This window comes from Streptomyces sp. NPDC021622 (assembly GCF_040640795.1).
Taxonomy (GTDB): domain Bacteria; phylum Actinomycetota; class Actinomycetes; order Streptomycetales; family Streptomycetaceae; genus Streptomyces.
Window position 1 is genome coordinate 110,640 of sequence record NZ_JBFACK010000006.1, and the last position, 112,585, is coordinate 223,224.

Sequence of the window (112,585 nt, forward strand, 5' to 3'; positions counted from 1 at the left end):
TCGATGCCGGAGGACTGGGGCTACACCCCGGACAACATGACGATGCCGATCCGCGGCGCCGCGCTGCCGATGGCCTTCAACCGCCAGCCGCACTACACCAAGGGCCTGCTTCTGGTCGGCGACGCGGGCGGCATGGTGAACCCGTTCAACGGCGAGGGCATCGCGTACGCCATGGAATCAGGACAGATCGCCGCAGATGTGATCGTCCAGGCCCAGGCCCGTCAGACGCCCGCCCAGCGGGAGTTGGCGCTGCAGCGCTACCCGAAGGTCCTCAAGGACACCTACGGCGGTTACTACTCCCTCGGCCGCGCCTTCGTGAAGCTCATCGGCAACCCGAAGGTCATGAAGATCGCGACGCAGCGCGGCCTGACGCACCCGATGCTGATGAAGTTCACGCTGAAGATGCTGGCCAACCTGACCGACCCCACGGGCGGCGACGCGATGGACCGCATCATCAACGGCCTGAGCAAGGTGGCTCCGAAGGCGTAGCGGCGCGGGCGCCGGGCGAGACGGTGCAAAATGGACGCATGATTTTTATTGCCGTCAAGTTCACCGTCCGCCCCGAGTACAGCGACAGCTGGCTGGAGCGGACCGCCGCGTTCACCGCGGCCACCCGCGCGGAGGAGGGCAACCTCTTCTACGACTGGTCCCGCAGCGTCGACGACCCCAACCAGTTCGTCCTCCTGGAGGGTTTCGCCTCGCAGGAGGCGGGCGCGGTGCATGTCGGGTCCGACCACTTCAAGACCGCCATGGAGACGATGTCCGAGCTGATCGCCGCGACCCCGGAGATCATCCACACCGAGATCCCGGGCAGCAGCTGGTCCGAGATGGGTGAGCTCTCCCCGAAGGGCTGACCGAAGGGCTGAGCCTTCACCAGAAGCGCACAGAAGGGCCGGGAACCCCCCGCTGGGGTTCCCGGCCCTTCTCTGTGGCTGTGTACGGCTGTGAGGGCCCTCAGAGGACGCGCACGGCGCCGTCGGCCGGGTAACCCGACAGGTCCTGGATGACAACGCCCTTGCTGGGGTTGGCGGCGTCGAGGTACTGACCGTTACCGATGTACACACCGACGTGGTACGCGGAACCGGCGCCACCCCAGTAAAGGATGTCGCCCACCTGGACGTTGGAGAGCGCGACCGGCGTACCGGAGACCGACTGGTCCTGCGAGACGCGCGGAAGGTCCACGCCCGCCTGCTTGAACGCGGCCTGCACGAGGCTGGAGCAGTCCCAGGCGTTGGGCCCGGACGCACCCATGACGTACGCGTCGCCGAGCTGGGCCTTGAGGAAGCTGATGACCGTGCCGACGCTGCCGCTGGCCGGGGCGGCCACATCGGCGGAAGCGCTGGAGCCGCCGGCGGAGGCGCTGAGCGTCGTGCGCTCGGCGGCGCGCGACGCGCGCTCCTCTTCCGCCTTCTTCTTGGCGGCGGCTTCGGCCTTCGCCTTGGCCTCGGCCTTCCTCTCGGCCTGCGCCTGGTCTTCCTTGGCCTGCTTCGCGGCCTTCACGGCGGCCGCATCCTGCTCGGCGCGGAGCTCGTAGCTGTCGGCGGCCTGCTGGGTGGCGTCCGCGGACTGCGCGATCTGCGTCGACAGATCCGTGGTGAGCGTGGGCATTTCGATGGTCTCGGTCACCGGCTCGGCGGCGTTCGCCGTGCCAGCGGCCGCGGCCACTGCCAGGGTGCTGAGGACGCCACCGGCAACTCCGGCGCGCAGGGCCTGCTTCGTGGCGCTGCGACGGGGCTTCCGGTGGCTGGGTATGTGAGCGGTGTGGGACATGAGAACAACCGCTATCAGGGAGTCAGGGTTCCCATCAAGAAACGTGTGCTGCGCCACAGTTGCTCGCGGCGGCCTTGAATCCCGGGCGTGTCACTCCTTATTGACGCCGTAACGGGCAATGCGGACAACGGTGATCACGCCTGTGATCATGGGCTTTCAGTGATACGTCCGAATTGCCCATGGACTACCACCCGTTGAGGCCGTTGGCCAAGCCCGGCTTCTCGACCGCGATCGGTGCTGTGGCGCAGGTCACATCCGCGACCCTAGGGGATCTCCCTGAGATCCCGCCGAGACCTTCCTGAGATCTCCCGCAGATTTCGGGGGTGTTGCCCGGCGCGGAATCCCCGCGCGCCGGGCACCGAATCCCCGCGCGGGGGTCACCGCTCCCTCCCTCTCCCTCATTCGCGCGCGAGGTGGCGTCTTCCGTGCGCGAGGCGGCGTCACTCTCGCTCGTGAATCGGTGCACACGTCCACATCTGTCCACACCTCGCCCGCCAAAGTGTGAACGGGGCGCCACTATCAAGCTGATGTGTCCAGCGCCAATTTGCTTGCGGCCGCCATCCCTTGATAGAGCGACACCCTCTCGACCAGGGGTAACTCGCTGAGATGTCACCTCTGGTGATCACTCAGGCGCTTCGCGTATGAAGATCACCGCTCATCCGACTTCATGATCCTTCGTCAGGTGGTGGAGATCACAAAGCCGTTGTCGCACCCCGTGTCGCAGATCACAGACCGGCGGGCATAAGATGCGAGGCAGTTGGGCTTGTGACCTGCTTCACATGTACGCGATCTTCGCGGGCCTCGGTCCAACGCAACCGCCAACAGTCAGTGCCGACTGAGAGGAGCGAGGAGCGTGAACGCCTATGCGCCCATCCTCGTGCTGGGAGCCCTCGGGGCAGGCTTTGCGATCTTCTCCGTGGTCATGGCCACGCTTATCGGTCCAAAGCGGTACAACCGCGCCAAGCTCGAGGCGTATGAGTGCGGGATCGAGCCGACGCCGACTCCGGCCGGCGGTGGGCGATTCCCCATCAAGTACTACCTGACGGCGATGCTCTTCATCGTCTTCGACATCGAGATCGTCTTCCTTTACCCCTGGGCCGTCACCTTCGATGCGCTGGGGATTTTCGGGCTCGTGGAGATGCTGCTCTTCGTGCTCACCGTCTTCGTCGCGTACGCGTACGTATGGCGGCGTGGCGGCCTGGAATGGGACTAAAGGTCTGAGGGGCCAAAGAGCATGGGACTCGAAGAGAAACTGCCGAGCGGTTTTCTGCTGACCACCGTCGAACAAGCCGCGGGCTGGGTGCGCAAGTCATCCGTCTTCCCCGCGACCTTCGGCCTCGCGTGCTGCGCCATCGAGATGATGACGACAGGGGCCGGGCGCTACGACCTGGCGCGCTTCGGCATGGAGGTCTTCCGCGGTTCACCGCGCCAGGCGGACCTGATGATCGTGGCCGGGCGGGTGAGCCAGAAGATGGCGCCCGTCCTGCGGCAGGTCTATGACCAGATGCCGAACCCCAAGTGGGTTATTTCCATGGGGGTTTGTGCGTCATCAGGCGGGATGTTCAACAATTACGCGATTGTGCAGGGCGTGGACCACATTGTTCCCGTTGACATCTATTTGCCCGGCTGTCCGCCGCGGCCCGAGATGCTGATGGACGCCATCCTCAAGCTCCACCAGAAGATCCAGGGCTCCAAGCTCGGGGTCAACGCGGAGGAAGCGGCCCGCGAGGCGGAGGAGGCGGCCCTCAAGGCGCTCCCCACCATTGAGATGAAGGGGCTGCTGCGGTGAGCGACGAGCACCGACACGGGAACGGCGACGCGAACGGTGTCCCGGCCCCCCGTGACGCCGCCGGCGAGGTCATCGGCGTACGCAAGGGCATGTTCGGCGCCGAGAACGGCGGTGACACCTCCGGCTACGGCGGGCTCGTGCGGACCATCACCCTGCCGGGCGCCTCGACGCGTCCCTACGGCGGCTGGTTCGACGAGGTCGCCGACGAGCTGGAGGGAGCCCTCGAAGAGCAGGGACTCGTCCCGGAGAATGCGATCGAGAAGACGGTCGTCGACCGCGACGAGCTCACCTTCCACATCGCGCGCGAACATCTGCTCCGGGTCGCCCAGACCCTGCGCGACGACCCGGCGCTGCGCTTCGAGCTCTGTACGGGCGTCTCGGGGGTGCACTTCCTCGAGGACAAGGGCCGCGAGCTGCACGCCGTCTACCACCTGCGCTCGATCACCCACAACCGCCTGATCCGGCTCGAAGTCAGTGCCCCTGACGCCGATCCGCACGTCCCCTCGCTGGTCTCGGTCTATCCGACCAACGACTGGCACGAGCGCGAGACGTACGACTTCTTCGGCCTGATCTTCGACGGCCACCCGGCCCTCACGCGGATCATGATGCCGGACGACTGGCAGGGCTTCCCGCAGCGCAAGGACTACCCCCTCGGCGGCATCCCCGTCGAGTACAAGGGCGCCCAGATCCCGGCTCCGGACCAGCGGAGGTCGTACAGCTGATGAGCACTTCACATGCATCCGCCCGTGAGACCACCGAGGGGACTGTATATACAGTCACCGGCGGCGACTGGGACGAGGTCGTCGAGTCCGCCGCCCGGTCCGACGACGAGCGCATCATCGTCAACATGGGGCCCCAGCACCCCTCCACGCACGGCGTGCTGCGGCTGATCCTGGAGATCGAGGGCGAGACCGTCTCCGAGGCCCGCTGCGGCATTGGCTATCTGCACACGGGCATCGAGAAGAACCTCGAATACCGCACGTGGACGCAGGGCACGACGTTCGTCACGCGCATGGACTATCTGACGCCGTTCTTCAACGAGGCGGCGTACTGCCTCGGGGTCGAGAAGCTCCTCGGCATCGAGGACCAGATCCCGGACCGCGCCACGGTCCTGCGGGTGCTCCTGATGGAGCTCAACCGCATCTCCTCGCATCTGGTCGCCATCGCCACCGGCGGCATGGAGCTCGGCGCGACGACGATCATGATCTACGGCTTCCGTGATCGTGAACTCGTTCTCGACATCTTCGAGTTGATCACCGGGCTGCGGATGAACCACGCGTACATCCGACCCGGCGGGCTCGCCCAGGACCTGCCGCCGGGCGCGGTGGACCAGATGCGCGAGTTCGTGAAGCAGATGAAGAAGAACCTTCCCGAGTACGACAAGCTCGCCACCGGGAACCCCATCTTCAAGGGCCGCATGCAGGACGTCGGCTATCTGGACCTCGCGGGCTGCATGGCCCTCGGCGCCACCGGCCCGGTGCTCCGCTCCGCGGGCCTGCCGCACGACCTGCGCAAGTCGCAGCCCTACTGCGGTTACGAGAACTACGAGTTCGACGTGCCGACCGCCGACACCTGTGACTCCTACGGGCGCTTCCTGATCCGCCTGGAGGAGATGCGCCAGTCGCTGCGCATCGTCGAGCAGTGCCTGGACCGGCTCGCCCCGGGCCCGGTCATGGTCGCCGACAAGAAGATCGCCTGGCCCGCCCAACTGGCGCTCGGCCCCGACGGTCTGGGCAACTCGCTCGACCACATCAAGAAGATCATGGGCACCTCCATGGAGGCCCTCATCCACCACTTCAAGCTGGTGACCGAAGGCTTCCGGGTCCCGGCCGGGCAGACATACGCCGCCGTCGAGTCGCCCAAGGGCGAGCTCGGGGTGCATGTCGTCTCCGACGGCGGCACCCGCCCCTACCGGGTCCACTTCCGCGACCCGTCGTTCACCAACCTGCAGGCCATGGCGGCGATGTGCGAGGGCGGCCAGGTCGCCGACGTCATCGTCGCCGTCGCGTCCATCGACCCCGTGATGGGAGGCGTCGACCGGTGACCACCACTCCTTCCCAACAGGGTGCGGGCGTCAGCCTCGGCATGCCCCAACTCCCCGCCCCCGACTACCCGGACGACGTCCGGGCCCGGCTCGAAGCGGACGCCAAGGAAGTCATCGCCCGCTACCCGGACTCCCGCTCCGCGCTGCTTCCGCTGCTGCACCTGGTGCAGTCGGAGGAGGGCTACGTCACGCGGACCGGCATGGCGTTCTGCGCGGACGTGCTCGGCCTGACCACGGCCGAGGTCACCGCGGTGGCGACCTTCTACACGATGTACCGGCGCAAGCCCTCCGGCGACTACCAGGTCGGTGTCTGCACCAACACGCTCTGCGCCGTCATGGGCGGCGACGCGATCTTCGAGTCGCTCCAGGAGCACCTGGGTGTCGGCAACGAGGGGACCACAGAGGACGGCAAGGTCACGCTGGAGCACATCGAGTGCAACGCGGCCTGCGACTTCGCTCCCGTCGTGATGGTCAACTGGGAGTTCTTCGACAACCAGACCCCCGAGACCGCCAAGCGGCTCGTCGACGACCTGCGCGCGGGCGTACAGGTCGAGCCGACCCGCGGCGCCCCCTTGTGCACGTACAAGGAGACGGCCCGGATTCTGGCGGGCTTCCCCGACGAGCGTCCCGGCGCCGTCGAGGCGAGCGGCGGCGCCGGACCCGCCTCACTCATCGGACTGCGCCTGGCCAAGGGCGAGGTGGCACAGCCGCGGGTGGTCCATCCGCGGGGCGGCGGCGCTCCGCAGGACGAGGCGCCGGCCGAGCACCTCAGCTCGCACGACGCACCGCAGCAGACCTCGGCATCCGACCCGGCCCACCCGGCCGGACCGACCGCCGAGGAGGGGGAGTGATGACCTTGGCAGCCGAGATCGACCACGAGACGAGCCCCGAGAAGGTGCTCGCGCCGGTCCTTTCGGCGTTCTGGGACGAGGAGAAGTCCTGGACGCTGGACACCTACCGGCGGCACGAGGGATACGAGGGCCTGCGCAAGGCCCTGGCGATGGCGCCCGACGACCTCATCGCGTACGTGAAGGACTCCGGTCTGCGCGGCCGGGGCGGGGCGGGATTCCCCACCGGAATGAAATGGCAGTTCATTCCGCAGGGCGATGGAAAGCCGCACTATCTAGTTGTCAACGCCGACGAATCGGAGCCGGGGACCTGCAAGGACATCCCGCTCCTCTTCGCGAACCCGCATTCCCTCATCGAGGGGATCGTGATCGCGTGCTACGCGATCCGTTCTTCGCATGCCTTCATCTATCTGCGCGGTGAAGTCGTCCCCGTGCTGCGGCGGTTGCACGAGGCCGTGCGTGAGGCGAAAGAGGCGGGATTCCTGGGCGAGAACATCCTGGGCAGCGGACTCGATCTGGAACTCACCGTGCACGCGGGCGCGGGCGCGTACATCTGTGGTGAGGAGACCGCGCTGCTCGACTCGCTCGAAGGCCGCCGTGGCCAGCCGCGACTGCGTCCCCCTTTCCCTGCCGTCGCGGGCCTCTACGCATGCCCCACTGTTGTCAATAACGTCGAGTCCATCGCGTCGGTTCCCGCGATCCTGAATCGCGGAAAAGACTGGTTCAAATCGATGGGCAGCGAGAAGTCCCCCGGCTTCACGCTCTATTCGCTCAGCGGGCACGTCACCAGTCCCGGCCAGTACGAGGCGCCGCTCGGCATCACGCTGCGCCAGCTGCTCGACATGAGCGGCGGGATGCGGGCGGGCCACCGGCTCAAGTTCTGGACACCGGGCGGTTCTTCGACGCCGATGTTCACCGACGAGCACCTCGACGTCCCCCTTGATTACGAGGGCGTGGGCGCCGCCGGATCGATGCTCGGCACCAAGGCGCTGCAGTGCTTCGACGAGACGACGTGCGTCGTGCGGGCCGTCACCCGCTGGACCGAGTTCTACGCCCATGAGTCCTGCGGCAAGTGCACGCCCTGCCGCGAAGGAACGTACTGGCTGGTGCAGTTGCTCCGTGACATCGAGGCCGGCAAGGGCGTCATGGCCGACCTCGACAAGCTGAACGACATCGCCGACAACATCAACGGCAAGTCCTTCTGCGCCCTCGGCGACGGCGCGGCCTCGCCGATCTTCTCCTCGCTCAAGTACTTCCGCGAGGAGTACGAGGAGCACATCACCGGCAAGGGCTGCCCCTTCGACCCGGCCAAGTCGACGCTCTGGGCCGGCAGGCCCGCCGACAATTCGGAGGTGAACGCATGACAGTGACCACCAACAGCGCTCCCTCCGGGGGCGGTGAGGCGGCGGTTCCGCCGGAAGATCTCGTCTCGCTGACGATCGACGGCATCGAGATCAGCGTCCCCAAGGGGACGTTGGTCATCCGGGCCGCCGAGCTGCTCGGCATCGAGATCCCGCGGTTCTGCGACCACCCGCTGCTCGACCCCGCGGGCGCCTGCCGACAGTGCATCGTCGAGGTGGAGGGCCAGCGCAAGCCGATGGCGTCCTGCACCATCACCTGCACCGACGGCATGGTCGTGAAGTCGCAGCTGACGTCGCCGGTCGCCGAGAAGGCGCAGCGCGGTGTGATGGAGCTGCTGCTCATCAACCACCCGCTGGACTGCCCGGTCTGCGACAAGGGCGGCGAGTGCCCGCTGCAGAACCAGGCGATGCAGGTCGGCGACCCGGACTCCCGCTTCGAGGGCAAGAAACGGACCTTCGAGAAGCCCGTCCCCATCTCCACGCAGGTCCTTCTCGACCGTGAGCGGTGCGTGCTGTGCGCGCGCTGCACCCGGTTCAGCAACCAGATCGCGGGCGACCCGATGATCGAGCTGATCGAGCGGGGCGCGCTGCAGCAGGTCGGTACCGGCGAGGGCGACCCCTTCGAGTCGTACTTCTCCGGGAACACCATCCAGATCTGCCCGGTCGGCGCGCTGACCTCGGCGGCGTATCGCTTCCGCTCCCGGCCCTTCGACCTGGTGTCGTCGCCCTCGGTGTGCGAGCACTGCTCGGGCGGCTGCGCGACCCGCACCGACCACCGGCGCGGCAAGGTCATGCGGCGCCTCGCCCAGGACGACCCCGAGGTCAACGAGGAGTGGATCTGCGACAAGGGACGCTTCGGCTTCCGTTACGCGCAGAAGCCGGACCGGCTGACCACTCCCTTGGTGCGCGATGCCGCAACGGGTCAACTGGAGCCCGCCAGTTGGCCCGAGGCCCTGGAGGTGGCGGCCCGCGGTCTCGCCGCGGCGCGCGGCCGCACCGGTGTCCTCACCGGCGGGCGGCTCACCGTGGAGGACGCCTACGCGTACAGCAAGTACGCGCGCGTGGCGCTCGACACGAACGACATCGACTTCCGCGCGCGCGTGCACAGCAGCGAGGAGGCCGACTTCCTCGCGGCGCGCGTCGCGGGCCGTGGCCGGGACCTCGACGGCACCGGAGTCACCTACGCGGCACTGGAGAAGGCGCCCGCGGTCCTGCTCGTCGGATTCGAGTCCGAGGAGGAGGCGCCCGGGATCTTCCTGCGGCTGCGCAAGGCCTGGCGCAAGCACGGCCAGCGGACCTTCTCGCTGGCGCCCTTCGCGTCCCGCGGCCTGGAGAAGGCCGGCGGCACGCTGCTGCCGGCGGCTCCCGGAACCGAGACGGAGTGGCTCGACGCGCTCGCGGCCGGGGCCGGCCTGGAGGGCGACGGTGCCAAGGCGGCCGAGGCGCTGCGCACTTCGGGCGCGGTGATCGTCGTCGGCGAGCGCGCCGCCGGTGTGCGCGGCGGGCTCACCGCCGCCGTGCGGGCCGCGTCCGCGACCGGCGCCCAGCTGGTGTGGATCCCGCGCAGGGCGGGGGAGCGTGGCGCCATCGAGGCGGGCGCGCTGCCGTCGCTGCTGCCGGGCGGCCGTCCGGCCACCGACCCGCGCGCGCGGGAAGAGGTCGCTGCCGCCTGGGGTGTCGCCGAACTCCCGCACCGCTACGGCCGCGACACCGGCCAGATCGTCGAGGCAGCCGCGACGGGTGAACTGCGGGCGCTCCTGGTGTCGGGTGTGGAGGTCGCCGACCTTCCCGACCCGGCACGCGCGCGTGAAGCCCTCGCGGAGATCGGCTTCCTGGTCTCGCTCGAACTGCGCCCCAGCGAGGTGACCGAGCACGCCGACGTGGTCCTGCCCGTGGCGGCGGTCGCGGAGAAGCCGGGCACCTTCCTCAACTGGGAGGGCAGGGCACGGCTCTTCGCCGCCGCGCTCAAGCCCGACCAGATGACGCGCCCGCTCGCGCCCAGCGATGCGCGAGTGCTGCACATGCTGGCCGACGCCGGCGACGTACACCTGGGCCTTCCTGACCTGACGACCGCCCGGCGCGAGCTGGACCGGCTCGGCGGCTGGGACGGGCCGCACGCCACCGAGCCCCTGGAGACAGGTGCCCAGCCGCCGAGGCCCGCCTCCGGAGAGGCCGTTCTCGCGGGCCACCGGCTGCTGCTCGACCAGGGCCGCCTCCAGGAGGGCGACGAGGCGCTCGCGGGGACGCGGCATGCGGCGGTCGCCCGGCTCTCGGCGGCCACCGCGGCGGAGGCCGGCGTCAAGGACGGCGACACCCTCGCCGTCACCGGTCCTGCGGGGGGCGCGACCGAACTCCCGCTCCAGGTCACCGAGATGCCGGACCGGGTGGTGTGGCTGCCGCTGAACTCGACCGGGGGAGGCGTCGCCTCGGACACCGGCGCGCGCCCCGGCGACCTCGTCCGCATCGGCCCGGCGGTCCTGCCGGAGCCCACTGAGGCCCCGGAGGTGACGTCGTGATGCACACCGTGGTGCCGCTTGCGGCGGAAGACCTGTCCATGTTCGGCCGTGACCCCTGGTGGCTCGTCGCCATCAAGGCGGTCTTCTGCTTCGCGTTCCTGATGGTGACGGTGCTCTTCTCCATCGTGTGGGAGCGCAAGGTCGTCGCCTGGATGCAGTTGCGCATCGGCCCCAACCGGCACGGCCCCTGGGGCATGCTGCAGTCCCTCGCGGACGGCATCAAGCTGATGCTCAAGGAAGACGTGATCGTCAAGCGCGCGGACAAGGTGGTCTACATCCTTGCCCCGATCGTCGCGGCGATCCCGGCCTTCATGGCGATCGCGGTGATCCCCTTCGGGCCCGCGGGCAACGAAGTCTCGATCTTCGGCCAGCGTACGACGATGCAGCTGACCGACCTGCCGATCGCGATGCTCTACATCCTCGCGGTCGCCTCGGTCGGCATCTACGGCATCGTGCTCGCGGGTTGGAGTTCTGGATCCACCTATCCGCTCCTCGGGGGCCTGCGCTCCTGCGCGCAGATGATCTCGTACGAGATCGCGATGGGCGCGGCCTTCGCCTCCGTCTTCCTCTACTCCGGGTCGATGTCGACCTCGGCGATCGTGGAGGCGCAGGCGGACCGCTGGTACATCCTGCTGCTTCCCGTCTCGTTCCTGATCTACATCGTGACGATGGTCGGCGAGACCAACCGCGCGCCGTTCGACATGCCGGAGTCCGAGGGCGACCTCGTCGGTGGCTTCAACACCGAGTACTCCTCCATCAAGTTCGCGCTGTTCATGCTCGCCGAGTACGTCAACATGGTCACCGTCTCGGCGGTCTCGGTCACGCTCTTCCTGGGCGGCTGGCGGGCCCCGTATCCGGTCAGCACCTTCTGGGAGGGCGCGAACCACGGCTGGTGGCCGATGCTCTGGTTCGTGATCAAGGTCCAGTTGCTGCTGTTCTTCTTCATCTGGTTGCGCGGCACGCTGCCACGCGTCCGCTACGACCAGCTGATGAAGCTCGGCTGGAAGGTCCTGATCCCGGTCTCGGTCGTCTGGCTGATGCTCGTGGCCACGGTCCGGGTGATGCGGAACGAGGACTACGACTTCACCTCGATCGCGCTCTATGTGGGCGGCGGAGTCATCGCACTGCTCTTGCTCTCCGTCGTCGTCGACATTTTCCGCGACAAACGCGAGAAGGAAGCGGCGGTCGAGGAAGAGCCGGTCGCCTTCGACCCGATGGCCGGCGGATTCCCGGTCCCGCCGCTGCCGGGACAGACCCTGCCGCCCGTGCCGCGCCGACGCTCGCGCCAGGAGCGGGAGTTGATTGTCAGTGGTGGGCCGGATACTCAAAGTGACGGAAAGGAGGCGTCCGATGGCTGAGCCGAACGAGGGCTCGACCCACGAGTCGAACCAATCGAAGCAGGGGTTCCAGAACCCCGTCGCGGGCTTCGGCGTGACCTTCAAGGCCATGTTCAAGAAGCGGCTGACCGAGCAGTACCCGGAGCAGGAGAAGACCACCGCTCCCCGCTTTCACGGCAGGCATCAGCTCAACCGCCATCCGGACGGCCTGGAGAAGTGCATCGGCTGTGAGCTCTGCGCCTGGGCCTGCCCCGCGGACGCCATCTATGTGGAGGGCGCGGACAACACCGAGGAGGAGCGCTACTCCCCGGGCGAGCGGTACGGCCGCGTCTACCAGATCAACTACGCCCGCTGCATCCTGTGCGGCCTGTGCATCGAGGCGTGCCCCACGCGGGCGTTGACGATGACGAACGAGTTCGAGCTGGCGGACAGCACCCGCGCGGACCTCATCTACACCAAGGAGCAGCTGCTCGCCGGCCTGGAGGAAGGCATGGTCGAGTCTCCGCACTCGATCTTCCCGGGCACGGACGAGCAGGACTACTACCGCGGCCTGGTGACGGAGGCGGCGCCCGGCACGGTTCCCCAAGTGGCCCTCTCCAAGGGGGAGACGCCCCAGGAAGCCGCCTCCACCTTCGGTGACGACGAGCCCGCGTCGGAGAAGGTGATCAAGCGATGACGCAGCTCGCCGCCTACACCACATCGACCGGTGAGGCCGTCCAGTTCTGGGTGCTCGGCACGGTCGCCGTGATCGGCGCCCTGTGCACCATCCTCATGAAGAAGGCCGTGCACAGCGCGCTCTGCCTGGCCGGGACCATGATCGTCCTGGCGGTCTTCTACCTCGCCAACGGCGCGTACTTCCTGGGCATCGTCCAGGTCGTCGTCTACACCGGCGCGATCATGATGCTCTTCCTCTTCGTGGTCATGCTCGTCGGCGTCACGGCCGCCGACTCCCTGAAGGAGACCATCAAGGGCCAGCGCTGGCTGGCCGGTCTGTGCGGCTTCGGCTTCGCGATCCTGCTGTTCGCGGGGATCGGGAACGCTTCGGTGAACGAGTTCGCCGGACTCTCCAAGGCGAACGCGGGCGGCAACGTGGAGGGTCTCGCCGAGATCATCTTCACGAAGTACGTCTTCGCCTTCGAGATCACCGGCGCGCTGCTGATCACCGCCACCGTCGGCGCGATGGTGCTCACCCACCGCGAGCGCACGGAGCGTGCCAAGACGCAGCGCGAGATGTCCGAGGAGCGCGTGCGGTCCAGCCATGTGCCGCCGCTGCCCGCCCCGGGTGTCTACGCACGGCACAACGCCGTGGACATCGCGGGCCTGCTCCCGGACGGCACCCCGTCGGAGCTCACGGTCAACAAGACGCTGCGCGAGCGCGGTCAGATCCGTGATGTGTCGGACGAGGCGATCGCCGATCTGCGGGCGCTCGAGCAGCGTTCCACGGAGCGTCTCGAGCGGTCGTCCCAGGCCGAGGAGGCGTCGAAGTGAATCCGGTCAACTACCTGTATCTCGCGGCGCTGTTGTTCGCGATCGGCGCCACCGGCGTGCTGATCAGGCGGAACGCGATCGTGGTGTTCATGTGTATCGAGCTGATGCTCAACGCGTGCAACCTCGCCTTCGTCGCCTTCTCCCGGCTGCACGGCAACCTCGACGGCCAGATCATCGCCTTCTTCACGATGGTCGTCGCCGCCGCGGAGGTCGTGGTCGGCCTGGCGATCATCGTGTCGCTGTTCCGCTCCCGCCACTCGGCCTCGGTCGACGACGCCAGCCTGATGAAGCTGTAAGGGGTCGCTGAAAAGTGGAGAACCTGATCGCGCTGCTGGTAGCGGCGCCTCTGCTCGGAGCGGCCGTACTGCTGTGCGGCGGGCGGCGGTTGGACCGCGTGGGCCACTGGCTCGGCACGCTGCTCGCGGCCGCCTCCTTCGTCGTCGGCGTGCTGCTCTTCACCGACATGCTGGGCAAGGGCGCCGAGGAGCGCTCCCTGTCGCAGCACCTGTTCAGCTGGATCCCCGTGGAGGGCTTCCAGGCGGACGTCGCCTTCCAGCTCGACCAGCTGTCGATGACGTTCGTCCTGCTGATCACCGGTGTGGGCACGCTGATCCACATCTACTCCATCGGGTACATGGAGCACGACGAGCGGCGCCGCCGCTTCTTCGGCTATCTGAACCTGTTCCTCGCGGCGATGCTCCTCCTGGTGCTCGCCGACAACTACCTGCTCCTGTACGTCGGATGGGAGGGCGTGGGCCTCGCCTCGTACCTCCTGATCGGCTTCTGGCAGCACAAGCCCAGCGCGGCGACCGCCGCGAAGAAGGCCTTCCTGGTCAACCGGGTCGGCGACATGGGCCTCTCGATCGCGATCATGCTGATGTTCACCACCTTCGGGACGTTCGCCTTCGGGCCGGTCCTGGAGTCGACGGGTGAGACCAGCGAGGGCAAGCTCACCGCCATCGGCCTGATGCTGCTGCTCGCCGCGTGCGGCAAGTCCGCCCAGGTGCCGCTGCAGTCCTGGCTCGGCGACGCGATGGAGGGCCCGACCCCGGTCTCGGCCCTGATCCACGCGGCGACGATGGTGACCGCGGGCGTGTACTTGATCGTCCGCTCCGGAGAGATCTTCAACGCCGCGCCGGACGCACAGCTCGCCGTCACCGTCGTGGGCGCGGTCACGCTCCTCTTCGGTGCGATCGTCGGTTGCGCGAAGGACGACATCAAGAAGGCCCTCGCCGGGTCGACGATGTCCCAGATCGGCTACATGATCCTGGCCGCGGGCCTCGGCCCCATCGGCTATGTCTTCGCGATCATGCACCTGGTGACGCACGGCTTCTTCAAGGCCGGGCTCTTCCTCGGGGCCGGTTCGGTCATGCACGGCATGAACGACGAGGTCGACATGAGGAAGTACGGCGGCCTGCGCAAGTACATGCCGGTCACCTTCGTGACCTTCGGTCTCGGCTATCTCGCGATCATCGGCTTCCCCGGTCTGTCCGGCTTCTTCTCCAAGGACAAGATCATCGAGGCGGCGTTCGCCAAGGGCGGCACGGAGGGCTGGATCCTCGGCTCGGTGGCGCTCCTGGGTGCCGGTATCACCGCTTTCTACATGACTCGCGTGATGATCTTGACCTTCTTCGGAGAGAAGCGGTGGCAGCCGACAGTGTCTGATAGCGGCTCCGCCGCGGGGGAAGGCAAGGAGCCGCACCCGCACGAGTCGCCCAAGTCGATGACGATCCCGATGATCCTGCTGGCCTTCGGGTCGGTCTTCGCGGGCGGGTTCTTCAGCATCGGCGACCGCTTCATGCACTGGCTGGAGCCGGTCACCCACCACGCGCACGGCGACTCGCCGCTCAGCGCCACCACGGTCACGGGCGCCACCATGGTCGTCCTGGTCATCGGCGTGACCTTCGCCTACGTCCAGTACGGACGCCGGCCGGTCCCGGTCACCGCCCCGCGCGGCTCGCTGCTCACCCGGGCCGCCCGCCGCGACCTCCTCCAGGACGACTTCAACCACGTGGTCCTGGTGCGCGGTGGCGAGCACCTCACACGGTCCCTGGTCTACGTCGACCACACCCTGGTCGACGGAGTCGTCAACGGCACGGCGGCCTCGGTCGGCGGGCTCTCCGGGCGGCTGCGCAAACTGCAGAACGGCTACGCCCGCTCCTACGCGGTCTCGATGTTCGGCGGCGCTGCGGTACTGATCGCCGCGACCCTGCTGATGAGGGCGGTCTGATACCGATGTCCTTTCCTCTGCTGACAGCGACGGCGGCCCTGCCCGCGGTCGGCGCGATCGCCACGGCAGCCGTCCCGGCCGCCCGGCGGAGCGCCGCCAAGTGGCTCGCGCTGCTCGTCTCGCTCGCGACGCTCGCGCTCGCCGTGACCGTGCTCGTGCGGTTCGACCCGGACGGGGACCGCTATCAACTCACCGAATCCCGGTCCTGGATCGCGGACTTCGGGGTGCGGTACGAACTCGGAGTGGACGGCATCGGTGTCGCGCTCATCGCGCTCACCGCGCTGCTCATCCCCTTCATCATCCTGGCGGGGTGGCACGACGCGGATCCTCTGGAGACCAAGTCCTCGCGCTGGCGGCCGACTCAGGGCTTCTTCGCCCTGATTCTCGCCGTCGAGGCGATGGTGATCATCTCCTTCGAGGCCACCGACGTCTTCCTCTTCTACATCTTCTTCGAAGCCATGCTCATCCCGATGTACTTCCTCATCGGCGGCTTCGGAGACCGCGCCCACGCGGGCAGCGACGAGAAGGCATCGGCGCAACGCTCGTACGCGGCCGTGAAGTTCCTCCTCTACAACCTGGTCGGCGGCCTGATCATGCTGGCCGCCGTGATCGGGCTCTACGTGGTGGCGGGGAACTTCTCGCTCCAGGAGATCGCCGAGGCGCGAGCCAACGGCACGCTGGACATGGCGACCAGCACCGAGCGGTGGCTCTTCCTCGGCTTCTTCTTCGCCTTCGCGGTGAAGGCGCCGCTGTGGCCGCTGCACACCTGGCTGCCGAACGCGATGGGCGAGGCCACGGCCCCGGTCGCCGTACTGATCACGGCCGTCGTCGACAAGGTCGGCACGTTCGCGATGCTGCGGTTCTGCCTCGGGCTCTTCCCCGAGGCGAGCAAGTGGGCGACGCCGGTCATCGTCGTACTCGCGCTGATCAGCATCGTCTACGGCGCGCTGCTCGCCGTCGGCCAGCGCGACATCAAGCGGCTTGTGGCGTACGCGTCGATCTCGCACTTCGGGTTCATCATTCTCGGCATCTTCGCGATGACCTCGCAGGGCCAGTCCGGCGCGACGCTCTACATGGTCAACCACGGCATCTCGACCGCCGCGCTGATGCTGGTGGCCGGCTTCCTGATCTCGCGGCGCGGTTCGCGGCTCATCGCGGACTACGGAGGCGTGCAGAAGGTCGCCCCGGTGCTCGCGGGCACCTTCCTGATCGGCGGTCTCGCGACGCTCTCGCTGCCGGGGCTCGCCCCGTTCGTGAGTGAGTTCCTGGTCCTGGTCGGCGCGTTCGCGCGCTATCCGGTGGCCGGGATCATCGCGACCTTCGGCATCGTGCTCGCCGCGCTCTACACCCTCGTCCTGTATCAGCGGACGATGACCGGCCCCGTGAAGCCGGAGGTCTCGGCCATGCCCGACCTGCGGGTGCGGGAACTGGTCGTCGTCGCCCCGCTGATCGCGCTCCTGATCGGCCTCGGTGTCTACCCGAAGCCGCTCACCGAGCTGGTGAACCCGGCGGTCAAGCACACCATGTCCGACGTACAGCAGAAGGACCCGAAGCCCGACGTGGAGGCGGCCAAGTGAGCGCATCGGCTGTCCACAGCCTGTGGACAATGGCGTCGGCCGCGGCGCCCCAGGACACGATCGACAAGATCGACACTCCCACGATCGAGTACGCGCAGCTGTCACCGACGTTGATCGTCATCGGCGCGGCGGTCCTCGGGATCCTCATCGAGGCCTTCGTACCGCGTAAGTCCCGTTACTACGTCCAGGTGTTCGTGGCCGTGGTCGCCATCACCGCGGCCTTCGCCGCGGTCGTCGGACTCGCGGCCACCGGATACGGCACGACAAAGGCGCACATCGCCGCGATGGGCGCCATCGCCGTCGACGGACCCGCGCTCTTCCTGCAGGGCACGATCCTCCTCGCCGGACTCGTCGCGATCTTCACCTTCGCCGAGCGGCGGCTCGACCCGCTGGCGCACGGCAATCGCGTCGACTCGTTCGTCGCGCAGGCCGGCGCCGTGCCGGGCAGCGAGGGCGAAAAGGCCGCCACGAAGGCCGGGTTCACCACCACCGAGGTGTTCCCGCTGGCGCTCTTCGCGATCGGCGGGATGCTCGTCTTCCCGTCGGCGAACGACCTCCTGACGCTCTTCATCGCTCTTGAGGTCTTCTCGCTGCCGCTCTACCTGCTGTGCGCGCTCGCCCGTCGCAAGCGTCTGATGTCGCAGGAAGCCGCCGTCAAGTACTTCCTGCTCGGCGCCTTTTCCTCCGCCTTCATGCTCTTCGGGATCGCCCTGCTCTACGGGTACGCGGGCTCGGTGTCGTACGGCACGATCGCGAAGGTCGTCGACGGCAGCATCGAGACGGTCAACCCGGCGCTCGCCGACACCATGGGCAACGACGCGCTGCTCCTGATCGGCGCCGCGATGATCGTCATGGGTCTGCTCTTCAAGGTCGGCGCGGTGCCGTTCCACATGTGGACCCCGGACGTCTACCAGGGTGCTCCGACCCCGGTGACCGGCTTCATGGCGGCGGCGACGAAGGTGGCCGCGTTCGGCGCGCTGCTCCGGCTGTTCTACGTGGTCCTGCCGGGCCTGCGCTGGGACTGGCGGCCCGTGATGTGGGGCGTCGTGATCCTCACGATGCTGGCCGGTGCGATCGTCGCGATCACCCAGACCGACATCAAGCGGCTCCTCGCGTACTCGTCGATCGCGCACGCGGGCTTCATCCTCGCCGGTGTCATCGCCATGACACCGGACGGCATCTCGTCGGTCCTCTTCTATCTGGGGGCCTACTCCTTCGTGACGATCGGCGCGTTCGCCGTGGTCACGCTGGTGCGGGACGCGGGCGGTGAGGCCACGCACCTGTCCAAGTGGGCGGGGCTCGGCCGCAGGTCGCCGCTGGTCGCGGCGGTCTTCGCGGTCTTCCTGCTCGCCTTCGCCGGCATCCCGCTGACGTCCGGGTTCTCCGGCAAGTTCGCGGTCTTCAAGGCGGCGGCCGAGGGCGGCGCGGGCGCGCTGGTCGTGGTCGGTGTGATCTCGTCCGCGATCGCCGCCTTCTTCTACATCCGTGTGATCGTGCTCATGTTCTTCAGCGAGCCGAAGGCGGACGGCCCGACTGTCGCCGTGCCCTCGCCGCTGACGATGACCGCGATCGGTGTGGGCGTCGCGGTGACGGTCGTTCTCGGTGTGGCCCCGCAGTACTTCCTGGATCTGGCGAACCAGGCGGGGGTCTTCGTCCGCTGACCGTCTCCCTCTCTGTCTCCGTCTTCGTTCGTCCGCCGCCCGACACCCTGTTCGACTGGGGTGCCGGGCGGTGGCGTCTGGAGGGCCGGGCCTGTGGATAACTTCCAGAGCTGTCGGTCCTGAGCCCTATCGTGGAGGCAGTGGTCGAAGCGCGACGTACGGGGGCAGGGCGATGGATGGGATCAGTGGCATGAGCGAGGTGACCGTACCGAGCGCGGTGGCGGACAGTGACGCGCTGCGGACGCTGCACCGTATCTTCGGGTACGACGCGTTCCGCGGCGAGCAGGAAGCGATCATCGAGCATGTGATCGCGGGCGGGGACTCCGTCGTGCTGATGCCCACCGGCGGCGGCAAGTCGCTCTGCTATCAGATCCCGGCCCTGGTCAGATCCGGCACGGGCGTGGTCGTCTCGCCCCTCATCGCGCTCATGCAGGACCAGGTGGACGCGTTGCGGGCGCTGGGCGTGCGGGCCGGGTTCATCAACTCCACGCAGGACTTCGACGAGCGGCGCGTGATGGAGGCCGAGTTCCTCGCGGGGGAGCTCGACGTGCTGTACCTGGCGCCGGAGCGGCTGCGCCTGGAGTCGACCCTCGACCTGCTCTCGCGCGCCAAGATCTCCGTCTTCGCGATCGACGAGGCGCACTGCGTCGCCCAGTGGGGCCACGACTTCCGCCCCGACTATCTGGCCCTCTCCCTCCTCGGCGAGCGCTGGCCGGACGTGCCGCGCATCGCCCTGACGGCGACGGCGACGCACGCCACGCACCGGGAGATCACCGAGCGGCTCGGCATGCCGGACGCCAAGCACTTCGTGGCGAGCTTCGACCGGCCCAACATCCAGTACCGCATCGTGCCGAAGGCCGAGCCCAAGAAGCAGCTCCTGTCCTTCCTGAAGGAGGAGCACGCGGGGGACGCGGGCATCGTCTACTGCCTGTCGCGCAACTCGGTCGAGAAGACAGCGGAGTTCCTGTGCAGGAACGGCATCGAGGCGGTGCCGTACCACGCGGGCCTGGACGGCGGGACGCGCGCCGCCCACCAGTCCCGTTTCCTCCGGGAGGAGGGCCTGGTCGTCTGCGCCACGATCGCCTTCGGCATGGGCATCGACAAGCCGGACGTCCGGTTCGTCGCCCACCTCGACCTGCCGAAGTCGGTCGAGGGCTACTACCAGGAAACGGGCCGCGCGGGACGTGACGGACTGCCCTCCACGGCCTGGATGGCGTACGGCCTGCAGGACGTCGTCCAGCAGCGGAAGCTGATCCAGGGTGGCGAGGGCGACGAGGCGTTCCGCCGCCGGGCCGCCTCGCACCTGGACTCGATGCTGGCGCTGTGCGAGACCGCGCAGTGCCGCAGGGCCCAGCTCCTCACGTACTTCGGCCAGGAGGCGGAGGGCCAGTCCTGCGGCAACTGCGACACATGCCTCACTCCTCCGGAGACCTGGGACGGCACGGTCGCGGCACAGAAGGTCCTGTCCACCGTCGTACGGCTCCAGCGCGAGCGCGGGCAGAAGTTCGGCGCGGGCCAGATCATCGACATCCTGCTCGGCAAGAAGACCGCCAAGGTCATCCAGTTCGACCACGACCAGCTCTCGGTCTTCGGCATCGGCGAGGAGCTCGCGGAGGCCGAATGGCGGGGCGTGGTGCGGCAGTTGCTGGCCCAGGGTCTTATCGCGGTCGAGGGGGAGTACGGCACGCTGGTCCTGACCGAGGAGAGCCGAACAGTCCTCGGCCGGCAGCGGGAGGTGCGGTTGCGCAAGGAGCCCAAGCGCGCGGCTGCCGCCCGGGCATCGAAGGGGGAGCGGAAGGCGAAGACGGCGGCCGCCGTGGCCGAGCTGCCTCAGGAGGCGGTGCCGGTGTTCGAGGCGCTGCGGGCATGGCGCGGGGCACAGGCCAAGGAGCTCGGCCTCCCGGCGTACGTGATCTTCCACGACGCCACGCTGCGGGAGATCGCCACGCTGCGGCCCTCGTCCCTGGCGGAGCTCGCCGGCATCAGCGGCCTCGGCGAGAAGAAGCTGGCGACGTACGGGGAGGGCGTGCTGGGGGTACTGGCGGAGCTGAACGGTACGGCCACTCCTCCGCCGGAGACCCCGGAGACCCCGGAGGAGGAGTGGCCGGAGCCACCGGACGACTTCTGAGTGGCCGAGCTGCCGGCGCCCGAAGGGGCGCGGGGAACTGCGCGCTCAGCCACGATGAAGCCGCAGCCGCCCAAGGACACTGAGTGGCACCCCCTGGGAGCGCTCAGCGGGAGCCGGGGGTGGACCCACCCCCGGCCCAAGGCCCCCGGCCAGCACTCTCAGCGAGCCGAGGCGACCCTGCCAGAAACCTCGCCGAGACCCACCCGGATCCCATCCGGCCCAGGTGCCCACGCCGTCAGAGTGACCTCATCCCCGTCCTCAAGGAACGTCCGCTTCCCGTCCGGCAGGACAAGCGCGTCGCGGCCGTTCCAGGTGATCTCGATGAGGGAGCCGTACTGCCCCTCCGAGGGGCCGGAGACGGTGCCCGAGCCGTAGAGGTCACCGGTGCGCAGGGACGCGCCGTTCACCGTCATGTGGGCCAGCTGCTGGGCGGCCGTCCAGTAGACGGTGGAGAAGGGCGGCTCGGAGATGACGTGGCCGTTCAGGGTCACGGTGATCCGCAGGTCGTAGCCGCCCGGCTCGTCCGCGGCGGACTCGGCCGAGTCGTCCAGATAGGGAAGGAGTTCGTGCGTCCGCGCGGGCGGGGTGACGCGCGCCGCGTCCAGCGCCTCCAGCGGGGTGATCCACGCCGAGACGGAGGTGCAGAAGGACTTGCCGAGGAACGGCCCGAGCGGGACGTACTCCCAGGCCTGGATGTCGCGCGCCGACCAGTCGTTGAGGAGCGTGAGGCCGAAGACATGCTCACGGAAGTCCGCGAGCGGCACCGGCGTGCCGAGCTCCGACGGCGTACCGACGACGAAGCCGACCTCCGCCTCGATGTCGAGCCGGACCGAGGGGCCGAAGACGGGTGCCGTGTCGGCGGGCGCCTTGCGCTGCCCCGTCGGACGTACCACTTCAGTCCCGGAGACCACAACGGTGCCTGACCGGCCGTGGTAACCGATCGGCAGGTGCTTCCAGTTGGGGGTCAGCGGCGTCGGCGAGTCCGGGCGGAAGATCTTGCCCAGATGCGTCGCGTGGTGCTCGGAGGCGTAGAAGTCCACATAGTCCGCGACCTCGAAGGGGAGGTGCAGCGTCACCTCGGACAGCGGGTGGAGGAGTGGACGGACCACCTCGCGGTGGGCCGGGATCGTCACCCATGCCGTGATCGCGCGCCGGACGTCGGACCAGGCGGTGCGGCCCGCTGCGAGCAGCGGGTTCAGCGTGGGCCGTGCGAGCAGCGAGACATAGGGCGAACCGAGCGCGGCGGCCGCTGCGCCCGCGTCGAGGACGTGATCGCCGAGTCGTACGCCGACCCTGCGCTCGGCGTCACCGGCGGGGGAGAACACGCCGTACGGAAGATTGTGCGGCCCGAAGGGGTCGCTCTCCGAGAGGGCGAAGGGGTCGCCGCCTTCGGAGCGCACGGAAGGGTCGCTCCCGGCCGGCTCGAGCGGGGTCTGCTCGGACATGCGTACCTGCCTCGCTTTCCATTGGGTGTGCCACACGTTACGTGGGAAGTCCCTGGTTCGGGCAGTGCCTAAAGAGTTCGCAATGTCCGAATAAGCCTTGCTGGAGTGGTCAATTCCGGCTTAGCGTCCTTTGGGGGACGCGGACGGGGTGGGTCCGGGTCAGACGGAAGGACACGTGGGGGGACCCGTGGCCAGGACGAACGACAGCGTGCCCGTGGCGGTGGACCGGGACGTGCCCGGCCTGATCGTAAAGTTCGGCAACTATCCGCTGCACCACGGCGGCGTCGGCGCCATCCGCAGCCTGGGGCGACTCGGCGTGCCCATGTATGCGATCACGGAGGACCGTTACACGCCCGCGGCGGTCTCGCGTCACCTCACCGGAGCCTTCCCCTGGCCGACCACAGGGGCCGAGGAACCGGAGCGGCTCGTCGACGGGCTGCTGCGCGTCGCCCGCCGGATCGGCAGACCCACGGTCCTGATCCCCACCGACGAGGAGGCGGCCGTCCTCATCGCCGAGCACCAGCAGCCGCTCGGTGACGCGGGGTTCCTGTTCCCGCGCGTGGAGCCGGAGCTGCCCCGCCGCCTCGCCAGCAAGCAGGGCCTGCACGGGCTGTGCGTGGAGCACGGCATCGCGTCGCCCGCGGCGGCCTTCCCCGAAAGCCTCGGGGACATCGAGGAGTTCGCCGCCGCGGCGGCCTTCCCGGTGGTCGCCAAGAACCGCGAGGCGTTCACCCGCCGCACCAGACCCGCGGTGAACGGGACGACGCGCATAGAGACCCCGGACGGCCTGCTCAGCCTGGCCCGTGACTGGGGCGCGCGCCCCGGTGTGATCCTCCAGGAGTATCTGCCCCGCGAGCAGGCCGAGGACTGGATCGTGCACGCGTACTTCGACGCGGACTCGACGCCGCTCGCGATGTTCACGGGCGTCAAGGTGCGCTCCTGGCCGCCGCACGCGGGGATGACGGCGAATGCGTACGTCGTCGACAATCCGGAACTCGCGGACCTCGCCGCACGTTTCATCAAGCAGATCGGCTTCACCGGAATCATCGACCTCGACCTGCGCTTCGACCGGCGCGACGGTCAGTACAAACTGCTCGACTTCAACCCGCGCATGGGCGCCCAGTTCCGGCTCTTCGAGAGCGAGTCCGGGATCGACGTCGTCCGTGCGATGCATCTGCACCTGACAGGCCGCTCCGTCCCGGAGGGGGAACAGCGCGCCGGTCATCGGTACGTTGTGGAGAACATCGACCTGCCCGCTCTCCTCGCCTACCGCCGCAGCGGATATACGACGCCGCACGCGCCCGCCCACGCGAGCGGCACGGAACTGGCGTGGCTCGCGGCGGACGACATGAAGCCGTTCTTCACGATGCTCGCGAGGTTCGTACGGCCGGGGGCGAAGCATCTGTACCAGCTCTGGCGCACGAACCGGCGGGGGAGCACGACGAGTTGAGCCGAGGCGCCGCGGCCGCCTCGGCGTGATCACAACTGAATCCACAACTGAATCCACAGCTGAATCCAGCACCACACGAAGTAGGCACACGCAACAAGTGACGTCCTGGGGAGGGACTTCGTGATCCAGCCAGTAGCAATCATCGGGGCGGGCCCGTTCGGCCTGTCCACCGCCGCCCATCTACGGGCCCGCGGCATCCCGGTGCGGATCTTCGGCGAGCCCATGGTCAGTTGGCGCGCCCATATGCCCGCGGGGATGCTCCTGAAGTCGACGCCCGCGGCGTCGAACATCGACGCGCCGCAGCGCGGCCACAAGCTCGTCGACTACTGCGACGCGGCGGGGATACCGCGCCTGGTCACCGACGAGGACATCATCCCCGTGGAGACCTTCGTCGCCTACGGGGAGTGGTTCAAGCAGAAGCTCGTGCCCGAACTCGAACAGGTGCGGGTGGTGTCGGTCGACCGCAGGGGCACGGCCGGCTTCGAGCTCAAGCTGGACTCCGGCGAGCAGTTCACGGCCCGCGTGGTCGTCGTCGCGACCGGGCTCTCCGGCCTCGCGCAGCTGCCGCCCGAGCTTGCGGCGGCCGTACCGGACGGACCGACCCCCACAGGGCCCGTCTCGCACAGCTCGCAGCACCACGACCTTTCGCGGTTCTCCGGGCGTGACCTGATCGTGGTCGGCGCGGGCCAGTCCGCCCTGGAGACGGCCGCGCTCGCCGCCGAAGCGGGCGCGAACGTACGGGTGGTGGCGCGCGGCAAGGGGTCGGTGGGATTCGGGGCGCCCCCGTGGGAGCAGCCGAGGCTGCGCCCCGAGTCGCCGTTCGGCCGCGCCTGGTCGCTCTACGCGATCAGCTACTACCCGCACCCCTACCGCTATCTGCCCCCGCAGGCCCGCCACTTCCTGGTCCGCCGCATCCTGGGACCCCTTGGCGCCTGGTGGCTGCGCGACCGCTTCGAGGGCAAGGTCGAGACGCGCGAGGTCCGCCGCGTCGCATCGGCGGACGTCCGCGACGGCAGCCCGGTGCTGCGGGTCGAGACCCTGGGCGGCCGCACCCGCGAGCTCTCCGCCGACCACGTCATAGCGGCGACGGGCTACCGGGTCGACATCGCCGCGATGGACTTCCTGGGCCACGCGCTCCGCGCCCGCCTCGCGGTGAGCCGGGGGACGCCGAAGCTCGGTGCGGGGTATGTCTCGTCGGTGCCCGGCCTGTACTTCACGGGGCTGCCGGCGGCGGCCTCGTACGGACCGGTGATGCGGTTCGTGTGCGGGACGGAGTTCGCCTCTCCGCGCCTTGCCCGGCATCTCGCGGCGGCGCACGGCTGAGGGGCGGGCGAGGGAGGACGAAGGGGCGGTGGGCGAGGGGGAACGGGAGGGCGGTGGCGAAGGCCAACTAGGGCCAAGACGAAGGGGAATCAGGTGGATTCGGCACCCGTCCGGGTACTCGTCGTCCCACCCCGGCGTGCGCCCCCGAGCCGTTCGGAACGACACGTCCCGGTGAATCCCCGGAGCGCCGGTTGTGCGACCGGCGCACTGCGCCCGTCACAGCTCTTGTGACGTTGCTTTCGGCATCGCCGCGGATCCGTATTCTCTGGATCATGGCCGCTCCCCTCGCATATTCACTTATCGCCACTGACCTGGACGGAACGCTGCTGCGCGGCGACGACACCATCTCCGACCGGTCGCGGGCCGCGCTGGCGGCGACGGTAGCCGCCGGGGCACGGCACCTGGTGGTGACCGGGCGGCCCGCGCCGCGCGTGAAGCCGCTCCTCGACGATCTGGGCAGCGGCGGTCTCGCCGTCTGCGGGCAGGGGGCGCAGTTGTACGACGCGGAGTCCGACCGGATGGTGTGGTCGGTGACCCTGGACCGGGAGCTCGCCGAGGCCGCGCTCGGCAAGATCGAGGCCGAGGTGGGGCAGGTCCACGCCGCCGTCGACCAGGACGGCGTGGACGGGCTCACCCTCATCGAGCCCGGGTATCTGATGCCGCACCCCACGCTGCCGGCCGTGCGGGTGCGATGGCGTGACGCGCTCTGGGCCGAGCCGATCAGCAAGGTGCTGCTGCGCCATCCCGAGCTGACCGACGACGAGTTGGCCGCCGTGGCGCGTGATGCCGTCGGGTCCCTCGCCACCGTCACCATGTCCGGTCCCGGCACGGTCGAGCTGCAGCCGCGCGGGGTGACCAAGGCGACCGGGCTCGCGCTCGCCGCCGAGCGGCTCGGGATGAGCTCCGCGGACACCATTGCCTTCGGCGACATGCCCAATGACGTACCGATGTTCGTGTGGGCGGCGCGTGGCGTGGCCATGGCCAACGCGCATCCCGACCTCAAGTCGGCTGCCGATGAGGTGACTTCGTCGAACGAGGACGACGGGGTGGCTGCGGTGCTTGAGCGGCTGTTCGGCTAGGCGCTAAGTGCTCCGCGGGAAGTGCGGTATTCGTCCGCGGGTCCGTCGTGGCTTGTCGCGCAGTTCCCCGCGCCCCTTACGGGGCGCAACTCACCCCGCAGTTCCCCGCGCCCCTTGCCGGGCGCAACTCACCCCGCCGTCCGCGGGATTCGCTTCTCCCACGTGCGGTGGAACACCACCTCTCCGCCGTCCTTGCACACCACCTCGTTCGACGTGATGAAGTCCGCCGCGTCGCAGGTGATCTCGGAGCGTGACTCCACCCGTACGTCCCAGGCCAGTTCGGGGCGGTGTAGGCGGATCGTCCAGTCGGAGCGGGTGCGGGCGGAGAGGGGGTCGGACTCGTTGATCGTGTACGTCTCCAGCGCGTCCTCGGTGAATTCAAGGCCGTCCGGGTAGACCCGCGTACCGCCGTAGCGCGGGTCCACCTCCAGGCGCCATTCGCCCTTCGCCACATCGCGTACGACCAGGCGCTCGGGGCGCTGCTCGTCGAGCGTCGCCGGGTACACGACCTCCAGCGGCTCGGACTGCTCGGGCGCGGCGAAGGTGATCCCCGGATCCAACTCGCCCTCCCTGACCGGCAGTTCCAGGGAGCTGCCCGCCGGGTCGAGGACGAAGCCCGCCGAGTCGGCCTGCGGCCAGATCCACGGCCAGTACGCCGACGACACCGCGAGCCGGATCCGGTGCCCGGGCGGGAACGCGTACCCGATGGCGTTCAGGTCGAACGTCACGTCCTCGGTGTCGCCGAGCGGCCAGGCGTCCGCCCGGTCGCGTCCATGGCGGGCGGACAGGTTGAGGACGCCGCGCGTGACCAGGGTCGACGAGCCGTCCGGGGCCACGTCGCACACCCGGGCGATCGCCTGCCCGAAGGGCACGTCCATGCGGAGCCGCAGCGTCACCCGGGGCCGGCCGAGGATGCGTACCGCCGATGGCACCTCGAACTCGAAGCACGCCGACTTGGCGTCCTCGTCCCGCTGGTCCGGGGGCAGATCGGCGTCGTTGCCGAAGGGGAAGAAGCGGCCCGCGTCCAGGCCGGTGTGCTGCGGGGAGTTCACGATCAGGGGGTTGCCCTGGAGGGCGTACGACACGGGGGTGACGTTCGGGGACGGCCAGGAGGGGTCGCCGACCCAGCCGCCCGGCAGCTCGTCGTACACCGTCGCGGGCCGGTGCGAATCGCTGATCCAGGAGCGGAGCTTCGGCTCCGCCATGACGTCGCCCGCGCCGGAGGCGCTATCGGATGCAGTGACGCCCTTCAGATGGTGGTCCCACCATCGCAGCGTCTCCTGGAGGAAGCCGATCGCCGGGCCCGGCGGCAGACCCCGGTCCGGGTACTGGTGCGACCACGGGCCGATCAACCCCCGTACGTCGCCCGGCAGATGTTCGACCAGGCGCAGCACCGTGTCCCGGTAGGGATCGTGGAAGCCGCCCACCGCGAGCACCGCCGCGCTGATCGCCGAGTAGTCCTCGCAGACGCTGCCGTGCCGCCAGTAGTCGTCGCGGGTCTGGTGGTCGAGCCAGGTGTGGATGAAGGGATCCACGGCTTCGAGGCGGGCCAGCCACATCTCGCGCCAGTCGGAGCCGGCGAACAGCGGGTCCGGCGGGCGCGACACGAACGCCAGCATCGTCGCCGCCCATGCGTGCATGTCCACCGCGAGGACGGAACCACCCATGTAGTGCACGTCGTTGTCATAACGGTCGTCCGTCGAGCAGACCGTGACGACCGCCTTGAGCGGCTCGGGCGCGAGAGCCGCGATCTGGAGGGAGTTGAAGCCGCCCCAGGAGATGCCGAACATGCCGACCTTGCCCGTGCACCAGGGCTGCGCGGCGAGCCAGTTGACGACCGCGACCCCGTCGGCCAGCTCGACCGCCGAGTACTCGTCGCCCGGCATGCCCTCCGAGTTGCCGTGGCCCCGCACGTCCACGCGCACGGAGGCGTAGCCGTGGCCCGCGTACCAGGGGTGGCGCTGCCAGTCGCGCGGCGCCGTCCAGTCGCTCAGCCGGTAGGGGAGGTATTCGAGGAGCGCGGGGACGGGTTCGTCCGTCACCGGGCGCCAGATGCGCGCGTACAGCTTGGTTCCGTCCGGGAGGGGTACCTGGACGTCCTCGCGGGTGGTCTCGTACGGGAAGGAGGAGCGAATCTGCATGGCGGGAACCTCAGTGGACGGGGTGCATGGTGCGGCGCAGCCACGGTGCGAGCAGGATGACGGCGACACCGGCGGCCACCGCGATGGCGCCGTTCACGCCGAAGTACGCCGGGTTGGAGACCTCTCCGTAGAGCTTCACGGCCTGCGCCTGGATGCCGTTGGCGAGGGCGAGCGAGAGGAACCAGAGGGACATCGTCTGGCTGGCGAAGGCCTTCGGGGCGAGCTTCGTCGTGGCCGACATGCCGGAGGTCTCGACGAGGATGTCGCCGAGCCCGAGCAGCAGATACGAGCCGACGATCCACCAGACGGCCATCTGGTACGTGTCGTCGGAGTGCCCCGAGGTCGGCAGGACCATCAGGAGGAACGAGAGGCCGCCCAGGATCACGCCGAACGCGATTTTGTTGGACGCGTGCGGCTGGCCGTGGCCCATCTGCGCCCAGACCGCGGCGACGACCGGGGCGAGCGCGACCTCGAAGGCGCCGAGCGCGGAGGCGTACCAACTGGCGGGGAAGGTGAAGCCGAGGATCGAGGTCTCGGCGTTCGTCGACGCGAGCAGGATCATCGTCGAGTACGCCTGGAACAGGATGAAGTTGAAGACGACCGACGCCAGGAAGAGCACGATGTACGGCTTGAGACGGCCGCGTTCCTCGGCCGTCACGCGCGGGCTGCGGAACATGACCGCGAAGTAGACGGCCGGCGCGATCACCGAGATCAGGGTGAGCAGGTCGACGAACCGGTCCATGGTCAGCCAGCCGACAGCGGCGAGCAGACCGCCCACGGCGGCCACCGCGACGAGGCCCACGACGATCAGGAACGCCGCCCGGCGCATCGCATCCCGGGGCAGCGCGAATTCGGCGGACGCCTTGCGCCCCGCGAGATGGCGCCGCCCCCACACGTACTGGACGAGGCCGAACGTCATGCCGATCGCGGCCGCCGAGAAGCCCCAGTGCCAGCCCCTGTGGTCGCCGAGCCAGCCGGTGATCAGCGGTCCCGCGAAGGCGCCCACGTTGATCGCCATGTAGTAGAGCGCGAAGCCGGCGTCGCGCCGGTCGTCGTCGGTGCGGTAGAGCTTGCCGACCATGGAGGCGACGTTCGGCTTGAGCAGTCCGGTGCCCGCGCTGATCAGACCGAGCCCGGCCCAGGTCATCGTCGCCGTCGGCACCGCCATCGAGTAGTGCCCGCAGGCGATGAGGATGCCGCCCCACAGGACCGCGCGGTACGAGCCGAGGATGCGGTCGGCGAGCCAGCCGCCCGCCACCGAGACGAGATAGACGAGCGTTCCGTACGCAGCCGACACGGACGCGGCAGTTCCGGAATCCATGCCCATGCCGTCGTCGGCGACGGAGCCCGCGAAGTAGAGGACGAGGATGGCCTGCATGCCGAGGAACGAGAAGCGCTCCCAGACTTCGAGTCCGGAGAGGGTGAGCAGCCCGCGCGGCTGACCGAAGAAGGCGTGGTCGTCGCCCGGCGGCGGCTCCGTGGAAGGATCCGGGGGCGGTTCGGCTTCGGCCTGCGTACGGGACAAGGAGCTGCTCCCGGTGATTCGGTCGATTACGGGGCGTTGCGGTCTTCTGGTTCGTATCAGCTGATCAAGAACATACCGGCGGTGATCGCGCCCCGCCTGGGCGGCATTGCACAGGCGGGTGCCCACTGTGATCGAAAGGCGACCGGATACGCTGACTTGAGTGATGGCAGCGACACATCGACAAACCGTGTCATCGACCCCGTCATCACGCGAAGATCGACCGAGTGATGATCGACCGAGTGACCGACTTGTGATCGTCAGCAGACAGGAGAACCCCTCGTGACCGTCGTCGGGCCCTTCGGCCTCAGCGTGCGGGACCAGGCTCTCGAAGCCGATGTCCAGGCCGGATTGGCGGCCGTCGAGGAAGGTCTGCTCGACGCCACCAAAAGCGGGGTCCCCTTCATCACGGAGGCGGCACAGCATCTGGTGCGCGCGGGCGGCAAGCGGTTCAGGCCGCTGCTCGTGATGCTCGCCTCGCAGTTCGGCGATCCCTACGCGCCGGGCGTCGTGCCCTCCGCCGTGGTCGTGGAGTTGACGCACCTCGCGACGCTCTACCACGACGACGTGATGGACGAGGCCGATGTGCGCCGCGGCGTCGAGAGCGCCAACCAGCGCTGGGGCAACTCGGTGGCCGTCCTGACCGGCGACTTCCTGTTCGCCCGCGCCTCGTACATCCTGGCCGACCTCGGTCCGGACGCCGTCCGCATCCAGGCCGAGGCCTTCGAACGCCTGGTCACCGGCCAGATCCTGGAGACCGCGGGGCCGACCGAGGGCCGCGACCCGGTCGACCACTATCTGGACGTGCTCGGCGGCAAGACCGGCTCGCTGGTCGCCGTGGCGTGTCGTTTCGGCGCCATGATGTCGGGCGCCGACGAGACCGTCGTGGACGTCCTGACCCAGTACGGCGAGCGGCTGGGCGTCGCGTTCCAGTTGGCCGACGACGTCCTTGACATCGCGTCCGACTCGCACGAGTCCGGCAAGACCCCGGGCACGGACCTCCGTGAAGGCATCCCCACGCTTCCGGTGCTCCGGCTGCGCGAGCGGGTGGAGAAGCTCGGTCTGCCCGAGGACATCGCCCTGTGCGAGCTGCTGGACTCCGACCTGACGGATGACACCCGGCACGCCGAGGCGCTTGCGCGGCTGCGGGTGCACCCGGCCCTTGAGCAGGCGCGCAAGGACACCGTGCGGTTCGCCGAGGAGGCACGGGCCACGCTCGCGCCGCTGCGGGACTGCGACGCCAAGACGTCGCTTGTGGAGCTCTGTGATCTCGTGGTGCACCGGGCGGGCTGAGGTTGTGCGGGGCGCCGGGCGGGCTGAGGTCCGGAGCCGGCCCAGGGGTGGCGTTCGGCGTCAGTAGCCGTAGCCGCCCCCGGAGTCCTCGTCCTCAGGCTGGTCCGTGGTGGTCTGCGCCTTCGCGCCGGTCGGTGTGACGGCGTACCAAGTGCCGTCCACGCCCTGGCCCTGCGCCTCGCGCGGCTCGTCGTCCTTGACGTACGTATAGAGCGGCCAGCCGTCGAGGGTGAGCTGCTTGGTGCCGTCGTCGCGGGTGACCGTGCCGACGAGGTCCTTGTCGACGCCCTCGACGGTCACCGTGCCGGGGGCGGGTGTGGCCGGCCAGACCTTTTCGCAGTTGTCGTTGCAGTTGGACTTCGACGGTTTCGCGGTGTCCTCGTCGAAGCGGTACAGGACGTGCCCCTTGCTGTTGGTGACGACCGTGCCGACCTCGTCGACCTCGGTGGCGGTGAGCGTCGCGGAGCTCTTGGTGTCGCCCCCGCCGCCCCCGCCGTCCTTGTCGCCGCTGTCGCTGTCGCCGCAGCCGGACGCGGTGAGCGCGAGGACGGCGGCTGCCGCGGCGGCGTAACCGCTGACGCGCCGGGTTCTGCTGTACCGGGTCGTGAACATGACGACCCCCTTTGTGGTCCGGGTACCCTCCCACTCGATCCTATTCCTGTGTGATGCAGGTCACATTATTTGGGTGCGGCTGGATTGAGTCCAGACTGAGATTCACTTCGTATCCATGCCCAGAAGCTGACGCAGGGGGCGTCAGCTCGCATACGGGGAGATTTCAGCTCATGGGCACTTTCAGCACTTCGGGCCTGCTCAGCGCTCTCGCGCACCGCCGCCGGGCCCTGCTCGCCTCCGGCATCGCCGTCGCCGCATCCGCGGGGGTGGCGTTGGCGACGGTTCCCGCCGCTGCCGCCGACACTGGCACCACCAGCGGTTCGATCTTCGTGGCGAGCCTGAACGGCGCGAACGAGGTGCCGGTGCAGGGCGGGCCCGCGGTCGGTGACAAGGACGGCTCGGCGCTCGAGTTCATCCAGGTCAAGGGGGACCAGGTGTCCGTCACGGTCAAGTGGCGCGGCACGGACAGGCCCACCGCGCTCCACATCCACCAGGGCGAGAGGGGCGCCAACGGCGGGGTCAAGGTCGACTTCACGAAACTGCTCGGCCAGAGCAAGGGCCACCGCGTCACCGGCACGGTCCAGGTCAAGGACGCCGCCCTGCTGGAGGAGTTGAAGAGGAACCCGGGCGGCTTCTACGCCAATCTGCACACCGCCGAGTTCCCGGGCGGCGCGGTCCGCGGGCAGCTTCACACGGTGACCACCGACTTCGACTTCCGGTTCGCCTCGTCCAACTTCCAGGCCCCGGTGATCGAGGGGCAGCAGATCTACGAGTGCAAGAAGGCCGACGACGGCTCCGGCAAGTTCGCCTTCGCCCAGCGCGACGTCAGCGCGCGGCTCCAGGGGAACATCGCGCACAGCTTCACCGCGCCCAACTCGGGCACTCCCCAGTGGGTGGCCCCCGACCGCAGCGCGGTCACCGGCAAGGTGATCTCCAGGACGCCGAACGGCGCGACGAACATCGCCGAACTCGACCTGGCGGCAACCCAGTCGGGCAAGCCGCACGGACGCCTCTCGCACGTGACGGAGATCCTGCGCCTGAACACGGTGGGCGGCGTCGCCCCGGCGGGCAGCTGTGACGAGGGCGCCATCGCGAAGGTGCCGTACAAGGCGGACTACGTGTTCGTGCAGCGCTGATCCACACCGGCACCGGGCCCGGCCCAAGTGGCGTCTCCCCTACGGGATGGGGGAGGCGCCACCGCCTTCTGTCATCCCACAGCAGTACGTGGAGTTGCTCCCGGGGTCTGACGCTTCTGGCTGGCCGATTTGGTCGTATGGAGACAAGCAAGGTCCAGCAAGAACAACCACTCCTGACCTATTCGGGTGAGAATGGCGGCGCGGGGTGGACGCAGGCACGTACAGGGAAGGCCGCCGCCGACCACGGAGGTAGGGCACACAATGGCACCGTACGAACCGGAGCAGAACACCAATGAGGCCGAGGCGCCGCGCGCGGGCCGCCGCAAGGCGGCGCGTTACGCGGTCCCGGTCGCGGTGGCGGGGGTGGCGGCGGCGACCATCGGGCTCGTCCCGGCGCTCGCCACGTCGGGCGACCCCGAGCTGCCCGACGTCACCGCTCAGGAACTCATCGAGAAGATCGCCGCGTCGGACACGGAACAGCTCTCCGGCACGGTGAAGATCAGTACCGACCTCGGACTCCCGTCCCTGGGCGGCGGCATGACAGGCGGCTTCGCCCCGGGCGGCGGCGGAGGCGAGGACGGCGAGGGCTCGTCCGCCGACCCGCAGGCCAAGCTGATGGAGCTGGCGTCCGGCACGCACACGCTGCGCGTCGCCGCCGACGGCCCCGACAAGCAGAAGCTGTCCGTCCTGGACGACGCGGCCGAGTACAGCCTGATCCACAACGGCGACGACGTATGGGCCTACGACAGCAAGTCGAACGAGGCGTACCACTCCAAGTCGGCGGACAAGGCCGGGGACTCCGGGAAGCCCGGGAAGACGGACCTTCCCAAGGACGTTCCTTCCACCCCCAAGGAGCTGGCCGAAGAGGCCCTGAAGGCGGTCGACGACACGACGTCGGTGAAGGTCGACGGCACCGCGCAGGTCGCGGGCCGCGACGCCTACCGCCTGGTCATCAAGCCCAAGCAGACCGGCTCGACGGTCGGTCAGATCACCGTCGCGGTGGACTCCAAGACCGGTACGCCGCTGAAGTTCACGCTGTCTCCGGCGGGCGGCGGCAGCGCGGTCGTCGACGCGGGCTTCACGAAGGTCGACTTCGCCAGGCCTTCGGCATCGACCTTCGACTTCACGCCGCCCAAGGGCGCGAAGGTCACCGAGGCCGACGACGCCGAGGCCGAGCAGCGGAAGCACGGCTTCAAGGGCGACGCCGAGGAGTTCAAGGGCGAGGAGGACCTGAACGGTCTGAACGTCATCGGCAAGGGCTGGAGCTCCATCGCCGAGCTGGAACTGCCGGGCGGCCAGGGCCTCCCGACGGCCGAATCCGGCGACGTACCTGCGGACGCGCAGCGCCTGCTTGACTCGCTCGGCGACAAGGTGTCCGGCAAGTTCGGCGAGGGCACGGTCTTCAAGACCCGCCTGATCAACGCCCTCATCACCGACGACGGCAAGGTCTACGCGGGCGCGGTGACAAAGGACGCACTGGTGAAGGCGGCAAACGCCGCCAACTGACGGGCCCCGTAAGGGGCGCGGGGCTGTGACATTTGCGGCTGCGCCGCGGGGCGCGACAAGCCCCAACGCACTCGCAGATGACGTACAGGCGGCGGACTCAGGGTACGAACCCCTGAGTCCGCCGCAACAGTTAGGGAGGACATGTGCCCGGCACCGAAGGCGGCCCGGCGGAGAACGTGATCGAGACCTCCGCGCTGACAAAGCGCTACGGCAAGCAACTGGCCGTGGACCAGCTGAGCCTCACCGTCCCCGCAGGCAGCGTCTTCGGGTTCCTCGGCCCCAACGGCTCCGGCAAGACCACCACCATCCGGATGCTGATGGGCCTGATCGAGCCGACTTCCGGCCACGCACGGGTCCTTGGCCGCACAATGCCGCGAGCGACCCGCACCGTCCTCCCCCAGGTGGGCGCACTCATCGAGGGCCCCGCCCTCTACGGCTTCCTCTCCGGCCGTGACAACCTCCTGCGCTACGACTCCGCCGACCCGACCGCGGACCCCCGCACCCGCCGCGCCCGCGCCGAATCGGCCCTGGACCGGGTGGGGCTCACGGCAGCCGCGGGCAAGAAGGCGAAGGCGTACTCACTGGGCATGAAGCAGCGCCTGGGCCTCGCGGCAGCCCTGCTCCAGCCGCGCAGGCTCCTCGTGCTCGACGAACCGACCAACGGTCTCGACCCGCAGGGCATGCGCGAAATCCGGACCCTGGTCCGGGAGTTGGCGTCCGAGGGCACGACCGTCTTCCTCTCCTCGCATCTCCTGGACGAGATCGAGCAGGTCTGTACCCATGCCGCCGTGATGGCCCAGGGGCGGTTGATCACCCAGGGTCCGGTGGCCGAACTCGCCGCCGGTGCGCGCGGGCGGCTCGTGGTGACGACGCCGGACACGGGCGACGCGGCGCGCGTCCTGAAGGAGCTGGGCGTGACGGATCTCGTCGTGACGGAGGACCGGGTGACGGGCGAACCACCGGGCACGGAGCTCGCCGAGCTGAACGCCGCCCTGGTCGGGGCGGGTGTAAGGGTGCGGGGCTTCGGTGTCGAACGGGCCTCGCTGGAGGACGCGTTCGTGGCGCTGACGGGGGAGGGCTTCGATGTCGCGGGCTGAGGTCGCCGACGTACAAGAGGTACAAGAGGTGCAAGCCGTAGAAGAGGCAAGAGAAGTACGCGAGGTCCGGCGAATCTGGAGCCTCGGCCTCTTCCGCAGCGAGCTGGGGATCACCTTCCGCCGCTGGCGGACGCTCGCGCTGCTCGGGGTGCTCGCCGCCGTCCCGATCCTCGTCGGCGTCGCCGTCAAGATCGAGACCAGCGACGGCTCGACGATCGGCGGTGGCGGTGAGGGCGGCGGTCCCGCGTTCATCGCGCAGGTGACCAACAACGGTCTGTTCCTGGTCTTCACCGCCCTCGCCGCGACGCTGCCGTTCTTCCTGCCCATGGCGATCGGTGTCGTCGCGGGCGACTCCATCGCGGGCGAGTCCAGCGCGGGTACGCTGCGCTATCTCCTTGTCGCGCCCGCGGGACGCACCCGTCTGCTGCTCGTGAAGTACGCGACGACACTGACGTTCTGCCTGGTCGCGACCCTTGTCGTGGCGGTCTCTGCGCTCGCCGTCGGGGCCCTGCTCTTCCCGGTCGGTGAGGTCACCACGATCTCCGGCACGCGGATCAGTTTCGGCGAGGGGATGCTGCGCGCCCTGCTCATCGCGCTCGTGGTCGCCGCGTCGCTGATCGGCGTGGCGGCGCTCGGGCTCTTCGTGTCGACGCTGACCAGCAGCGGCATCGCGGCGATGGCGACGACCGTCGGTCTGCTGATCACGATCCAGATCCTCGACCAGATCCCTCAACTGCACGCCATCCAGCCGTACTTCTTCTCGCACTACTGGCTGTCCTTCGCGGACCTGCTGCGCGAGCCGGTCTACTGGGACGAGCTGGTCAAGAACCTCGGCCTGCAAGGTCTCTACGCGGTCGTCTTCGGCTCGGCGGCGTGGGCGAGGTTCGGCGCGAAGGACATCACCGCCTGAGCATCAGTCCTTGTCGTACGGGTAGCGGGCGAGCGGCGGCTCCTGGGCGAAGAAGGTCTTGGCGCGCGAGAGGGCCTCGGTGTCGTCGAGCACGTTGCCCGGCCGTGAGCCGTTGCCGAGCAGGACGCCGCCGAAGTGCATCGGGAAGAACGCCGCGGTGTGGTTCAGCGTGCCGATCAGCGGGGCCGCCACCTCCTCCTCGGTGTGCGCGAGGGCGGTCACGCCCCACAGGGTGCGGCCCTTAAGGGTGTCCTTGAAGTCGAGCTCCGGGACCTCGAGCCAGGCGTCCCAGTAGTCGAGGTAGCGCTTGGTGGTGGCCGAGAGGGAGTACCAGTACAGCGGCGACACGATGACGATGTCCGTGGCGTCGAGGGTGGCGTCCAGGAGCAGCGCCTCGTTGTCGCCGGCCGGGCGGGGGCGGGCGCGCGGGCGTTCGCCGTCGTGGCGCAGGTCCTCGAAGTCCGGCAGCGGGTACTCGGCGAGGTTCAGCCAGCGCTGCCCGACACCGGACGGAAGCTGCTCGGCGGCCTTGCGGGCCAGGGTCTCGGAGTTGCCGCCGGGGCGGGCACTGCCGAGCACGAAGAGAAAGTTGCGGGTCATGGGGGTCCCCCTGATGTAGGACGCTGCGAATACCTGCGTGTGCACTATATGCACACGCAGGTAATTGCGTCTACGGGGGGGCTAGCGCCCCGTCAGGGGCGCGGGGCTGTGACATGTGCGGCTCCGCCGCGTGGGCGCGACAAGCCACAGACGGCCCGCAGCTAGGTCACAAGCCGCCGAACCCCTTACCCGGAGAGCCCCCAAACCGCATGCGCCACCGCATCGCTGTTGTGATCCAGCGCCTTCTCATCGATGTTCGACGTCGTGTCGCACGACGAGTGGTAGCACTTGTCGAACGGCTCCCCCGCCGTCCCGCCCCAGTTCTGCGCCTGCTCGGCCGTCTTCTCGTAGTCCGCGCCGCTGAAGAGCCCGCCGACGGGGATGCCCGCGTCCTTGAAGGGCGCGTGGTCGGAGCGGCCGTCGCCCTCCTCGTCCGGCTCGGTGGCGATGTTCAGGCCGCCGTAGAAGTCCTTGAAGGTCTTCTCGATGGTGGGGTCGTCGTCGTAGACGAAGTAGCCGGGGTTCGGCGAGCCGATCATGTCGAAGTTCAGGTAGTCCTTGACCTTCGAGCGCTCGTCGGCGGGCAGCTTGTCGACGTAGTGCGAGGAGCCGACGAGGCCCAGCTCCTCGGCACCCCACCAGGCGAACCGCAGGTGCTTGGCGGGCTTGTACTGCTCCTTGGCCACCGTGAGCGCGGTCTCCAGGACGGCCGCCGAGCCGGAGCCGTTGTCGTTGATGCCGGGGCCCGAGTCGACGCTGTCGAGGTGCGACCCTGCCATCACGACCTGGTCGGCGTCGCCGCCCGGCCAGTCGGCGATGAGGTTGTAGCCGGTCTCGCCGTTGGAGGTGAACTCCTGGACGGTGGTGGTGAATCCGGCCTCGTCGAGCTTGCCCTTCACGTAGTCGATGGAGGCCTTGTAGCCCGCGCTGCCGTGGGCGCGGTTGCCGCCGTTGGCCTCGGCTATGGACTGCAGCTGGGAGAGATGGCCCTGGACGTTGGCGACGGAGATGTCGGGCGCGGCCGCCGTGGGGGAGGGGGCCGCGGAGGATATCGCGCTGGTGGTGAGGAGTCCGGTGACGGCTATGACGGCGGCTGCCGCGGCGCGTCCTGGAACGGAGAACTTCATGTGGGGGGCTCCGAATTCCGTGAAATCTGAACGGGATTGGCGTGCCCGATGGTGCGGGTGAGGTTGACCGTGCGTCAAGAGCGCATATCGGTCGGGGTGTTCCGGATGGCGGTCCGCGGCGGCACCAGAACCGTCCAGCCGGGCGCGTAGGTGTCCGGCACGGGATGGCTCCGCCAGTCGCGCGCCCAGGGCGGAGGCTGCCCATTGCGCAGGACAAGGGCGGTGGGGCGCTCCGGGCCGCTCCGAGGGTCGGCCGCGCATCCGGATACGTACGCGAGAGGGATCACCGAGGTGTTGCCCTGGAGCACGCACGGCGCGCGGACCCCCTGTTCGCGCAGGACCGCGGTGACGCGGGCCCAGTCGCCGCGGGCACCGGCCTGGATGCGGCCGTTGCCGTGGGCGAGCGGGAGTTGGACGGCGAGATGCCCGACGAGGACGACGGCGAGGGCGGCCGCGAGCACACGCGAGGCCCTCGCCCGGTCGACGAGGGCGAGCAGGCCGACGGCCGCGGGGAGCGCGAGGAGTGCGTGGCTCGGCAGCAGGAAGCGGGGCGCTCCGTAGGGGACGAGGAGGAGATAGGGCAGGGCGGCGCACACCCCGACGACCACGGCGAGCCAGAGCGCCCCGCGGGTGGCCCTCGGCGGTTTAGGAGCGCCCCGAAGGGGCGCGGGGCTGTGACATGTGCGGCTCCGCCGCGTGGGCGCGCCCAGCCAAGACGGCGCCGCAGCTGACTGACGGCACCCCGCGCCACTCCCAGCGGAGCGCCCGGCGGCCCAGAGCCCGAAGCCCACAAGCACCGGCAGCAGGATCCACCACTCCAGGGCCACGACCCTGATCTGGTCGGCGCCGCACGGCCGGCAGAGCAACGGCCCGTCCACCGCGGTGAACTGGGCGGTGATCGCGGCGAGCGGCCGCAGCCCGCCCTGTACGTCACTGGCGTCGACGAGCCGTTCGCGTACGCCGCCGAACCGTACGTACGCCTCGATCACCCACGGCAGCGCACCGGCGACGACCCCGCCGAGCACGGCGAGCACGCGGGCCCAGGAGCGCGGCGCGATGAGACCGAGGAGCGCGACGAGGAGCAGCGGGGCGGCGACGGCGGCACCGTCGTTGGGCCGCATCAGGGTGGCGACGGCGAGACCCGCGCCGATTCCCGCGTACGTCAGAGGAGTCGGCGCGGTCCGCAGGAAGAGCCCGACCGCCGCGACGGCGCCCATGGCGGTGTAGTGGTTCGGCATCGCCGCGCCCGCGTAGAACAGCGCGAACCAGAGGGTGCCGTAGAGACCCGCGGCGACGCCGACGGCGGCCGGCCGCACGGCGAGCACCCGGATCCAGGGCCGGAACCCCAGATAGAGCGCTCCGGTGGCGAGCACGGTCAGCCAGACCCGGAGCAGCACGACCGAGTCGCTCCAGGCGGCGACGGGGGCGATGAGCAGCGGGACGCCGCGGGTGCGGGGAGCGCTGAACGGGGTGGCGGGCGCGTACGGGCCGAACCGGCTCGCGTAGACGATCTCGTCCCAGCCGAGCGTCAGCGTGAGCGGTACGAGGACGAACGAGAGCAGGGCGAAGCCGGCGCAGGCGGCGACGAGGGGGCGCTGGTCGCGGGGGAGGACGCGGGCACGCAGGGGCGTGCCCGCGTCGTACTCCGTCACGACGAGCTGCCTGCCGCCCATTCGCCTGACCTCCTGTCAGGTCTTACCGGACTTGGGCCGCTTCTCGGTCATCTCCGGTCACTTCCGGTTGAAGGTAGTCATATGGACGCCGGAATCGAAGGACCGGTTCGCCGACACGGTGAAACCGGTCACCGCGAAGGGGCTCTCGAAGAGGGGGATGCCGGAGCCGATGACGAACGGGTTGCGCTTGAGGACCAGCTCGTCGATCTCGTCGAAGAGCGCACCGGCCAGCTTGCCGCCGCCGCACAGCCAGATGTCCAGGCCGTCCTCCTGCTTCAGCTCGCGCACGAGCCCGACCGGGTCGTCGGCGACGAGCGTCACGTCCGGGGGCGTCTCGGTCAGCGTGCTCGATATGACGTACTGCTTCAGCTGGGGATAGGGGCTCGTCATGCCGATGGGCAGGCCGGCCTCGTAGGTGCTGCGCCCCATGAGGATCGTGTCGAAGTGCTTGTTGGGGGTGTCGGTGAGACCCAGCGGGCCGCGGGCGACCACGGGCAGGGTCTCGGGGTACTCGGCCATGATCGTCTCGCGGACCTCGCCCTCGAAGGGGAAGAAGTCGAACGATCCGTCGGGGCCCGCGATGTAACCGTCGAGGGTGACGGCGACGTAGTACGTGAGCTTTCGCAAGTGGGGTTCTCCTGGGTGAGGCGGCGAGTTCTGTGACTGGGTGCTGCGACTGATGTACTGTGCTTGAAGTGGTCAGAACTTAGTACTTCACTTGCAGTGGTGTCAACCGTCCAATAAAAAATGGTTCAGGAGAACCCCCATGCGTCAGAACCCCGCCCGCCGCACCGCCCTGCTGGACGCCGCCATCGAGGTGCTCGCCCGTGAGGGCTCGCGCGGGCTGACCCTCCGCGCCCTCGACACCGAGGCGGGCGTCCCCACGGGCACGGCGTCCAACTACTTCACCAACCGCGCCGACATGCTGGGGCAGATCATGCAGCGCACCCGCGAGCGGCTGACGCCCGATGCGTCGGACGTGGCCGAGACGCTCAAGGCCGAGCCGACGCACGAGCTGGTGAAGACCTTCATGCACCAGATCATCGAGCGGATGCGCGCCGACCGCAGCAGCCATCTGGCCATGCTGGAGCTGCGTCTGATGGCCACCAGGAGCCCCGAGCTCCACGCCGAGCTGACGCGCTTCTTCCGCGACGAGCTCGAGGGCAACATCAACTTCCACCTCGACAGCGGACTGCCGGGCGACACCACGGGCATGGTGCTGCTCTACCTGGCCATGTTCGGGCTCATGGTGGACGACCTGACCATCCCGGAGCTCCTGGCGCCGCATCAGCCCGAGCGCCTGGTCGACGAGATGGTGTCGCGGCTCCTGCTGTAGGGGGCAGGGGCCCCGGCTCCTGCGGGTGCGCCCCTAGTGGACGCAGAACTCGTTCCCCTCCGGGTCCGTCATGACGACCCACTCGCCGCCCGGCTGCTTCTCGCGCCGCAGGACGGCCGCGCCGAGCGCCTCGATGCGGGTGACCTCGCGCTCGCGCTCGTCGGGCGCGGAGTGCACGTCGAGGTGCAGCCGGTTCTTGATGGTCTTCGTCTCCGGGACGCGCTGGAAGAGGATCCGCCGCCCGAGGCCGGTGCCGGTCTCCTCGTCGTACGGATCGTCCGGATGCCGTACGGCGACCAGATCGCGGAAGGCGTGGCGGCCGCGGAACTCGATGGTCTCGGACTCGGGGAGGGCGCCGAAGCCGAGGAGGCGGGTGATCAGGGCGCTGTTGTCCTCGACCTCATAGCCCAGTGTCTCGGCCCAGAAGGCGGCCTGGGCGTGCGGGTCGTTGGCGTCGACGACGAGTTTCCAGTGCAGGGTCATGTAACCACTTATACTGGTTACATGATGGAGCGCACAACGGGACAGGCCGAACGGCCGGGGCTGCTGCTTGAACCGCCCACGGGCGCCCGATTCCACTTCGATCCGGGCGCGCTCTGCCTGGAACTGCTCGCGACGGGCGGCCCGGGAGAGTTCGCGCGCTTCGAGGTGCTGCACGAGCCCGCGGACCTGGTGCGCTGGGCGGGGGAGAGCCGCCTCCGATGGCCGTCAGGCCTGGAACTGGCCGTGGGCGAGGGGGAGTTGAAATCGGTGCGGCGCACCCGCGACGCCCTGTTCCTGCTCGCCGCCGACCGTGCCCACGACCGCCCGCTCGACCCCGGGTGCCTGTCCGCCGTGAACGCCGCGGCGGCCGAAGCCCCGCTCACCGCCCGCATCGAACCGGACGGCACGCGCGCGTGGGCGCCGGGCGCCACCGGCACACGGCTCCTGTCGAGCGTCATGCGCGACGCGGTCGACCTCTTCACCGGGCCGTACGCCCACCGCATCCGCGAATGCGGTGGGGGCAACTGCTTCTTGCTCTTCGTCGACACGTCCCGCCCCGGGCGCCGGCGCTGGTGCTCGATGGAACGCTGCGGCAACCGTCAGAAGGCTCGGACGCGCCGCGCCCGCGCGGCAGACCCGGATCAGCCCGACGCTTCGGCCTCCGCCCGCACGTCGTAGGCCTCCCGTGCGGCGGCGATCTCGTTCTGGTGCTGCTCGGTCCAGGTCACCAGGGACTGGATGGTGTGGTGCAACGTGCCGCCCAGCGAGGTGAGTTCGTACTCGACCCGTGGCGGCACCACCGGGTGCACCGTGCGCTTGACCAGGCCGTCGCGCTCCAGCTGGCGCAGCGTGACCGTCAGCATGCGCTGGCTGATGCCGTCGATCTCGCGGCGCAGTTCGGTGAAGCGGAGCTTGCGGTGTTCCAGGAGGGCGATGGTGAGCAGCGACCACTTGTCGGCGACGCGGTCGAGAATCTGCCGCACCTGGCAGTCCTCGCGGGTGTCCCACTGGAAGGGATCGGCGTCTCCATAGTCCACGCCCGTGCCCGTGCCCGTGCCCGAGCCCGCGTGTGCGTCCGCACCCGCGCCCGCGCCCACGGTGCCTTCGCGGTTACTCGGTGACTTCAAAGTGCCTTCTTCCATACCTGCCGATGGTGCCGCAGGCTTCCAGTGGTTACAAGAGGGAACCGACCCCCGGCCGAGTAACCACTGACTCTCACCGGGAGCCACCATGGGCGCACGGGCCTGGGCACTGCTGCTGGTCCTCTGCGGGACGATTTTCCTGGAGGGCATCGACATCGCGATGCTCGCGATCGCCATCCCCGCCATCAGATCCGACCTCGGCCTGTCCACCGGCACCGCGGCCTGGGTCCTGAGCGCCTACGTCCTCGGGTACGCGGGCTTCACACTGCTCGGCGGCAGGGCGGCCGATCTGCTGGGCAGACGGCGGATGTTCCTCGTCTGGCTCGGCGTCTTCCTCCTCTTCTCCGGACTCGGCGGCCTCGCCACCGAGGGCTGGATGCTGATCGTGGCCCGCTTCGTGACCGGCCTCGCCGCGGCTTTCATGACGCCCGCCGCGATGTCGATCATCACCACCTCGTACGCCGAGGGGCCCGAGCGCAACAAGGCCCTGCTGGTCTTCGCCGGCACCTCCGCCGGCGGCTTCTCACTCGGCCTGGTCGTCGGCGGGCTCCTGACCGGACTCGGCTGGCGGTGGGTCTTCTTCGCGCCGGTGCTGCTCGCGGGGGCGATCCTCGCGGCGGCGGTGCGGCTCGTCCCGGGAGAGGCGGTGCCCGAGCGGCGCACGCCAGGCCTGCGGGGCTTCGATCTGCCGGGTGCCGCCGCGGCGGCCGGGGCGATGCTGCTGCTCGCCTTCGGCGTCGTACGGCTCGAACACGGGCTCGCGGGCTGGCCGTTGACCGCCGGTGCGGCGGCCGCGGGATTGCTGCTCGGAGCCGCCTTCGTACGGATCGAGCGGCGTACGGCAGAGCCACTGGTGCGCCTAGGGATCCTGCGCACCGGATCGGTGGTGCGGGCCGGGCTAGGGGCGCTGCTCTTCGTCGGGGCGTTCATGGGCTTCCAGTTCGTCCTGACGCTCTACCTCCAGGAACTGCGCGGCTGGTCGTCCTGGCAGACGGCCATCGCCCTGGTCGTGATGGGCTGCGACGTAATCCTGGCCCCGACACTCACCCCACGCCTGGTCGCACGGTACGGCCACGCCCGGGTGATCCTCGCCGGCTTCCTGCTCGCGACAGCGGCGTACGGCCTCTTCCTGCCGGTCGGCATGGACTGGACGTACGCGGCGATGTTCCCGACCCTGCTCCTCGCGGGCACGGCCTTCGCGCTGGCCCTGGGCCCGCTGATGATCGCGGCGACGGAAGGGGTGGCCGAGAAGGAACAGGGCCTGGCGGGCGGGGTACTCCAGACAGGCCTGCAGTTCGGCGCGGCGATCGGCATCTCGGGCGTGACAGCGGTCCACGGCCTGGCCTCATCGGGCACGCACACGGCATCCCCCCTCTCCGCCTTCCACGCGGCCCTCACCGTCCCGCTGGCGATGGCGCTCCTGGGCGTACTGCTCTCGGCACAGGGCCTGCGGAGGCGCAGGAGCGGGAGGCGGATCGCGGGAGGCGGTGGCGGTCAGCCCGCCGCCCGGAGCGAGGCGGATTCCGGCCGCCCGGTCGTCAGTGAGGTGCGGTAGTTGCTTGCTCGGGATGATGCCTCGGATTCGTTTGAAGGCGTCGCCGAAGCCGAAGCCGTCGGCCGCTGCGGGGGCTTGGGGTTAGCGCCCCGAAGGGGAGCGGGGAACTGCGCGACCAGCCCCAACGCACCCGCAGACAAGCCCCAACGCACCCGCAGACAAGAACGGCAGGCGGCAGCTCAGACCGCAGTCTCCGTTTCCCGCCCGGCGGCGGGCCCCACCGCCTCACGACCCCCGGCGGAGCCAGACGTAACGGCACCGTCCCGCGCAGCAGCAAGCCGCACCGCATTGACCCGAGCGGAGCGCAACGCATCCCAGGTCAGCAACGTCAACGCCAGCCAGACAAGCCCGAACCCGGCCCACCGCTCGGCCGGCATCGCCTCATGGAAGTACAGAATGCCGAGCAGGAACTGGAAGACCGGCGCCAGATACTGCAGCAGCCCCAGCGTGGACAGCGGCACCCGTATCGCCGCCGCGCCGAAGCAGACCAGGGGAGCGGCGGTGACCACACCGGTCGCCGCAAGCAGCGCCGCGTGCCCGAAGCCCTCCGCGCCGAACGTGGCATCGCCCCGCGAGGCGAGCCACAGCAGGAAGCCGACCGCGGGCAGGAACTGGATCGCGGTCTCGGCGGCGAGCGACTCAAGGCCGCCGAGGCCCACCTTCTTCTTCACCAGGCCGTACGTGGCGAAGGAGAAGGCCAGGCAGAGCGAGATCCACGGCGGCTGTCCGGCGCCGATGGCGAGCACGAGGACCGCGGCGAGGCCGACGCCGACCGCCGCCCACTGCACGGGCCGCAGGCGTTCGCCGAGCAGCAGGACGCCCATGGCGATGGTGACCAGGGGGTTGATGAAGTAGCCGAGGGACGCCTCGACGACATGGCCGGAGTTCACGGACCAGATGTAGACGCCCCAGTTCAGGGTGATGACCGCCGCGGCGATCGTCACAAGCCCCAGCTTCCGCGGCTGCCGGATCAGCTCGCCGGCCCAGGCCCAACGCCGCACGAACAGCAGCGCGATGCCGACCACGACCAGCGACCAGGCCATCCGGTGCGCGAGGATCTCGCCGGCCCCGGACGGCTTGAGCAGCGGCCAGAAGAGGGGCACGAGTCCCCACATCCCGTAAGCCGCGAAGCCGTTCAGCAGTCCTATGCGCGCCTCGCTCTTCGGCTGCCCCGCTGCTCCGCTGTCCACGGCCCCTCCTTGGTGCGCGGCAGCCCCACGCTGCCCTCACGAAGGTAGCGGCACAGGGGCCCAGCTGTCATGCCCGTATCTCAAGGACGGTCATGACGCTCCCGCGGCCCCTCCGCCTCCCCTCCGTGCCCCCGGCGTCAGCCCTTGAGCGCCGCCGCGACCGCGTCGGCCAGCGGCGTCGTGGGCCGCCCGATGAGCCGGCTCAGATCACCGCTCGTACCGGCGAGCAGCCCCCGCTCGATCGCGCCGTCCACGTCGACGAGGATCGCGGCGAACCGCTCGGGCAGACCGGCACCGGTCAGGTTCGCGAGGTTCTGCTCGGCCGGGACGTTCGCGTACGAGATGTCCTTGCCGCTCTGCCGGGCGATCTCGGCGGCGTACTCGGCGAGACTCCACGCGACATCGCCGCTCAGCTCGTACGCCTTGCCCTGATGGCCGTCACCGGTCAGCACGGCGACGGCGGCCGCGGCGTAGTCGGCGCGCGAGGCGGAGGCGACCCGGCCGTCGCCGGCGGAGGCGACCACGGCGCCGTGCTCCAGGACGGGGGCGAGGTTCTCCGTGTAGTTCTCGTGGTACCAGCCGTTGCGCAGGAACGTGTACGGCAGCCCGGAGTCGAGGATCAGCTGCTCGGTCGCCTTGTGCTCGGCCGCGAGGTCGAAGTCGGCGTCGGGACCGCCGAGTACGCCGGTGTACGCGAGGAGAGCGACGCCCGCGGCGCGCGCGGCGTCGATCACGGCGCCGTGCTGCGCGACTCGCTGCCCCATCTCGTTGCCGGAGATCAGCAGCACCTTGTCGCCCGCGGCGAAGACACCGGCGAGCGACTCGGGCGTGCTGTAGTCGGCGACGCGCAGCTCGACTCCGCGCGCGGCCAGCGGGGCGGCCTTCTCCTTGTCGCGGACGACGGCGGCTATCTGCCCGGCGGGGACATGCGCGGCGAGCAGCCCGTCGATGACGAGACGGCCGAGGTGTCCGGTGGCTCCGGTGACGACGATGCTCATGTCTGAAAGCTCCCTGATTTCCGTTTGAAGCGGTTCGAGACCGAGCCTAGGTCGCACGCTAACTTCTGGTAAGTACCCACTTTGAAGTAAGGTACTGGCATGGGAGTAAGGGACTGGAACCTCAACAGTGACGAGATGTGCCCCCAGCGGCTCGTCCTGGAGCACGTCACCAGCCGCTGGGGCACGCTGATCCTGCTGGCCCTGCAGGAGCGCGCGTACCGCTTCAGCGAGCTGCGCCGGGCGATCGGCGGTCGCGTCAGCGAGAAGATGCTGGCCCAGACGCTGCAGACCCTGGAGCGCGACGGCCTCGTCCACCGGGACGCCAAGCCCGTCATCCCGCCCCGCGTCGACTACTCCCTCACGGACCTCGGCCGCGAGGCCGCCGAGCGGGTGCACGCCCTGGCGACCTGGACGGAACGGCGCATGGACGCCGTGGGCACGGCGCGCGCGGCGTACGACGAAGCCCGGTCCTGAAGGATCAGAACCGGGCTTCGGGGTGGTCGGGGCGCTGAGCTAGCCGACGACGGTCCAGGTGTCGCCGCCGGCGAGGAGTGCTGCGAGGTCGCCCTTGCCGTTGTGTTCGATGGCGGTGTCGAGCTGGTCGGCCATGAGGGTGTCGTAGACGGGGCGTTCGATGTTGCGGAAGACGCCGATCGGTGTGTGGTGCAGGGTGTCGGGGTCGGCGAGGCGGGAGAGCGCGAAGGCCTGGGTCGGCGAGGTGGAGTGCGCGTCGTGGACCAGGATCTGAGACTCGGTCTCGGGCGTGACCGGGACAACTTTCAGGTCACCGGTGGCCGGGTCGCGTACGACGCCCTGCGAGCCGAGGCCGCTCTCCAGCGGGGCCCCGAAGCGGATCGGCTGCCCGTGTTCCAGGCGGATCACCGCCTCCTCGGCCTGCTGCTTGTCCTTGAGGACTTCGAAGGCGCCGTCGTTGAAGATGTTGCAGTTCTGGTAGATCTCCACCAGCGCCGTGCCGGGATGCCCGGCCGCCTCCCGCAACACCGAGGTGAGGTGCTTGCGGTCCGAGTCCACGGTGCGCGCCACGAAGGACGCCTCCGCGCCGATGGCGAGTGAGACGGGGTTGAAGGGCGCGTCCAGGGAGCCCATCGGCGTCGACTTGGTGATCTTGCCGACTTCCGAAGTGGGGCTGTACTGGCCCTTGGTGAGGCCGTAGATCCGGTTGTTGAACAGCAGGATCTTCAGGTTCACGTTCCTGCGCAGCGCGTGGATCAGATGGTTGCCGCCGATCGACAGCGCATCCCCGTCACCGGTGACCACCCACACCGACAGGTCCCGCCGCGAGGAGGCCAGCCCCGTCGCGATGGCCGGCGCACGCCCGTGGATGGAGTGCATCCCGTAGGTGTTCATGTAGTACGGGAAGCGGGAGCTGCAGCCGATGCCGGAGACGAAGACGATGTTCTCCTTGGCCAGGCCGAGTTCGGGCATGAAGCCCTGCACGGCCGCCAGGACGGCGTAGTCGCCGCAGCCGGGGCACCAGCGCACCTCCTGGTCGGACTTGAAGTCCTTCATGGACTGCCTGGCCTCGGCCTTGGGCACCAGCGAAAGCGCCTCGATGCTGCTCCCGGCGGGGTCGGTCTGCGTGTCAGCCATGGATGGCCTCCTTGAGAGCCGTGGCGAGCTGCTCGGCCTTGAACGGCATTCCGTTGACCTGGTTGTAGGAGACCGCGTCGACCAGGAACCTGGCGCGGACCAACGTGGCCAGCTGCCCGAGGTTCATCTCGGGAATCACCACCTTGTCGTAACGCTTGAGGGCCTCGCCCAGATTCCGCGGGAAGGGGTTGAGGTGGCGCAGATGGGCCTGCGCGACACTCTCACCGGCCGCCCGCAGCCGGCGCACCGCCGCGGTGATCGGCCCATAGGTCGAACCCCAGCCCAACACCAGCAACTTGGCGTCCCCGCCCGCGTCGTCGACCTCCAGGTCGGGCACCTGGATGCCGTCGATCTTGGCCTGGCGGGTGCGGACCATGAAGTCGTGGTTGGCCGGGTCGTAGGAGATGTTGCCGGTGCCGTCCTGCTTCTCGATTCCCCCGATACGGTGCTCCAGGCCCGGCGTGCCGGGAATCGCCCAGGGGCGGGCCAGGGTCTGCGGGTCACGCTGGTAGGGCCAGAACACCTCGCTGCCGTCGTCCTCGGTGTGATTGGGGCCCGAGGCGAACTGCACCCGCAGGTCGGGGAGTTCATCGACCTCCGGGATCCGCCACGGCTCGGAGCCGTTGGCCAGATAACCATCGGACAGCAGGAACACCGGGGTGCGGTAGGTGACCGCGATCCGCGCCGCCTCCAGGGCGGCGTCGAAGCAGTCCGCGGGCGTCTTGGGCGCGACGATCGGCACCGGCGCCTCCCCGTTGCGCCCGTACATCGCCTGCAGCAGGTCGGCCTGCTCGGTCTTGGTCGGCAGCCCGGTGGAGGGACCGCCGCGCTGGATGTCCACGATCAGCAGCGGCAGCTCCAGCGAGACCGCGAGCCCGATGGTCTCCGACTTCAGCGCCACACCCGGCCCCGACGTCGTCGTCACCGCAAGCGAGCCGCCGAAGGCCGCGCCGAGCGCCGCGCCGATGCCCGCGATCTCGTCCTCGGCCTGGAAGGTGCGCACACCGAAGTTCTTGTGCCGGGACAGCTCGTGCAGGATGTCGGATGCCGGCGTGATCGGATACGAGCCCAGATACAGCGGCAGATCCGCCTGCCGCCCCGCGGCAATCAGGCCGTACGACAGCGCCAGGTTCCCCGAGATGTTGCGATACGTACCGGTCGGGAACGCCGTCGCGGCCGGGGCGACCTCGTAGGAGACGGCGAAGTCCTCCGTCGTCTCACCGAAGTTCCAGCCCGCATGGAAGGCGGCGATGTTCGCCTCGGCGATCTCCGGCTTCTTGGCGAACTTCGCCCGCAGGAACTTCTCCGTGCCCTCGGTCGGGCGGTGGTACATCCACGACAACAACCCCAGCGCAAACATGTTCTTGCTGCGGCCCGCATCCTTGCGGGAGAGGTCGAACTCCTTGAGCGCCTCGACCGTCAGCGTCGTCAATGGCACCCGATGCACGCTGTAGCCGTCCAGCGAACCGTCCTCCAGCGGCGAGGTGTCGTAGCCGACCTTCTGCATCGCCCGTTTGGAGAACTCATCCGTGTTGACGATGACCTCCGCACCCCGCGGCACATCACCGATGTTCGCCTTCAACGCCGCCGGATTCATCGCCACAAGCACGTTGGGCGCATCACCCGGCGTGAGGATGTCGTGATCGGCGAAATGCAGCTGAAAGGAGGACACACCCGGCAGCGTCCCGGCAGGAGCCCGGATCTCGGCCGGGAAATTCGGCAACGTCGACAGGTCATTACCGAAAGACGCCGTCTCCGAAGTGAACCGGTCACCGGTGAGCTGCATGCCATCCCCCGAGTCACCCGCAAAACGGATGATCACTCGGTCCAGACGGCGAACATCTTTCTCACCAGCAGGCTTGCGTTGCTCTCCGACGACTGCCCCGTCGGCCTGCTCGGCTGGGCTACTGACCTGGCTGGTCACTGAACTGGACCTCCCTCGAGGCGGCTGAGCGGCAAAGGCCGGAAGACCAGCCTTCCCAAGGCCCACCCTACGTCGGTAAGGGTCGCCTTCCTGGGCTCGCTCGCATGATGGACGCGCTTTTGAGACGCGTAATTGCCCTGATTTGCCATAGTCTGCCTCGCCCCCCGGCCCGACATGGAAGACGCCCCCACTCATTCTTTGGTTCTAGGACTGTTCTCCGTACTCATGCTCGACTGGTGCTAGTGCTCTGCTCGGTTCGACCTGGTGACGCTCTTGTTGTGCCCTAAATATCTGACAGGGTGTCAGTTTTCTAGGAGTTGAGATAGGTCAGCACGGCCAGTACACGCCGGTGATCTCCGTCACTCTGGGAGAGGCCGAGCTTCAGGAAGATATTGCTGACGTGCTTCTCGACGGCGCCGTCGCTCACCACGAGCTGCCGGGCGATCGCCGAGTTCGTCCGCCCCTCGGCCATCAGGCCGAGCACCTCGCGCTCGCGCGGCGTCAGACCCGCGAGTACGTCCTGCTTACGGCTGCGGCCGAGCAGCTGCGCCACGACCTCCGGGTCGAGCGCGGTGCCGCCCTGCGCGACCCGCACCACCGCGTCCACGAACTCACGGACCTCGGCGACCCGGTCCTTGAGCAGATAGCCGACGCCGCGGCTGGACCCGGCGAGCAGCTCGGTGGCGTACTGCTCCTCGACGTACTGCGAAAGGACGAGCACCCCGAGCCCCGGATACTGGTGGCGCAGCTGGACCGCGGCCCGCACCCCCTCGTCGGTGTGCGTCGGCGGCATCCGCACATCGGCGACCACCACGTCGGGCAGCGCGCCCGTCGCGTGGAGCTGGTCGACCGTCTTGATCAGCGCGTCCGCATCGCCCACCCCCGCGACGACGTCGTGCCCGAGGTCGGTCAGCAACCGGGTCAGGCCCTCCCTGAGCAGCACTGAATCCTCGGCGATGACCACCCGCACTTTGTCCTCCACGTCCACGGCCCCCCGGCATATTTGGTTCTTGAGTCCCCCGGCACCTCAGTATCGCGCGTACGCGCGGGCGTTACTTGGTTCGTGGACAGACCGCTTTCCCGTGTTCGCTCTTGGCGGGCACGAAGGAGGCGTCTTCGAGACGCATGCTCAGCGCGCGCTTCGTCTTCGGATCCCAGAGGGACACACGGTCACCCTTGGGTCCGAAGGTGAGCAGCGGGCGGCCCGCGGGGAGGGTGCCGCCGTAGACGGGGGCGTCCTTCTCTTTCGGTCGTACGCAGGTGAAGTCGGCCTTGAGGCCGTAGTAGGCGCCGGGGGTGCGGTACTCCTGCGCGGCGGCCAGGGCCCGGTCGCCGGAGTCGGCGGCGCGGTCGGTCACGGCGGACGCCAGCATCCAGCCCGCGAGCGCCCCGGCGTACATGCCGATGAGCACGGCGGTGCCGAAGGTGGTGCCGGAGCGTGCCGTGGTCCGGTACACCCATCCGCTCGCGCCCACTCCGGCCAGCAGCCCGAACAGAAACGCGAGCGACACCCACAGCCCGGCCATCAGACCGTCCGGCCACGCACCGGTCGAGACCTCCCCGGACAGCTCGAACGCCGACAGATAGCCCGCGTACACCGACTGTCCCACCTGCGGAACCGCTGCGAAGACGGTGGGCACGACGACCGGCAGTGCCCAGGGCAGGATGGTGCGCAGGGCGGTGGACTGGCGGTAGACGAACAAGACGCCGGCGACGAGATGGCCGGTGAGCAACCCGCCGAGCGCGAAGAGGCAGGCCGTGCCGACGCTGACCCACCACGGCTCATCGGACGGTGCGCGCACGGACCGGATGGCCAGATAGGCGATCGCGACCGGGGTGGCGGCCACGAAGCCGTGCGCCATCGCCACCGGCGACGGGTCGTTGATCCGTGCCGGCCGCACCTCATGCTTCAGCGGGTCGAACGGCGGCCACGCCGGCGAGTGCGAGGCCGCCGCGGCCAGCGCGTCCGCCTCGGGCGCGTCCTCCGGAATCCGGATCACGCGCTCGGGCTGCGGATCCTCCTCCGTGCCGCCGCTCTCGATGCCCAGCCACTCCTTCAGCCGCTCGCGCGGTGTGGGGACCCGCTTGGGGTGGAGCTTCCACGTGATGTGCGGGTCCGGCCGGTGCTGGATGAGCGCCGCGTCCCGTACGTGCAGGGCGAGTTCTCTGTCGTAGGAGAGGTCCATCACCTGGTGCAGCGCATGCTGGGCCACGCCGTCGCGCGCGCCGATGAGGCGCACCTCGACGATCCTTGGGACGTACGACGGTGTCACCTCTCCCGGTGCGTACTCACCCGGCTTCGGCTCCCTGACCGGCCAGCCCCGTGCGGTCAACTGGCTCTCCGCGAGTGCCAGTTCATCCGGGTCCTCCTGGATCTCCACGAGGACGCGCACGCGGTAGTCGAACGGCAGCCCATGGTCCGCGGCCTGGCTCCCGGCGTCCGAGTCGGCCGGGGGAGCGTCTCCCCGCAGCCGCTGCTGTATCCGCTCGCGCAGACGGGACCGTCCTCGCTGCATGGTGCGTCTCCCCCGAGGGTTTTCTCCGGCCGATCAGCCAGAACGTACCCAACTCCCGGGAGACAAGGCACTGTTGGCGCGGGCAGTTACGCCCGCCACGGCAGTTCCGCCGTCACCGTAGTCGGCCCGCCCACCGGCGAGTTCACGACCAGGATCCCGTCGACCGCGTCGAGCCGCTCGGCGAGCCCCGCGAGGCCGGAGCCCGACGTCACGTCGGCGCCGCCCGCGCCGTTGTCGGTGACCTGGAGCATCAGCCGGTCCTCGACATGCCAGACGTCGACGGTGCCGCGCGTCGCCCGCGCGTGCTTGGAGATGTTCTGCAGGAGCTCGGAGACCGTGAAGTACGCGATGCCCTCGATCGCGGCGGCGGGACGCGCGGGCAGATCCACCTCGACCTGCACCGGAACCGTGCACCGTGCGGCGAGCGCGGAGAGCGCCGCGTCCAGGCCGCGGTCGGTGAGCACCGCCGGGTGGATGCCGCGGGCCAGATCGCGCAGCTCCTGGAGGGCGACCTTCACCTCGCCGTGCGCCTCGTCCACCATGCGCGCCGCGGCCTCGGGGTCCTCCGCCAGCTTCTCCTTGGCCAGGCCGAGGTCCATGGCGAGTGCGACAAGGCGGGCCTGCGCCCCGTCGTGCAGATCGCGCTCGATACGGCGCAGATCGGCGGCCGCGGTGTCCACGACGACGCCCCGGTCCGACTCCAGCTCGACGACCCGCGTCGCCAGGCTCGACGGGCCTAGCAGGCCGATCACCATGACGCGGTCGACGGTGGTCAGGGCCCGGATGATCCAGGGGGTGGCCAGCGTGATCAGCAGTCCGATGAGGGCGGTGACACCGATCTCGAAGGGGTTGTCCAGGTAGACGCGGTGACCGCCGTCGTCGTAGAGCTGGATGCCGCCCTGGTCCCCGTACGCCGGGAAGAGCCACTGCCACAGCGGATACGTCAGGAGCGTCCAGCCGCTCGACCAGAAGACCACCGACACGCTGAAGGAGAAGACCGCCCACGGCATGTGAAGTATCGAGTAGAGGACGTGCCGCCAGGAGACACCGCTCTTGAGGACGGCGCCCATCCATCCCATCGGCCCGCCGCTCTTCGGCCGCAGCGGCTCCGGGTTCGCCACCTCGACGCCGAGCAGCGAGCGCGCCCGCACCCGCTCGAGGGCACCGATGCCCCGGCAGCCGGCCAGACCGGCGGCCAGCACCGGGATGCCGATGAACGTGATCAGCAGGCCGGCACCGAGCGACAGCATCGTGATCGCGTACGTGAAGGTGACGATGCTGATGGGCAGGCTGAGCAGCACATAACCGAATTCCTTCCAGGCACGGGCCTCCAACGGCGCGCGCAGCCCGGCGGGGATCCGGCGCCGACGCTCATCGAGGTCGGAACCCCGGAACTCCGAACGGTCCATGCGTCCGTACTCCTGTCCGTACTCCGTGGCCATCGGTGCCGTCCGTTTCTGCTCGGTCGCTGCTGGGGCGCTGCTGGGTCGTGCGCTGTCTATGACCAGCCTGCTGGCCTGGGCGGATCCGGACCATGTGGTGGGTGGGTGTCTTCGACCGGGGGTTTTCCCTACCCCTGGTCCCGGTCCCGCCACGGCAGCTCCGCCGTGATCGTCGTCGGACCGCCCTGAGGCGAATCGATGACGAACAGGCCGTCGACCGCGCCGAGCCGGTCCGCGAGCCCCGCCATGCCCGTGCCCCCGTCGAGGCTCGCGCCGCCGTGGCCGTCGTCCCCCACCTGGATGAGCAGGCGCTGGTCGGAGCGCCACACCTCCACGGAAGCCGTGCGCGCCCCGCTGTGCTTGCTGACGTTCTGCAGCAGCTCGGAGACCGTGAAGTACGCGATGCCCTCGATCGCGGCGGCCGGGCGCTCGGGCAGATCGGCCGTCACCTTCACCGGGACCGTGCACCGCGAGGCCACGGAGGAGAGCGCCGCGTCCAGGCCGCGGTCGGTGAGGACCGCCGGGTGGATGCCGCGGGCCAGGTCGCGCAGCTCCTGGAGGGCGAGCTTCACCTCGCCGTGCGCCTCGTCCACCATCGCGGCCGCGGCGTCGGGGTCCTCGAGGAGCTTCTCCTTGGCCAGGCCGAGGCCCATGGCGAGCGCGACCAGGCGGGCCTGCGCGCCGTCGTGCAGATCGCGCTCGATGCGGCGCAGATCGGCGGCGGCCGTGTCGACCACGACGCCCCGGTCCGACTCCAGTTCGGCGATGCGCCGCTCCAGTTCGTCGGAGGGCGAGAGCAGGCCGCGCGCCATCGCCCGGTCGGCGTTGGTCAGACCGCGCGCGACGTAGGGGAGTACGGGCCAGAACACGAAGAGGCCGGCGAAGGCGACGGTGAACGTCACCACGCCCCAGGGCAGCCGGATGAACTCGTACAGCATCGCGCGCCAGCCCACCGGGTCCTTCAGGCTCGACCACAGCCAGCTGAAGAAGCCGTGCCCGTGCTGCCTCGGCAGCGGACTCGGCTCCTCGATCCGCAGCCCGAGCAGCCCCCTGGCGCGGGCCCGCTCCGCCTTGCCGAGCTGCCGCGCGCCGATCAGCGCGCCCGCGAGCAGTGGCAGACCGATGACCGTCACGGACAGACCGCCGCCCACCGCCACGGCCACGGTCACATAGACGAAACCGGCCACGCCCAGCGGCAGATTGGCGAGGAGGTGCGCGATCTCCTTCCAGGTGTGCCGGTCGTACGCCGCGAAGCGGGCGGGCGGCGGGGACACCGAGGACGCGTACGGAGAAGGGGACATGGCGCTTGCGGTCATATGCGCAAGGGTGCCCGGCCCGCCGCTCCGGCGCCATGAGGTTGACCGCCAAGCTGGGCGGGGGATAACCCCACCCGTCCTGACCGAAGCGTGACGCTCTGCTTACCTTGCCTTTAGCAGGCCCTAGACTCCCGTGCGTACAGATCGTCGAACAGTGATCAATGAACTGTGATCGCTGAACTGTGATCGCTGAACGGTGATCACTGAACGGTGATCAATTTCAGAGGCGGTCGGGGACTGTCGGGGAGTGAAGGGGCTGACGTGCACGTGACGAACGTCGCGGCGAGCTACTACCAGTCGTACTCCGTCGTCGGACTGCTCGCCGTCGTGGGCGTGCTGTTCGTCGCCGTCGCCTTCGGCGCGGGGCGGCTGCTGCGGCCCGTCGTGCCGACCCCGGAGAAACTCCTGACGTACGAGTGCGGCGTCGACCCGGTCGGCGAGGGCTGGGCCCACACCCAGGTCCGCTACTACGTCTACGCGTTCCTCTACGTCATCTTCGCCGTCGACTCGATCTTCCTCTTTCCGTGGGCGACGGTCTTCGCCGCGCCCGGCTACGGTGCCACGACGCTGGTGGAGATGTTCATCTTCCTCGGCTTCCTGACCGTGGGTCTGCTGTACGCATACAAGAAGGGCGTCCTGACGTGGACGTGACCCCCTCGGAGCCTGTGCTGCTCCCCGAGCCGAAGAAGCTGGGCGTGCTCTCGCGCCTGGCCCCCGAGCCGATGAAGGTGGTCCTCAACTGGGGCCGCCGGTACTCCCTCTGGGTCTTCAACTTCGGCCTCGCCTGCTGCGCCATCGAATTCATCGCCGCGTCCATGGCGCGCCACGACTTCATCAGGCTCGGCGTCATCCCCTTCGCGCCGGGCCCGCGCCAGGCCGACCTGATGGTCGTGTCCGGCACGGTCACGGACAAGATGGCCCCCGCCGTGAAGCGCCTGTACGAGCAGATGCCCGAGCCGAAGTACGTGATCTCCTTCGGCGCCTGCTCCAACTGCGGCGGCCCCTACTGGGACTCGTACTCCGTCACCAAGGGCGTCGACCAGATCATCCCGGTCGACGTGTACGTCCCCGGATGCCCGCCCCGGCCGGAAGCGCTCCTCCAGGGGATCCTCAAGCTCCAGGAGAAGATCGCGCGGGAGTCGCTGGGGGAGCGGTACGGGGGCGGTGCGCGGCCTTCGGCGGCGGCGCTGCAGAGCGGTCTGGTGAAGCCGCCTTCTGCTTCTCCTTCTGCTCCTGCTGCCTCGGGGGAGGAAAAGGCATGACCGGCTGGCTGCCGAGCCCCGTGGAGGAGCTCTTCGGCGCGGAGGCGACGGCCGACGAGTCGTACGACCTCCTGACGGTGGACGTCCCGCCCACCACCTGGATCGCGGCGCTGGAAACCGCGCGCACGACCCTGACCTGCACGTACTTCGACTGGCTGAGCGCGGTCGACGAACCGGGCACGGGCTTCCTCGTCTCTGCGCACGTCGTCGCCCTCTCTCCGGTACGCCGTCTCCTCATCCGTACGACCGTTCCGCACGACGCCCCGGTCCTGCCGACGGCGGTCGACGTCTACGCGGGCGCGGCCTGGCACGAGCGCGAGACGCACGAGATGTTCGGCATCGCCTTCGAAGGCCACCCGAACCTGGTGCCGCTGCTCCTCCCCGAGACCTTCGAAGGCCACCCCCTGCGCAAGGACTTCGTGCTCGCTGCCCGTGTCGCGAAGGCCTGGCCGGGCGCCAAGGAGCCGGGGGAGTCGGAGCACGGCGGCCCCAAGCGCCGCCAGATGCTGCCCCCCGGTGTACCGGACCCGAACGAATGGGGCCCGCTGAAGGGCCAACTCCCCGCGGCCCCGGCCCGCCCGGCCCGCGGCGCGGCCCGCGCGGCAGGCGACCGCCCGGCCCGCCGCACCCGCACGGCGGGCGAGGGCTCGGCAAGCCAGTCCGGGACAACGGAGCAGCCCACCCCACGCCGGTCCCGCAGCGTGAGCCAGGGCTCGGCATCACAGCGACCGCCGGCGGAGGCTGCGCCTGCGGCACCGGGAACACCGCCTGCGCCGGGGCCTGAGGTGCCTGCGGCGGCGAAGCCTGAGGGCGAAGCGAAGGCGCCGACGAAGCCGGAAGCCGAGGTGACCGCGCAGACGAAGCCCGAAGCGGAGCCGACCGCGCCGGCGAAGCCGGGAGCCGAGGTGACCGCGCCGGTGAAGCCAGAAGTGGAGTCGACCGCGCCGGCGAAGCCCGAAGCCGAGGCGAAGCCCGCGGCGGCGCCCCCGTCCGGCTCCGACGCCCCGTGGCACAAGGCGCGCCCGGCGTTCGACGACACGGACCGGCCGAAGCCGGCAACACCGGAAGCGAAGGCGGCCCCCAAGGCGGAGCCGTCGCCCCCGGCTGAGCAGAAGCCCACGCCGGAGGCCGAGCCGACATCGGAGCAGACGCCGGCACCCGAGCAGGCACCTGCGGTCGAGCCGACGCCCCAGCCTGAGTCGACGCCCGGGCCAGCGCCCGCAGTCGAGCCAACGCCTGAGCCCGAGCCGACGCCCAAGGCGGCGCCGACACGTGCGCCCGAGGCGGAGCCGACTGCCGAGGCCGAGCCGACGCCTGAGCCTGAGCAGACGCCCGCACCCGGGCCGGCACCCGAGTCCGAGCAGACGCCCGTAGCCGAGTCCGAGCCGACGCCCGCACCCGAGTCGAAGCAGACGCCCCCGCCCGGACCGGCACTCGCGCCGGCGGCCGACGTGGATCAGGCACCCGCGCCGGCACCCGCACCCGAGCCCACCGCCGCCCCCGACCCCACCCCCACCGAAACCCCCGAAGACGACCGCCCAGGAGGCACGGAGTGAACGACGCTCTCGACGTTGCCCTGCGGCTTGTCATCGTCTTCGCCGTATTCATGGTCCTGCCCCTGGTCATCGGCCAGACCGAGCACAAGGTGATGGCCCACATGCAGGGCCGCCTCGGCCCCATGTACGCGGGCGGCTTCCACGGCTGGGCCCAGCTCGTCGCCGACGGAGTCAAGTTCGCGCAGAAGGAAGACGTCGTACCGGCCGACGCCGACCGCCGCATCTTCCAGCTCGCCCCCGCCGTCGCCCTGCTGCCCTACCTCCTCGTCCTCGTCGCCATCCCCATCGGCCCGAGCGAAGGCGCCGTCGGCGAACTCGTCGACGCCGGCATCTTCTTCGTCCTCGCGGTCATGGGCATCGGCGTACTCGGCTCGCTCATGGCCGGCTGGGCCAGCGCCAACAAGTTCTCCCTCCTCGGCGGCCTGCGCACCGCCGCCCAGCTCCTCGCGTACGAACTCCCGATGCTGCTCGCCGCGGCCTCGGTCGCGATGGCGGCCGGGACGGTGTCACTCCCCGGCATCCTCAACGCCTTCGAGTGGTGGTGGCTGCCCTGGCAGATCGTCGGCGCCCTCGTCTTCTTCATCGCGGGCCTCGCCGAACTCCAGCGCCCGCCCTTCGACATGCCGGTCGCCGACTCGGAGATCATCTTCGGCGCCTACACGGAGTACACGGGCCTCCGCTTCGCCCTCTTCCTCCTCGCCGAGTACGCCGGAATCGTCGTCCTCTGCGGCCTCACCACCGTCCTCTTCCTCGGCGGCTGGCACGGCCCCTGGGGCGCCGACGGCCTCGGCTGGGTCTGGACCCTCCTGAAGACGGCGGTACTCGCCTTCCTCGTGATCTGGCTACGCGTCAGTTACCCCCGTCTCCGCGAGGACCAGCTCCAGAAGCTCTCCTGGACCCTCCTCGTCCCGCTCGCCCTCGCGCAGATCGCGCTCACCGGAATCGTGAAGGTGGCGATCAACTAATGCCTCCGATCCCTGGCAGCGGCCTGGCCAAGGGCCTCGCCGTCACCCTCCGCACGATGACGAAGAAGACCGTCACCCAGCAGTACCCGGAGCACCAGCCCGAACTACCGCCCCGCACCCGAGGCGTCATCGGGCTCTTCGAGGAGAACTGCACGGTCTGCATGCTGTGCGCCCGCGAGTGCCCCGACTGGTGCATCTACATCGACTCCCACAAGGAGACGGTCCCGCCGGCCGTCGAGGGCGGCCGCGAGCGCAGCCGCAACGTCCTCGACCGCTTCGCCATCGACTTCTCCCTCTGCATGTACTGCGGCATCTGCATCGAGGTCTGCCCCTTCGACGCCCTGTTCTGGTCCCCGGAGTTCGAGTACGCCGAGACCGACATCCACGAACTCACCCACGAGCGCGACAAGCTCCGCGACTGGATGTGGACCGTGCCGGCCCCGCCCGCCCTGGACCCCGCGGCCGAGGAACCCAAGGAGATCGCCACCGCCCGCAAGGCGGCGGAGAAGCTCGCCGCGGCGCAACAGGCCGAGGCACCCGGACCGGAGGGAGACGCGTGACCCTCACAACAGCCTCCGAAGCGGCGGCCAAGGCCGCCGAGAGCCAGGGCTTCCTCTCCCCGACGGGAGTGGAGGTCGCGTTCCTCCTGGTCGGTCTTGTCACCCTCGGCTCGGCGATCGTCACCGTCACCACCAAGCAGCTGGTGCACGCCGCCCTGTGGCTGGTGGCCACGCTCGGCGGCCTGGCCGTCGAGTACCTCCTGCTCACCGCCGAGTTCATCGCCTGGGTGCAGGTACTGATCTACGTCGGTTCCGTCGTCGTCCTCCTCCTGTTCGGACTGATGCTCACCCGGGCTCCCATCGGCCGCTCCCCGGACGCCGATTCGGGCAACCGCCCGGTCGCGCTCGCAGTGGCCGTCCTCGCGGCCGCCGCCCTGGTCTGGGTCGTCGTCGACGCCTTCCGTACGACCTGGATCGACCTCGACCGCGCCGCGGCCGAAGCCCAGGGCTCCACCGCCGTGACCGGAAAGTTCCTCTTCCAGCACTGGGTACTGCCCTTCGAGGCCCTCTCGGTCCTGCTCCTCGCCGCCCTGGTCGGCGCGATCGTCCTCTCCCGCAGGAACGCCCGCATGACCCGGCTGACCAACACCCCCGGCGACACCCGCACGAACGGTGCCCCCAGCGACAAGGAGCAGCGCTGATGCACCTCGCCTATCCCGCCGTCCTGGCCGTCCTCCTCTTCTGCGTAGGCCTCTACGGAGTACTCGCCCGCCGCAACGCGATCCTGGTCCTGATGTCCGTTGAGCTGATGCTCAACGCCGTCAACCTCAACCTGGTGGCCTTCGACGTCTGGCTGCGCGACGCCCTCCACTCCGGCCAGGCCCTGACCCTCTTCACCATCGCCATCGCCGCCGCCGAGATCGGCATCGGCCTCGCGATCGTCCTCGCCGTCTACCGCAACCGCGGCTCCTCCGCCGTCGACGACCTCCGCGACACCGCCGAGGGCCCCGAAGACCCCGAAGACGATGCCGAGGGCGCGGCCACCGAAGAGCCCGCCCCGGCAGAGAAGTCGCAGAAGTCGCAGAAGGCTGAGGCCACCGCGTGACCACGACCACCCTCGCCGTACTCGTCCCCTTCCTGCCGTTCCTCGGCGCGGCCGCCGGCCTGCTCCTCGGCCGCACGATCCCGGGACTCGTACGCCCCCTCGCGGTGCTGCCCACGCTGGCCGCGCTCGTCCTCGCCGTCCTGGTCGCCGTCCGGCACGGCGGCGGCGCCGACATCGATTCCGCCACCGAGCTCACCCCGACCGGCTCGGTCCCCATCGAACTCGCCCTGCACATCGACGGCTTCGCCGCCCTGGTCGCCGTCCTGGTCGGCGTCGTCGCCTCCTGCGTGCAGATCTACTCGACGGGCTACCTGCGCGACGACCCGCGCTACCCCTCGTACGCCGCTCTCGTCTCCCTCTTCACCTCCGCGATGCTGCTCGTCGTCTACTCCGGCGACCTGATGGTGCTCCTGGTCGGCTGGGAGATCATGGGCATCTGCTCGTACTTCCTCGTCGGCCACTACTGGGAGACGCCCGAAGCCCGCGCCGCCTCCCTCAAGGCCTTCCTGGTCACCAAGCTCGGCGACGTCCCCTTCCTGATCGGCCTGTTCGCACTGGCCGTCGACGCGGGCTCCTTCCGCATCACGACCGTCCTCGCGACGGTCGCGGACGGCGGCCTCGACCACCCCACGCTCATCGCCCTGCTGCTCCTCGCGGGCGTGGCCGGCAAGTCCGCGCAGTTCCCGCTGCACACCTGGCTGCCCGACGCGATGGCGGGCCCCACGCCCGTCTCCGCGCTCATCCACGCCGCGACGATGGTCGCCGCCGGTGTCTACTTCGTGGCCCGTCTCCTCCCGGTCTTCGCCGCGTCATCGGCGGCCCTGGTCGTCCTCGCCGTGATGGCCGCCGTCACGATGGCCGGCTCGGCCCTCGCCGCGCTCGCCCAGGACGACATCAAGCGCGTCCTCGCGTACTCGACGATCGGCCAGCTCGGCTATCTGACCGGCGCCCTCGCCGTCGGCGAACGCGGTGCCGCCGTCTTCCACCTCCTGTCGCACGGCGCCTTCAAGGCGCTCCTCTTCCTCGGCGCGGGCGTGATCATCCACGCCGCCGGCACCAACTCCCTCGCCGCGATGTCCCGGATGAAGGGCCTGCGCGACCGTGTCCCCGACGCCTTCTGGACGATGACCGTGGCGCTCTTCGCGCTCGCCGCGATCCCGCCGTTCAGCGGCTTCTTCTCCAAGGAAGCCGTCCTGGGCGCCGCCGAGCACGCGGCCACCGGCCACTCCGAGACCGCGCCCACCGCGGCGGGCTGGATCGTCCTCGTCGCCGGTCTGCTGACCGCCCTCCTCACCGCCGCCTACGCGACGCGCCTGTGGCTCCTCGCCTTCAACGGCAAGGGAGCCGAAGCCCCGGACCACGGCAGGCAGCCCGTCACGATGACCGCCGTGCTCTGGGTGCTCGCCGTCCCCTCACTCGCCTTCGGCCTCACCGTCGGCGTCCTGCCGGACTGGTTCGACGGTCACGAGCTCACCCCGACACTCACCACCTCCGTCCTCGGCACGGGACTCGCCCTCGTCGGCGGTCTCGTCACGTACGGCGCGTGGCGCCACACCACGGCGCTCGCCGCCCGCGTCCCGATGGGCGCGGTCGCCGCCGACGCGAAGGCCGACGGCGGGCTCGTAGAGGCGGAGGCCATCGCCACACACGCCCCCGCGTACGGAGACGTGGCCGCAGCCCACGACCCGGCGGACCCGGGCCGCCTCCTGCTCGGCCCGCTGCACCGCCACGCCGCAGTCGGTTTCCACCTCGACGCCGTCTACACCGCCCTGTTCGTGCGCCCCGTCCAGGCGGCAGCGAGCCTCGTGCGGTTCCTCGACCGCGAGGTCGTCGACACGTACGTACGCGGCGCGGGCACCGCACCCCGCTGGCTCGGCACGGCCGTCCGCCGCGCCCAGACCGGCAATGTGCAGACCTACCTGAGCGCGCTGCTCGCAGGCACCGTCGTCCTGGCTGTCGCCGCCGTCCTCGTCGCCACCGTCGGAGCGTGAGCAGCCGTGATCGATATCAGCGAATCCGTGATGCAGTTCCTTCTCGCATTGATCGTCGTCGGCCCGCTCATCGGCGCCGTCGCCGCCCTCCTGCCGGCCCCGCCCGGACTGAAGGGGAAGTCGCCCGACCAGGCCGTGCTCCGCCACGGCGTGACCGTGACCGGCGCGATCCTCATCGCCGCGATCGTCCTGGCGCTCGGCTTCGACCACGACCACCCATCGAAGATGCAGGCCACGACCGATATCAGCTGGATCCCCGCACTCGACGTGCGCATCCACCTCGGCATCGACGGCATCTCGCTCCCCCTTCTGGTCCTGACCGCGCTGCTGACCTTCCTCTGCGCGCTGTACTCCTACTTCAAAATGCCGACTGGGCCGTCCCCCAAGGCATTTGTGGCACTGATCCTCGTGCTCGAGTCCGGCACCCTCGCGACCTTCGCCGTCCTCGATCTGCTGCTGTTCTTCCTGGCGTTCGAGATGGTGCTCATCCCGATGTACTTCCTCATCGCCCGCTGGGGCGGTGAGCAACGGGTCCAAGCCGCTTGGAAGTTCATCCTCTTCACGCTGCTCGGCTCCGTCGTGATGCTGCTCGGTCTCCTCCTCATCGGCCTGAATTCCGGCACATTCGACATGGTGGCACTCGCCACTGACAACGGCCGCGGGCTGACAACATCCGTGCAGGTCATCGCAGTTCTGGCGATCGGGATCGGGCTCGCGGTCAAGACGCCGATGTGGCCGCTGCACAGCTGGCTGCCGGACGCGCACACCGCCGCGCCCACCGTCGGCTCGGTCCTGCTGGCCGGCGTGCTGCTGAAGATGGGCACGTACGGGTTCGTCCGCATCCTGCTGCCCATCACGCCCGACGGGATGAGCACCTTCGCGCCGTATCTCGCGGCCTTCGCGGTCGTCGGGATCATTTACGGATCGCTTGCCTGCCTCGCGCTCGCCAAGCAGGGCGCGAAGGGCGACCTCAAGCGCCTCATCGCGTACTCGTCCGTGGGCCACATGGGCTTCGTGCTCCTCGGCATCTCGACGATGAGCCCGACCGGCGTGAACGGCGCGCTGTTCGCCAACATCGCGCACGGCCTCATCACCGGCCTGCTGTTCTTCCTCGTCGGCGCGCTCAAGGACCGCACCGGCACCAGCGACCTCGACACCCTCGCGCAGGAGTCGGGCGCCGCGCTCTACGGCAAGGCCCCCCGCCTCGGCGGCCTGGTCGCCTTCGGTGCGGTCGCCTCGCTCGGCCTTCCGGGCCTCGCCGGGTTCTGGGGCGAAATGCTCGCCCTGTTCGGCGCGTTCAAGCCCGCCGACGACCTCAGCCGCCCGGCCTTCCTCACGTTCATGGCGATCGCCGCCTTCGGCACCCTGCTCACCGCCGCGTACATGCTCATCGTCGTACGCCGCGTCTGCATGGGCCCGATGCCGCAGGGCGCCGCCGCGACCGAATCCCCGGCGCTCGCCGACGTCCAGGGCTATGAGTTCGCCGCCTGGACCCCGCTCGTCGCCCTCACCGTCCTCGCCGGACTCTGGCCCGCCGCGCTGCTCGGCCTCACCGACCCGGCCGTGCAGCAGCTCCTCGCAGGAGGCAAGTCGTGACCGTGGCCGCCGAAAGCGCCGCCAGTGTCGTCCAGTCCGTCGACTGGCTGGCGATCGCCCCGCCCACCATCGCGGCGGTCGTCGGTCTCCTCGTGCTCGTCGCCGACCTCTTCGTGGGCGACAACAAGAAGGCGCTGCTCGGCTGGATCTCCGTGGCGGGACTCGCCGCGGCCGCACTGTCGCTCCTCCCGATCCTGAACGACGACCGGTCGACCTTCTGCCTGACCGGCGGCGCGGACGCCTGCAGCTACACCGCCGACCGCTTCACGCTCGTCATCCAGCTCCTCGTCCTGGGCGGCGCCCTGCTGGCCGCGCTCCTGTCGATGACCGCCCTCAAGGACGCGAACGGCACCAAGAGGGAACTCCCCGAAGGGGAGTTCTGGTTCCTGCTGCTGTCCTCGGCAGCGGGCGCCGCGCTGCTGCCCGCCTCCCGCGACCTCGCGACCCTCGTCGTCGCCCTGGAGGTCGCCTCGCTGCCCGCGTTCGCGCTCGTCGGCCTCAGGCACGGCGACAAGCGGTCCTCCGAAGCGGCCCTGAAGTTCTTCCTCTCCTCGGTCGCCGCGACCGCCGTGACGCTGATGGGCGTCAGCTTCGTGTACGCCGCGACCGGCACCCTGCACCTCACCGAGATCGCCACCGAACTCCGCACCGTGGACGGGCAACTGGACACGCTCGCCCAGACCGGCGTCGCCCTCACCCTCGTCGGCTTCGCCTTCAAGGTGGCGGCCGTGCCCTTCCACTTCTGGGTACCCGACACCTACGTAGGCGCCCCCTTGCCGGTGGCGGCCTACCTCTCCGTGGTCGGCAAGGCGGTCGGCTTCACCGGCCTGATCCTCGTCACCGTCGTCGCCTTCCCCTCGTACGCGGACGTGTGGGGCCCGGCGCTCGCCGTGCTCGCCGCGCTCACCATGACCGCGGGCAACGTAGCGGCGCTGCGGCAGCAGGCCACGCGCGCGTACAGCGCGGTCCGGCTGCTCGCCTGGTCCTCGGTCGGCCAGGCCGGCTACCTCCTGGTGCCGATCGCCGCCGCCGGATACGCGGACAACCCCGCGGAGGCCGAGAAGGCCATCGGCTCCACCGTCGCGTACGCCCTGATGTACGCGGCCGTGAACCTCGGAGCCTTCGCCGTGGCCGCGCTCGTCGGCCGCACGCAGCGCCTGAACCGCGTCAGCGACTACCGGGGCCTGTACGCCAGGAGTCCGCTGTCCGCCCTGGTGCTCGGCTTCTTCCTGCTCTGCCTCGCGGGCCTGCCGCCGGGCATCATCGGCCTCTTCGCGAAGGTCACCGTCTTCTCGGCGGCGGTCGACGCGGGCCTCGGCTGGCTCGCCGTGGTGATGGCCGTGAACGTGGTGATCGCGCTCTTCTACTACCTCCAGTGGACCGCGCTGCTGTTCCGCGCCCCCGTGGGCGAGCTGGTGAAGCACCGCGTGCCCGCCCCGCTGACGGCGGCCATCGCCCTGACCGCGGTCCTCGGCGTCGCCCTCTCCGGAGCGCCGCAACTCGTCCTGAGGTTCGCGGACACCGGCCTCTTCTGACGGCCCCTTTCCGCAAGGCCGCTCGGGGCCTCACCCGAGCGGCCCACACCGCTCCTGCGCGCACAAGGGAACTAGTGCTCCCCGCCTGGCGTTGACCAGTACGGGAGGGTCCACTGAAGAGTGGAAGCACCAGTAGGCAGAGGGTTCCCCCACGCACCACCAGGAGGGCGTACCGTGCACCGCCGGCACAACGGGCTGAAGACCGCCGTACTCCTCGGGGGACTGTCCGCTCTCATCCTCGTCATCGGCAGTTTCTTCGGACGTACGGGCCTGATCGTCGCGCTCTTCGTGGCGCTCGGCACCAACGCGTACGCGTACTGGAACAGCGACAAGCTCGCCCTGCGTGCCATGCGCGCGCGCCCGGTGAGCGAATTCGAGGCGCCCGAGCTGTACCGCATGGTCCGCGAGCTCTCCACCCAGGCACGCCAGCCCATGCCCCGCCTCTACATCTCACCGACCGAGGCCCCCAACGCCTTCGCGACGGGCCGCAATCCGCGCAACGCCGCGGTCTGCTGCACCGAAGGAATCCTGCGGCTCCTGGACGAGCGCGAGCTCCGGGGCGTCATCGGCCACGAGCTCAGCCACGTCTACAACCGGGACATCCTGATCTCGTCCGTAGCGGGCGCGCTCGCCTCGGTGATCATGTTCCTGGTCAACTTCGCCTGGCTGATCCCCATCGGCCGCTCGAACGACAACGAGGGCCCCGGAATCTTCGGCATGCTCCTGATCATGCTCCTCGGACCGCTCGCCGCCTCCGTCATCCAACTCGCGATCAGCCGCTCCAGGGAGTACGAGGCCGACGCGTCCGGCGCGCAACTCACGGGGGACCCACTGGCACTCGCAAGTGCCTTGCGTAAGCTCGACGTGGGCACAAAGCAGCTTCCGCTGCCTCCTGAGCCCCGCCTCGAGACGGCAAGTCACATGATGATTGCGAATCCTTTCCGTCCCGGGCAGGGCATGTCCAAGATGTTCTCCACGCATCCGCCGATGGCGGAGCGCATCGCCCGGCTCGAGCAGATGGCAGGTCGCCAGCAGTGAAGACAATCCTCAACGTCATTTGGCTCGTCCTGTGCGGGTTCTGGATGTTCCTCGGTTATCTGGTGGCGGGGTTGCTCCTGTGCATCACGATCATCGGTATCCCGTTCGGCCTCGCCAGCTTCCGGATCGGCCGCTATGCCCTGTGGCCCTTCGGCTACACGACAGTTGAGCGCCGCGACGCGGGCGCGCCGTCCTGCGTCGGCAACGTCCTGTGGCTGATCCTGGCGGGCTGGTGGCTCGCCATCGGCCACATCGTCACCGGATTCCTCCTCTGCGTCACGATCATCGGCATCCCGCTCGGTGTCGCCAACTTCAAGCTCATCCCGGTGTCGTTGATGCCGCTGGGCCGCGAAATCGTGCGCACGGACCAGCCGTTCGCCTCGCGCTAGAGCCGACTGCCGCCTCGGCGGCCACGCGGAGCTCGATTGTCAGTGCCGTGGTCCACCATGAACGCATGACGGACATCGAGGAGTTGCTGGCCCGCGTCGCCGCCGAGGCACGGACCACCCGGCCCTGGGGCTGGGACACGCTGCCTGCTCCCGCGAGCGCGAGCACCCTGGCCGGGGCGGAGGCCGCCCTCGGCTTTGCCGTCCCGCCGCTGCTCGCCGCCCTCTACACCCGGATAGGCGACGGCGGATTCGGCCCGGAGTACGGCCTGTTGCCCCTGCTCGACGGCAATTCCTCCGGAGGCGAGCCCTCCGTCGTCGAGAAGTACGCCGGGATGCGCAGCTCCGACTGGGGCTGGCCCGAGGGCGTCCTTCCGATATCCCACTGGGGCTGCGGGATGTACGCCTGCGTGGACTGCCGCGGAGAGTCCGCCCAGGTCCTGCTCTTCGAACCGAACGGCGGCGACCCGGACCACGTCTGGTTCCTCGACTCCCCGAGCCTCGCCGACTGGCTGACCACCTGGCTCGACGGCACCGGCTGGTACGAGGAGGACAACGACGACCTGGACCTTCCCCCCTGTGTCGTACACCGCACCTAATCGATCACCGCAACCGCGCCACTCCGCAGTGACGTCCTTCAGGACAACAGCGCACAAAAGCTCACCGCGCGAGAAAGGCCGGGTCACTGCATGGGCATCATCAGCTGGATCGTTCTGGGGCTGCTGGCCGGCGCCGCCGCCAAACTGCTGCTCCCCGGCCGCGACCCGGGCGGCTTCATCGGCACGACCGTCATCGGCATCGCGGGCGCCTTCATCGGCGGCTGGATCTCCGCCCGCTACCTCGACCGCCCGATCACCAACCACTTCTACGACGGCGCCACCTGGGCGGCGGCCATCGGCGGCTCCCTCGTCCTGCTCGTCGGCTACCGCATCCTCTTCGGCCACTCACGCCGCTGAGACGCCGTTGCCCCGATCTGCGGCCAGCAGCAAGGGCGGGCACCCGGCCCGGGTGCCCGCCCTCCGTAGTCGTACGACCGTGAACTACCGGTAGTTGACGAACTGCACCGCGAAGTCGAAGTCCTGCCCCTTGAGCAGCGCCTGCACGGCCTGCAGGTCGTCCCGGCTCTTCGAGCTGACTCGCAGCTCGTCGCCCTGGACCTGCGCCTTGACGCCCTTGGGGCCCTCATCGCGGATGATCTTGGCGACCTTCTTGGCGTTCTCCTGGGAGATGCCCTCCTCGATCGAGGCGAAGATCTTGTACTCCTTGCCGGACAGCTGCGGCTCGCCCGCGTCCAGCGACTTCAGCGAGATGCCACGCTTGATCAGCTTGGACTGGAAGATGTCGAGGATCGCCTTGACCCGCTCCTCGCCGTTCGCCTCCATCAGGATCTTCTCGCCGGACCAGGCGATCGATGCGCCCGTGCCCTTGAAGTCGTAGCGCTGCGAGATCTCCTTGGCGGCCTGGTTGAGGGCGTTGTCGACCTCCTGCCGCTCGACCTTCGAGACGATGTCGAAACTGGAGTCGGCCATGTCCTGTGGCTCCTTGTATCGGGGTCTGCGTACTCAGCTGGTGCACGGCCGTCGGTCCCTGGCCGCACCCGCAAAGCCTAGCCACCGCCCCCGCTCCGGGCGCTGATCAATCGGGTGGCGAAGCACCCCTACCCATCAGGTATGGTTTACGTCGTTGCCACGGAGCGCCGCGCAAGCGGAACAGGGGCAGCAAACATGGCGGTGTGCCCGAGCGGCCAAAGGGAGCAGACTGTAAATCTGCCGGCTCAGCCTTCCCAGGTTCGAATCCTGGCGCCGCCACACTTGGGAAACCCCCAGCATCAAGATGCTGGGGGTTTTTCGTGCCCGCTTCGAGGGAGCCCCGCCGTCGGCCAGCCCTTCCGGGCTGGCGTCCGTGCCCTGGAGACCTCGGGCCGACATGTACCAAAGGGCAATTTCCCGCGCCTCCCTCAACCACTAGCGTCGTTGTGCGCCATCCCGTCCTCGCGGCTCATCGGGCGGAAGGCGCACCAGTCATGCGACTCAAGTGACCAGTACGGGGGAGTGCGCAAGATGCGTCGAGCGATTCAGCGCGGTGCGATGGTCGTCGCGCTGGCTTCATGTCTGGCCGGTGGCACCGTAGGTGCCGCGCAGGCACAGTCGGCGGTTCCGACGGGGAGTGCCGTGGCGGCGAAGGCCGACGGCGAGAGCCTGAGTGCCGTCAAGGCGGAGGGCAGGTGGAACACCGCGGGATACAAGAGGGGGTTCGAGGGCTGGTCCAAGCCCCTCAAGCGGTGCGTGGGCGTCAAGATCACCGGCAAGCTCCGCTACTACACCACGGTGGAGAGCCACGGCGAGCTCGTGGTGACGAGGGTCAAACTGATCAAGCCGAAGGTCATCTCCAGTACGTCGAACCGGTGTGGCCGCGGGGTGCCGCGCAAGGTGGGCAAGATGAAGCTGTCGCAGAGGTGGTACGACCGCAACTGCACGGAGAGCACGAGTATCTCCGTGAGTGTGCCCTGGGGCGCGAGCGTTGGGAGCTCCCGTACCTGCGGCACCATCCGCCGCGCCATCCGGTCGACGACGTACACCAAGAACGACTCGTCCTACTACCAGTACAACTCGGGGGCACCGGTCACATTCAAGGCCTGGCAGCTGCCCTCCAGGCAGGGCAAGAAGGTCTGTGAACGCGTGGATGCGTCTGCGGTGGCGTACGTCGGCAACAAGTCGGATGCCTTCGCCAAGAGCTTCATGGTGTGCGTCAAGCACCGTCCCTGAGCGCCTGGTTGACAGGGCATGGCGCCCGGTGGACAGGACATGAGCAGACCCCTCCGTCTTGCGGAAACGCAAGGCGGAGGGGGTCTTTTCGTACGCTGGGGCCATGTCGTCCCGCCGCAGGAACTGCCCCGAGTGCCGCCGCGAAATCGCTGTCGTCGGAGGCCGGTTCGCCCGCCACGACCCGCCGGGCCCGCGCGGCAGCGGCGAGCTGATCTCCTGCCCGGGGTCCCGCAGACAGGCCCAGCTCGGCGCCGCACAGCCCGCTCTGGACGGCTACGCGGTGCCGGAGTTCCCCGGCCAGCTCCCGCTGTTCTGAGGCGCCCACACGGCCGCACAGGGCGTCCAGAGCCGCCGTCAACGGTCAGGGCCGCCCGATCAGCGCTGTCGTACGTCCATCCGGCTCACCAGACCGTCGGCCCGGAAGCTGTAGACGTGCTCGACCGTCTTCGGCGCCCAGTGGTCGCCCGTCTCGTCCCGCAGTCCGGGCCGCACGGTCGCCACGACCCGGCGTCCGTCGTCGTCGAGCCGCAGCCGTTCCAGGTGCACCAGTGGGTGCATCACCGCGAACTGCCGTGCCCAGTAGGCCCGGACCTCCGCGATGCCGTGGGCACGGGTGTCGTCCAGGAGGTTCGGCCAGTCCACGTCGGGCGCGAGCGAGCGCGGGATGAACGCATCGCGCTCATCCGTACTGAAGACGGCGTACATCTGCCGCAGCAGCGCTTCCTGCGTGGCCGGCACCTCGTCGGTCAATGGGTCCCCCGGCCAGCGGACTTCAGTTCCCCGCAACGGACTTGACCGCCACCGACACCGGCGTCGAACCGCTGATCAGCTCCAGCGTCAGCCCCGCCGTCGCCGACGAGTCGACGAGCTCGGCGAGCACCGCGGCCACGTCGTCACGCGGGATGGGCCCCCGCCCGGTCGATGCCTCCAGACGGACCAGACCGGTGCCCGCGTCGTCCGTCAGCATCCCGGGGCGCAGGATCGTCCAGTCCAGGGCCGCACGCCCACGTACGTAGTCGTCGGCCTCGCCCTTGGCGCGGAGATAGGCGTCGAAGATGTCGTCGCCCTGGTGCGCGGGGTCCGCGCCCATGGACGACACCACTACGTAGCGCCGCACTCCGGCGCGCTCGGCCGCGTCCGCGAACAGCACGGCCGCGTCCCGGTCCACGGTGTTCTTGCGGTCGGCCCCGCTGCCCGGCCCGGCGCCTGCCGCGAACACGGCCGCGTCGGCGCCTTCCAGATGCCCCGCGACCTCGTCGACGGATGCCGACTCCAGGTCGCACAGGACCGCTTTGGCACCGGCCGCCCGCAGGTCGGCGTCCTGCCCGGCCTTGCGGACGATCCCGACCGCCTCGTCACCCCGTGCGGCGAGCAACCGCTCGAGCCGCAGCGCGATCTGACCATGACCTCCAGCGATGACAATGCGCATGTCTCCGACCGTACGGCAGCCCCAGCATGATCGCCCCGCGCGCGCGGGAGCATGCATCGAACGGACGCGCGCCCTCAGGACGGTTCTTCGCCGTTCGGCTGCCCCGGCCCCGCCTTGTTCGCCCGTCCCTGGCGCGGCAGATCGAGGGCCACGGTAGCCGCCGAATCGCAGTACTCCCGCACCGCGCTCGTCCGCGCCACCACGCGCCCCCGGTGCACCACGATGCGGCTGTACGCGAGCGAAAGCGCGCCCGAGAGGCGATCGCCCCGCACCGCGAGGAGTTCGGCGGGGAAGCCCGCCTCCACGCGGACCTCGGGGAACCCCATGGCCGACCGGGCGGCCCCGCTCACCGCTCCGTAGGCGTCCTCGGAACGCAGCCCGCAGCGCGACGCGAGCAGGTAGGCGGCCTCCAGCGGGTCGCCGCGCCCCACCGGGTTCGACACGTCCCGCATGGCCCCGCTGCCCGCGGCCACCCGCACCCCGGCGGCCCGCAGCAGCCGCACCGGGGCGACCGCGCCGCGCCGGTCCACGCTCCCGCAGCCGCCCTGCGGCAGGCAGACCACGGTCACCCCGGCCGCCGCGAGCTGATCGGCGGTCCGCGCGGCCACGTCCGACGGCAGCCGGCCGAGCCCGCCGCACGGGCCGATCGTCACCCCGGGCCGCAGCCCGCCCGCCATCGCGGCGAGCCGCCCGAGGCGAGCCGGATCGCTGCCGTCCGTGTGCAGGTCGACGGGGCAGCCGTGCTCCGCCGCGACTTCGAGCACCGCCTCCACGTACCCCGTCGGATCGGGGTCCAGATCGGGGCAGCCGCCCACTACGGAGGCGCCCATTTTCACCGCGTCCCGCAGCATCGCGAGACCGTCGGCCCCGGCCACACCGGTCAGCAGCCGGGGCACGGCCACGGCTGTCAGATCGACGAGCCCGCGCAGTGAACGCCGGGCCTGGAGCACCGCCTCCATCGACGTGAGCCCCTGGACGTCGCCGATCCGCACATGCGAGCGCAGCGCCGTCGCACCGTGCCCGAGCTGCAGCAGAGCCGCTTCGGTGGCCCGCCGCTGGACGTCCGGGAGGTCGTACGAGACCGGTCCTTCCACGTCTGCCGACAGCGCGGTGTCGCTGTGCGCGTGCGGCTCGGCGGCCGCCGGGAGCAGGAGATAGCCGCCGAGGTCCACCCGCGCGGCGTGCACGGTGAGGCTGCCCGCCGTGCCGACCGCTTCGATGCGCCCCGAGCCGAGTCGTACGTCCACGGTCCGGCCGTCGGTCAGCCGGGCGCCGCAGAGCAGCAGCGCGGAGGTGTCGGGAGCGTCGTCACCGGAGGAGCCGGAACCGGACGAGCCGGGGGAATGGGGCTGCGGCTGGCTGTCGGGCATCGCGCTCCTGAGGTTCGGGGGCGGCTGCGGTCCCGGCGGCACGGCGTACCCGATCAGGACGTCCAAGATCACGCAGCGTGAGTCGAGCCTAGGGCGACGACCGGCCCTCTTCGAGGAAGGGCGCAATAGTCGTACCGGTGTGGTGCGAGGCGTTTCACGGGTGTGCCGAGAGGCGCTGATGTGACGTGGTGAGGCGGCTGGGGCGGCGCTCTCGATGCCCCTGGACAGCCCCGGCGAAACGGATTTGGGCGATCGGCGACCAACCGTGTAATGTCTTCATCGCTCGCCCCAATAGCTCAGTCGGTAGAGCGTCTCCATGGTAAGGAGAAGGTCTGCGGTTCGATTCCGCATTGGGGCTCTGATGTTGGTTGATCCTCGCCTTCGGGCGAGGGGATCCGGCATCGCAGCGGTGTAGCTCAGTCGGTAGAGCAAGCGGCTCATAATCGCTGTGTCACCGGTTCAAGTCCGGTCACCGCTACTACTAGTAGTAGCCGATTGTGGGGTCGGTCCTCCGATCGGCTACTCTTTTATGCGTTCATCCGTCCATCCGTCCGTCAAGGAGCACTCACGTGGCTGCCACAGACGTCCGCCCGAAGATCACGCTGGCCTGCGTGGAGTGCAAGGAGCGGAACTACATCACCAAGAAGAACCGGCGTAACGACCCGGACCGTCTTGAGATGAAGAAGCACTGCCCGCGCTGCAACGCGCACACTGCGCACCGCGAAACGCGCTAAACACAGGCTCGTACACGAGGCCGTCCCCGATTGCTGGGGGCGGCCTCGTGTCGTTTACCCCAACCTGCAGGAGGTGCCGAGTCCATGGCGCTCGACCAGTCCTTCGTGGGGCGGTCCTACCCGCCCACCGAGCCCTATGAGGTCGGCCGGGAGAAGATCCGTGAGTTCGCCGAAGCGGTGGGCGACGCGAATCCCGCGTACACCGACGCGGAAGCGGCCAAGGCTTATGGCCACTCCGATGTGATCGCCCCGCCGACTTTTGTGTTTGCGATCACTTTCAAGGCCGCGGGCCAGGTCATCGAGGACCCTCAGCTGGGGCTCGACTACAGCCGGGTCGTGCACGGCGACCAGAAGTTCGCGTACACCCGGCCGGTGCGTGCGGGCGACCGGCTTGCGGTCACCTCGACCATCGAGGCCATCAAGTCCATGGCGGGCAACGACATCCTGGACATCCGCGGTGAGGTCCACGACGAGGCCGGCGAGCACGTCGTGACCGCGTGGACCAAGCTCGTCGCGCGTGCGGCGGAGCCCGCGGCAGAGGAAGTGTGAGGCGATGACGGCGAAGATTTCGTACGAGGGCGTCGAGGTCGGCACCGAGCTGCCGGCCCAGAGCTTCCCCGTGACGCGCGCCACGCTCGTGCGGTACGCGGGCGCCTCCGGTGACTTCAACCCGATCCACTGGAACGAGAAGTTCGCGGTCGAGGTAGGTCTGCCCGACGTCATCGCGCACGGCATGTTCACCATGGCCGAAGCGATCCGCGTCGTGACGGACTGGGCGGGCGACCCGGCCGCCGTCGTCGAGTACGGCGTGCGCTTCACCAAGCCCGTCGTGGTCCCGAACGACGACAAGGGCGCGCTGATCGAGGTGAGCGGCAAGGTCGCCCAGAAGCTGGACGACAACCGCGTCCGGGTCGACCTGGTGGCGATGAGTGCGGGCCAGAAGGTGCTCGGGATGTCCCGCGCCGTGGTCCAGCTCGCCTGACCCGTACGGCGGCTCCGCGCGGCAGCGGAAGTGACAGAGGGTAAGGGGCACCCGTCCATTGCGGGTGCCCCTTACCCGTGTGCTGTCCCTCCCGCTCGCCCGTGGCCGCTCCCATTTGACGTAATTAGTGATTGGCCACTAACTTATTCACATGGTCAGGATGAGCGCAGAAGAGCGACGCGAGAGCGTCATTCGCGCGGCGATGATCGAGTTCGCCCGCGGCGGCTACAAGGGCACCTCCACCGAGGTGATCGCCAAGCGGGTGGGCGTCTCGCAGCCGTATCTCTTCCGGCTCTTCCCGGGTAAGCAGGCCATCTTCCTCGCGGCGTCCGTGCGCTGCTGCCAGGAGACCACCGCGGTCTTCCAGAAGGCGGCCGAAGGGCTGGAGGGGGAGGAGGCGGTGCATGCCATGGGCCAGGCCTATCAGGCGCTCATCGCCGATGACCCGGACAAGCTGCTCATGCAGATGCAGATGTACGTCGCCGTGGCCTCCGCCGAGGAGTCCGGCGATCGGGAGTTCGGCCAGGCGGTGCGGGCCGCCTGGATGGAGATGTACGACACGGTTCGCCTCGCGATGGGGGCGGACGTCGGTGAGGCGACGCAGTTCCTTGCGTACGGGATGCTGGTCAATGTCCTGGTGTCGATGGGGTTCCAGCCCGACCACCGGGTGTGGACCGGCTTCTACGAGTCGGTGCGGCCCAAGGGGTGAGTCACGCGCGTCACACAGGTGCGCGTTTTTGCGCCCACGCAAGTTAGTCAGCAATAACTAACCACAGGGGGAAAGCAATGTCTCAGCAGACGGCACAGCGCGGGGGAGTCGCCTGGGCCCTCGTCATCACCGGCGTCGCCGGATTCATGGCGGCACTCGACAACCTCGTGGTCACCACGGCCCTGCCCGCCATCCGCGAGGACTTCGGGGGAGAGCTGCACGACCTCGAATGGACGGTGAGCGCCTACACCCTCACCTTCGCCGTGCTCCTCATGTTCGGCGCCGCCCTGGGGGACCGCTTCGGCCGCCGCAAGCTCTTCGTCGTGGGCATCGCGATCTTCACTGCGGCCTCCGCGGCCGCCGCCCTCGCGCCCGGCATCGAGGCGCTGATCGCCGCCCGCGCGGTGCAGGGAGTCGGCGCCGCGATCATGATGCCGCTGACGCTGACCCTGCTGACGGCGGCGGTGCCCGCGGCCAAGCGCGGTATGGCGTACGGCATCTGGGGCGCCGTCAATGGCCTCGCGGTCGCCAGTGGTCCGCTGATCGGCGGCAGCCTGACCGAGCATGTGTCCTGGCAGTGGATCTTCTGGCTGAACGTCCCGCTCGGCCTCGCCCTGCTGCCGCTCGCACGGCTCCGCCTGGCCGAGTCGCACGGCACGGGGGCGCCGCTCGACCTCACCGGGACCGTGCTGGCCAGCGGCGGCCTCTTCGGGATCGTCTACGCGCTGATCCGCGGCAACATCGACGGCTGGACCAGCGTGCCCGTCCTCACCGGCCTGATCGCGGGCTTCGCGCTGCTCGCCGGCTTCGTCCGGCACGGCATCCGGGGCAAGAACCCGATGCTGCCGATGCGGCTCTTCCGCAACCGCGCCTTCTCCGCGATCAACGCGGCGAGCCTGCTGATGTTCGTAGGGATGTTCGGCGCGATCTTCCTGCTCAGCCAGTTCCTGCAGACCGTGCTCGGCTACTCGCCCACCGAGGCCGGCCTGCGGATGCTGCCCTGGACCGGCATGCCGATGCTCGTCGCCCCCATCGCCGGCTACCTCTCGGACAAGATCGGCGGTCGTCCGGTCGTCACCGTGGGCCTCGCCCTCCAGGCCATCGGCCTCGGCTGGTTCGCGGCCGTCGTGGCCACCGATGTGTCGTATGCCGCCCAGCTGCCTGCCCTGATCATCAGCGGCGTCGGCATGGCGCTGTACTTCGCGCCGGCGGCGAGCCTGGTGATGGCCAGCGTCATTCCGTCCGAGCAGGGCATCGCGTCCGGCGCCAACAACGCCCTGCGCGAGGTCGGCGGCGCCCTCGGCATCGCGGCCCTCGCCTCGGTCTTCTCCGCCCAGGGCGGCTACGCGTCCCCGCAGAACTTCGTGGACGGGCTCGGACCCTCGCTCTGGGTGGGAGCCGCGGTGGTCGCCCTCGGCGCGGTGGCCGCGTGGCTCCTGCCCCGGCGGACCGCGACCGAGGGCGCGGCCGTCACGGCTCCGGTATCCGAGGGGCCGGTGGCCGAGCGCACTCCGGCGGGCGTCTGAAGGCCGAGAAGCGCTCCGTGGCCGCTGTGTGAAGCGGCGCTGACCGGCCCTGACGTCCCTCGGCCCGCACGGTCCGTGGCCCCGCCCGAGCGGCGGGGCCACGGACCGTACTCTTGAGCACGTGCAGGAACTCCACGATGCCCCCCTCGCCCCGCTGACCACCTTCCGGCTCGGTGGCCCCGCGACCCGTCTGATCACCGCGACGACCGACGCCGAGGTGATCGCTGCCGTCCGTGAGGCCGATGACTCCGGGACCCCGCTGCTGCTCATCGGCGGCGGCTCGAACCTCGTCATCGGGGACAAGGGCTTCGACGGCACGGCGCTGCGCATCGCCACCAAGGGCTTCGAGCTCGACGGTACGAAGCTGGAGCTTGCCGCCGGTGAGGTGTGGACCGACGCTGTCGCCCGCGTCGTGGAGGCCGGGCTTGCGGGCATCGAGTGCCTCGCCGGAATCCCCGGCTCGGCGGGCGCGACGCCGATCCAGAACGTGGGGGCGTACGGCCAGGAGGTCTCGTCGACGATCACCGAGGTGATCGCTTACGACAGGAAGACCCACGAGACGGTCACCATCGCGAACGCCGAGTGCGAGTTCTCGTACCGCCACAGTCGTTTCAAGGCCGATCCGGACCGCTTCGTGGTCCTGCGGGTGCGCTTCGCCCTGGAGGACGCCCAGGGGATGAGCGCCCCGATCAAGTACCCGGAGACGGCCCGCACGCTCGGCGTGCAGGCGGGCGACCGGGTCCCGGCCGCTGTCGCCCGTGAGACCGTCCTGAAGCTCCGCGCGGGCAAGGGCATGGTGCTCGACCCCGAGGACCACGACAGCTGGTCGGCCGGGTCGTTCTTCACCAACCCGATCCTCACCGAGGACGAGTTCACCGTCTTCCACGCGCGCGTGGCCGACCGCCTCGGCCCGGATGTCGCGCCTCCCGCCTTCCCGACGGACGACGGCCGTGTGAAGACCTCCGCCGCCTGGCTGATCGACAAGGCGGGCTTCACCAAGGGCTACGGCGAAGGCCGGGCCCGCATCTCCACCAAGCACACCCTCGCCCTCACCAACCGCGGCGGCGCCACTACGGAGGACCTCCTGGCCCTCGCCCGCGAGGTCGTCGCCGGGGTGCGGGACGCCTTCGGGGTCACGCTGGTCAACGAGCCGGTGACCGTGGGCGTCAGCCTGTAGCCGCCTTCTACGTAGAGGGCGGCCAGCCACTAGGCGGCCACTAGTAGGCGACGCCCACGCCCTGCTTCACCGTCGCCAGGTCGTCGATGGTCGCCAGCATCGCGTGCGCCACATCGGCCCTGCCGATGAACCTGCCGCTGGCCGGAGTGCCCCCGACCACCCGGCGGTAGATGCCTGTCGCCGGCTTGTCCTGGAGTCGCGGCGGGCGTACGGACGTCCAGTCCGTCGCGCTGCGCGCGAGCTCGGCCTCCATCGCCCGCAGATCGTCGTACACCGCCTTCAGGATCCTGCTGACCAGGGCCCCAGCGATCCGGTCGATCACCGGCTGACGCTCGGCGGGCGGGCCGACCGGCGCCGCGCTCACCACCACCAGCCTGCGCACCCCCTCGGCCTCCATGGCACGTACCACCGACCGCGTGAGGGCGGCCGCCACTCCCGTCCGGGCGTCCGCTGTTCCGCGCGCCCCGAGCCCCGAGAGCACCGCGTCCCGCCCGGCCACCGCGCCCCGCAGCGACTCCGGGTCCTTCAGGTCGGCACGGAAGACTTCCAGGCCGGCTCCCGTCGCCGAGAGCCGCGCGGGATCGCGCACGACGGCCGTGACCTCATGCCCCGTGGCGAGCGCCTGCCGGACGATCTCCCCGCCGACACCGCCGGTCGCACCGAAAACCGTGAGCTTCATTGCGTACCCTCCCCAAGTGGGTAAGTGTTCACTCACCCCTAGAGTGAGTATCCGCTCACCCCTTCGTCAAGCCTGGTTGGACGGCACATGCAGATGAAGCCCACCCGGGCCCGCATCCTCGACGCGGCCCATGAACTCATGCTCACCGTCGGCCTCTCCCGTGCCACCACCAAGGAGATCGCGAAAGCGGCGGGCTGCTCCGAAGCGGCGCTCTACAAGCACTTCGCCAGCAAGGAAGAGCTGTTCGTGGCTGTCCTCCAGGAGCGGCTGCCCCGCCTGGGCCCGCTGCTCCACCGCCTCGCCGAGGACCCGGGGGAGCGCCCGGTGGAGGAGAACCTCGCCGAGATCGCCCGCCTGGCCAGCCACTTCTACGCCGAGAGCTTCCCGATCGCCGCGTCCCTCTACGCCGAGACCAAGCTCAAGCGCCGCCACGAGGACTCCATGCGGGAGATGGGCACGGGCCCGCACATGCCCATCGAGGCCCTCGACGCCTATCTCCGTGCCGAACGCGACGCCGGCCGCATCGACCCAGGGGCCGACACCTTCGCCGCCGCCTCACTGCTCCTGGGCGCCTGCGCCCAGCGAGCCTTCGCCTACGACTCCACGGTCGGCAAGCGGCCCCCGCAGCCCGTCGACGAGTTCGCGGCCGCCCTCGCCCGCACCCTCCTGGCGGGCATCAGCCGCTGAGCCACTGCTCGATCCCGGACAGCAGCTTCTCCTGTACGTCGACGGGGGCCGCCGAGCCGCGGACCGACTGCCGGGCCAGTTCGGCGAGCTCGGCGTCCGAGAAGTCATGGTGCTGCCGCGCGATCTCGTACTGGGCGGCGAGCCGTGACCCGAAGAGCAGCGGGTCGTCGGCCCCGAGCGCCATCGGCACCCCGGCGTCGAACAGCGTCCGCAGCGGCACGTCCTCGGGCTTCTCGTAGACGCCGAGCGCGACGTTCGAAGCCGGGCAGACCTCGCACGTCACGCCCCGGTCCGCGAGCCGCTTCAGGAGCCGCGGGTCCTCGGCGGCACGCACCCCGTGCCCGATCCGCGCCGCGTGCAGGTCGTCCAGGCAGTCCCGTACCGACGCGGGCCCGGTCAGCTCACCGCCGTGCGGCGCCGCCAGCAGACCGCCGTCGCGTGCGATCGAGAAGGCGCGGTCGAAGTCCCGCGCCATGCCCCGGCGTTCGTCGTTCGAGAGCCCGAAGCCGACGATGCCCCGGTCCGCGTACCGCACCGCGAGCCGCGCCAGCGTGCGGGCGTCCAGCGGGTGCTTCATGCGGTTCGCGGCGACCAGCAGGCGCATTCCGAGGCCGGTCTCCCGCGAGGCGCTCTCGACGGCGTCCAGGATGATTTCCAGGGCCGGGATGAGTCCGCCGAGCCGCGGCGCGTACGACGTCGGGTCGACCTGGATCTCCAGCCACCCCGACCCGTCCCGCAGATCCTCCTCGGCGGCCTCCCGCACCAGGCGCTGGATGTCCTCGGGCTCGCGCAGACAGGAGCGCGCGGCGTCATAGAGCCGCTGGAAGCGGAACCAGCCGCGCTCATCGGTCGCCCGGAGCTTCGGCGGCTCCGCGCCGGTCAGCGCCTCCGGGAGCCGCACGCCGTACTTGTCGGCGAGTTCGAGCAGGGTCGTGGGCCGCATCGACCCGGTGAAGTGCAGGTGCAGATGGGCCTTCGGCAGCTCTCTTACGTTTCGTACACGCTCCATCCAAGGATCTTGCCGTACGCACATGGCGTCCCGGTAGCGCCTTTCCACCTTCGGGACCTTCCCCGAACGAAGAAACGGGCCGCCTCTCCCAGGGGGAGAGACGGCCCGCACGCGCGCGTGGAGCGCGAAAACCGGCGGCCCTAGTCGCGGGCCTCGGCCAGCAGCTTCTGGATCCGCGAGACGCCCTCGACGAGGTCCTCGTCACCCAGGGCGTACGAAAGACGCAGGTAACCCGGCGTCCCGAAGGCCTCGCCCGGAACGACCGCGACCTCGGCCTCCTCCAGGATCAGCGCGGCGAGCTCGACGGAGTTCTGCGGGCGCTTGCCGCGGATCTCCTTGCCGATGAGGGCCTTCACCGAGGGGTACGCGTAGAAGGCGCCCTCGGGCTCCGGGCAGAACACGCCGTCGATCTCGTTCAGCATCCGCACGATGGTCTTGCGGCGCCGGTCGAAGGCCTCGCGCATCTTCTCGACGGCGGTCAGATCGCCGGAGACGGCGGCGATGGCGGCCACCTGCGCGACATTGGAGACGTTCGACGTGGCGTGCGACTGCAGGTTCGTGGCGGCCTTCACGACGTCCTTCGGGCCAATGATCCAGCCCACCCGCCAGCCGGTCATCGCATACGTCTTGGCCACGCCGTTGACCACGATGCACTTGTCGCGCAGCTCGGGCAGGAGCGCGGGGAGCGAGGTGAACGTCGCGTCTCCGTAGACGAGGTGTTCGTAGATCTCGTCGGTCAGGACCCACAGGCCGTGCTCGACGGCCCAGCGGCCGATCGCCTCGGCGTCGGCCCGGTTGTAGACGGCGCCCGTCGGGTTGGAGGGCGACACGAAGAGGACGACCTTCGTGCGCTCCGTGCGAGCGGCCTCCAACTGCTCCACGGACACGCGGTAGCCCGTGGTCTCGTCGGCCACGACCTCGACCGGCACACCGCCCGCGAGGCGGATCGACTCCGGGTACGTCGTCCAGTACGGAGCCGGGACGATGACCTCGTCGCCCGGGTCGAGGATCGCGGCGAACGCCTCGTAGATGGCCTGCTTGCCGCCGTTCGTCACCAGGATCTGGGAGACCTCGGGCTCGTAACCGGAGTCGCGCAGCGTCTTCGCGGCGATCGCGGCCTTGAGCTCGGGAAGCCCGCCCGCCGGCGTGTAGCGGTGGTACTTCGGGTTCTTGCAGGCTTCGATGGCGGCCTCGACGATGTAGTCGGGCGTCGGGAAGTCGGGCTCACCCGCACCGAACCCGATCACCGGCCGTCCTGCGGCCTTGAGGGCCTTCGCCTTGGCGTCTACGGCGAGGGTCGCGGACTCGGAGATCGCGCCGATGCGGGCGGAGACCCGGCGCTCGGTGGGAGAAGTGGCAGCGCTCATGACCCCATCGTTCCAGACCCGAAACCGCCCCGGCACGCCCGTTTCCATGACCACCGGATCTGAAGCTGTTCGACGGGGCGCCGCTGAGCACGTACACTCACTGCTCGTTGGCCCTCACCGGCCGCGCCCTCTCAACGCACTCTGTGCACCGGGACGGATGCGGTAGGTTGGGGGAAATCAAAGGGTCGTAGCTCAATTGGTAGAGCACTGGTCTCCAAAACCAGCGGTTGGGGGTTCAAGTCCCTCCGGCCCTGCTACACACACCTTTCGCCAGGATGTGTGCGCATGTACGTACTGCAATGCACCGCCGTGCGGCTCAACCGGGCGCGGCACGGCCACGACCCGGAATCAGGTGAGGACGAGTGACGGACGCCGTGGGCTCCATCGACATGCCTGATGCCCAGGACGAGGCGCCGGAGTCCAAGAAGAAGGCCCGCAAGGGCGGCAAGCGCGGCAAGAAGGGCCCCTTCGGCCGTCTCGCGCTCTTCTACCGCCAGATCGTCGCGGAGCTCCGCAAGGTCGTCTGGCCGACTCGCAGCCAACTCACGACGTACACCACCGTGGTGATTGTCTTCGTCGTCATCATGATCGGCCTCGTGACCGTGATTGACTATGGGTTCAACCAGGCCGTCAAGTACGTCTTCGGCTGAGCCGAGAGCGAAGGGCGCCGTTCCCGGCGCCCATTTCGCGCGTTCCACCCCTCTGTATCCAGGAAGAAGCAGCCACCGTGTCTGACCCGAACCTGAACGACGCCATCGAGTCGGCGGAGTCCGTGGAGGACCAGCTCGACATCGTCGAGGCGGCGGACGCCGAGGACCCGGACCAGGCCGAGGCTGCCGACGCCGTCGCGGGCGTAGCCGCCGAGGAGGCGGCCCTGCACGTCGAGACCGAGCCCGGTGACGAAGCCGACGCCGAGGTCGACGAGGCCGTCGCCGAGGACGAGACCGAGGAGGCCGGCGAAGCCGCTGAGGCCGCCGAGTCCGTCGAGGACGAGGAGGAGGCCGAGCCGGTCGACCCGATCGTCGCCCTGCGCGAGGAGCTCCGCACCCTCCCCGGCGAGTGGTACGTCATCCACACGTACGCCGGTTACGAGAACCGCGTGAAGACCAACCTCGAGCAGCGTGCCGTCTCGCTGAATGTCGAGGACTTCATCTTCCAGGCCGAGGTGCCGCAGGAAGAGGTCGCGCAGATCAAGAACGGCGAGCGCAAGACGATCCGTCAGAACAAGCTCCCCGGGTACGTCCTGGTGCGCATGGACCTGACGAACGAGTCCTGGGGCGTCGTCCGCAACACCCCCGGCGTCACCGGCTTCGTGGGCAACGCCTACGACCCGTACCCGCTGACCCTGGACGAGATCGTCAAGATGCTCGCCCCGGAGGCCGAGGAGAAGGCAGCCCGCGAGGCCGCCGAGGCCGAGGGCAAGCCCGCTCCGCAGCGCAAGGTCGAGGTCCAGGTCCTGGACTTCGAGGTGGGCGACTCGGTCACCGTCACCGACGGCCCGTTCGCGACGCTGCAGGCGACGATCAACGAGATCAACGCCGACTCGAAGAAGGTCAAGGGCCTCGTCGAGATCTTCGGCCGCGAGACCCCGGTCGAGCTCAGCTTCGACCAGATCCAGAAGAACTAGCCCTCGCGGCTTTCTCTGGAACACACGCTTCCGACCAGGTCAGACGGGCTGTCAAAGCCGGTCTGACCTGCTCGGTTTTTAGCTGCGCGACTATACCCGTTATCGTTGTGCGGTATGCCTCCATCCGGATGACCGGACGGTGGCTGAAAACTCTCACTAGGACCCGGAGAGAGCAATGCCTCCCAAGAAGAAGAAGGTCACGGGGCTCATCAAGCTCCAGATCCAGGCCGGTGCGGCCAACCCGGCTCCGCCGGTCGGCCCCGCGCTGGGCCAGCACGGCGTCAACATCATGGAGTTCTGCAAGGCCTACAACGCCGCGACCGAGTCGCAGCGTGGCTGGGTCATCCCGGTGGAGATCACGGTCTACGAAGACCGTTCCTTCACCTTCGTGACCAAGACTCCGCCGGCCGCCAAGATGATCCTCAAGGCCGCGGGTGTCGAGAAGGGCTCCGGCGAGCCGCACAAGACCAAGGTCGCCAAGATCACTGAGGCGCAGGTCCGCGAGATCGCCACCACCAAGATGGAAGACCTCAACGCCAACGACCTGGACGCCGCGTCGAAGATCATCGCTGGCACCGCCCGCTCCATGGGCATCACGGTCGAGGGCTGAGAACCTCCCCCGTCTGACCTTTCTCAGTGGTAGGGCCAAGCGCTGGTCCGCACCACGACTCCATACCTGTCACGCGGCGGAGCCGCATGATGTAACCGCACAGGAGCAGAAGTGAAGCGCAGCAAGACTCTCCGCGCTGCGGACGCCAAGATCGACCGGGAGAAGCTGTACGCCCCGCTCGAGGCCGTCCGTCTCGCCAAGGAGACCTCCGCGACCAAGTTCGACGGCACCGTCGAGGTCGCCTTCCGCCTGGGTGTCGACCCGCGCAAGGCCGACCAGATGGTCCGTGGCACCGTGAACCTCCCGCACGGCACCGGCAAGACCGCCCGGGTCCTGGTCTTCGCGACCGGTGACCGTGCTGCGGCCGCGGAAGCCGCTGGGGCCGACATCGTCGGCGCCGACGAGCTGATCGACGAGGTCGCGAAGGGCCGCCTGGACTTCGACGCCGTCGTCGCCACCCCGGACCTCATGGGCAAGGTCGGCCGCCTCGGCCGCGTGCTCGGTCCGCGTGGTCTGATGCCGAACCCGAAGACCGGCACCGTCACCCCCGACGTCGTGAAGGCTGTCAACGACATCAAGGGCGGCAAGATCGAGTTCCGCGTCGACAAGCACTCGAACCTGCACTTCATCATCGGCAAGGTGTCCTTCGACGACACCAAGCTGGTGGAGAACTACGCCGCGGCGCTGGAGGAAGTCCTCCGTCTGAAGCCGTCGGCCGCCAAGGGTCGCTACATCAAGAAGGCCGCGCTCACCACCACGATGGGCCCCGGCATTCCGCTGGACAGCAACCGCACCCGCAACCTCCTCGTCGAGGAGGACCCGGCCGCCGTCTGAATCTGACGGCAGCCGCGTCGCGTACGCGTTTGTGGACGGGCCCCGCAACCTTTCGAGGTGCGGGGCCCGTCCTCGTATTAGCGCATGTCTGTCTGAGCTGTCAGAGGACTGCGCTAGCGTGCAGGCTTCACACGAGTACAAGGGGTGGGACGGCATGAACAGCACGACCATGCGACGTGCGGGTCTCTCGATCGCGGTGGCCGCCGCGCTGACCGGGGTCGCGGCCTGTGGCTCCTCCGGCGGTTCCGGGGGCGGTGAAAGCGAAGGCAAGGGCAAGGGCTCGCCGGCCCTCAGTCCGATAGCCGCCCTGCGCACCATCGAGACCAAGACCGACGACGCCGACTCGGCCAAGGTCGAGGGCAAGACGGTCATGGGCACCCAGATGTCGATGAACATGGACGGCGCCATGGCCTGGAAGGACGGCATCACCGGCAACGTCACCGCGACGCTCACCGGCGGCACCCAGGCCGAGCAGATGAAGCAGATGGGGCAGTCGGAGATCGACTACCGCTATCTGAAGACCGGCTTCTACGCCAACATGGGCGACGAGTTCGCGTCCCAGGCGGGCGGCGGCAAGCACTGGATCGAGTACGACTACGCCACGCTGGCCGAGATGGGTGGCGCCGCCGGCTCCGCCTTCAAGGACCAGATGCAGAACACCACGCCGAACCAGTCGGTCAAGATGCTGCTCGCCTCGGGCGACGTGAAGCGCGTGGGCGAGGAGACGGTGCGCGGGACCAAGACGACGCACTACTCCGGAGTCGTCGACGTCGCCGACTTCACCGGCAAGAACGCGGACCTCGACGCGGGTCAACTGGCCGAGCTGAAGAAGCAGTTCAGCCAGGCCGGCATGAGCACCGAGACGATCGACATCTGGGTCAACGACGACGACCTGCTGGTCAAGAAGACCGAGAAGGCGGACATGAAGACCGGCGCCTTCTCCCAGACGGTCTACTACAGCGACTACGGCACCCCGGTCACCGTCGAGAAGCCCCCGGCCTCGGACACGGTGAGCTTCAAGGACCTCATGAAGCAGCAGCCGCAGGCCTGACCTCGGAGGTCAGGTAGTCTCGCCACGAAATATGTCGTTCATGTGTTCCTAGGGGTGGGGTCATGACTGTTGTTTCCGTACGTGGGGACAAGGGACGTAAGAGAGTGGCGGGCGCCGTGCTCGCCACCGCGCTGCTCTGTACCGGCGCGGTGGCCTGCCAGGGCTCCGACGGCGGCAAGAAGACCAAGGGGGCGGGCTCGGGGGAGACCCAGTCCCGGTCGCAGGTGACCGAGGTCATCACGGCGGCGTACAAGAAGACGTCGGCCGCCAAGTCGGCCAAGGTCGAGATGACGATGTCGATGCCGTCGAAGATGGACGGCGGCGGCACGATGAAGATGTCCGGCGTCATGGGCTGGGACCCGACCGTCATGGATATGACGATGACGGGCTCCGCGCTCACGGCGGGCGACCCGGACGCTCCGGAGAAGGTCCGGATGCTCTGGCGCGACAACGTGATGTACATGGACATGGGCGAGGCCGCGGCCAAGGCCATGGGCACGGGCATGGACGGCAAGCGCTGGATGAAGATGGACCTCAACGCCATCGCCGAGCAGGCCGGTGACCCGAAGCTCGCGAAGCAGATGACCGGCGGCCTGGACAGCATGAACCAGGACCCGGCGCAGCAGCTCGCGCTGCTCCTGGACTCGCCGAACCTGAAGCACGTCGGCTCCGCGAAGGTCGACGGCGTACAGACGCAGCGCTACAAGGGCCGGCTCACCGTCAAGGAAATGATGGAGAGCAACGAGGGGCTCGACGACGTGCTCAGCAAGAGCGAGCGCGATGAGCTCTTCAAGGGCATCGAGAAGTCCGGGATCAAGGGGTACGACACCGAGGTCTGGGTCAACGAGGACGACTACCCCGTCCGCATGGACATCGACGTCAAGAGCCCCGAGGGCACGATGAAGACCTCGCAGAAGTTCTCCGACTACGGCGCCGCCGCCAAGGTGACCGCGCCGCCGGCCAAGGAGACCTTCGATCTGATGGAGATGTTCAAGGAGCTCGGCGAACTCGGCAAGGACGGCGCAGGCTCCGGAGCCGACAGCGGCTTCTGAGTGGCCCGCTGACCGATTTGCTTGACGCGAACCCGTTCGCGTACTCTTCCACAGAAGCCAAAGACCGCTGGTCGTTGCCGTGCGCTCGCAAGAGAGTGCGGTGGCCGAAGGATCCGCTGAAACTGCGGACGACCCGCGCAGGTGACTGTGGAAGTGCTCCCGGACGGGATTCCGTCAGGTCGAGCTCACGCCCCGTGCACCTGTGCCGGGGCGTTTTGTTTTGTCAGCCCCTTCTGAGCGGTCCTCATCACCCGGAAGGAGGCCGACGCTCTATGCCGACGCCCGACAAGGCTGCCGCGGTAGCCGAGCTCACGGACAAGTTCCGCAGCTCGAACGCCGCCGTGCTGACCGAGTACCGGGGTCTCACCGTGGCCCAGCTCAAGCAGCTGCGCCGTTCGCTCGGTGAGAACTCCGAGTACGCCGTGGTGAAGAACACGCTGACCAAGATCGCGGCCAACGCGGCCGGGATCACCTCGCTCGACGACCAGTTCAACGGTCCGACGGCAGTTGCCTTCGTCACCGGTGACCCGGTGGAGTCGGCGAAGGGTCTTCGTGACTTCGCCAAGGACAACCCCAACCTCATCATCAAGGGCGGTGTCCTTGACGGTAAGGCGCTGACCGCCGATGAGATCAAGAAGCTCGCGGACCTCGAGTCCCGCGAGGTTCTGCTCGCCAAGCTGGCCGGTGCCATGAAGGGCAAGCAGACGCAGACTGCGCAGCTCTTCCAGGCTCTGCCGTCGAAGTTCGTCCGCACCGCGGAGGCGCTTCGTGCCAAGAAGGCCGAGCAGGGCGGTGCCGAGTAATTCGGCTCGCGCATTGATCGCCGCCCGCTAGGGCGACGGTCGCAGCGGGCCCAACGTACGCCCGCCTTCATATACACCCGGCACCAGCCGAATTAGTGGAAGGATCGCCCATCATGGCGAAGCTCAGCCAGGAAGACCTGCTCGCCCAGTTCGAGGAGCTCACCCTCATCGAGCTCTCCGAGTTCGTGAAGGCGTTCGAGGAGAAGTTCGACGTCACCGCCGCCGCCGCGGTCGCCGTTGCCGGCCCCGCCGGCCCGGGCGCCGTTGCCGAGGCCGTCGAGGAGCAGGACGAGTTCGACGTCATCCTCACCGGCGCCGGCGAGAAGAAGATCCAGGTCATCAAGGTCGTGCGTGAGCTGACCTCGCTGGGTCTGAAGGAGGCCAAGGACCTCGTCGACGGCACCCCGAAGCCGGTCCTCGAGAAGGTCGCCAAGGACGCCGCGGAGAAGGCCGCCGAGGCCCTCAAGGGCGCCGGCGCCTCCGTCGAGGTCAAGTGACCTCGCGAGTCGTCTGACTCTTTCTGAGAGCCTTCTGGGCTCTCTCTGAGCGCCGTCAGCGGCGCTTGCCAAGGGCGATCACCCATCTGGGTGGTCGCCCTTCGGCGTTCCCCGGCACACCCGTGACGGCTGCCTTGCGCTGCCGGTCGCGACGAGTATGGTGATCTTCGTTGTGCCTCGGGACGACCCGTGACGGTGACGGTCCCAGGGCCGCGTCGGGGCCACGTGGAGGCAGGGGGGCCTTGACGAACCGCACGCAGCGCGCAATTCTCAGGACGCGTCGTCACAACGATCCGCATCCGAGGCATGGATCGGCGGCGAAGAGGGCAGTATCGATGTGCGTTGAGGACGTGGCTTGCCGCAGGTGTTGAGAACAACGAGGGTCTCCCAAAACCCGCACTGGACATCAGTGGGCCTAGTGGCTACACTGACCCTTTGCGCTGCCTGTTAGCTGCCTCCTGCCCGTCACCAGGGGCATGCCCATGCTTGAGCACCGTGGACCGAATCTTCCCTGACCTGGGAATTCTGTCTCTGTGTCCAGCCTGGGACCGGTACGCGCGTAGTGAGTCCGAGCCCTCGGAAGGACCCCCTCTTGGCCGCCTCGCGCACTGCCTCGACCGCGAATACGAACAACGGCGCCAGCACCGCCCCGCTGCGCATCTCCTTTGCAAAGATCAAGGAGCCCCTCGAGGTTCCGAACCTTCTTGCGCTGCAGACCGAGAGCTTTGACTGGCTGCTCGGCAATGACGCGTGGAAGGCTCGTGTCGAGGCGGCTCTGGACAGCGGACAGGACGTCCCCACCAAGTCCGGTCTGGAAGAGATCTTCGAGGAGATCTCTCCGATCGAGGACTTCTCTGGGTCGATGTCGCTGACGTTCCGCGACCACCGTTTTGAGCCTCCGAAGAACTCCATCGACGAGTGCAAGGAGCGCGACTTCACGTTCGCCGCCCCGCTCTTCGTCACGGCTGAGTTCACCAACAACGAGACCGGCGAGATCAAGTCGCAGACGGTCTTCATGGGCGACTTCCCGCTCATGACGAACAAGGGCACCTTCGTCATCAACGGCACCGAGCGTGTCGTCGTGTCGCAGCTGGTCCGTTCGCCCGGTGTTTACTTCGATTCCTCGATCGACAAGACGTCCGACAAGGACATCTTCTCCGCCAAGATCATCCCGTCCCGGGGTGCCTGGCTGGAGATGGAGATCGACAAGCGCGACATGGTCGGTGTGCGCATCGACCGCAAGCGCAAGCAGTCGGTCACCGTTCTGCTCAAGGCTCTCGGTTGGACGACCGAGCAGATCCTCGAGGAGTTCGGCGAGTACGAGTCCATGCGCGCCACCCTGGAGAAGGACCACACCCAGGGCCAGGACGACGCGCTGCTCGACATCTACCGCAAGCTGCGTCCGGGCGAGCCGCCGACCCGTGAGGCCGCTCAGACGCTTCTTGAGAACCTCTACTTCAACCCGAAGCGCTACGACCTCGCGAAGGTCGGCCGCTACAAGGTGAACAAGAAGCTGGGTGCGGACGCTCCGCTCGACGCGGGCATCCTCACGGTCGAGGACATCATCGCCTCGATCAAGTACCTGGTGAAGCTGCACGCCGGTGAGACCGAGACCGTTGGCGACAGCGGCACGTCGATCGTCGTCGAGACCGACGACATCGACCACTTCGGCAACCGTCGTCTGCGCAACGTCGGCGAGCTCATCCAGAACCAGGTCCGCACGGGTCTGGCTCGTATGGAGCGCGTCGTGCGTGAGCGCATGACGACCCAGGACGTCGAGGCGATCACGCCGCAGACCCTGATCAACATCCGGCCGGTCGTCGCCTCCATCAAGGAGTTCTTCGGCACCAGCCAGCTGTCGCAGTTCATGGACCAGAACAACCCGCTGTCGGGTCTCACCCACAAGCGCCGTCTGTCGGCGCTTGGCCCGGGTGGTCTCTCCCGTGAGCGGGCCGGCTTCGAGGTCCGTGACGTGCACCCGTCTCACTACGGCCGCATGTGCCCCATTGAGACCCCTGAAGGCCCGAACATCGGTCTGATCGGTTCGCTCGCCTCGTACGGCCGCGTCAACGCGTTCGGCTTCGTCGAGACGCCGTACCGCAAGGTCGTCGAGGGCGTCGTCACCGACGACGTCGACTACCTGACGGCTGACGAAGAGGACCGCTTCGTTATCGCCCAGGCCAACGCCGTGCTGGGTGAGGACATGCGCTTCACCGAGTCGCGCGTCCTGGTCCGCCGTCGTGGCGGCGAGATCGACTACATCCCGGGCGACGACGTCGACTACATGGACGTCTCGCCGCGCCAGATGGTGTCGGTCGCGACCGCGATGATCCCGTTCCTCGAGCACGACGACGCCAACCGTGCCCTCATGGGCGCGAACATGATGCGTCAGGCCGTGCCGCTGATCACCGCCGAGGCTCCCCTCGTCGGCACCGGCATGGAGTACCGCTGTGCGGTCGACGCCGGTGACGTGATCAAGGCCGAGAAGGCGGGTGTGGTCCAGGAGGTCTCCGCGGACTACGTCACGGTCACCAACGACGACGGCACGTACACCACGTACCGCATCGCCAAGTTCTCCCGGTCGAACCAGGGCACCTCCGTCAACCAGAAGGTTGTCGTCGACGAGGGCGCCCGCGTGATCGAGGGCCAGGTTCTGGCCGACGGTCCCGCGACCGAGGAAGGCGAGATGGCGCTGGGCAAGAACCTGCTCGTCGCCTTCATGCCCTGGGAGGGTCACAACTACGAGGACGCGATCATCCTGTCGCAGCGCCTCGTGCAGGACGACGTCCTCTCCTCGATCCACATCGAGGAGCACGAGGTCGACGCCCGTGACACCAAGCTCGGCCCGGAGGAGATCACCCGGGACATCCCGAACGTCTCCGAGGAGGTCCTCGCCGACCTCGACGAGCGCGGCATCATCCGTATCGGTGCCGAGGTCGTCGCCGGCGACATCCTCGTCGGCAAGGTCACGCCCAAGGGTGAGACCGAGCTGACGCCGGAGGAGCGCCTGCTCCGCGCGATCTTCGGTGAGAAGGCGCGCGAGGTGCGCGACACCTCGCTGAAGGTGCCGCACGGCGAGATCGGCAAGGTCATCGGCGTACGCGTCTTCGACCGTGAAGAGGGCGACGAGCTGCCGCCGGGCGTGAACCAGCTGGTTCGTGTCTACGTGGCGCAGAAGCGCAAGATCACGGACGGTGACAAGCTCGCCGGTCGGCACGGAAACAAGGGCGTCATCTCCAAGATCCTTCCGATCGAGGACATGCCCTTCCTTGAGGACGGCACGCCCGTCGACATCATCCTCAACCCGCTGGGTGTCCCGTCCCGAATGAACCCGGGTCAGGTCCTGGAGATCCACCTCGGCTGGCTCGCCAGCCAGGGCTGGGACGTCTCCGGTCTCAGCGAGGACTGGGCGCAGAGCCTGCAGCGCATCGGCGCCGACCAGGTCGACCCGCGGACGAACGTCGCGACTCCGGTCTTCGACGGCGCCCGCGAGGACGAGCTGTCCGGCCTCCTCGAGCACACCATCCCGAACCGCGACGGCGACCGCATGGTCCTCCCGTCCGGCAAGGCGCGGCTGTTCGACGGGCGCTCCGGCGAGCCGTTCCCGGACCCGATCTCGATCGGGTACATGTACATCCTCAAGCTGCACCACCTGGTCGACGACAAGCTGCACGCCCGCTCGACCGGTCCGTACTCCATGATCACCCAGCAGCCGCTGGGTGGTAAGGCTCAATTCGGTGGTCAGCGCTTCGGTGAGATGGAGGTGTGGGCGCTCGAGGCTTATGGCGCCGCGTACGCACTCCAGGAGCTGCTGACGATCAAGTCCGACGACGTGACCGGCCGCGTGAAGGTCTACGAGGCCATCGTCAAGGGCGAGAACATCCCCGAGCCCGGCATTCCTGAGTCCTTCAAGGTGCTCATCAAGGAAATGCAGTCCCTGTGCCTCAACGTGGAGGTGCTGTCCTCGGACGGCATGTCCATCGAGATGCGTGACACCGACGAGGACGTCTTCCGCGCTGCGGAAGAGCTCGGCATCGACCTGTCCCGGCGCGAGCCGAGCAGCGTCGAAGAGGTCTGACGGGTCTGGCCGGGACCTCCTCGTGAGGTCCCGGCCCCGCCCCGGACCCGTACAGACCATGATTGAGACACGACCCCGAAAGAGGGATTGACGACAAGTGCTCGACGTCAACTTCTTCGACGAGCTGCGGATCGGCCTTGCCACCGCGGACGACATCCGACAGTGGTCGCACGGCGAGGTCAAGAAGCCGGAGACCATCAACTACCGCACGCTCAAGCCCGAAAAGGACGGACTCTTCTGCGAGAAGATCTTCGGTCCGACCCGGGACTGGGAGTGCTACTGCGGTAAGTACAAGCGTGTCCGCTTCAAGGGCATCATCTGCGAGCGCTGCGGCGTCGAGGTCACTCGCGCCAAGGTGCGTCGTGAGCGGATGGGCCACATTGAGCTGGCCGCCCCTGTCACGCACATCTGGTACTTCAAGGGCGTTCCGTCGCGCCTCGGCTACCTGCTTGATCTCGCCCCGAAGGACCTCGAGAAGGTCATCTACTTCGCGGCGTACATGATCACGTTCGTGGACGAGGAGCGCCGTACGCGTGACCTGCCCTCCCTGGAGGCGCACGTCTCCGTGGAGCGTCAGCAGGTCGAGAACCGTCGCGACTCCGACCTGGAGGCCCGCGCCAAGAAGCTCGAGACCGACCTGGCCGAGCTCGAGGCCGAGGGCGCCAAGGCCGACGTACGCCGCAAGGTGCGCGAAGGTGCCGAGCGTGAGATGAAGCAGCTGCGTGACCGTGCGCAGCGCGAGATCGACCGTCTCGACGAGGTCTGGAACCGCTTCAAGAACCTCAAGGTCCAGGACCTGGAGGGCGACGAGCTGCTCTACCGCGAGCTGCGTGACCGCTTCGGCACGTACTTCGACGGTTCGATGGGTGCCGCTGCTCTGCAGAAGCGCCTTGAGTCGTTCGACCTGGATGAGGAAGCCGAGCGGCTTCGCGAGATCATCCGTACCGGCAAGGGCCAGAAGAAGACCCGTGCGCTCAAGCGCCTCAAGGTCGTCTCCGCGTTCCTGCAGACCAGCAACAGCCCCAAGGGCATGGTGCTCGACTGCGTGCCGGTCATCCCGCCGGACCTGCGTCCGATGGTGCAGCTGGACGGTGGCCGCTTCGCGACCTCCGACCTGAACGACCTGTACCGCCGCGTCATCAACCGCAACAACCGCCTGAAGCGGCTTCTCGACCTCGGTGCTCCCGAGATCATCGTGAACAACGAGAAGCGCATGCTCCAGGAGGCGGTCGACGCCCTCTTCGACAACGGCCGTCGTGGTCGCCCGGTCACGGGCCCCGGCAACCGTCCGCTGAAGTCCCTCAGCGACATGCTGAAGGGCAAGCAGGGTCGATTCCGTCAGAACCTTCTCGGTAAGCGTGTGGACTACTCCGCGCGTTCCGTGATCGTTGTCGGTCCGCAGCTGAAGCTGCACCAGTGCGGTCTGCCCAAGGCCATGGCACTGGAGCTCTTCAAGCCGTTCGTGATGAAGCGCCTGGTCGACCTGAACCACGCGCAGAACATCAAGAGCGCCAAGCGGATGGTCGAGCGCGGCCGCACGGTCGTGTACGACGTCCTGGAAGAGGTCATCGCCGAGCACCCGGTTCTGCTGAACCGTGCGCCCACGCTGCACCGCCTCGGCATCCAGGCCTTCGAGCCGCAGCTGGTCGAGGGCAAGGCCATTCAGATTCACCCGCTCGTCTGCACCGCGTTCAACGCGGACTTCGACGGTGACCAGATGGCCGTGCACCTGCCGCTCTCCGCGGAGGCGCAGGCCGAGGCCCGCATCCTGATGCTGTCCTCGAACAACATCCTCAAGCCGGCCGACGGCCGCCCGGTGACGATGCCGACGCAGGACATGGTCCTGGGTCTCTTCTTCCTCACCACGGACGAGGAAGAGCGCAAGGTCATCGGCGAGGGCCGGTCCTTCGGCTCCACGGCCGAGGCGATCATGGCGTTCGACGCCAAGGAGCTCTCGCTCCAGGCGAAGGTCGACATCCGCTTCCCGGTGGGCACCATCCCGCCGCGCGGCTGGACCCCGCCGGCCGTCGAGGAGGGGGAGCAGGAGTACCAGCAGGGCGACAGCTTCCGTCTCCGTACGACGCTGGGCCGTGCGCTCTTCAACGAGCTGCTGCCCGAGGACTACCCGTTCGTCGACTACTCGGTGGGCAAGAAGCAGCTCTCCGAGATCGTCAACGACCTGGCCGAGCGCTACCCCAAGGTCATCGTGGCGGCGACGCTCGACAACCTGAAGGCGGCGGGCTTCTTCTGGGCGACCCGTTCCGGTGTCACCGTGGCCATCTCCGACGTCGTGGTCCCCGAGGCCAAGAAGGCGATCGTCGCGGGCTACGAGGCGCAGGACGAGAAGGTCCAGAAGCAGTACGAGCGCGGTCTGATCACCAAGGACGAGCGCACGCAGGAGCTCATCGCGATCTGGACCAAGGCGACCAACGAGGTTGCCGAGGCGATGAACGCGAACTTCCCCAAGACGAACCCCATCTTCATGATGGTTGACTCGGGTGCCCGAGGAAACATGATGCAGATGCGTCAGATCGCCGGTATGCGTGGTCTGGTGTCGAACGCCAAGAACGAGACGATCCCGCGCCCGATCAAGGCCTCCTTCCGTGAGGGTCTTTCGGTGCTCGAGTACTTCATCTCGACTCACGGTGCTCGTAAGGGTCTTGCGGACACGGCTCTCCGTACCGCCGACTCCGGTTACCTCACCCGTCGTCTGGTCGACGTCTCGCAGGACGTCATCATTCGCGAGGAGGACTGTGGCACCGAGCGCGGTCTGAAGCTCAAGATCGCGGTCAAGGGCGAGGACGGTGTGCTCCGCAAGACGGAGAACGTCGAGACCTCGGTGTACGCCCGCATGCTGGCCGAGGACGTCGTCATCGACGGCAAGGTCATCGCGCCGGCGAACGTCGACCTCGGTGACGTCCTGATCGACGCCCTGGTCGCCAACGGCGTGGAGGAGGTCAAGACCCGCTCGGTCCTGACCTGTGAGTCCGCGGTCGGCACCTGTGCCTTCTGCTACGGCCGTTCGCTCGCCACCGGCAAGCTGGTCGACATCGGTGAGGCGGTCGGCATCATCGCCGCCCAGTCCATCGGTGAGCCCGGCACGCAGCTGACGATGCGTACCTTCCACACCGGTGGTGTGGCCGGTGACGACATCACCCAGGGTCTGCCCCGTGTCGTCGAGCTCTTCGAGGCTCGTACGCCGAAGGGTGTCGCCCCGATCTCCGAGGCCGCGGGCCGTGTCCGCATCGAGGAGACCGAGAAGACGAAGAAGCTCGTCGTGACCCCGGACGACGGCAGCGACGAGACGGCGTTCCCGATCTCGAAGCGTGCCAAGGTCCTGGTGCGCGAGGGCGACCACGTCGAGGTGGGCCAGAAGCTCACCTTCGGTGCCACCAACCCGCACGACGTGCTGCGGATCCTCGGTCAGCGCGCGGTCCAGGTCCACCTGGTCGGCGAAGTCCAGAAGGTCTACAACTCGCAGGGCGTGTCGATCCACGACAAGCACATCGAGATCATCATCCGGCAGATGCTGCGCCGCGTGACGATCATCGAGTCCGGCGACGCGGAGCTGCTGCCGGGCGAGCTCGTCGAGCGCTCGAAGTTCGAGACCGAGAACCGTCGGGTCGTGACGGAGGGCGGCCACCCGGCCTCCGGCCGTCCGCAGCTGATGGGTATCACCAAGGCCTCGCTGGCGACGGAGTCGTGGCTGTCCGCGGCTTCCTTCCAGGAGACGACCAGGGTCCTGACGGACGCGGCGATCAACGCCAAGTCCGACTCCCTGATCGGCCTCAAGGAGAACGTCATCATCGGTAAGCTCATCCCGGCCGGTACGGGTCTTTCCCGCTACCGCAACATCCGGGTGGAGCCGACCGAAGAGGCCAAGGCAGCGATGTACTCGGCCGTCGGCTACGACGACATCGACTACTCGCCGTTCGGCACGGGCTCCGGCCAGGCTGTTCCGCTGGAGGACTACGACTACGGGCCGTACAACCAGTAAGGCCTGCGTCTGTTGAAGGGCGGTCACCCCGTTTCGTACGGGGTGGCCGCCCTTCGGCGTTTCCCGGCCGGGCCGGTCACAGGTACCGGCGTAGACGGTGGATGCGGGTCGGGTAGTCGGGGTGCGTGGAGAGCAGCTGGTCAAGGAGCCTGGGCGCGGCGAGCCTGTGCCCGGAGGCGGCCATGGTCTGCCGTTTGGCTTCGGTCTCGGTCGCGTACATGGTCTGCAGCACCTGGGCCAGCATGGGGGCGAATCCGAGCGCGGCGGCGTGCTGGTCCGCGCGAAGCTCGGCCCGCCGGTCTACGGCGGCGATCAGATACGGAGTGACGATCAGCAGCAGCGGCAGCCCGTACAGACGGGTGATCGTGGTGTAGCTGATGATGCAGATCACGAGCACCAGCGCTGCTGTCGCCATCCAGGAGAAGTAGCCGGCGAACGCCAGGGCGTAGGCGACGATCAGTCGGATCGCGTACCAGGCCGCACGCCCCGGCAGCGCGTACCAGTAGCCGAGCAGTGAGACCCAGACGTGGCCACCGGTGTGATGGCCGAGCTCGTGGGCGAGTACGGCAGCGAGCTGCGAGCTCGACAGCCGGTCGAGTGCGTACCGCGTGACCCCGACGATGTGACCGCCGGCGGCATAGGCGTTGAGGTCGTCGCTGTCCTCGACCCAGAGCTCGTACGCCCGGCCGTCGACGCCCGCGCGTGCGGTCACCTCGTGCCAGACGGGAGCGAGACGCGCGTACTCCTCGGGCATCGGACGCTGCAGTCGCAGCAGGTACCGGGCGAAGAAGTCTTCCGTGGGGCGGTGGAAGACCATGGCCCCGGACAGCAGCCAGACCAGCGGCAGTACCCAGAACGGAATGCCGAGCCAGGCATCCAGACCGCCGGATATCAGGAGCAGGACCAACAGGCTCATGAGCGTGCCGGGCAGATGCAGGACGAGCCGGCCGAAGGCCGTGGCGTCGAGCCCGCGCTGATGGGCGGTGAAGTGGAGACGGCCGCCGCGGTGCCGGTAGTCCAGGTCGTCAGGGGCAGGCGTGTCGTCGTTAGGGGGTTCGGGCTGTTGTGGTGAGTGTGGTGGTCGGGCCATGGTCAGCCTCCGGGAGAGGGGCAGTCAGCCGATGAGGAGGGATACGGGGAGCAGCACCGCGGCGATGGTGAAGGCGATCAGGCCCGTGCGTACCCACTGGTGCTTGCGCTGGGCGATACGGCTGGTCGTGGACAGGGCCGCGATCGCGTCGGCCGTCGGATCGAGCTCGGTGTCGGCCAGCGCTTCTGCCAAATGGCCGCTGCGTGCGGCCCGTTGGATGTCGCCGAAGTACGACAAGGGGGCGCCCGGTGTCCATTTGCTCGTGCCGTAACGCGGCAGAACGGTCATGAGGAGCGCGAGCAGCGTCAGGGCGAGTGCGAGAACCCCCGCCCACCACGTCGAACTGGCGGGCATGGAGAGGGAGGCGGGCGTCCACTCGCGTCGGGCGAGCAGACCGCTGAAGACGCCCGCCATCACGCCGAGTGCTGCGACAAGTACCGCGGCCTTGGCATCGGCGCGGGCGATCTCGGTGCGCAGATCGTCGAGAAGACGTTCGGCCGTCCTGGCTCCGGGCGCGGCGTCGGGCGGCAGGGGCGCGTGAGCGCGGGCGCCGGTCACGGGGCGAGGTTCTCTTGCTCGTCGCCGTCACGCTGCGGTGGTGGCGCGCTCGGTGAGCTGCCGTAGCCCGGGGGCGGTTGCCAGCCGGGGAAGGTGCCGGTCTGCTCTGCGGGTGCGGGTGCGGGTGCGGGTGCGGGTGCGGGTGCCTGGTCTGCTGCTGCCTCCGTGCCCGGCTCCTCGTTCGAGTGCGCCGGCTGCGGGGTGTCCTGCGGCGGGTCGGCCTGGGTGAGCCGCGACTCCGGCGGCGCGGGCGCCGTCGCCGGCTGCGATGGGGACTGGTCCCGGGAGATCCCCGGTATGTGCTGGCTGAAGATCTTGTATATGACGTCCAGGGCCCGTCGCTTGGGCTCTTCCAGCTCGTAGTCCTCCGCGCTGTCGCCGCTGAGGAGTTCCCTCGCCAGCTCCAGCTCGGCGAGGATCAGGCGGAGTTGGTCCTCGCGCATGCTGTCGACGACGAGCCGTGAATCCTGTGGGTTCCTGGCGAGATGCATGGCCCAGGCCACCACACCCCCCTGCTCCAGATACCCCTGGTAGAACGCGATCTTCTCGGCCTCGAGCTGCCGGAGCTCCGCCTCGTGTCGGGCCCGCAACTGGTCCTGCTCCTGCTGCCAGGCCTGCCGCTGGAGCGCGAGCTCGTGGTCCAGCCGTCCGTACTCCGTGGCCCGCCCCGCCTGGAGCTCGTCCTGCAGGCGGGTCCGCCGGTCGAGCTCGATGTCGTACGCCACGCCCTGCTGCTCGGTGCGTATCTGCTCGGCGGCGTTGTGGTCGATGGACTGGAGCCGCCGCTGGTGGTCGATGTTCTGCTGGTCGCGGCGCAGTCGCAGAGTCCAGAGCACCTGCAGGCCCGCTGCCGTGCCGAGCGGTGCCTGGCCGGAGAGCGCGTGCAGCAGCTGTCGCTCGGCGCGTGCGCTGTCGTGGATGGCGAACCGGCGCGTGAGGGGGCGGGCGGCCTGCTGCAGTTCGCCGAGAAGCAGGGCCGGTACGTTCCGGTGGCCGCTCCTGACGAAGTCGGCGGGGGCGACGACCTGCCACGACAGGTCGACCGCGGCGATGAACTCGAAGGCGTCGTTGTCGCTGGGCAGGGGGATCTCGGCCTGGTGCGGGTGGACGCCCATGTCCACCTCGTACACCGATGTGTAGCGTTTCGCCGCCACCTCGCCGCGGCTCGGGCGCAGGGGCGGCAGATAGGCCTCGTACCCGCCCCTGGAGGTGGAGAAGACCAGGGCGTGGTCGATCCGGGTCAGCGACTTGCGGGCGAATCCGAACCGCGAGAGCTGCCGGACGGTGATGACGGGATCGATCAGGGACGTGTGCCGGTCGGCTGATTGATCCCAGTCCGGCGGCCGGCGGAAGTCGGGCATGGCGTCTCCTTCAGGGGTTTGGTCCGTGGCTCAGCTAGGGGTTCGGTCCGTGCTCAGCGACGGTTCGGCAGCACGGTCAGCAGGCGGGTCGCGACGGGAGGCGGGGCAGCGCCGTCCTCGCCGCGCACGGTGCGCAGGAGGTGACTCAGGCGTTGGCGTTCGGAGGCCGTGGTGACCAGGGCCGGGAGCAGGCCGGCAAGCGCCCACTCCGTCGCCGGGTCGTGGTCGGCGGCGCGTACCCAGTCACCCAGCTCCTCCAGCGCGGCCCTCGTGTGCCTGCGATCGTCGAGTGTCGAACGCCAGAGCCGTGCGATCCCGCCGGCCGCGCGGCCTCCGTCGGCCGCCGATGTCGCGTACCAGTCGAGGATCAGTGGCCGTCCGTCACGCGCGTCGTCCTTCCGGCGCGCGCACGCGCTGAGAAAGCCGCGCAGGGCGAGATCGTGAACGGCCCGGTCCTGGTCGAGTCGGTGCAGCAGTTCGGCGAGGACCTGCTCGCCGGCCGGTGAGAGCAGCAGCAGCTCCACGGACTGCGCGAGCTGCTTCACCATGACCTCGTCGATGTCTTCCTCGTCGCCTTCCTCGTCGAGGAGGGGTTCGTACTCCTTGCGGACGGCGCTCCACAGAGCGGTGAGGGTCTGTTGCGGCCGCTCCGCGCCGATCAGGCCGTACGCGCGGATGGCCACCCAGCGCATCGCGGGATCCTCGCTCTCGCACCAGGAGTCGAGGATGCTCGGAATGTTGGGCGCCTCCAGGAGGTGCGCGAGCGTCAGTGAGTTGACCGCGACGAGGCGGTGGCGGAACAGGTTGGACGTCGCCCATGGCTCGATGATCAGCGCCATGGTGGAGGGGAGATCCGCGTACGCGAGGACGGCGGCGGTGGACGCCGCGCGGGTGCGCACCAGGGGCCGTCCGTCACCGGCGAGCTGTTGGAGCCAGTGGACGAGCGCGGGCCTGGCCGAGGGGTGCCCGGTCCACACCTCGCGCAGCAGGACCAGCGAGACCCGGTTGTCGATGAAGGCGGCCTTGGACTGTGTGACCGGTCCCCACTCCGTGTTCTCTTCCTCCAGATACCCCTGCGCGCGGGCGAGTTGGAGACGCTTGCCGATGTGGGTGCCGAAGACGGGGACCTGTGGCTGCAGAGCGGAGTCCGCGGTGTCCTGCAGGAAGGCGTAGAGCAGGTCGCTCAGTTCGGCGGTGAGTGCGTAGGGGCCGCCGTCGAAGGCGGCCAGAGCGATGAGGAACGCCTTGTCCCGTAACGGAATCAGCTCCTCGTTCTCGTCGAACCACTCCTGGACCTGGCTCTCCAGGGTGAACAGCGAGAAGGTTCCGACGGCCTCTTCGGTGACTTCTCCGTCCGCGTACCGCTTGAGGTGCTTCGCGAAGGACGCCACTTCGCGCAGCTGGTGGTCGCGCTCAAGGAACGTCGAGACGGCGGGCAGCGCCAGCAGCCGGTCCGTGGTCGCCTCGCCGGTCAGCTCCAGCAGGTGCCTCTTCAGTACGTCGGCGGGGCTCGGCGGCTTCCATTCGACGGCGGAGATGTCCTCCAGGGCGGCCATCGGGCCGACGGTGATGACCAAGTACGCGTCTTCCTCGGCGAGTTGATCGCGCGCGGCGAGGAGATGCGGTTCCCGGAGCGGCTGGTCGCGGCGCGTGGTCAGGTCGCACAGCACGTACCCCTTGGCCGAGTGCGGGCCGTCGCCGAGCTGCTGGACGAGCTGCGCGGGTGTGGTGTCGCGGACGAGGGAGCGGATCGGGGAGACACCCAGACGGCGGAGCAGCATCAGCGCGGCGGTTCGGCGCCCGGTGTAGTGCGGACCGGAGAGCACGATGACCCGCTCCGTGCGCAGCCGCGACAGAAGGCTCTCGAAGAGGGACTCGTCGGTCACGAAGTACGGGGCGAGGCGGTCCAGCGTCGACACCGGCACCTCGCCGGAGCCGTGGCTCGTGGTGGAGACCCCGGAGACCCCGAAGTGGTAGATCTCCGTCTTGCTGCCCATGATGACGTCGCCGGCGACCAGGCCGCCGCTCACGCCGTGCTGATCACCCGCGACCAGGCTGCCGCCGAAGCGCGCGTTGTCACCGACGCCCATCGCCTTGGGGCTGTGGTCCACCAGGTCCCTGCGGGCGGACCATGCGTCCTGCGGCTGGTCCCGTTCTTCCTGCTTGTCCTCCGCCTCAGCGGCCTCGGGGCCTGTCTGCTGCGGGCTGTCGGCGGCGTCCTTGTCGCCCGCCTGCTGCCGTGGGCCGGCTGCCCCCTGGCGCGGGCCCGGCTCGCCCGCGCTCACTCCCGCTCACCGCGCCTGGCAGTGCCGCCGCCTCCGAGGTGCACGTCACCGTAGACCGTGCCGTTTCCGGATACGCCGTGCTGGTCGCCGGCCACGTAGCTGCCGCCGAAGGAGGCGTTGCTGAGATCGACGGGGCTCGGAGGTGTGGCCCGGGTGCCTGCCGCGGGGGTCGACGCCGCGCCCTCCTCCGGCCTGCTCGTCCCGTCGGGGCTCTGCATGTCCCTCGGCGTGGGCCCGTGCAGCCAGGCCTGCAGCGGCCCGTTCTTGCTCCGCACCGTGATGGCGTGGAACTCGTCCTTGGGAACACCCGGGTAGTCGTGCCGGACGATCCCGTGGTGCACGCTCTGCGAGACGCACAGGACGAAGTCGTCCGGGCGTTCCCGCAGAGCCAGGCGGAGCACGTCGGCGTCGAGCAGCCGGCAGGCATGGTTGAGGTCGGCCCCCACCCAGCCGTCGAGATCGTCGACGGCCACGTATCCCGTGGCGACCACGGCCCGCAACCTGATCTGCGCGGACTTCGAAGCCATCCGGTTCACGGCGCGCAGCTCCGTGGGTGCCTCGGTCAGCAGGGCCCGCAGAAGCGCTGTCACCGACGCACTCGCGTCGATCAGCTCCATCACCGAGTCGCCTCGGTCGGCACGCAGCCGCCGGGTCTCGTCGATGCCCGAGCTCTCCAGGACACGGTCGGTGATGTTGTAGAGCATGCGCCGCAGGTAAGCCTGCTCGACGTTGTCTCGGTCGCTGTACTTCTCGATGTCGAGCAGAAGGATCGTCCGGCTCACAGGGTCGGTCATGGCCACCTCTCGAGTGGGGAGTCGTGCCAGGCAGAAGCAGCTTGGCGACGACGGGACCGTGGCCGTGAGGGCAGATGACGCACTCGAACTGTGACCGTGTGCACAGAACGGCGCTGCCGACGCGGAACGCCGAGAGGTGTCAGAGGTCCGGGTGTTCGGCGTGTGCGATCCGGCGCAGGATGTCCGGTCGAACGATCAGCAGCGCCCTGCGCCCGGTCACCACCACCTCGCGTGTACGCAGCTCCTTCAGGAGGCGCTGGACCATTTCGCGGGACGCGCCGACGGAACCCGCGAGCTCCTGCTTGCTCAGGGGTACGGAGAGCTCTATGCCCTCGTCGGTACGGCGCCCATGGGTGCGGGCCAGGTCGAGCAGCAGAACGGCGAACCGCTCCCGCACGTTCATCGAGGCGAACTCGAGACGCCGCCGGTCGGCGGCGCGGGTGCGGTCGGACGTGAGGCCCAGAAGAGCGAACGAAACGGCGGGGGAGTGGGCAAGGAAATCGGTGAAGGCCTCGCGCTCCACTGCCAGGGCATGGACCTCCTCAAGAGCCGTCACGGTCGCCGACCGCGGTCGGCCGGTCAGCGCGGCGGACTCACCGATGATGTCGCCGGGACCCCGCAGGGCGAGCAGGGCCTCGTACCCGTTGGGTGCGGCAGCGGTCACCTTGGACCAGCCCTGCACGATCAACAGGACGTGAGACGACGGCTCGCGTTCGTGCAGGAGCGCGACGCGCGGCCCGAAGCGCAGTTCGTGCCCCAGGGTCAGCAGCGCGGAGCGGTCCTCTCTCTCCAGCCTCGCGAGGAAGGGCACCTGGTCGTCCAGGCCTCCGCCTGGTAATCGCGCTCCCGCCATAGGCCCTCCTTGATCGTCACCCAACGGACAGATCAAGGTACTGACTGTGCGCATGACATCAAACGAGTACGTGTGGAGTGCCAGGACGGGCTGAAACACTTGGGGGCGCTTCGGGAGCATGAGGAGGGCGCTCCACCGTCACATCAGGAGCGAAAAGCCCGGCGTGTCGTGGTGGACTGCATTTGTTTTGACCGAACCCGATGAGGTAGGTACGCTCAGACCTTGTGCCTGGGGTGTGCCTGGGCTCGTGCGCGTGTCTTCAGCCGCTGTGCGAGTCCGAGAACGGCCACCGTAATCTGCGCTCCTTTCCGCCTTGCGGCGGGAGTCTGCAGCATTCGACACACCCGACCGCGTGGGTCGGCGACGTTCCAGGTTAGCTTTACTATTCGGCACACAGAAACCGGAGAAGTAGTGCCTACGATCCAGCAGCTGGTCCGGAAGGGCCGGCAGGACAAGGTCGAGAAGAACAAGACGCCCGCACTTGAGGGTTCGCCCCAGCGCCGTGGCGTCTGCACGCGTGTGTTCACGACCACCCCGAAGAAGCCGAACTCGGCCCTCCGTAAGGTCGCGCGTGTGCGTCTGACCTCCGGGATCGAGGTCACGGCCTACATTCCGGGTGAGGGACACAACCTGCAGGAGCACTCCATCGTGCTCGTGCGTGGTGGCCGTGTGAAGGACCTGCCGGGTGTTCGTTACAAGATCATCCGCGGCTCCCTTGACACCCAGGGCGTCAAGAACCGCAAGCAGGCCCGCAGCCGCTACGGCGCCAAGAAGGAGAAGTAAGAATGCCTCGTAAGGGCCCCGCCCCGAAGCGCCCGGTCATCATCGACCCGGTCTACGGTTCTCCTCTGGTGACCTCCCTCATCAACAAGGTGCTGCTGAACGGCAAGCGCTCCACCGCCGAGCGCATCGTGTACGGCGCCATGGAGGGCCTGCGCGAGAAGACCGGCAACGACCCGGTCATCACGCTCAAGCGCGCGCTCGAGAACATCAAGCCGACCCTCGAGGTCAAGTCCCGCCGCGTCGGTGGCGCCACCTACCAGGTGCCGATCGAGGTCAAGCCCGGTCGCGCCAACACGCTGGCCCTGCGCTGGCTGGTGGGTTACTCCCGCGCCCGTCGCGAGAAGACCATGACCGAGCGTCTGCTCAACGAGCTCCTCGACGCCTCCAACGGCCTTGGTGCCGCTGTGAAGAAGCGCGAGGACACCCACAAGATGGCCGAGTCCAACAAGGCCTTCGCGCACTACCGCTGGTAGTCGCTACCCACATCGAGACCGAGAGAAGACTGAGCCGATATGGCTACCACTTCACTTGACCTGGCCAAGGTGCGCAACATCGGCATCATGGCCCACATCGACGCGGGCAAGACGACGACCACCGAGCGGATCCTGTTCTACACCGGTGTCTCGTACAAGATCGGTGAGGTTCACGACGGTGCCGCCACGATGGACTGGATGGAGCAGGAGCAGGAGCGTGGCATCACGATCACCTCTGCTGCCACCACCTGTCACTGGCCGCTGAACGATGTCGACCACACCATCAACATCATTGACACCCCCGGGCACGTCGACTTCACGGTCGAGGTGGAGCGTTCGCTCCGCGTGCTCGACGGTGCTGTCACGGTGTTCGACGGCGTCGCCGGTGTTGAGCCCCAGTCCGAGACCGTGTGGCGTCAGGCGGACCGCTACGGCGTCCCGCGTATCTGCTTCGTCAACAAGCTCGACCGTACGGGTGCCGAGTTCCACCGCTGCGTCGACATGATCGTCGACCGCCTCGGTGCGACCCCCATCGTCATGCAGCTGCCCATCGGCGCAGAGGCTGACTTCAAGGGTGTCGTCGACCTCGTCACGATGAAGGCCTTCGTCTGGTCCGCAGAGACCAAGATGGGCGAGGCGTACGACATCGTCGACATCCCGGACACGCACACCGAGGCTGCCGAGGAGTACCGCGGCAAGCTGCTCGAGGCTGTCGCCGAGAACGACGAGCAGATGATGGAGCTGTACCTCGAGGGCCAGGAGCCCACCGAGGAGCAGCTGTACGCGGCGATCCGTCGCATCACCATCGCCTCCGGCAAGGGCGGCGACACCACCGTCACCCCCGTGTTCTGCGGCACCGCGTTCAAGAACAAGGGCGTTCAGCCCCTGCTCGACGCGGTCGTGCGTTACCTCCCGTCGCCCCTGGACGTCGAGGCCATCGAGGGCCACGACGTCAAGGACCCCGAGGTCGTCGTCAAGCGCAAGCCTTCGGACGAGGAGCCGCTTTCGGCTCTCGCGTTCAAGATCGCGTCCGACCCGCACCTCGGCAAGCTCACCTTCGTCCGGATCTACTCCGGTCGCCTGGAGGCCGGCACCGCGGTGCTGAACTCCGTCAAGGGCAAGAAGGAGCGCATCGGCAAGATCTACCGCATGCACGCGAACAAGCGTGAGGAGATCGACTCGGTGGGCGCCGGCGACATCGTCGCCGTCATGGGCCTGAAGCAGACCACCACCGGTGAGACGCTGTGTGACGACAAGAAGCCGGTCATCCTGGAGTCCATGGACTTCCCGGCGCCGGTCATTCAGGTCGCCATCGAGCCCAAGTCCAAGGGTGACCAGGAGAAGCTGGGTGTAGCCATCCAGCGTCTCTCGGAGGAGGACCCCTCCTTCCAGGTCCACTCGGACGAGGAGACCGGCCAGACCATCATCGGTGGTATGGGCGAGCTTCACCTCGAGGTGCTCGTCGACCGCATGAAGCGCGAATTCCGCGTCGAGGCGAACGTCGGCAAGCCCCAGGTCGCGTACCGCGAGACGATCCGTCGGGCCGTCGAGCGCGTGGACTACACCCACAAGAAGCAGACCGGTGGTACCGGTCAGTTCGCCAAGGTGCAGATCGCGATCGAGCCCATCGAGGGCGGCGAGGCGTCGTACGAGTTCGTGAACAAGGTCACCGGTGGCCGTATCCCGCGGGAGTACATCCCGTCGGTGGACGCCGGTGCGCAGGAGGCCATGCAGTTCGGCATCCTGGCCGGCTACGAGATGACTGGTGTTCGCATCACGCTTCTCGACGGCGCCTACCACGAGGTCGACTCCTCCGAGCTGGCGTTCAAGATCGCCGGTTCGCAGGCCTTCAAGGAGGCCGCGCGCCAGGCCAAGCCCGTGCTGCTCGAGCCGATGATGGCCGTCGAGGTCACCACGCCCGAGGACTACATGGGCGATGTCATCGGTGACATCAACTCCCGCCGTGGCCAGATCCAGGCCATGGAGGAGCGCAGCGGCGCTCGCGTCGTGAAGGGCCTCGTGCCCCTCTCGGAGATGTTCGGCTACGTCGGAGACCTCCGCAGCAAGACGTCGGGTCGCGCAAGCTACTCAATGCAGTTCGACTCCTACGCCGAGGTTCCGCGGAACGTCGCCGAGGAGATCATCGCGAAGGCCAAGGGCGAGTAACTCACCCGAGTTCACGCTTTAGGCTTGACTCCGGAGCCTCCGGGGCATTCCGGCCCTCTTCGGGCCGGGTGCCCCGGGCCCCGGGCATCCCAGCAAAGATCACCTGGCGCCGATGAAGCAAGGCGTACAGAACCACTCCACAGGAGGACCCAGTGGCGAAGGCGAAGTTCGAGCGGACTAAGCCGCACGTCAACATCGGCACCATCGGTCACATTGACCACGGTAAGACGACCCTCACGGCCGCCATTACCAAGGTGCTGCACGACGCGTACCCCGAGCTGAACGAGGCCTCGGCCTTCGACCAGATCGACAAGGCTCCCGAGGAGCGCCAGCGCGGTATCACGATCTCGATCGCGCACGTCGAGTACCAGACGGAGACCCGTCACTACGCCCACGTCGACTGCCCCGGTCACGCGGACTACATCAAGAACATGATCACGGGTGCCGCGCAGATGGACGGCGCGATCCTCGTGGTTGCCGCCACCGACGGCCCGATGCCGCAGACCAAGGAGCACGTGCTCCTGGCCCGCCAGGTCGGCGTTCCGTACATCGTCGTCGCCCTGAACAAGGCCGACATGGTGGACGACGAGGAGATCCTGGAGCTCGTCGAGCTCGAGGTCCGTGAGCTCCTCTCCGAGTACGAGTTCCCGGGCGACGACCTGCCGGTCGTCAAGGTCTCGGCGCTCAAGGCGCTCGAGGGCGACAAGGAGTGGGGTGAGTCCGTCCTCAACCTGATGAAGGCTGTCGACGAGTCCATCCCGGAGCCCGAGCGTGACGTCGACAAGCCGTTCCTGATGCCGATCGAGGACGTCTTCACGATCACCGGTCGTGGCACCGTCGTCACCGGTCGTATCGAGCGTGGTGTCCTCAAGGTCAACGAGACCGTCGACATCATCGGCATCAAGACCGAGAAGACCACCACCACGGTCACCGGCATCGAGATGTTCCGCAAGCTGCTCGACGAGGGCCAGGCCGGTGAGAACGTCGGTCTGCTCCTCCGTGGCATCAAGCGCGAGGACGTCGAGCGCGGCCAGGTCATCATCAAGCCCGGTTCGGTCACGCCGCACACCGAGTTCGAGGCCCAGGCCTACATCCTGTCGAAGGACGAGGGTGGCCGTCACACCCCCTTCTTCAACAACTACCGCCCGCAGTTCTACTTCCGCACCACGGACGTGACCGGCGTCGTGACCCTCCCCGAGGGCACCGAGATGGTCATGCCGGGCGACAACACTGAGATGACCGTTGAGCTCATCCAGCCCGTCGCGATGGAAGAGGGCCTGAAGTTCGCCATCCGTGAGGGTGGCCGGACCGTCGGCGCCGGCCAGGTCACCAAGATCAACAAGTAAGCTCGCTTGCTTGAAGATCGGGGAGACCCGGTCGCTCTGAACTGAGCGCAGCGAAGAGCCCCGTTCACCTTCGGGTGGGCGGGGCTCTTTGCGTGGGCTCTTTGCGTACGCGATTCAGGCCGTGGCAGCTTGACAGGTCGGCTCGATTGGCCTTCGGCATCCCACGTGTGGCACACTGTCCAGGTTGCTCGGTTGAGTGCCGATGCTGCGCGCCTCCCGCCGGGAGGACCGGAAGCGAGTCCCACAGTACTCGTCGCCCCATCTGCCGTAAGGCAGCGCTGGAGCGGACGTACGGGAATCTTCTGGGAAGTGCAGTGCGGAGGCTCAGCCAGGCACCCGGTGGGTTTCTTCCCCCGGACCCGCGGTCATCTGGGCCGCAGCCCCTAGCAGGGAAATCCTTCGGGAAATCTCCGTGAGCGGGACTGCGACACGCCCGACCGCGTGGGTCGGAGGAAGTAGAAAAAAGGGCCTTCCGGGAGCCAGAGCGTTCGAGACAAAGGACTACCAAGTAGCCATGGCGGGACAGAAGATCCGCATCCGGCTCAAGGCCTACGACCACGAGGTCATCGATTCCTCGGCGAAGAAGATCGTCGAGACGGTGACGCGTACTGGTGCGTCGGTCGCGGGCCCGGTGCCGCTGCCCACTGAGAAGAACGTGTACTGCGTCATCAAGTCGCCGCACAAGTACAAGGACTCGCGCGAGCACTTCGAGATGCGCACGCACAAGCGCCTGATCGACATCCTCGACCCGACGCCCAAGACCGTTGACTCGCTGATGCGCCTGGACCTTCCGGCCGGCGTTGACATCGAGATCAAGCTCTGAAGGGCGCGGAGAAGATGACCAAGCAGATCAAGGGCATCCTGGGCGAGAAGCTCGGCATGACCCAGGTCTGGGACGAGAACAACCGCATCGTCCCGGTGACCGTGGTCAAGGCCGGGCCCTGCGTCGTTACCCAGGTCCGTACGAATGACAGCGACGGCTACGAGTCGGTCCAGATCGCCTTCGGCGAGATCGACCCGCGCAAGGTGAACAAGCCCCTCAAGGGTCACTTCGCCAAGGCCGACGTGACCCCCCGTCGCCACCTCGTCGAGATCCGTACCGCTGGTGCCAGCGAGTACACCCTCGGCCAGGAGCTGACTGCCGAGACGTTCGAGGCCGGTATCAAGGTCGACGTCACCGGCAAGAGCAAGGGCAAGGGCTTCGCCGGTGTCATGAAGCGTCACAACTTCGCCGGTGGCAAGGCCTCGCACGGTGCCCACCGTGTGCACCGCAAGCCCGGTTCCATCGGTGGCTGCGCCACGCCTGGCCGTGTTTTCAAGGGTCAGCGCATGGCGGGTCGCATGGGCAACGAGCGGGTCACCACCCAGAACCTGACCGTCCACGCCGTTGACGCGGAGAAGGGTCTGCTGCTCATCAAGGGCGCGATTCCTGGTCCGAACGGCGGCCTCGTCCTGGTCCGTACCGCGGCCAAGGGGGCCTGAGGTAACCCATGAGCACCATTGACATCCTTTCGCCGGCAGGCGACAAGACCGGGACGGTCGAGCTCCCCGCGGAGATCTTCGACGTCGAGAAGATCAGCATCCCGCTGATCCACCAGGTCGTCGTCGCCCAGCTGGCCGCTGCCCGTCAGGGCACGCACAAGACCAAGCGCCGTGGCGAAGTCCGCGGTGGTGGCAAGAAGCCTTACCGCCAGAAGGGCACCGGCCGCGCGCGCCAGGGTTCGACCCGTGCGCCGCAGTTCGCCGGCGGTGGCGTCGTCCACGGCCCGCAGCCGCGTGACTACTCGCAGCGGACCCCGAAGAAGATGAAGGCCGCGGCCCTGCGCCACGCCCTCACCGACCGGGCCCGCAACGCTCGTATCCACGTTGTCACCAACGTGGTCGAGGGCGAGATCTCCACCAAGGCCGCGAAGACGCTGCTCGGCAAGGTCAGCGAGCGCAAGAACGTGCTCCTGGTCATCGACCGTGCGGACGAGACTTCGCTGCTCTCCGCCCGCAACCTGCCCCAGGTGCACATCCTGGAGCCGGGCCAGCTGAACACGTACGACGTGCTCGTCTCGGACGACGTGGTCTTCACCAAGGCCGCCTTCGAGTCCTTCGTGTCTGGCCCCAAGGCCAATGAGACCGAAGGGAGCGAAGCCTGATGGCTATTCGTCACCAGAGCATCGCGTCCAAGGCTGCGAAGGCCGCCAAGGCCGCGCGTGTCGCCAAGGCGAAGCGCATCGCGACCGAGGGCAAGATCGCTGTTGAGCCCACCCCGCTGAGCAAGTCCTTCTCGGACCCGCGCGACGTCCTCGTCAAGCCGGTCGTCTCCGAGAAGTCGTACGCGCTGCTCGACGAGGGCAAGTACACGTTCATCGTGGCTCCTGGCTCCAACAAGACCCAGATCAAGCAGGCCGTCGAGGCGGTCTTCTCGGTCAAGGTCACCGGAGTCAACACGATCAACCGTCAGGGCAAGCGGAAGCGTACGCGCACCGGTTTCGGCAAGCGTGCCGACACCAAGCGCGCCATCGTGACCCTCGCTGAGGGCGACCGTATCGACATCTTCGGCCAGGCCTCCTAACGGAGCGCCCGGTCCGAATATCGGACGAGGACTGAGAAATGGGAATCCGCAAGTACAAGCCGACTACGCCGGGCCGTCGTGGCTCCAGCGTCGCCGACTTCGTCGAGGTAACGCGGTCCACGCCGGAGAAGTCGCTGGTTCGCCCGCTGCACAGCAAGGGCGGCCGTAACAACGCCGGTCGGATCACCGTTCGCCACCAGGGTGGCGGACACAAGCGCGCCTACCGAGTGATCGACTTCCGTCGTCACGACAAGGACGGCGTGCCGGCGAAGGTCGCGCACATCGAGTACGACCCGAACCGCACTGCGCGCATCGCGCTCCTGCACTACGCCGATGGCGAGAAGCGCTACATCCTGGCCCCGCGTGGTCTGGGACAGGGTGCCCGGGTTGAGAACGGCCCTGGCGCCGACATCAAGCCCGGCAACAACATGGCGCTGCGCAACATCCCCGTCGGTACGACGATCCACGCCATCGAGCTGCGGCCCGGCGGCGGCGCGAAGTTCGCCCGCTCCGCGGGTGCCTCCGTGCAGCTGCTCGCGAAGGAGGGCTCCATGGCCCACCTCCGCATGCCGTCTGGTGAGATCCGCCTGGTCGACGTCCGCTGCCGCGCCACCATCGGCGAGGTCGGCAACGCCGAGCAGTCGAACATCAACTGGGGCAAGGCCGGCCGCATGCGCTGGAAGGGCGTCCGCCCGACCGTGCGTGGTGTCGTGATGAACCCGGTTGACCACCCGCACGGTGGTGGTGAAGGCAAGACCTCCGGTGGTCGTCACCCGGTCTCGCCGTGGGGCAAGAAGGAGGGTCGTACTCGTGATCGCAACAAGGCGAGCAACAAGTACATCGTCCGCCGCCGCAAGTCGAACAAGAAGCGCTAGGAGCGGGTTTAGATGCCGCGCAGTCTCAAGAAGGGACCCTTCGTTGACGGCCACCTCGTAAAGAAGGTGGACGCTCAGAACGAAGCCGGTACCAAGAACGTCATCAAGACCTGGTCCCGTCGCTCGATGATCATCCCGGCCATGCTGGGACACACGATCGCGGTGCACAACGGCAAGACCCACATCCCGGTGTTCGTCACCGAGGCGATGGTCGGCCACAAGCTCGGCGAGTTCTCGCCGACTCGCACCTTCCGCGGCCACGTCAAGGACGACCGGAAGTCGAAGCGCCGCTAGCGCGGGGTGGAACGACTATGACTTACACCGAAGGGACAACCATGGAAGCCAGGGCCCAGGCGCGGTACATCCGCGTCACGCCCATGAAGGCCCGCCGCGTGGTGGACCTCATCCGTGGCATGGATGCCACGGAGGCTCAGGCGGTCCTGCGTTTCGCCCCGCAGGCCGCGAGCGTGCCGGTTGGCAAGGTGCTTGACAGCGCCATTGCCAACGCTGCACACAACTACGACCACTCGGACGCCTCTTCGCTGTTCATCAGCGAGGCGTTTGTGGACGAGGGTCCGACCCTGAAGCGGTTCCGTCCGCGTGCTCAGGGCCGTGCCTACCGGATCCGTAAGCGGACCAGCCACATCACCGTGGTCGTCAGCAGCAAGGAAGGAACCCGGTAATGGGCCAGAAGGTAAACCCGCACGGGTTCCGGCTCGGCATCACCACGGACTTCAAGTCCCGGTGGTACGCCGACAAGCTGTACAAGGACTACGTCAAGGAAGACGTCGCCATCCGTCGGATGATGACGTCCGGCATGGAGCGCGCCGGCATCTCGAAGGTTGAGATCGAGCGCACCCGTGACCGCGTGCGTGTGGACATCCACACCGCACGTCCCGGCATCGTCATCGGCCGCCGTGGCGCCGAGGCCGACCGCATCCGCGGTGACCTCGAGAAGCTCACGGGCAAGCAGGTCCAGCTGAACATCCTCGAGGTCAAGAACCCCGAGGTCGACGCTCAGCTCGTGGCCCAGGCCGTGGCGGAGCAGCTGTCCTCCCGCGTCTCCTTCCGTCGCGCCATGCGTAAGAGCATGCAGTCGTCGATGAAGGCCGGCGCCAAGGGCATCAAGATCCAGTGTGGTGGCCGTCTCGGCGGCGCCGAGATGTCCCGCTCGGAGTTCTACCGCGAGGGCCGTGTGCCCCTGCACACGCTCCGTGCGAACGTCGACTACGGCTTCTTCGAGGCCAAGACGACCTTCGGCCGTATCGGCGTGAAGGTCTGGATCTACAAGGGCGACGTCAAGAACATCGCCGAGGTCCGCGCCGAGAACGCCGCGGCCCGTGCG

The 112,585-nt window shown here is 68.7% G+C and carries 106 protein-coding genes and 4 tRNA genes (2 of these 110 only partly in view); 78 read left to right on the forward strand and 32 right to left on the reverse strand.

From position 1 onward, the window contains the following. Both AB0G47_RS13760 and AB0G47_RS13765 read left to right on the forward strand, forming a co-directional pair. Window positions 1-489, forward strand: partial view of a geranylgeranyl reductase family protein gene (locus AB0G47_RS13760; protein ID WP_266863372.1) — the 3' end only. 801 nt of this gene lie to the left of the window's left edge; the window shows 489 of its 1,290 coding nt (coding positions 802-1,290); its start codon lies off the left edge, out of view; its stop codon occupies window positions 487-489. Window positions 490-527: 38 nt separating this feature from the next. Continuing rightward, window positions 528-854 carry a putative quinol monooxygenase gene (locus AB0G47_RS13765; RefSeq protein ID WP_135329954.1) on the forward strand — a complete coding sequence of 109 codons (327 nt, stop codon included), beginning with the start codon at window positions 528-530 and terminating at the stop codon, window positions 852-854. A 100-nt stretch (window positions 855-954) separates the two neighbouring features. On the opposite strand, the gene AB0G47_RS13770 is transcribed toward AB0G47_RS13765, so the two are convergent. Then, the gene (locus AB0G47_RS13770) at window positions 955-1,770 is read right to left on the reverse strand and encodes a C40 family peptidase (RefSeq protein WP_360768297.1); all 816 of its coding nucleotides are present in this window, start codon (window positions 1,768-1,770) and stop codon (window positions 955-957) included. An 853-nt stretch (window positions 1,771-2,623) separates the two neighbouring features. Between AB0G47_RS13770 and AB0G47_RS13775 the strand changes: the two genes are divergently transcribed. From AB0G47_RS13775 to recQ, 15 genes are all read left to right on the forward strand, one after another. Beyond that, complete coding sequence (locus AB0G47_RS13775; RefSeq protein WP_003992243.1) at window positions 2,624-2,983, forward strand: NADH-quinone oxidoreductase subunit A; 360 nt, start codon at window positions 2,624-2,626, stop codon at window positions 2,981-2,983. Window positions 2,984-3,004: 21 nt separating this feature from the next. Continuing rightward, window positions 3,005-3,559, forward strand: coding sequence for an NADH-quinone oxidoreductase subunit B (locus tag AB0G47_RS13780; protein WP_005313804.1), 555 nt, complete (start codon window positions 3,005-3,007; stop codon window positions 3,557-3,559). Beyond that, the gene (locus AB0G47_RS13785; protein WP_360768300.1) at window positions 3,556-4,281 is read left to right on the forward strand and encodes an NADH-quinone oxidoreductase subunit C; all 726 of its coding nucleotides are present in this window, start codon (window positions 3,556-3,558) and stop codon (window positions 4,279-4,281) included. The genes AB0G47_RS13780 and AB0G47_RS13785 overlap by 4 nt, the downstream gene beginning before the upstream one ends. Next, window positions 4,281-5,603, forward strand: coding sequence for an NADH-quinone oxidoreductase subunit D (locus tag AB0G47_RS13790; protein ID WP_360768303.1), 1,323 nt, complete (start codon window positions 4,281-4,283; stop codon window positions 5,601-5,603). Before AB0G47_RS13785 ends, AB0G47_RS13790 begins: the two co-directional genes overlap by 1 nt. Beyond that, complete coding sequence (gene nuoE, locus AB0G47_RS13795; protein WP_360768306.1) at window positions 5,600-6,454, forward strand: NADH-quinone oxidoreductase subunit NuoE; 855 nt, start codon at window positions 5,600-5,602, stop codon at window positions 6,452-6,454. The genes AB0G47_RS13790 and nuoE overlap by 4 nt, the downstream gene beginning before the upstream one ends. Further along, a complete protein-coding gene (nuoF, locus tag AB0G47_RS13800; RefSeq protein ID WP_360768309.1) occupies window positions 6,451-7,815 on the forward strand; it encodes an NADH-quinone oxidoreductase subunit NuoF in 1,365 nt (454 codons plus the stop codon). Before nuoE ends, nuoF begins: the two co-directional genes overlap by 4 nt. Further along, window positions 7,812-10,328 carry an NADH-quinone oxidoreductase subunit G gene (locus tag AB0G47_RS13805; RefSeq protein WP_360768311.1) on the forward strand — a complete coding sequence of 839 codons (2,517 nt, stop codon included), beginning with the start codon at window positions 7,812-7,814 and terminating at the stop codon, window positions 10,326-10,328. Before nuoF ends, AB0G47_RS13805 begins: the two co-directional genes overlap by 4 nt. Continuing rightward, on the forward strand, window positions 10,328-11,686 hold the full coding sequence (gene nuoH, locus AB0G47_RS13810) for an NADH-quinone oxidoreductase subunit NuoH (protein ID WP_360769016.1): 1,359 nt from the start codon (window positions 10,328-10,330) through the stop codon (window positions 11,684-11,686). The genes AB0G47_RS13805 and nuoH overlap by 1 nt, the downstream gene beginning before the upstream one ends. Beyond that, window positions 11,679-12,341 carry an NADH-quinone oxidoreductase subunit NuoI gene (nuoI, locus tag AB0G47_RS13815; protein WP_360768314.1) on the forward strand — a complete coding sequence of 221 codons (663 nt, stop codon included), beginning with the start codon at window positions 11,679-11,681 and terminating at the stop codon, window positions 12,339-12,341. Before nuoH ends, nuoI begins: the two co-directional genes overlap by 8 nt. Beyond that, window positions 12,338-13,153 (forward strand): NADH-quinone oxidoreductase subunit J, encoded by an 816-nt coding sequence (locus AB0G47_RS13820; protein WP_360768317.1) that lies wholly within the window; start codon window positions 12,338-12,340, stop codon window positions 13,151-13,153. Before nuoI ends, AB0G47_RS13820 begins: the two co-directional genes overlap by 4 nt. Next, entirely contained in the window at window positions 13,150-13,449 is a 300-nt protein-coding gene (gene nuoK, locus AB0G47_RS13825; RefSeq protein ID WP_016640174.1) for an NADH-quinone oxidoreductase subunit NuoK, read from the forward strand. The genes AB0G47_RS13820 and nuoK (AB0G47_RS13825) overlap by 4 nt, the downstream gene beginning before the upstream one ends. A gap of 14 nt (window positions 13,450-13,463) precedes the next feature. Then, window positions 13,464-15,383 carry an NADH-quinone oxidoreductase subunit L gene (gene nuoL / locus AB0G47_RS13830; RefSeq protein WP_360768320.1) on the forward strand — a complete coding sequence of 640 codons (1,920 nt, stop codon included), beginning with the start codon at window positions 13,464-13,466 and terminating at the stop codon, window positions 15,381-15,383. 5 nt (window positions 15,384-15,388) lie between these two features. Beyond that, window positions 15,389-16,960, forward strand: a complete 1,572-nt coding sequence (locus tag AB0G47_RS13835; protein WP_360768323.1) for an NADH-quinone oxidoreductase subunit M — start codon at window positions 15,389-15,391, stop codon at window positions 16,958-16,960. After that, entirely contained in the window at window positions 16,957-18,621 is a 1,665-nt protein-coding gene (gene nuoN / locus AB0G47_RS13840) for an NADH-quinone oxidoreductase subunit NuoN (RefSeq protein WP_360768326.1), read from the forward strand. Before AB0G47_RS13835 ends, nuoN begins: the two co-directional genes overlap by 4 nt. Before the next feature lie 190 nt (window positions 18,622-18,811). Then, window positions 18,812-20,749 carry a DNA helicase RecQ gene (recQ, locus tag AB0G47_RS13845; protein ID WP_360768328.1) on the forward strand — a complete coding sequence of 646 codons (1,938 nt, stop codon included), beginning with the start codon at window positions 18,812-18,814 and terminating at the stop codon, window positions 20,747-20,749. Between the two features lie 158 nt (window positions 20,750-20,907). On the opposite strand, the gene fahA is transcribed toward recQ, so the two are convergent. Further along, window positions 20,908-22,194, reverse strand: coding sequence for a fumarylacetoacetase (gene fahA / locus AB0G47_RS13850; RefSeq protein WP_360768330.1), 1,287 nt, complete (start codon window positions 22,192-22,194; stop codon window positions 20,908-20,910). A 187-nt stretch (window positions 22,195-22,381) separates the two neighbouring features. Here fahA and AB0G47_RS13855 point away from each other — a divergent pair, with 187 nt between their 5' ends. From AB0G47_RS13855 to AB0G47_RS13865, 3 genes are all read left to right on the forward strand, one after another. Beyond that, a complete protein-coding gene (locus AB0G47_RS13855; protein WP_360768332.1) occupies window positions 22,382-23,644 on the forward strand; it encodes an ATP-grasp domain-containing protein in 1,263 nt (420 codons plus the stop codon). A 120-nt stretch (window positions 23,645-23,764) separates the two neighbouring features. Next, window positions 23,765-24,967: an FAD-dependent oxidoreductase gene (locus AB0G47_RS13860; RefSeq protein ID WP_360768334.1), complete on the forward strand. Its 1,203-nt coding sequence runs from the start codon at window positions 23,765-23,767 to the stop codon at window positions 24,965-24,967. A gap of 272 nt (window positions 24,968-25,239) precedes the next feature. After that, the gene (locus tag AB0G47_RS13865; RefSeq protein WP_360768336.1) at window positions 25,240-26,046 is read left to right on the forward strand and encodes an HAD family hydrolase; all 807 of its coding nucleotides are present in this window, start codon (window positions 25,240-25,242) and stop codon (window positions 26,044-26,046) included. Between the two features lie 128 nt (window positions 26,047-26,174). On the opposite strand, the gene AB0G47_RS13870 is transcribed toward AB0G47_RS13865, so the two are convergent. Next, entirely contained in the window at window positions 26,175-28,187 is a 2,013-nt protein-coding gene (locus AB0G47_RS13870; protein WP_360768339.1) for a CocE/NonD family hydrolase, read from the reverse strand. 10 nt (window positions 28,188-28,197) lie between these two features. Then, a complete protein-coding gene (locus tag AB0G47_RS13875) occupies window positions 28,198-29,712 on the reverse strand; it encodes a peptide MFS transporter (RefSeq protein ID WP_360768342.1) in 1,515 nt (504 codons plus the stop codon). 279 nt (window positions 29,713-29,991) lie between these two features. On the opposite strand from AB0G47_RS13875, the gene AB0G47_RS13880 reads away from it, so the two are divergent. Next, complete coding sequence (locus tag AB0G47_RS13880) at window positions 29,992-31,002, forward strand: polyprenyl synthetase family protein (protein WP_360768345.1); 1,011 nt, start codon at window positions 29,992-29,994, stop codon at window positions 31,000-31,002. Between the two features lie 60 nt (window positions 31,003-31,062). On the opposite strand, the gene AB0G47_RS13885 is transcribed toward AB0G47_RS13880, so the two are convergent. Next, window positions 31,063-31,614, reverse strand: coding sequence for a hypothetical protein (locus AB0G47_RS13885; protein WP_360768348.1), 552 nt, complete (start codon window positions 31,612-31,614; stop codon window positions 31,063-31,065). Between the two features lie 170 nt (window positions 31,615-31,784). Here AB0G47_RS13885 and AB0G47_RS13890 point away from each other — a divergent pair, with 170 nt between their 5' ends. From AB0G47_RS13890 to AB0G47_RS13905, 4 genes are all read left to right on the forward strand, one after another. Next, the gene (locus tag AB0G47_RS13890) at window positions 31,785-32,750 is read left to right on the forward strand and encodes a CHRD domain-containing protein (RefSeq protein WP_360768350.1); all 966 of its coding nucleotides are present in this window, start codon (window positions 31,785-31,787) and stop codon (window positions 32,748-32,750) included. Window positions 32,751-33,011: 261 nt separating this feature from the next. Then, on the forward strand, window positions 33,012-34,256 hold the full coding sequence (locus tag AB0G47_RS13895; protein WP_360768353.1) for a DUF2092 domain-containing protein: 1,245 nt from the start codon (window positions 33,012-33,014) through the stop codon (window positions 34,254-34,256). A gap of 143 nt (window positions 34,257-34,399) precedes the next feature. Continuing rightward, window positions 34,400-35,353, forward strand: coding sequence for an ABC transporter ATP-binding protein (locus tag AB0G47_RS13900; protein ID WP_360768356.1), 954 nt, complete (start codon window positions 34,400-34,402; stop codon window positions 35,351-35,353). Further along, complete coding sequence (locus AB0G47_RS13905) at window positions 35,340-36,263, forward strand: ABC transporter permease (protein ID WP_360768359.1); 924 nt, start codon at window positions 35,340-35,342, stop codon at window positions 36,261-36,263. Before AB0G47_RS13900 ends, AB0G47_RS13905 begins: the two co-directional genes overlap by 14 nt. A gap of 3 nt (window positions 36,264-36,266) precedes the next feature. Here the strand turns inward: AB0G47_RS13905 and AB0G47_RS13910 are convergent, their stop codons facing one another. The 4 genes from AB0G47_RS13910 to AB0G47_RS13925 form a co-directional block, all read right to left on the reverse strand. Next, window positions 36,267-36,863, reverse strand: a complete 597-nt coding sequence (locus AB0G47_RS13910; protein WP_360768362.1) for an NAD(P)H-dependent oxidoreductase — start codon at window positions 36,861-36,863, stop codon at window positions 36,267-36,269. A gap of 185 nt (window positions 36,864-37,048) precedes the next feature. Beyond that, a complete protein-coding gene (locus AB0G47_RS13915; RefSeq protein ID WP_360768365.1) occupies window positions 37,049-37,990 on the reverse strand; it encodes a M28 family metallopeptidase in 942 nt (313 codons plus the stop codon). 74 nt (window positions 37,991-38,064) lie between these two features. Beyond that, window positions 38,065-39,663: a hypothetical protein gene (locus tag AB0G47_RS13920; RefSeq protein ID WP_360768367.1), complete on the reverse strand. Its 1,599-nt coding sequence runs from the start codon at window positions 39,661-39,663 to the stop codon at window positions 38,065-38,067. 57 nt (window positions 39,664-39,720) lie between these two features. After that, window positions 39,721-40,290: a dihydrofolate reductase family protein gene (locus tag AB0G47_RS13925; protein ID WP_360768370.1), complete on the reverse strand. Its 570-nt coding sequence runs from the start codon at window positions 40,288-40,290 to the stop codon at window positions 39,721-39,723. 139 nt (window positions 40,291-40,429) lie between these two features. Here AB0G47_RS13925 and AB0G47_RS13930 point away from each other — a divergent pair, with 139 nt between their 5' ends. After that, window positions 40,430-40,999, forward strand: a complete 570-nt coding sequence (locus tag AB0G47_RS13930) for a TetR family transcriptional regulator (protein WP_360768373.1) — start codon at window positions 40,430-40,432, stop codon at window positions 40,997-40,999. A gap of 33 nt (window positions 41,000-41,032) precedes the next feature. On the opposite strand, the gene AB0G47_RS13935 is transcribed toward AB0G47_RS13930, so the two are convergent. Then, window positions 41,033-41,482: a VOC family protein gene (locus AB0G47_RS13935; protein ID WP_360768375.1), complete on the reverse strand. Its 450-nt coding sequence runs from the start codon at window positions 41,480-41,482 to the stop codon at window positions 41,033-41,035. Window positions 41,483-41,503: 21 nt separating this feature from the next. Between AB0G47_RS13935 and AB0G47_RS13940 the strand changes: the two genes are divergently transcribed. Continuing rightward, on the forward strand, window positions 41,504-42,160 hold the full coding sequence (locus tag AB0G47_RS13940; RefSeq protein ID WP_360768378.1) for a CGNR zinc finger domain-containing protein: 657 nt from the start codon (window positions 41,504-41,506) through the stop codon (window positions 42,158-42,160). Here AB0G47_RS13940 and AB0G47_RS13945 read toward each other — a convergent pair. Beyond that, a complete protein-coding gene (locus tag AB0G47_RS13945) occupies window positions 42,124-42,624 on the reverse strand; it encodes a helix-turn-helix domain-containing protein (RefSeq protein WP_360768381.1) in 501 nt (166 codons plus the stop codon). The two genes, AB0G47_RS13940 and AB0G47_RS13945, sit on opposite strands and share 37 nt — an antisense overlap. Window positions 42,625-42,712: 88 nt before the next feature. Here AB0G47_RS13945 and AB0G47_RS13950 point away from each other — a divergent pair, with 88 nt between their 5' ends. Next, the gene (locus tag AB0G47_RS13950) at window positions 42,713-44,179 is read left to right on the forward strand and encodes an MFS transporter (protein WP_360768382.1); all 1,467 of its coding nucleotides are present in this window, start codon (window positions 42,713-42,715) and stop codon (window positions 44,177-44,179) included. Between the two features lie 179 nt (window positions 44,180-44,358). Here AB0G47_RS13950 and rarD read toward each other — a convergent pair whose 3' ends face one another. Then, complete coding sequence (gene rarD / locus AB0G47_RS13955) at window positions 44,359-45,369, reverse strand: EamA family transporter RarD (protein ID WP_360768385.1); 1,011 nt, start codon at window positions 45,367-45,369, stop codon at window positions 44,359-44,361. Window positions 45,370-45,506: 137 nt separating this feature from the next. Continuing rightward, window positions 45,507-46,367: an SDR family oxidoreductase gene (locus tag AB0G47_RS13960; protein WP_360768388.1), complete on the reverse strand. Its 861-nt coding sequence runs from the start codon at window positions 46,365-46,367 to the stop codon at window positions 45,507-45,509. A gap of 99 nt (window positions 46,368-46,466) precedes the next feature. On the opposite strand from AB0G47_RS13960, the gene AB0G47_RS13965 reads away from it, so the two are divergent. Next, a complete protein-coding gene (locus AB0G47_RS13965; protein ID WP_360768391.1) occupies window positions 46,467-46,841 on the forward strand; it encodes a helix-turn-helix domain-containing protein in 375 nt (124 codons plus the stop codon). 39 nt (window positions 46,842-46,880) lie between these two features. Here AB0G47_RS13965 and AB0G47_RS13970 read toward each other — a convergent pair whose 3' ends face one another. The 6 genes from AB0G47_RS13970 to AB0G47_RS13995 form a co-directional block, all read right to left on the reverse strand. Further along, window positions 46,881-47,978, reverse strand: coding sequence for a 2-oxoacid:ferredoxin oxidoreductase subunit beta (locus AB0G47_RS13970; protein WP_360768394.1), 1,098 nt, complete (start codon window positions 47,976-47,978; stop codon window positions 46,881-46,883). Further along, window positions 47,971-49,902 carry a 2-oxoacid:acceptor oxidoreductase subunit alpha gene (locus AB0G47_RS13975; protein WP_360768397.1) on the reverse strand — a complete coding sequence of 644 codons (1,932 nt, stop codon included), beginning with the start codon at window positions 49,900-49,902 and terminating at the stop codon, window positions 47,971-47,973. Before AB0G47_RS13975 ends, AB0G47_RS13970 begins: the two co-directional genes overlap by 8 nt. Window positions 49,903-50,212: 310 nt before the next feature. Next, the gene (locus AB0G47_RS13980; protein WP_360769018.1) at window positions 50,213-50,872 is read right to left on the reverse strand and encodes a response regulator transcription factor; all 660 of its coding nucleotides are present in this window, start codon (window positions 50,870-50,872) and stop codon (window positions 50,213-50,215) included. An 82-nt stretch (window positions 50,873-50,954) separates the two neighbouring features. Continuing rightward, the gene (locus tag AB0G47_RS13985; protein WP_360768399.1) at window positions 50,955-52,418 is read right to left on the reverse strand and encodes a hypothetical protein; all 1,464 of its coding nucleotides are present in this window, start codon (window positions 52,416-52,418) and stop codon (window positions 50,955-50,957) included. A gap of 86 nt (window positions 52,419-52,504) precedes the next feature. Further along, complete coding sequence (locus tag AB0G47_RS13990) at window positions 52,505-53,860, reverse strand: sensor domain-containing protein (protein ID WP_360768402.1); 1,356 nt, start codon at window positions 53,858-53,860, stop codon at window positions 52,505-52,507. A gap of 128 nt (window positions 53,861-53,988) precedes the next feature. Further along, entirely contained in the window at window positions 53,989-55,176 is a 1,188-nt protein-coding gene (locus AB0G47_RS13995; RefSeq protein ID WP_360768405.1) for a sensor domain-containing protein, read from the reverse strand. A gap of 261 nt (window positions 55,177-55,437) precedes the next feature. Between AB0G47_RS13995 and AB0G47_RS14000 the strand changes: the two genes are divergently transcribed. The 14 genes from AB0G47_RS14000 to AB0G47_RS14065 all read left to right on the forward strand — a co-directional run bounded on the left by AB0G47_RS14000 (window position 55,438) and on the right by AB0G47_RS14065 (window position 68,066). Then, window positions 55,438-55,827, forward strand: a complete 390-nt coding sequence (locus tag AB0G47_RS14000) for an NADH-quinone oxidoreductase subunit A (protein ID WP_266863289.1) — start codon at window positions 55,438-55,440, stop codon at window positions 55,825-55,827. Then, window positions 55,818-56,438 carry an NADH-quinone oxidoreductase subunit B family protein gene (locus AB0G47_RS14005; RefSeq protein WP_360768408.1) on the forward strand — a complete coding sequence of 207 codons (621 nt, stop codon included), beginning with the start codon at window positions 55,818-55,820 and terminating at the stop codon, window positions 56,436-56,438. Before AB0G47_RS14000 ends, AB0G47_RS14005 begins: the two co-directional genes overlap by 10 nt. Further along, window positions 56,435-57,994 carry an NADH-quinone oxidoreductase subunit C gene (locus AB0G47_RS14010; protein ID WP_360768410.1) on the forward strand — a complete coding sequence of 520 codons (1,560 nt, stop codon included), beginning with the start codon at window positions 56,435-56,437 and terminating at the stop codon, window positions 57,992-57,994. Before AB0G47_RS14005 ends, AB0G47_RS14010 begins: the two co-directional genes overlap by 4 nt. Continuing rightward, window positions 57,991-58,959, forward strand: a complete 969-nt coding sequence (locus tag AB0G47_RS14015) for a complex I subunit 1 family protein (RefSeq protein WP_360768413.1) — start codon at window positions 57,991-57,993, stop codon at window positions 58,957-58,959. The genes AB0G47_RS14010 and AB0G47_RS14015 overlap by 4 nt, the downstream gene beginning before the upstream one ends. Then, on the forward strand, window positions 58,959-59,519 hold the full coding sequence (locus AB0G47_RS14020; protein ID WP_360768416.1) for an NADH-quinone oxidoreductase subunit I: 561 nt from the start codon (window positions 58,959-58,961) through the stop codon (window positions 59,517-59,519). Before AB0G47_RS14015 ends, AB0G47_RS14020 begins: the two co-directional genes overlap by 1 nt. Further along, window positions 59,516-60,160 (forward strand): NADH-quinone oxidoreductase subunit J, encoded by a 645-nt coding sequence (locus AB0G47_RS14025; protein WP_360768419.1) that lies wholly within the window; start codon window positions 59,516-59,518, stop codon window positions 60,158-60,160. Before AB0G47_RS14020 ends, AB0G47_RS14025 begins: the two co-directional genes overlap by 4 nt. Beyond that, window positions 60,160-60,564: an NADH-quinone oxidoreductase subunit NuoK gene (gene nuoK / locus AB0G47_RS14030; protein ID WP_266863279.1), complete on the forward strand. Its 405-nt coding sequence runs from the start codon at window positions 60,160-60,162 to the stop codon at window positions 60,562-60,564. The genes AB0G47_RS14025 and nuoK (AB0G47_RS14030) overlap by 1 nt, the downstream gene beginning before the upstream one ends. After that, complete coding sequence (locus AB0G47_RS14035; protein ID WP_360768422.1) at window positions 60,561-62,555, forward strand: NADH-quinone oxidoreductase subunit L; 1,995 nt, start codon at window positions 60,561-60,563, stop codon at window positions 62,553-62,555. Before nuoK (AB0G47_RS14030) ends, AB0G47_RS14035 begins: the two co-directional genes overlap by 4 nt. A gap of 6 nt (window positions 62,556-62,561) precedes the next feature. Next, complete coding sequence (locus tag AB0G47_RS14040) at window positions 62,562-64,151, forward strand: NADH-quinone oxidoreductase subunit M (RefSeq protein WP_360768424.1); 1,590 nt, start codon at window positions 62,562-62,564, stop codon at window positions 64,149-64,151. Then, the gene (locus AB0G47_RS14045; RefSeq protein WP_360768427.1) at window positions 64,148-65,686 is read left to right on the forward strand and encodes an NADH-quinone oxidoreductase subunit N; all 1,539 of its coding nucleotides are present in this window, start codon (window positions 64,148-64,150) and stop codon (window positions 65,684-65,686) included. The genes AB0G47_RS14040 and AB0G47_RS14045 overlap by 4 nt, the downstream gene beginning before the upstream one ends. A 174-nt stretch (window positions 65,687-65,860) precedes the next feature. After that, the gene (gene htpX, locus AB0G47_RS14050) at window positions 65,861-66,724 is read left to right on the forward strand and encodes a zinc metalloprotease HtpX (protein WP_360768429.1); all 864 of its coding nucleotides are present in this window, start codon (window positions 65,861-65,863) and stop codon (window positions 66,722-66,724) included. Next, window positions 66,721-67,113, forward strand: coding sequence for a YccF domain-containing protein (locus tag AB0G47_RS14055; protein WP_360768432.1), 393 nt, complete (start codon window positions 66,721-66,723; stop codon window positions 67,111-67,113). Before htpX ends, AB0G47_RS14055 begins: the two co-directional genes overlap by 4 nt. A gap of 65 nt (window positions 67,114-67,178) precedes the next feature. Next, window positions 67,179-67,709, forward strand: coding sequence for an SMI1/KNR4 family protein (locus AB0G47_RS14060; RefSeq protein ID WP_360768434.1), 531 nt, complete (start codon window positions 67,179-67,181; stop codon window positions 67,707-67,709). A 90-nt stretch (window positions 67,710-67,799) separates the two neighbouring features. Further along, entirely contained in the window at window positions 67,800-68,066 is a 267-nt protein-coding gene (locus AB0G47_RS14065) for a GlsB/YeaQ/YmgE family stress response membrane protein (RefSeq protein ID WP_266863265.1), read from the forward strand. Window positions 68,067-68,150: 84 nt separating this feature from the next. On the opposite strand, the gene AB0G47_RS14070 is transcribed toward AB0G47_RS14065, so the two are convergent. Next, window positions 68,151-68,639 (reverse strand): YajQ family cyclic di-GMP-binding protein, encoded by a 489-nt coding sequence (locus AB0G47_RS14070; RefSeq protein WP_055564526.1) that lies wholly within the window; start codon window positions 68,637-68,639, stop codon window positions 68,151-68,153. Window positions 68,640-68,836: 197 nt separating this feature from the next. Here AB0G47_RS14070 and AB0G47_RS14075 point away from each other — a divergent pair. From AB0G47_RS14075 to AB0G47_RS14085, 3 genes are all read left to right on the forward strand, one after another. Beyond that, window positions 68,837-68,918: transfer RNA gene (locus tag AB0G47_RS14075), tRNA-Tyr, on the forward strand. 252 nt (window positions 68,919-69,170) lie between these two features. Then, window positions 69,171-69,875 carry a hypothetical protein gene (locus tag AB0G47_RS14080; protein ID WP_360768438.1) on the forward strand — a complete coding sequence of 235 codons (705 nt, stop codon included), beginning with the start codon at window positions 69,171-69,173 and terminating at the stop codon, window positions 69,873-69,875. 103 nt (window positions 69,876-69,978) lie between these two features. Further along, window positions 69,979-70,191, forward strand: coding sequence for a hypothetical protein (locus tag AB0G47_RS14085; RefSeq protein WP_360768441.1), 213 nt, complete (start codon window positions 69,979-69,981; stop codon window positions 70,189-70,191). Window positions 70,192-70,250: 59 nt separating this feature from the next. Here AB0G47_RS14085 and AB0G47_RS14090 read toward each other — a convergent pair whose 3' ends face one another. The 3 genes from AB0G47_RS14090 to AB0G47_RS14100 all read right to left on the reverse strand — a co-directional run bounded on the left by AB0G47_RS14090 (window position 70,251) and on the right by AB0G47_RS14100 (window position 72,674). After that, on the reverse strand, window positions 70,251-70,625 hold the full coding sequence (locus AB0G47_RS14090) for a nuclear transport factor 2 family protein (RefSeq protein ID WP_360768444.1): 375 nt from the start codon (window positions 70,623-70,625) through the stop codon (window positions 70,251-70,253). A gap of 22 nt (window positions 70,626-70,647) precedes the next feature. Further along, window positions 70,648-71,304, reverse strand: coding sequence for an SDR family oxidoreductase (locus AB0G47_RS14095; protein WP_360768447.1), 657 nt, complete (start codon window positions 71,302-71,304; stop codon window positions 70,648-70,650). A gap of 74 nt (window positions 71,305-71,378) precedes the next feature. Further along, window positions 71,379-72,674 (reverse strand): amidohydrolase family protein, encoded by a 1,296-nt coding sequence (locus tag AB0G47_RS14100; RefSeq protein ID WP_360769021.1) that lies wholly within the window; start codon window positions 72,672-72,674, stop codon window positions 71,379-71,381. Between the two features lie 285 nt (window positions 72,675-72,959). On the opposite strand from AB0G47_RS14100, the gene AB0G47_RS14105 reads away from it, so the two are divergent. The 8 genes from AB0G47_RS14105 to AB0G47_RS14140 all read left to right on the forward strand — a co-directional run bounded on the left by AB0G47_RS14105 (window position 72,960) and on the right by AB0G47_RS14140 (window position 77,802). After that, window positions 72,960-73,032 (forward strand) — tRNA-Thr (locus tag AB0G47_RS14105). Between the two features lie 47 nt (window positions 73,033-73,079). Next, window positions 73,080-73,152, forward strand: a tRNA-Met gene (locus tag AB0G47_RS14110). 91 nt (window positions 73,153-73,243) lie between these two features. Then, window positions 73,244-73,408 (forward strand): 50S ribosomal protein L33, encoded by a 165-nt coding sequence (gene rpmG, locus AB0G47_RS14115; protein WP_004571794.1) that lies wholly within the window; start codon window positions 73,244-73,246, stop codon window positions 73,406-73,408. 84 nt (window positions 73,409-73,492) lie between these two features. Further along, window positions 73,493-73,957 (forward strand): MaoC family dehydratase N-terminal domain-containing protein, encoded by a 465-nt coding sequence (locus AB0G47_RS14120; RefSeq protein WP_360768450.1) that lies wholly within the window; start codon window positions 73,493-73,495, stop codon window positions 73,955-73,957. 4 nt (window positions 73,958-73,961) lie between these two features. Beyond that, window positions 73,962-74,390, forward strand: a complete 429-nt coding sequence (locus AB0G47_RS14125; protein WP_266863215.1) for a MaoC family dehydratase — start codon at window positions 73,962-73,964, stop codon at window positions 74,388-74,390. Window positions 74,391-74,541: 151 nt separating this feature from the next. Then, window positions 74,542-75,099 (forward strand): TetR/AcrR family transcriptional regulator, encoded by a 558-nt coding sequence (locus AB0G47_RS14130; protein ID WP_360768453.1) that lies wholly within the window; start codon window positions 74,542-74,544, stop codon window positions 75,097-75,099. Between the two features lie 77 nt (window positions 75,100-75,176). After that, the gene (locus tag AB0G47_RS14135; protein WP_360768456.1) at window positions 75,177-76,625 is read left to right on the forward strand and encodes a DHA2 family efflux MFS transporter permease subunit; all 1,449 of its coding nucleotides are present in this window, start codon (window positions 75,177-75,179) and stop codon (window positions 76,623-76,625) included. 121 nt (window positions 76,626-76,746) lie between these two features. Continuing rightward, window positions 76,747-77,802 carry a UDP-N-acetylmuramate dehydrogenase gene (locus AB0G47_RS14140; protein ID WP_360768459.1) on the forward strand — a complete coding sequence of 352 codons (1,056 nt, stop codon included), beginning with the start codon at window positions 76,747-76,749 and terminating at the stop codon, window positions 77,800-77,802. A gap of 40 nt (window positions 77,803-77,842) precedes the next feature. Here AB0G47_RS14140 and AB0G47_RS14145 read toward each other — a convergent pair whose 3' ends face one another. Continuing rightward, window positions 77,843-78,481, reverse strand: a complete 639-nt coding sequence (locus tag AB0G47_RS14145; protein ID WP_360768462.1) for an NAD(P)H-binding protein — start codon at window positions 78,479-78,481, stop codon at window positions 77,843-77,845. An 87-nt stretch (window positions 78,482-78,568) separates the two neighbouring features. Here AB0G47_RS14145 and AB0G47_RS14150 point away from each other — a divergent pair, with 87 nt between their 5' ends. After that, a complete protein-coding gene (locus AB0G47_RS14150) occupies window positions 78,569-79,168 on the forward strand; it encodes a helix-turn-helix domain-containing protein (RefSeq protein WP_360768465.1) in 600 nt (199 codons plus the stop codon). On the opposite strand, the gene AB0G47_RS14155 is transcribed toward AB0G47_RS14150, so the two are convergent. Together AB0G47_RS14155 and AB0G47_RS14160 are read right to left on the reverse strand one after the other, a co-directional pair. Then, entirely contained in the window at window positions 79,158-80,177 is a 1,020-nt protein-coding gene (locus AB0G47_RS14155; protein ID WP_360768468.1) for an adenosine deaminase, read from the reverse strand. The genes AB0G47_RS14150 and AB0G47_RS14155 overlap by 11 nt on opposite strands. Before the next feature lie 140 nt (window positions 80,178-80,317). Beyond that, window positions 80,318-81,544 (reverse strand): pyridoxal phosphate-dependent aminotransferase, encoded by a 1,227-nt coding sequence (locus tag AB0G47_RS14160; RefSeq protein ID WP_360768471.1) that lies wholly within the window; start codon window positions 81,542-81,544, stop codon window positions 80,318-80,320. 181 nt (window positions 81,545-81,725) lie between these two features. Here AB0G47_RS14160 and AB0G47_RS14165 point away from each other — a divergent pair. The 11 genes from AB0G47_RS14165 (at window position 81,726) to AB0G47_RS14215 (ending at window position 96,093) form a co-directional block, all read left to right on the forward strand. Then, window positions 81,726-81,798: transfer RNA gene (locus tag AB0G47_RS14165), tRNA-Trp, on the forward strand. A gap of 108 nt (window positions 81,799-81,906) precedes the next feature. Further along, the gene (gene secE / locus AB0G47_RS14170; protein ID WP_190084400.1) at window positions 81,907-82,194 is read left to right on the forward strand and encodes a preprotein translocase subunit SecE; all 288 of its coding nucleotides are present in this window, start codon (window positions 81,907-81,909) and stop codon (window positions 82,192-82,194) included. 77 nt (window positions 82,195-82,271) lie between these two features. After that, entirely contained in the window at window positions 82,272-83,171 is a 900-nt protein-coding gene (gene nusG, locus AB0G47_RS14175; RefSeq protein WP_360768474.1) for a transcription termination/antitermination protein NusG, read from the forward strand. A gap of 175 nt (window positions 83,172-83,346) precedes the next feature. Continuing rightward, window positions 83,347-83,781, forward strand: coding sequence for a 50S ribosomal protein L11 (rplK, locus tag AB0G47_RS14180; RefSeq protein ID WP_160506641.1), 435 nt, complete (start codon window positions 83,347-83,349; stop codon window positions 83,779-83,781). Window positions 83,782-83,892: 111 nt separating this feature from the next. Continuing rightward, window positions 83,893-84,615 carry a 50S ribosomal protein L1 gene (gene rplA / locus AB0G47_RS14185; RefSeq protein ID WP_360768477.1) on the forward strand — a complete coding sequence of 241 codons (723 nt, stop codon included), beginning with the start codon at window positions 83,893-83,895 and terminating at the stop codon, window positions 84,613-84,615. A 154-nt stretch (window positions 84,616-84,769) separates the two neighbouring features. Next, window positions 84,770-85,666, forward strand: a complete 897-nt coding sequence (locus AB0G47_RS14190; RefSeq protein WP_360768480.1) for a hypothetical protein — start codon at window positions 84,770-84,772, stop codon at window positions 85,664-85,666. 62 nt (window positions 85,667-85,728) lie between these two features. Then, the gene (locus tag AB0G47_RS14195) at window positions 85,729-86,718 is read left to right on the forward strand and encodes a hypothetical protein (protein ID WP_360768482.1); all 990 of its coding nucleotides are present in this window, start codon (window positions 85,729-85,731) and stop codon (window positions 86,716-86,718) included. Window positions 86,719-86,990: 272 nt separating this feature from the next. Further along, a complete protein-coding gene (gene rplJ / locus AB0G47_RS14200; protein ID WP_360768485.1) occupies window positions 86,991-87,521 on the forward strand; it encodes a 50S ribosomal protein L10 in 531 nt (176 codons plus the stop codon). 113 nt (window positions 87,522-87,634) lie between these two features. Then, a complete protein-coding gene (rplL, locus tag AB0G47_RS14205; protein ID WP_360768488.1) occupies window positions 87,635-88,018 on the forward strand; it encodes a 50S ribosomal protein L7/L12 in 384 nt (127 codons plus the stop codon). A gap of 592 nt (window positions 88,019-88,610) precedes the next feature. Next, entirely contained in the window at window positions 88,611-92,096 is a 3,486-nt protein-coding gene (gene rpoB / locus AB0G47_RS14210; protein ID WP_360768491.1) for a DNA-directed RNA polymerase subunit beta, read from the forward strand. 97 nt (window positions 92,097-92,193) lie between these two features. Beyond that, the gene (locus tag AB0G47_RS14215) at window positions 92,194-96,093 is read left to right on the forward strand and encodes a DNA-directed RNA polymerase subunit beta' (protein WP_360768494.1); all 3,900 of its coding nucleotides are present in this window, start codon (window positions 92,194-92,196) and stop codon (window positions 96,091-96,093) included. A gap of 76 nt (window positions 96,094-96,169) precedes the next feature. Here the strand turns inward: AB0G47_RS14215 and AB0G47_RS14220 are convergent, their stop codons facing one another. The 6 genes from AB0G47_RS14220 to AB0G47_RS14245 all read right to left on the reverse strand — a co-directional run bounded on the left by AB0G47_RS14220 (window position 96,170) and on the right by AB0G47_RS14245 (window position 103,034). Then, window positions 96,170-97,183: a M48 family metalloprotease gene (locus AB0G47_RS14220; RefSeq protein ID WP_360768497.1), complete on the reverse strand. Its 1,014-nt coding sequence runs from the start codon at window positions 97,181-97,183 to the stop codon at window positions 96,170-96,172. Window positions 97,184-97,207: 24 nt separating this feature from the next. Next, window positions 97,208-97,741: a Pycsar system effector family protein gene (locus tag AB0G47_RS14225; RefSeq protein ID WP_360768500.1), complete on the reverse strand. Its 534-nt coding sequence runs from the start codon at window positions 97,739-97,741 to the stop codon at window positions 97,208-97,210. Then, window positions 97,738-99,102, reverse strand: coding sequence for a hypothetical protein (locus tag AB0G47_RS14230; protein WP_360768502.1), 1,365 nt, complete (start codon window positions 99,100-99,102; stop codon window positions 97,738-97,740). Before AB0G47_RS14230 ends, AB0G47_RS14225 begins: the two co-directional genes overlap by 4 nt. A 53-nt stretch (window positions 99,103-99,155) precedes the next feature. After that, window positions 99,156-101,387 carry a hypothetical protein gene (locus AB0G47_RS14235; protein WP_360768504.1) on the reverse strand — a complete coding sequence of 744 codons (2,232 nt, stop codon included), beginning with the start codon at window positions 101,385-101,387 and terminating at the stop codon, window positions 99,156-99,158. After that, window positions 101,384-102,181 (reverse strand): hypothetical protein, encoded by a 798-nt coding sequence (locus AB0G47_RS14240; RefSeq protein ID WP_360768507.1) that lies wholly within the window; start codon window positions 102,179-102,181, stop codon window positions 101,384-101,386. The genes AB0G47_RS14235 and AB0G47_RS14240 overlap by 4 nt, the downstream gene beginning before the upstream one ends. A gap of 139 nt (window positions 102,182-102,320) precedes the next feature. Then, window positions 102,321-103,034 (reverse strand): Crp/Fnr family transcriptional regulator, encoded by a 714-nt coding sequence (locus AB0G47_RS14245; RefSeq protein WP_360768508.1) that lies wholly within the window; start codon window positions 103,032-103,034, stop codon window positions 102,321-102,323. 411 nt (window positions 103,035-103,445) lie between these two features. Between AB0G47_RS14245 and rpsL the strand changes: the two genes are divergently transcribed. The 12 genes from rpsL to rpsC all read left to right on the forward strand — a co-directional run. Continuing rightward, window positions 103,446-103,817: a 30S ribosomal protein S12 gene (rpsL, locus tag AB0G47_RS14250; RefSeq protein ID WP_003948652.1), complete on the forward strand. Its 372-nt coding sequence runs from the start codon at window positions 103,446-103,448 to the stop codon at window positions 103,815-103,817. A 2-nt stretch (window positions 103,818-103,819) separates the two neighbouring features. Continuing rightward, window positions 103,820-104,290: a 30S ribosomal protein S7 gene (gene rpsG, locus AB0G47_RS14255; RefSeq protein ID WP_003974303.1), complete on the forward strand. Its 471-nt coding sequence runs from the start codon at window positions 103,820-103,822 to the stop codon at window positions 104,288-104,290. A gap of 39 nt (window positions 104,291-104,329) precedes the next feature. Beyond that, on the forward strand, window positions 104,330-106,456 hold the full coding sequence (gene fusA, locus AB0G47_RS14260) for an elongation factor G (RefSeq protein ID WP_266863167.1): 2,127 nt from the start codon (window positions 104,330-104,332) through the stop codon (window positions 106,454-106,456). Between the two features lie 152 nt (window positions 106,457-106,608). Beyond that, window positions 106,609-107,802, forward strand: coding sequence for an elongation factor Tu (gene tuf / locus AB0G47_RS14265; protein ID WP_360768512.1), 1,194 nt, complete (start codon window positions 106,609-106,611; stop codon window positions 107,800-107,802). 514 nt (window positions 107,803-108,316) lie between these two features. After that, window positions 108,317-108,625, forward strand: coding sequence for a 30S ribosomal protein S10 (rpsJ, locus tag AB0G47_RS14270; protein WP_003948644.1), 309 nt, complete (start codon window positions 108,317-108,319; stop codon window positions 108,623-108,625). 14 nt (window positions 108,626-108,639) lie between these two features. Then, complete coding sequence (gene rplC / locus AB0G47_RS14275) at window positions 108,640-109,284, forward strand: 50S ribosomal protein L3 (RefSeq protein ID WP_266869976.1); 645 nt, start codon at window positions 108,640-108,642, stop codon at window positions 109,282-109,284. A gap of 8 nt (window positions 109,285-109,292) precedes the next feature. Then, window positions 109,293-109,946 carry a 50S ribosomal protein L4 gene (gene rplD / locus AB0G47_RS14280; protein WP_266869978.1) on the forward strand — a complete coding sequence of 218 codons (654 nt, stop codon included), beginning with the start codon at window positions 109,293-109,295 and terminating at the stop codon, window positions 109,944-109,946. Then, window positions 109,946-110,365: a 50S ribosomal protein L23 gene (rplW, locus tag AB0G47_RS14285; RefSeq protein ID WP_055553493.1), complete on the forward strand. Its 420-nt coding sequence runs from the start codon at window positions 109,946-109,948 to the stop codon at window positions 110,363-110,365. Before rplD ends, rplW begins: the two co-directional genes overlap by 1 nt. Before the next feature lie 38 nt (window positions 110,366-110,403). After that, window positions 110,404-111,240: a 50S ribosomal protein L2 gene (rplB, locus tag AB0G47_RS14290; RefSeq protein ID WP_135332553.1), complete on the forward strand. Its 837-nt coding sequence runs from the start codon at window positions 110,404-110,406 to the stop codon at window positions 111,238-111,240. Window positions 111,241-111,252: 12 nt separating this feature from the next. After that, entirely contained in the window at window positions 111,253-111,534 is a 282-nt protein-coding gene (gene rpsS / locus AB0G47_RS14295; protein WP_360768516.1) for a 30S ribosomal protein S19, read from the forward strand. Window positions 111,535-111,575: 41 nt separating this feature from the next. Beyond that, window positions 111,576-111,923 (forward strand): 50S ribosomal protein L22, encoded by a 348-nt coding sequence (rplV, locus tag AB0G47_RS14300; protein WP_135332555.1) that lies wholly within the window; start codon window positions 111,576-111,578, stop codon window positions 111,921-111,923. Next, window positions 111,923-112,585, forward strand: the 5' portion of a protein-coding gene (rpsC, locus tag AB0G47_RS14305) for a 30S ribosomal protein S3 (protein WP_135332556.1). It continues 180 nt past the right edge of the window; only the first 663 of its 843 coding nucleotides appear in the window; its start codon is at window positions 111,923-111,925; the stop codon falls past the right edge of the window. Before rplV ends, rpsC begins: the two co-directional genes overlap by 1 nt.

What these genes read in the sequence shown, in the direction of transcription:
- AB0G47_RS13930 (WP_360768373.1), top strand. Translation starts at nt 40,430, where the DNA reads ATGCGTCAGAACCCCGCCCGCCGCACCGCCCTGCTGGACGCCGCCATC.
- AB0G47_RS14020 (WP_360768416.1), top strand. Translation starts at nt 58,959, where the DNA reads ATGCCTCCGATCCCTGGCAGCGGCCTGGCCAAGGGCCTCGCCGTCACC.
- AB0G47_RS13835 (WP_360768323.1), top strand. Translation starts at nt 15,389, where the DNA reads ATGTCCTTTCCTCTGCTGACAGCGACGGCGGCCCTGCCCGCGGTCGGC.
- AB0G47_RS13965 (WP_360768391.1), top strand. Translation starts at nt 46,467, where the DNA reads ATGGGAGTAAGGGACTGGAACCTCAACAGTGACGAGATGTGCCCCCAG.
- AB0G47_RS14190 (WP_360768480.1), top strand. Translation starts at nt 84,770, where the DNA reads ATGAACAGCACGACCATGCGACGTGCGGGTCTCTCGATCGCGGTGGCC.
- AB0G47_RS13865 (WP_360768336.1), top strand. Translation starts at nt 25,240, where the DNA reads ATGGCCGCTCCCCTCGCATATTCACTTATCGCCACTGACCTGGACGGA.
- AB0G47_RS14220 (WP_360768497.1), bottom strand. Translation starts at nt 97,183, where the DNA reads ATGGCCCGACCACCACACTCACCACAACAGCCCGAACCCCCTAACGAC.
- recQ (WP_360768328.1), top strand. Translation starts at nt 18,812, where the DNA reads ATGAGCGAGGTGACCGTACCGAGCGCGGTGGCGGACAGTGACGCGCTG.
- nuoI (WP_360768314.1), top strand. Translation starts at nt 11,679, where the DNA reads ATGGCTGAGCCGAACGAGGGCTCGACCCACGAGTCGAACCAATCGAAG.
- AB0G47_RS13990 (WP_360768402.1), bottom strand. Translation starts at nt 53,860, where the DNA reads ATGGCCACGGAGTACGGACAGGAGTACGGACGCATGGACCGTTCGGAG.
- AB0G47_RS14125 (WP_266863215.1), top strand. Translation starts at nt 73,962, where the DNA reads ATGACGGCGAAGATTTCGTACGAGGGCGTCGAGGTCGGCACCGAGCTG.
- AB0G47_RS14095 (WP_360768447.1), bottom strand. Translation starts at nt 71,304, where the DNA reads ATGCGCATTGTCATCGCTGGAGGTCATGGTCAGATCGCGCTGCGGCTC.
- AB0G47_RS14130 (WP_360768453.1), top strand. Translation starts at nt 74,542, where the DNA reads ATGGTCAGGATGAGCGCAGAAGAGCGACGCGAGAGCGTCATTCGCGCG.
- fahA (WP_360768330.1), bottom strand. Translation starts at nt 22,194, where the DNA reads ATGTCCGAGCAGACCCCGCTCGAGCCGGCCGGGAGCGACCCTTCCGTG.
- AB0G47_RS13985 (WP_360768399.1), bottom strand. Translation starts at nt 52,418, where the DNA reads ATGCAGCGAGGACGGTCCCGTCTGCGCGAGCGGATACAGCAGCGGCTG.
- AB0G47_RS14120 (WP_360768450.1), top strand. Translation starts at nt 73,493, where the DNA reads ATGGCGCTCGACCAGTCCTTCGTGGGGCGGTCCTACCCGCCCACCGAG.
- rpsG (WP_003974303.1), top strand. Translation starts at nt 103,820, where the DNA reads ATGCCTCGTAAGGGCCCCGCCCCGAAGCGCCCGGTCATCATCGACCCG.
- AB0G47_RS14085 (WP_360768441.1), top strand. Translation starts at nt 69,979, where the DNA reads ATGTCGTCCCGCCGCAGGAACTGCCCCGAGTGCCGCCGCGAAATCGCT.
- AB0G47_RS13995 (WP_360768405.1), bottom strand. Translation starts at nt 55,176, where the DNA reads ATGACCGCAAGCGCCATGTCCCCTTCTCCGTACGCGTCCTCGGTGTCC.
- AB0G47_RS14240 (WP_360768507.1), bottom strand. Translation starts at nt 102,181, where the DNA reads ATGACCGACCCTGTGAGCCGGACGATCCTTCTGCTCGACATCGAGAAG.
- AB0G47_RS13780 (WP_005313804.1), top strand. Translation starts at nt 3,005, where the DNA reads ATGGGACTCGAAGAGAAACTGCCGAGCGGTTTTCTGCTGACCACCGTC.
- AB0G47_RS14145 (WP_360768462.1), bottom strand. Translation starts at nt 78,481, where the DNA reads ATGAAGCTCACGGTTTTCGGTGCGACCGGCGGTGTCGGCGGGGAGATC.
- AB0G47_RS13935 (WP_360768375.1), bottom strand. Translation starts at nt 41,482, where the DNA reads ATGACCCTGCACTGGAAACTCGTCGTCGACGCCAACGACCCGCACGCC.
- AB0G47_RS14245 (WP_360768508.1), bottom strand. Translation starts at nt 103,034, where the DNA reads ATGGCGGGAGCGCGATTACCAGGCGGAGGCCTGGACGACCAGGTGCCC.
- AB0G47_RS13770 (WP_360768297.1), bottom strand. Translation starts at nt 1,770, where the DNA reads ATGTCCCACACCGCTCACATACCCAGCCACCGGAAGCCCCGTCGCAGC.
- AB0G47_RS13945 (WP_360768381.1), bottom strand. Translation starts at nt 42,624, where the DNA reads ATGGAAGAAGGCACTTTGAAGTCACCGAGTAACCGCGAAGGCACCGTG.
- AB0G47_RS14135 (WP_360768456.1), top strand. Translation starts at nt 75,177, where the DNA reads ATGTCTCAGCAGACGGCACAGCGCGGGGGAGTCGCCTGGGCCCTCGTC.
- AB0G47_RS13890 (WP_360768350.1), top strand. Translation starts at nt 31,785, where the DNA reads ATGGGCACTTTCAGCACTTCGGGCCTGCTCAGCGCTCTCGCGCACCGC.
- AB0G47_RS14065 (WP_266863265.1), top strand. Translation starts at nt 67,800, where the DNA reads ATGGGCATCATCAGCTGGATCGTTCTGGGGCTGCTGGCCGGCGCCGCC.
- AB0G47_RS13820 (WP_360768317.1), top strand. Translation starts at nt 12,338, where the DNA reads ATGACGCAGCTCGCCGCCTACACCACATCGACCGGTGAGGCCGTCCAG.
- AB0G47_RS13805 (WP_360768311.1), top strand. Translation starts at nt 7,812, where the DNA reads ATGACAGTGACCACCAACAGCGCTCCCTCCGGGGGCGGTGAGGCGGCG.
- rplK (WP_160506641.1), top strand. Translation starts at nt 83,347, where the DNA reads ATGCCTCCCAAGAAGAAGAAGGTCACGGGGCTCATCAAGCTCCAGATC.
- rpsJ (WP_003948644.1), top strand. Translation starts at nt 108,317, where the DNA reads ATGGCGGGACAGAAGATCCGCATCCGGCTCAAGGCCTACGACCACGAG.
- AB0G47_RS14070 (WP_055564526.1), bottom strand. Translation starts at nt 68,639, where the DNA reads ATGGCCGACTCCAGTTTCGACATCGTCTCGAAGGTCGAGCGGCAGGAG.
- AB0G47_RS14195 (WP_360768482.1), top strand. Translation starts at nt 85,729, where the DNA reads ATGACTGTTGTTTCCGTACGTGGGGACAAGGGACGTAAGAGAGTGGCG.
- AB0G47_RS14160 (WP_360768471.1), bottom strand. Translation starts at nt 81,544, where the DNA reads ATGAGCGCTGCCACTTCTCCCACCGAGCGCCGGGTCTCCGCCCGCATC.
- rplD (WP_266869978.1), top strand. Translation starts at nt 109,293, where the DNA reads ATGAGCACCATTGACATCCTTTCGCCGGCAGGCGACAAGACCGGGACG.
- rplW (WP_055553493.1), top strand. Translation starts at nt 109,946, where the DNA reads ATGGCTATTCGTCACCAGAGCATCGCGTCCAAGGCTGCGAAGGCCGCC.
- AB0G47_RS13790 (WP_360768303.1), top strand. Translation starts at nt 4,281, where the DNA reads ATGAGCACTTCACATGCATCCGCCCGTGAGACCACCGAGGGGACTGTA.
- AB0G47_RS13920 (WP_360768367.1), bottom strand. Translation starts at nt 39,663, where the DNA reads ATGGGCGGCAGGCAGCTCGTCGTGACGGAGTACGACGCGGGCACGCCC.
- fusA (WP_266863167.1), top strand. Translation starts at nt 104,330, where the DNA reads ATGGCTACCACTTCACTTGACCTGGCCAAGGTGCGCAACATCGGCATC.
- AB0G47_RS14230 (WP_360768502.1), bottom strand. Translation starts at nt 99,102, where the DNA reads ATGCCCGACTTCCGCCGGCCGCCGGACTGGGATCAATCAGCCGACCGG.
- AB0G47_RS14100 (WP_360769021.1), bottom strand. Translation starts at nt 72,674, where the DNA reads ATGCCCGACAGCCAGCCGCAGCCCCATTCCCCCGGCTCGTCCGGTTCC.
- AB0G47_RS14080 (WP_360768438.1), top strand. Translation starts at nt 69,171, where the DNA reads ATGCGTCGAGCGATTCAGCGCGGTGCGATGGTCGTCGCGCTGGCTTCA.
- nuoH (WP_360769016.1), top strand. Translation starts at nt 10,328, where the DNA reads ATGCACACCGTGGTGCCGCTTGCGGCGGAAGACCTGTCCATGTTCGGC.
- AB0G47_RS13960 (WP_360768388.1), bottom strand. Translation starts at nt 46,367, where the DNA reads ATGAGCATCGTCGTCACCGGAGCCACCGGACACCTCGGCCGTCTCGTC.
- AB0G47_RS13885 (WP_360768348.1), bottom strand. Translation starts at nt 31,614, where the DNA reads ATGTTCACGACCCGGTACAGCAGAACCCGGCGCGTCAGCGGTTACGCC.
- rplV (WP_135332555.1), top strand. Translation starts at nt 111,576, where the DNA reads ATGGAAGCCAGGGCCCAGGCGCGGTACATCCGCGTCACGCCCATGAAG.
- rplL (WP_360768488.1), top strand. Translation starts at nt 87,635, where the DNA reads ATGGCGAAGCTCAGCCAGGAAGACCTGCTCGCCCAGTTCGAGGAGCTC.
- AB0G47_RS13870 (WP_360768339.1), bottom strand. Translation starts at nt 28,187, where the DNA reads ATGCAGATTCGCTCCTCCTTCCCGTACGAGACCACCCGCGAGGACGTC.
- AB0G47_RS14060 (WP_360768434.1), top strand. Translation starts at nt 67,179, where the DNA reads ATGACGGACATCGAGGAGTTGCTGGCCCGCGTCGCCGCCGAGGCACGG.
- AB0G47_RS13950 (WP_360768382.1), top strand. Translation starts at nt 42,713, where the DNA reads ATGGGCGCACGGGCCTGGGCACTGCTGCTGGTCCTCTGCGGGACGATT.
- AB0G47_RS13910 (WP_360768362.1), bottom strand. Translation starts at nt 36,863, where the DNA reads ATGACCCGCAACTTTCTCTTCGTGCTCGGCAGTGCCCGCCCCGGCGGC.
- AB0G47_RS14155 (WP_360768468.1), bottom strand. Translation starts at nt 80,177, where the DNA reads ATGGAGCGTGTACGAAACGTAAGAGAGCTGCCGAAGGCCCATCTGCAC.
- rplJ (WP_360768485.1), top strand. Translation starts at nt 86,991, where the DNA reads ATGCCGACGCCCGACAAGGCTGCCGCGGTAGCCGAGCTCACGGACAAG.
- AB0G47_RS13765 (WP_135329954.1), top strand. Translation starts at nt 528, where the DNA reads ATGATTTTTATTGCCGTCAAGTTCACCGTCCGCCCCGAGTACAGCGAC.
- AB0G47_RS13970 (WP_360768394.1), bottom strand. Translation starts at nt 47,978, where the DNA reads ATGGCTGACACGCAGACCGACCCCGCCGGGAGCAGCATCGAGGCGCTT.
- AB0G47_RS13915 (WP_360768365.1), bottom strand. Translation starts at nt 37,990, where the DNA reads ATGAAGTTCTCCGTTCCAGGACGCGCCGCGGCAGCCGCCGTCATAGCC.
- rpsS (WP_360768516.1), top strand. Translation starts at nt 111,253, where the DNA reads ATGCCGCGCAGTCTCAAGAAGGGACCCTTCGTTGACGGCCACCTCGTA.
- AB0G47_RS13940 (WP_360768378.1), top strand. Translation starts at nt 41,504, where the DNA reads ATGATGGAGCGCACAACGGGACAGGCCGAACGGCCGGGGCTGCTGCTT.
- AB0G47_RS13895 (WP_360768353.1), top strand. Translation starts at nt 33,012, where the DNA reads ATGGCACCGTACGAACCGGAGCAGAACACCAATGAGGCCGAGGCGCCG.
- nuoK (WP_266863279.1), top strand. Translation starts at nt 60,160, where the DNA reads ATGCACCTCGCCTATCCCGCCGTCCTGGCCGTCCTCCTCTTCTGCGTA.
- AB0G47_RS13905 (WP_360768359.1), top strand. Translation starts at nt 35,340, where the DNA reads ATGTCGCGGGCTGAGGTCGCCGACGTACAAGAGGTACAAGAGGTGCAA.
- rplB (WP_135332553.1), top strand. Translation starts at nt 110,404, where the DNA reads ATGGGAATCCGCAAGTACAAGCCGACTACGCCGGGCCGTCGTGGCTCC.
- rplC (WP_266869976.1), top strand. Translation starts at nt 108,640, where the DNA reads ATGACCAAGCAGATCAAGGGCATCCTGGGCGAGAAGCTCGGCATGACC.
- AB0G47_RS14150 (WP_360768465.1), top strand. Translation starts at nt 78,569, where the DNA reads ATGCAGATGAAGCCCACCCGGGCCCGCATCCTCGACGCGGCCCATGAA.
- AB0G47_RS14010 (WP_360768410.1), top strand. Translation starts at nt 56,435, where the DNA reads ATGACCGGCTGGCTGCCGAGCCCCGTGGAGGAGCTCTTCGGCGCGGAG.